Origin of the sequence: Bacillus sp. EB600 (assembly GCF_024494385.1) — a bacterium.
Classification (GTDB): domain Bacteria; phylum Bacillota; class Bacilli; order Bacillales; family Cytobacillaceae; genus JAEVLT01.
Genome location: NZ_JAEVLT010000014.1, coordinates 1 through 114,216, shown reverse-complemented (window position 1 = coordinate 114,216; position 114,216 = coordinate 1). Strand labels below are relative to the sequence as shown.

At 37.0% G+C, this 114,216-nt stretch carries 108 protein-coding genes, 3 tRNA genes, 1 other RNA gene, 5 pseudogenes and 1 riboswitch; of the genes and pseudogenes, 78 read left to right on the top strand and 39 right to left on the bottom strand.

Translation table 11 applies throughout. The annotated features are described in order from the left end of the window. The first annotated feature begins 10 nt into the window (after positions 1-10). The 4 genes from JN080_RS15665 to JN080_RS15650 all read left to right on the top strand — a co-directional run bounded on the left by JN080_RS15665 (position 11) and on the right by JN080_RS15650 (position 996). Positions 11-85: transfer RNA gene (locus JN080_RS15665), tRNA-Asn, on the top strand. Positions 86-89: 4 nt separating this feature from the next. Then, positions 90-180, top strand: a tRNA-Ser gene (locus JN080_RS15660). Between the two features lie 16 nt (positions 181-196). Continuing rightward, positions 197-268 (top strand) — tRNA-Glu (locus tag JN080_RS15655). Positions 269-525: 257 nt separating this feature from the next. Next, complete coding sequence (locus tag JN080_RS15650; RefSeq protein ID WP_256236938.1) at positions 526-996, top strand: RidA family protein; 471 nt, start codon at positions 526-528, stop codon at positions 994-996. Between the two features lie 84 nt (positions 997-1,080). On the opposite strand, the gene JN080_RS15645 is transcribed toward JN080_RS15650, so the two are convergent. Both JN080_RS15645 and JN080_RS15640 read right to left on the bottom strand, forming a co-directional pair. Further along, positions 1,081-1,389 carry a hypothetical protein gene (locus tag JN080_RS15645; RefSeq protein ID WP_256236937.1) on the bottom strand — a complete coding sequence of 103 codons (309 nt, stop codon included), beginning with the start codon at positions 1,387-1,389 and terminating at the stop codon, positions 1,081-1,083. A 227-nt stretch (positions 1,390-1,616) separates the two neighbouring features. After that, complete coding sequence (locus JN080_RS15640) at positions 1,617-3,047, bottom strand: Na+/H+ antiporter NhaC family protein (RefSeq protein ID WP_256236936.1); 1,431 nt, start codon at positions 3,045-3,047, stop codon at positions 1,617-1,619. A gap of 311 nt (positions 3,048-3,358) precedes the next feature. On the opposite strand from JN080_RS15640, the gene JN080_RS15635 reads away from it, so the two are divergent. The 3 genes from JN080_RS15635 to JN080_RS15625 all read left to right on the top strand — a co-directional run bounded on the left by JN080_RS15635 (position 3,359) and on the right by JN080_RS15625 (position 5,716). After that, positions 3,359-3,601, top strand: coding sequence for a hypothetical protein (locus JN080_RS15635; protein WP_256236935.1), 243 nt, complete (start codon positions 3,359-3,361; stop codon positions 3,599-3,601). Between the two features lie 192 nt (positions 3,602-3,793). Further along, on the top strand, positions 3,794-4,705 hold the full coding sequence (locus tag JN080_RS15630) for an AEC family transporter (protein ID WP_256236934.1): 912 nt from the start codon (positions 3,794-3,796) through the stop codon (positions 4,703-4,705). Between the two features lie 168 nt (positions 4,706-4,873). Continuing rightward, complete coding sequence (locus JN080_RS15625; RefSeq protein ID WP_256236933.1) at positions 4,874-5,716, top strand: aldo/keto reductase; 843 nt, start codon at positions 4,874-4,876, stop codon at positions 5,714-5,716. Positions 5,717-5,836: 120 nt separating this feature from the next. Here the strand turns inward: JN080_RS15625 and JN080_RS15620 are convergent, their stop codons facing one another. Next, complete coding sequence (locus JN080_RS15620; protein WP_256236932.1) at positions 5,837-6,037, bottom strand: cold-shock protein; 201 nt, start codon at positions 6,035-6,037, stop codon at positions 5,837-5,839. A 437-nt stretch (positions 6,038-6,474) separates the two neighbouring features. Between JN080_RS15620 and JN080_RS15615 the strand changes: the two are divergent. After that, a pseudogene (locus tag JN080_RS15615) lies at positions 6,475-6,680 on the top strand (DinB family protein); the annotation flags it as partial. A 168-nt stretch (positions 6,681-6,848) separates the two neighbouring features. Beyond that, positions 6,849-7,409: pseudogene (locus tag JN080_RS15610) on the top strand (maltose acetyltransferase domain-containing protein). 148 nt (positions 7,410-7,557) lie between these two features. On the opposite strand, the gene JN080_RS15605 reads toward JN080_RS15610, so the two are convergent. Next, on the bottom strand, positions 7,558-8,907 hold the full coding sequence (locus JN080_RS15605) for a L,D-transpeptidase family protein (RefSeq protein WP_375141668.1): 1,350 nt from the start codon (positions 8,905-8,907) through the stop codon (positions 7,558-7,560). A 408-nt stretch (positions 8,908-9,315) separates the two neighbouring features. Between JN080_RS15605 and JN080_RS15600 the strand changes: the two genes are divergently transcribed. Together JN080_RS15600 and JN080_RS15595 are read left to right on the top strand one after the other, a co-directional pair. Further along, a complete protein-coding gene (locus JN080_RS15600) occupies positions 9,316-10,050 on the top strand; it encodes an MBL fold metallo-hydrolase (RefSeq protein WP_256236930.1) in 735 nt (244 codons plus the stop codon). A 318-nt stretch (positions 10,051-10,368) separates the two neighbouring features. After that, positions 10,369-10,548 (top strand): small acid-soluble spore protein H, encoded by a 180-nt coding sequence (locus JN080_RS15595; protein WP_256236929.1) that lies wholly within the window; start codon positions 10,369-10,371, stop codon positions 10,546-10,548. A gap of 170 nt (positions 10,549-10,718) precedes the next feature. Here JN080_RS15595 and JN080_RS15590 read toward each other — a convergent pair whose 3' ends face one another. Next, positions 10,719-10,943, bottom strand: a complete 225-nt coding sequence (locus JN080_RS15590) for a hypothetical protein (RefSeq protein ID WP_256236928.1) — start codon at positions 10,941-10,943, stop codon at positions 10,719-10,721. Between the two features lie 275 nt (positions 10,944-11,218). On the opposite strand from JN080_RS15590, the gene JN080_RS15585 reads away from it, so the two are divergent. After that, positions 11,219-11,614, top strand: coding sequence for an SET domain-containing protein (locus JN080_RS15585; protein WP_375141667.1), 396 nt, complete (start codon positions 11,219-11,221; stop codon positions 11,612-11,614). A gap of 311 nt (positions 11,615-11,925) precedes the next feature. Here the strand turns inward: JN080_RS15585 and JN080_RS15580 are convergent, their stop codons facing one another. Then, the gene (locus tag JN080_RS15580) at positions 11,926-12,126 is read right to left on the bottom strand and encodes a cold-shock protein (RefSeq protein WP_256235617.1); all 201 of its coding nucleotides are present in this window, start codon (positions 12,124-12,126) and stop codon (positions 11,926-11,928) included. A 328-nt stretch (positions 12,127-12,454) separates the two neighbouring features. On the opposite strand from JN080_RS15580, the gene JN080_RS15575 reads away from it, so the two are divergent. Then, a complete protein-coding gene (locus tag JN080_RS15575) occupies positions 12,455-13,180 on the top strand; it encodes a TerC family protein (protein WP_256236926.1) in 726 nt (241 codons plus the stop codon). Between the two features lie 160 nt (positions 13,181-13,340). Here the strand turns inward: JN080_RS15575 and JN080_RS15570 are convergent, their stop codons facing one another. After that, positions 13,341-14,210 carry a cation diffusion facilitator family transporter gene (locus JN080_RS15570; protein WP_309144686.1) on the bottom strand — a complete coding sequence of 290 codons (870 nt, stop codon included), beginning with the start codon at positions 14,208-14,210 and terminating at the stop codon, positions 13,341-13,343. A gap of 441 nt (positions 14,211-14,651) precedes the next feature. Between JN080_RS15570 and JN080_RS15565 the strand changes: the two genes are divergently transcribed. From JN080_RS15565 to JN080_RS15520, 10 genes are all read left to right on the top strand, one after another. Then, on the top strand, positions 14,652-15,197 hold the full coding sequence (locus JN080_RS15565; protein WP_256236924.1) for an NADPH-dependent FMN reductase: 546 nt from the start codon (positions 14,652-14,654) through the stop codon (positions 15,195-15,197). 147 nt (positions 15,198-15,344) lie between these two features. Continuing rightward, complete coding sequence (locus tag JN080_RS15560; RefSeq protein ID WP_256236923.1) at positions 15,345-16,139, top strand: EcsC family protein; 795 nt, start codon at positions 15,345-15,347, stop codon at positions 16,137-16,139. A 221-nt stretch (positions 16,140-16,360) separates the two neighbouring features. Then, the gene (locus JN080_RS15555) at positions 16,361-17,056 is read left to right on the top strand and encodes an N-acetylmuramoyl-L-alanine amidase (protein ID WP_256236922.1); all 696 of its coding nucleotides are present in this window, start codon (positions 16,361-16,363) and stop codon (positions 17,054-17,056) included. A gap of 203 nt (positions 17,057-17,259) precedes the next feature. After that, on the top strand, positions 17,260-17,538 hold the full coding sequence (locus JN080_RS15550) for a DUF1292 domain-containing protein (protein ID WP_256236921.1): 279 nt from the start codon (positions 17,260-17,262) through the stop codon (positions 17,536-17,538). A gap of 234 nt (positions 17,539-17,772) precedes the next feature. Next, positions 17,773-19,077, top strand: a complete 1,305-nt coding sequence (locus JN080_RS15545; protein WP_256236920.1) for a C40 family peptidase — start codon at positions 17,773-17,775, stop codon at positions 19,075-19,077. 313 nt (positions 19,078-19,390) lie between these two features. Beyond that, positions 19,391-20,575 (top strand): sulfite reductase subunit alpha, encoded by a 1,185-nt coding sequence (locus JN080_RS15540; RefSeq protein WP_256236919.1) that lies wholly within the window; start codon positions 19,391-19,393, stop codon positions 20,573-20,575. 353 nt (positions 20,576-20,928) lie between these two features. Further along, complete coding sequence (locus tag JN080_RS15535; protein WP_256236918.1) at positions 20,929-21,201, top strand: stage V sporulation protein S; 273 nt, start codon at positions 20,929-20,931, stop codon at positions 21,199-21,201. Positions 21,202-21,447: 246 nt separating this feature from the next. Next, complete coding sequence (locus JN080_RS15530; RefSeq protein WP_256236917.1) at positions 21,448-21,753, top strand: hypothetical protein; 306 nt, start codon at positions 21,448-21,450, stop codon at positions 21,751-21,753. A gap of 549 nt (positions 21,754-22,302) precedes the next feature. Then, on the top strand, positions 22,303-22,599 hold the full coding sequence (locus tag JN080_RS15525; protein WP_256236916.1) for a hypothetical protein: 297 nt from the start codon (positions 22,303-22,305) through the stop codon (positions 22,597-22,599). Positions 22,600-22,672: 73 nt separating this feature from the next. Continuing rightward, on the top strand, positions 22,673-23,047 hold the full coding sequence (locus JN080_RS15520) for a DoxX family protein (protein WP_309144685.1): 375 nt from the start codon (positions 22,673-22,675) through the stop codon (positions 23,045-23,047). Between the two features lie 278 nt (positions 23,048-23,325). On the opposite strand, the gene JN080_RS15515 is transcribed toward JN080_RS15520, so the two are convergent. Then, positions 23,326-24,162, bottom strand: a complete 837-nt coding sequence (locus tag JN080_RS15515) for an SDR family oxidoreductase (RefSeq protein WP_256236914.1) — start codon at positions 24,160-24,162, stop codon at positions 23,326-23,328. 164 nt (positions 24,163-24,326) lie between these two features. Here JN080_RS15515 and JN080_RS15510 point away from each other — a divergent pair, with 164 nt between their 5' ends. Then, positions 24,327-24,779 (top strand): ferritin-like domain-containing protein, encoded by a 453-nt coding sequence (locus tag JN080_RS15510; protein WP_256236913.1) that lies wholly within the window; start codon positions 24,327-24,329, stop codon positions 24,777-24,779. A 38-nt stretch (positions 24,780-24,817) separates the two neighbouring features. Then, positions 24,818-25,381 (top strand): hypothetical protein, encoded by a 564-nt coding sequence (locus JN080_RS15505; RefSeq protein WP_256236912.1) that lies wholly within the window; start codon positions 24,818-24,820, stop codon positions 25,379-25,381. Between the two features lie 422 nt (positions 25,382-25,803). On the opposite strand, the gene JN080_RS15500 is transcribed toward JN080_RS15505, so the two are convergent. Then, on the bottom strand, positions 25,804-27,399 hold the full coding sequence (locus JN080_RS15500; protein WP_256236911.1) for an acetolactate synthase large subunit: 1,596 nt from the start codon (positions 27,397-27,399) through the stop codon (positions 25,804-25,806). A gap of 410 nt (positions 27,400-27,809) precedes the next feature. Between JN080_RS15500 and JN080_RS15495 the strand changes: the two genes are divergently transcribed. Together JN080_RS15495 and rlmN are read left to right on the top strand one after the other, a co-directional pair. Continuing rightward, positions 27,810-28,001 (top strand): hypothetical protein, encoded by a 192-nt coding sequence (locus JN080_RS15495; protein ID WP_256236910.1) that lies wholly within the window; start codon positions 27,810-27,812, stop codon positions 27,999-28,001. 108 nt (positions 28,002-28,109) lie between these two features. Further along, positions 28,110-29,165, top strand: a complete 1,056-nt coding sequence (rlmN, locus tag JN080_RS15490) for a dual-specificity RNA methyltransferase RlmN (protein ID WP_256236909.1) — start codon at positions 28,110-28,112, stop codon at positions 29,163-29,165. 172 nt (positions 29,166-29,337) lie between these two features. Here the strand turns inward: rlmN and JN080_RS15485 are convergent, their stop codons facing one another. Then, a complete protein-coding gene (locus JN080_RS15485) occupies positions 29,338-29,661 on the bottom strand; it encodes a winged helix-turn-helix transcriptional regulator (RefSeq protein WP_256236908.1) in 324 nt (107 codons plus the stop codon). Between the two features lie 183 nt (positions 29,662-29,844). On the opposite strand from JN080_RS15485, the gene JN080_RS15480 reads away from it, so the two are divergent. The 3 genes from JN080_RS15480 (at position 29,845) to ribD (ending at position 32,883) form a co-directional block, all read left to right on the top strand. Then, a complete protein-coding gene (locus JN080_RS15480) occupies positions 29,845-30,945 on the top strand; it encodes an FAD-dependent monooxygenase (protein WP_256236907.1) in 1,101 nt (366 codons plus the stop codon). Between the two features lie 42 nt (positions 30,946-30,987). Next, the gene (locus JN080_RS15475) at positions 30,988-31,731 is read left to right on the top strand and encodes a GTP cyclohydrolase II (protein WP_256236906.1); all 744 of its coding nucleotides are present in this window, start codon (positions 30,988-30,990) and stop codon (positions 31,729-31,731) included. A gap of 63 nt (positions 31,732-31,794) precedes the next feature. Next, entirely contained in the window at positions 31,795-32,883 is a 1,089-nt protein-coding gene (ribD, locus tag JN080_RS15470) for a bifunctional diaminohydroxyphosphoribosylaminopyrimidine deaminase/5-amino-6-(5-phosphoribosylamino)uracil reductase RibD (protein ID WP_256236905.1), read from the top strand. A gap of 120 nt (positions 32,884-33,003) precedes the next feature. Here ribD and JN080_RS15465 read toward each other — a convergent pair. The 3 genes and pseudogenes from JN080_RS15465 to JN080_RS15455 all read right to left on the bottom strand — a co-directional run bounded on the left by JN080_RS15465 (position 33,004) and on the right by JN080_RS15455 (position 35,959). Next, a pseudogene (locus JN080_RS15465) lies at positions 33,004-33,680 on the bottom strand (DUF421 domain-containing protein). Between the two features lie 214 nt (positions 33,681-33,894). Continuing rightward, entirely contained in the window at positions 33,895-34,569 is a 675-nt protein-coding gene (locus JN080_RS15460; RefSeq protein WP_309144684.1) for a DUF2642 domain-containing protein, read from the bottom strand. 28 nt (positions 34,570-34,597) lie between these two features. After that, complete coding sequence (locus tag JN080_RS15455; protein ID WP_256236903.1) at positions 34,598-35,959, bottom strand: ArsB/NhaD family transporter; 1,362 nt, start codon at positions 35,957-35,959, stop codon at positions 34,598-34,600. 364 nt (positions 35,960-36,323) lie between these two features. Between JN080_RS15455 and JN080_RS15450 the strand changes: the two genes are divergently transcribed. The 4 genes from JN080_RS15450 to JN080_RS15435 all read left to right on the top strand — a co-directional run bounded on the left by JN080_RS15450 (position 36,324) and on the right by JN080_RS15435 (position 40,967). Further along, a complete protein-coding gene (locus JN080_RS15450; protein WP_256236902.1) occupies positions 36,324-37,871 on the top strand; it encodes a bifunctional GNAT family N-acetyltransferase/carbon-nitrogen hydrolase family protein in 1,548 nt (515 codons plus the stop codon). A gap of 146 nt (positions 37,872-38,017) precedes the next feature. Further along, positions 38,018-39,604, top strand: coding sequence for a bifunctional metallophosphatase/5'-nucleotidase (locus tag JN080_RS15445; RefSeq protein ID WP_256236901.1), 1,587 nt, complete (start codon positions 38,018-38,020; stop codon positions 39,602-39,604). A 198-nt stretch (positions 39,605-39,802) separates the two neighbouring features. Continuing rightward, entirely contained in the window at positions 39,803-40,201 is a 399-nt protein-coding gene (locus JN080_RS15440; protein WP_256236900.1) for a GNAT family N-acetyltransferase, read from the top strand. A 190-nt stretch (positions 40,202-40,391) separates the two neighbouring features. After that, a complete protein-coding gene (locus JN080_RS15435; RefSeq protein WP_256236899.1) occupies positions 40,392-40,967 on the top strand; it encodes a GyrI-like domain-containing protein in 576 nt (191 codons plus the stop codon). 18 nt (positions 40,968-40,985) lie between these two features. On the opposite strand, the gene JN080_RS15430 is transcribed toward JN080_RS15435, so the two are convergent. Next, positions 40,986-41,117 carry a hypothetical protein gene (locus JN080_RS15430; RefSeq protein WP_256236898.1) on the bottom strand — a complete coding sequence of 44 codons (132 nt, stop codon included), beginning with the start codon at positions 41,115-41,117 and terminating at the stop codon, positions 40,986-40,988. 147 nt (positions 41,118-41,264) lie between these two features. Here JN080_RS15430 and JN080_RS15425 point away from each other — a divergent pair, with 147 nt between their 5' ends. The 4 genes and pseudogenes from JN080_RS15425 (at position 41,265) to JN080_RS15410 (ending at position 43,932) form a co-directional block, all read left to right on the top strand. Next, a complete protein-coding gene (locus JN080_RS15425; RefSeq protein ID WP_256236897.1) occupies positions 41,265-41,654 on the top strand; it encodes a YybH family protein in 390 nt (129 codons plus the stop codon). A gap of 89 nt (positions 41,655-41,743) precedes the next feature. Then, positions 41,744-42,181 (top strand): SRPBCC family protein, encoded by a 438-nt coding sequence (locus JN080_RS15420; RefSeq protein WP_256236896.1) that lies wholly within the window; start codon positions 41,744-41,746, stop codon positions 42,179-42,181. A 12-nt stretch (positions 42,182-42,193) separates the two neighbouring features. After that, positions 42,194-42,357: pseudogene (locus tag JN080_RS15415) on the top strand (acyl-CoA dehydrogenase family protein); the annotation flags it as partial. Between the two features lie 627 nt (positions 42,358-42,984). Further along, positions 42,985-43,932, top strand: a complete 948-nt coding sequence (locus JN080_RS15410; protein ID WP_256236895.1) for a D-2-hydroxyacid dehydrogenase — start codon at positions 42,985-42,987, stop codon at positions 43,930-43,932. Positions 43,933-44,391: 459 nt separating this feature from the next. On the opposite strand, the gene JN080_RS15405 is transcribed toward JN080_RS15410, so the two are convergent. Beyond that, positions 44,392-44,712: a hypothetical protein gene (locus JN080_RS15405; RefSeq protein WP_256236894.1), complete on the bottom strand. Its 321-nt coding sequence runs from the start codon at positions 44,710-44,712 to the stop codon at positions 44,392-44,394. 337 nt (positions 44,713-45,049) lie between these two features. Here JN080_RS15405 and JN080_RS15400 point away from each other — a divergent pair, with 337 nt between their 5' ends. Further along, positions 45,050-45,190: a hypothetical protein gene (locus tag JN080_RS15400; protein ID WP_256236893.1), complete on the top strand. Its 141-nt coding sequence runs from the start codon at positions 45,050-45,052 to the stop codon at positions 45,188-45,190. A 123-nt stretch (positions 45,191-45,313) separates the two neighbouring features. On the opposite strand, the gene JN080_RS15395 is transcribed toward JN080_RS15400, so the two are convergent. After that, on the bottom strand, positions 45,314-46,111 hold the full coding sequence (locus JN080_RS15395; RefSeq protein WP_256236892.1) for an undecaprenyl-diphosphate phosphatase: 798 nt from the start codon (positions 46,109-46,111) through the stop codon (positions 45,314-45,316). Between the two features lie 336 nt (positions 46,112-46,447). Here JN080_RS15395 and JN080_RS15390 point away from each other — a divergent pair, with 336 nt between their 5' ends. After that, complete coding sequence (locus JN080_RS15390) at positions 46,448-47,257, top strand: CBS domain-containing protein (RefSeq protein ID WP_256236891.1); 810 nt, start codon at positions 46,448-46,450, stop codon at positions 47,255-47,257. A gap of 209 nt (positions 47,258-47,466) precedes the next feature. Here the strand turns inward: JN080_RS15390 and JN080_RS15385 are convergent, their stop codons facing one another. Further along, entirely contained in the window at positions 47,467-48,165 is a 699-nt protein-coding gene (locus JN080_RS15385; RefSeq protein WP_256236890.1) for a polysaccharide deacetylase family protein, read from the bottom strand. A 221-nt stretch (positions 48,166-48,386) separates the two neighbouring features. Between JN080_RS15385 and JN080_RS15380 the strand changes: the two genes are divergently transcribed. Further along, positions 48,387-49,193, top strand: a complete 807-nt coding sequence (locus JN080_RS15380) for an HAD family hydrolase (protein WP_256236889.1) — start codon at positions 48,387-48,389, stop codon at positions 49,191-49,193. A 157-nt stretch (positions 49,194-49,350) separates the two neighbouring features. Here JN080_RS15380 and JN080_RS15375 read toward each other — a convergent pair whose 3' ends face one another. Further along, positions 49,351-49,491: an FbpB family small basic protein gene (locus tag JN080_RS15375; protein WP_256236888.1), complete on the bottom strand. Its 141-nt coding sequence runs from the start codon at positions 49,489-49,491 to the stop codon at positions 49,351-49,353. 349 nt (positions 49,492-49,840) lie between these two features. Here JN080_RS15375 and JN080_RS15370 point away from each other — a divergent pair, with 349 nt between their 5' ends. The 8 genes from JN080_RS15370 (at position 49,841) to JN080_RS15335 (ending at position 56,925) form a co-directional block, all read left to right on the top strand. Further along, positions 49,841-50,224, top strand: coding sequence for a vWA domain-containing protein (locus JN080_RS15370; RefSeq protein WP_375141666.1), 384 nt, complete (start codon positions 49,841-49,843; stop codon positions 50,222-50,224). A 215-nt stretch (positions 50,225-50,439) separates the two neighbouring features. Continuing rightward, positions 50,440-51,282 carry a tyrosine-type recombinase/integrase gene (locus JN080_RS15365; RefSeq protein WP_256236886.1) on the top strand — a complete coding sequence of 281 codons (843 nt, stop codon included), beginning with the start codon at positions 50,440-50,442 and terminating at the stop codon, positions 51,280-51,282. A gap of 148 nt (positions 51,283-51,430) precedes the next feature. Continuing rightward, entirely contained in the window at positions 51,431-51,553 is a 123-nt protein-coding gene (locus JN080_RS15360) for a hypothetical protein (protein ID WP_256236885.1), read from the top strand. A 310-nt stretch (positions 51,554-51,863) separates the two neighbouring features. After that, a complete protein-coding gene (locus JN080_RS15355; protein WP_256236884.1) occupies positions 51,864-52,862 on the top strand; it encodes an ABC transporter substrate-binding protein in 999 nt (332 codons plus the stop codon). Between the two features lie 105 nt (positions 52,863-52,967). Beyond that, positions 52,968-53,999, top strand: a complete 1,032-nt coding sequence (locus tag JN080_RS15350; protein ID WP_256236883.1) for an ABC transporter permease — start codon at positions 52,968-52,970, stop codon at positions 53,997-53,999. Continuing rightward, the gene (locus JN080_RS15345; RefSeq protein WP_256236882.1) at positions 53,974-54,768 is read left to right on the top strand and encodes an ABC transporter ATP-binding protein; all 795 of its coding nucleotides are present in this window, start codon (positions 53,974-53,976) and stop codon (positions 54,766-54,768) included. Before JN080_RS15350 ends, JN080_RS15345 begins: the two co-directional genes overlap by 26 nt. Positions 54,769-54,859: 91 nt before the next feature. Next, positions 54,860-55,957: an NAD(P)H-dependent flavin oxidoreductase gene (locus tag JN080_RS15340; RefSeq protein ID WP_256236881.1), complete on the top strand. Its 1,098-nt coding sequence runs from the start codon at positions 54,860-54,862 to the stop codon at positions 55,955-55,957. An 80-nt stretch (positions 55,958-56,037) separates the two neighbouring features. Further along, positions 56,038-56,925 (top strand): fumarylacetoacetate hydrolase family protein, encoded by an 888-nt coding sequence (locus JN080_RS15335; protein ID WP_309144683.1) that lies wholly within the window; start codon positions 56,038-56,040, stop codon positions 56,923-56,925. A gap of 107 nt (positions 56,926-57,032) precedes the next feature. Here the strand turns inward: JN080_RS15335 and JN080_RS15330 are convergent, their stop codons facing one another. Beyond that, on the bottom strand, positions 57,033-58,178 hold the full coding sequence (locus JN080_RS15330; protein WP_256236879.1) for an MGDG synthase family glycosyltransferase: 1,146 nt from the start codon (positions 58,176-58,178) through the stop codon (positions 57,033-57,035). Positions 58,179-58,367: 189 nt separating this feature from the next. Here JN080_RS15330 and JN080_RS15325 point away from each other — a divergent pair, with 189 nt between their 5' ends. From JN080_RS15325 to JN080_RS15265, 14 genes are all read left to right on the top strand, one after another. Further along, on the top strand, positions 58,368-59,765 hold the full coding sequence (locus tag JN080_RS15325; protein ID WP_256236878.1) for an MFS transporter: 1,398 nt from the start codon (positions 58,368-58,370) through the stop codon (positions 59,763-59,765). 42 nt (positions 59,766-59,807) lie between these two features. Continuing rightward, complete coding sequence (locus JN080_RS15320; RefSeq protein WP_256236877.1) at positions 59,808-60,578, top strand: ABC transporter ATP-binding protein; 771 nt, start codon at positions 59,808-59,810, stop codon at positions 60,576-60,578. Further along, entirely contained in the window at positions 60,575-61,333 is a 759-nt protein-coding gene (locus tag JN080_RS15315; protein WP_256236876.1) for an ABC transporter permease, read from the top strand. The genes JN080_RS15320 and JN080_RS15315 overlap by 4 nt, the downstream gene beginning before the upstream one ends. Positions 61,334-61,370: 37 nt before the next feature. Continuing rightward, the gene (locus JN080_RS29865; protein ID WP_375141665.1) at positions 61,371-61,628 is read left to right on the top strand and encodes a PAS domain-containing protein; all 258 of its coding nucleotides are present in this window, start codon (positions 61,371-61,373) and stop codon (positions 61,626-61,628) included. A 165-nt stretch (positions 61,629-61,793) separates the two neighbouring features. Beyond that, the gene (locus tag JN080_RS15310; RefSeq protein ID WP_256236875.1) at positions 61,794-62,219 is read left to right on the top strand and encodes a hemerythrin domain-containing protein; all 426 of its coding nucleotides are present in this window, start codon (positions 61,794-61,796) and stop codon (positions 62,217-62,219) included. 26 nt (positions 62,220-62,245) lie between these two features. Beyond that, the gene (locus tag JN080_RS15305) at positions 62,246-62,548 is read left to right on the top strand and encodes a hypothetical protein (protein ID WP_256236874.1); all 303 of its coding nucleotides are present in this window, start codon (positions 62,246-62,248) and stop codon (positions 62,546-62,548) included. A 16-nt stretch (positions 62,549-62,564) separates the two neighbouring features. Further along, positions 62,565-62,855, top strand: coding sequence for a hypothetical protein (locus tag JN080_RS15300; protein ID WP_256236873.1), 291 nt, complete (start codon positions 62,565-62,567; stop codon positions 62,853-62,855). Beyond that, complete coding sequence (locus JN080_RS15295; protein ID WP_256236872.1) at positions 62,842-66,507, top strand: nitrate reductase subunit alpha; 3,666 nt, start codon at positions 62,842-62,844, stop codon at positions 66,505-66,507. The genes JN080_RS15300 and JN080_RS15295 overlap by 14 nt, the downstream gene beginning before the upstream one ends. Next, positions 66,497-67,999 carry a nitrate reductase subunit beta gene (narH, locus tag JN080_RS15290; RefSeq protein ID WP_256236871.1) on the top strand — a complete coding sequence of 501 codons (1,503 nt, stop codon included), beginning with the start codon at positions 66,497-66,499 and terminating at the stop codon, positions 67,997-67,999. Before JN080_RS15295 ends, narH begins: the two co-directional genes overlap by 11 nt. Continuing rightward, positions 67,996-68,598: a nitrate reductase molybdenum cofactor assembly chaperone gene (narJ, locus tag JN080_RS15285; RefSeq protein ID WP_256236870.1), complete on the top strand. Its 603-nt coding sequence runs from the start codon at positions 67,996-67,998 to the stop codon at positions 68,596-68,598. Before narH ends, narJ begins: the two co-directional genes overlap by 4 nt. Positions 68,599-68,614: 16 nt before the next feature. Continuing rightward, positions 68,615-69,310: a respiratory nitrate reductase subunit gamma gene (gene narI, locus JN080_RS15280; protein WP_256236869.1), complete on the top strand. Its 696-nt coding sequence runs from the start codon at positions 68,615-68,617 to the stop codon at positions 69,308-69,310. Between the two features lie 284 nt (positions 69,311-69,594). Then, the gene (locus JN080_RS15275) at positions 69,595-70,632 is read left to right on the top strand and encodes an NAD(P)H-dependent flavin oxidoreductase (RefSeq protein ID WP_256236868.1); all 1,038 of its coding nucleotides are present in this window, start codon (positions 69,595-69,597) and stop codon (positions 70,630-70,632) included. Between the two features lie 107 nt (positions 70,633-70,739). Next, positions 70,740-71,648 carry an HPr(Ser) kinase/phosphatase gene (gene hprK / locus JN080_RS15270; protein ID WP_256236867.1) on the top strand — a complete coding sequence of 303 codons (909 nt, stop codon included), beginning with the start codon at positions 70,740-70,742 and terminating at the stop codon, positions 71,646-71,648. A 372-nt stretch (positions 71,649-72,020) separates the two neighbouring features. After that, on the top strand, positions 72,021-74,204 hold the full coding sequence (locus JN080_RS15265; protein WP_256236866.1) for a transglycosylase domain-containing protein: 2,184 nt from the start codon (positions 72,021-72,023) through the stop codon (positions 74,202-74,204). A gap of 67 nt (positions 74,205-74,271) precedes the next feature. Here the strand turns inward: JN080_RS15265 and JN080_RS15260 are convergent, their stop codons facing one another. Further along, complete coding sequence (locus JN080_RS15260) at positions 74,272-75,438, bottom strand: MFS transporter (RefSeq protein WP_256236865.1); 1,167 nt, start codon at positions 75,436-75,438, stop codon at positions 74,272-74,274. 273 nt (positions 75,439-75,711) lie between these two features. On the opposite strand from JN080_RS15260, the gene JN080_RS15255 reads away from it, so the two are divergent. Beyond that, positions 75,712-76,800 (top strand): AI-2E family transporter, encoded by a 1,089-nt coding sequence (locus JN080_RS15255; protein WP_305473978.1) that lies wholly within the window; start codon positions 75,712-75,714, stop codon positions 76,798-76,800. Between the two features lie 95 nt (positions 76,801-76,895). On the opposite strand, the gene ftsX is transcribed toward JN080_RS15255, so the two are convergent. The 3 genes from ftsX to JN080_RS15240 are packed head-to-tail and all read right to left on the bottom strand — an operon-like array spanning position 76,896 to position 79,737. Continuing rightward, on the bottom strand, positions 76,896-77,789 hold the full coding sequence (ftsX, locus tag JN080_RS15250) for a permease-like cell division protein FtsX (protein WP_256236864.1): 894 nt from the start codon (positions 77,787-77,789) through the stop codon (positions 76,896-76,898). Next, positions 77,786-78,466, bottom strand: coding sequence for a cell division ATP-binding protein FtsE (gene ftsE, locus JN080_RS15245; RefSeq protein ID WP_256236863.1), 681 nt, complete (start codon positions 78,464-78,466; stop codon positions 77,786-77,788). Before ftsE ends, ftsX begins: the two co-directional genes overlap by 4 nt. A 47-nt stretch (positions 78,467-78,513) precedes the next feature. Continuing rightward, positions 78,514-79,737: a glucosaminidase domain-containing protein gene (locus JN080_RS15240; RefSeq protein ID WP_256236862.1), complete on the bottom strand. Its 1,224-nt coding sequence runs from the start codon at positions 79,735-79,737 to the stop codon at positions 78,514-78,516. Positions 79,738-80,455: 718 nt separating this feature from the next. On the opposite strand from JN080_RS15240, the pseudogene JN080_RS15235 reads away from it, so the two are divergent. After that, positions 80,456-82,042: pseudogene (locus JN080_RS15235) on the top strand (amidohydrolase). Positions 82,043-82,189: 147 nt separating this feature from the next. Then, entirely contained in the window at positions 82,190-82,570 is a 381-nt protein-coding gene (locus tag JN080_RS15230) for a hypothetical protein (protein ID WP_256236861.1), read from the top strand. A gap of 74 nt (positions 82,571-82,644) precedes the next feature. Here the strand turns inward: JN080_RS15230 and rnpB are convergent. Beyond that, positions 82,645-83,029, bottom strand: an RNA gene (gene rnpB, locus JN080_RS15225) — RNase P RNA component class B. Between the two features lie 257 nt (positions 83,030-83,286). Here rnpB and JN080_RS15220 point away from each other — a divergent pair. Both JN080_RS15220 and JN080_RS15215 read left to right on the top strand, forming a co-directional pair. After that, positions 83,287-84,570 carry a glycosyl hydrolase family 18 protein gene (locus JN080_RS15220; RefSeq protein ID WP_256236860.1) on the top strand — a complete coding sequence of 428 codons (1,284 nt, stop codon included), beginning with the start codon at positions 83,287-83,289 and terminating at the stop codon, positions 84,568-84,570. 68 nt (positions 84,571-84,638) lie between these two features. Continuing rightward, the gene (locus tag JN080_RS15215) at positions 84,639-86,705 is read left to right on the top strand and encodes a thioredoxin domain-containing protein (RefSeq protein WP_256236859.1); all 2,067 of its coding nucleotides are present in this window, start codon (positions 84,639-84,641) and stop codon (positions 86,703-86,705) included. Between the two features lie 10 nt (positions 86,706-86,715). On the opposite strand, the gene JN080_RS15210 is transcribed toward JN080_RS15215, so the two are convergent. The 6 genes from JN080_RS15210 to JN080_RS15185 form a co-directional block, all read right to left on the bottom strand. Beyond that, entirely contained in the window at positions 86,716-87,045 is a 330-nt protein-coding gene (locus JN080_RS15210) for a hypothetical protein (RefSeq protein ID WP_256236858.1), read from the bottom strand. A gap of 173 nt (positions 87,046-87,218) precedes the next feature. Further along, entirely contained in the window at positions 87,219-88,856 is a 1,638-nt protein-coding gene (locus JN080_RS15205; protein WP_256236857.1) for a PhnE/PtxC family ABC transporter permease, read from the bottom strand. Between the two features lies 1 nt (position 88,857). Beyond that, the gene (locus tag JN080_RS15200) at positions 88,858-89,610 is read right to left on the bottom strand and encodes a phosphonate ABC transporter ATP-binding protein (protein ID WP_256236856.1); all 753 of its coding nucleotides are present in this window, start codon (positions 89,608-89,610) and stop codon (positions 88,858-88,860) included. 14 nt (positions 89,611-89,624) lie between these two features. Beyond that, complete coding sequence (locus tag JN080_RS15195; RefSeq protein ID WP_256236855.1) at positions 89,625-90,536, bottom strand: putative selenate ABC transporter substrate-binding protein; 912 nt, start codon at positions 90,534-90,536, stop codon at positions 89,625-89,627. A gap of 128 nt (positions 90,537-90,664) precedes the next feature. Beyond that, entirely contained in the window at positions 90,665-92,218 is a 1,554-nt protein-coding gene (locus tag JN080_RS15190; protein ID WP_256236854.1) for an ABC-F family ATP-binding cassette domain-containing protein, read from the bottom strand. Positions 92,219-92,419: 201 nt separating this feature from the next. After that, positions 92,420-93,526, bottom strand: a complete 1,107-nt coding sequence (locus JN080_RS15185) for an AbrB family transcriptional regulator (RefSeq protein ID WP_256236853.1) — start codon at positions 93,524-93,526, stop codon at positions 92,420-92,422. Positions 93,527-93,867: 341 nt separating this feature from the next. Here JN080_RS15185 and JN080_RS15180 point away from each other — a divergent pair, with 341 nt between their 5' ends. Next, positions 93,868-95,118 carry a DHH family phosphoesterase gene (locus JN080_RS15180; RefSeq protein ID WP_256236852.1) on the top strand — a complete coding sequence of 417 codons (1,251 nt, stop codon included), beginning with the start codon at positions 93,868-93,870 and terminating at the stop codon, positions 95,116-95,118. 48 nt (positions 95,119-95,166) lie between these two features. Here the strand turns inward: JN080_RS15180 and JN080_RS15175 are convergent, their stop codons facing one another. Further along, positions 95,167-96,192, bottom strand: a complete 1,026-nt coding sequence (locus JN080_RS15175) for an LLM class flavin-dependent oxidoreductase (protein WP_256236851.1) — start codon at positions 96,190-96,192, stop codon at positions 95,167-95,169. Positions 96,193-96,583: 391 nt separating this feature from the next. Between JN080_RS15175 and JN080_RS15170 the strand changes: the two genes are divergently transcribed. After that, complete coding sequence (locus tag JN080_RS15170; protein ID WP_256236850.1) at positions 96,584-97,567, top strand: acyltransferase family protein; 984 nt, start codon at positions 96,584-96,586, stop codon at positions 97,565-97,567. A 143-nt stretch (positions 97,568-97,710) separates the two neighbouring features. Here the strand turns inward: JN080_RS15170 and JN080_RS15165 are convergent, their stop codons facing one another. Together JN080_RS15165 and JN080_RS15160 are read right to left on the bottom strand one after the other, a co-directional pair. Further along, positions 97,711-98,226 carry a MerR family transcriptional regulator gene (locus JN080_RS15165; RefSeq protein WP_256236849.1) on the bottom strand — a complete coding sequence of 172 codons (516 nt, stop codon included), beginning with the start codon at positions 98,224-98,226 and terminating at the stop codon, positions 97,711-97,713. Positions 98,227-98,335: 109 nt separating this feature from the next. Then, the gene (locus JN080_RS15160) at positions 98,336-99,208 is read right to left on the bottom strand and encodes a MerR family transcriptional regulator (RefSeq protein WP_256236848.1); all 873 of its coding nucleotides are present in this window, start codon (positions 99,206-99,208) and stop codon (positions 98,336-98,338) included. A 239-nt stretch (positions 99,209-99,447) separates the two neighbouring features. Here JN080_RS15160 and JN080_RS15155 point away from each other — a divergent pair, with 239 nt between their 5' ends. Then, a complete protein-coding gene (locus tag JN080_RS15155; RefSeq protein WP_256236847.1) occupies positions 99,448-100,284 on the top strand; it encodes a DMT family transporter in 837 nt (278 codons plus the stop codon). Between the two features lie 115 nt (positions 100,285-100,399). Here the strand turns inward: JN080_RS15155 and JN080_RS15150 are convergent, their stop codons facing one another. Continuing rightward, complete coding sequence (locus JN080_RS15150; RefSeq protein ID WP_256236846.1) at positions 100,400-101,065, bottom strand: DUF975 family protein; 666 nt, start codon at positions 101,063-101,065, stop codon at positions 100,400-100,402. An 11-nt stretch (positions 101,066-101,076) separates the two neighbouring features. Beyond that, a complete protein-coding gene (locus JN080_RS15145) occupies positions 101,077-101,874 on the bottom strand; it encodes an HAD family hydrolase (RefSeq protein WP_256236845.1) in 798 nt (265 codons plus the stop codon). A gap of 393 nt (positions 101,875-102,267) precedes the next feature. On the opposite strand from JN080_RS15145, the gene JN080_RS15140 reads away from it, so the two are divergent. Beyond that, positions 102,268-102,642, top strand: coding sequence for a hypothetical protein (locus JN080_RS15140; RefSeq protein WP_256236844.1), 375 nt, complete (start codon positions 102,268-102,270; stop codon positions 102,640-102,642). Positions 102,643-102,927: 285 nt separating this feature from the next. After that, on the top strand, positions 102,928-103,191 hold the full coding sequence (locus tag JN080_RS15135) for a metal-sensitive transcriptional regulator (protein ID WP_256236843.1): 264 nt from the start codon (positions 102,928-102,930) through the stop codon (positions 103,189-103,191). Positions 103,192-103,551: 360 nt separating this feature from the next. Here JN080_RS15135 and JN080_RS15130 read toward each other — a convergent pair whose 3' ends face one another. Then, a complete protein-coding gene (locus tag JN080_RS15130; protein ID WP_256236842.1) occupies positions 103,552-104,085 on the bottom strand; it encodes a YceI family protein in 534 nt (177 codons plus the stop codon). 398 nt (positions 104,086-104,483) lie between these two features. Here JN080_RS15130 and helD point away from each other — a divergent pair, with 398 nt between their 5' ends. Further along, positions 104,484-106,805: an RNA polymerase recycling motor HelD gene (helD, locus tag JN080_RS15125; protein WP_256236841.1), complete on the top strand. Its 2,322-nt coding sequence runs from the start codon at positions 104,484-104,486 to the stop codon at positions 106,803-106,805. A gap of 80 nt (positions 106,806-106,885) precedes the next feature. Here the strand turns inward: helD and JN080_RS15120 are convergent, their stop codons facing one another. Both JN080_RS15120 and JN080_RS15115 read right to left on the bottom strand, forming a co-directional pair. Further along, the gene (locus JN080_RS15120; RefSeq protein WP_256236840.1) at positions 106,886-107,020 is read right to left on the bottom strand and encodes a BA3454 family stress response protein; all 135 of its coding nucleotides are present in this window, start codon (positions 107,018-107,020) and stop codon (positions 106,886-106,888) included. A gap of 521 nt (positions 107,021-107,541) precedes the next feature. Beyond that, a complete protein-coding gene (locus JN080_RS15115) occupies positions 107,542-107,772 on the bottom strand; it encodes a hypothetical protein (RefSeq protein WP_256236839.1) in 231 nt (76 codons plus the stop codon). Positions 107,773-108,221: 449 nt separating this feature from the next. Between JN080_RS15115 and asnS the strand changes: the two genes are divergently transcribed. The 3 genes from asnS (at position 108,222) to JN080_RS15100 (ending at position 111,717) form a co-directional block, all read left to right on the top strand. After that, positions 108,222-109,613, top strand: coding sequence for an asparagine--tRNA ligase (gene asnS / locus JN080_RS15110; RefSeq protein WP_256236838.1), 1,392 nt, complete (start codon positions 108,222-108,224; stop codon positions 109,611-109,613). Positions 109,614-109,787: 174 nt separating this feature from the next. After that, positions 109,788-110,480, top strand: a complete 693-nt coding sequence (locus JN080_RS15105) for a response regulator transcription factor (RefSeq protein ID WP_256236837.1) — start codon at positions 109,788-109,790, stop codon at positions 110,478-110,480. Then, the gene (locus JN080_RS15100; RefSeq protein ID WP_256236836.1) at positions 110,464-111,717 is read left to right on the top strand and encodes a sensor histidine kinase; all 1,254 of its coding nucleotides are present in this window, start codon (positions 110,464-110,466) and stop codon (positions 111,715-111,717) included. The genes JN080_RS15105 and JN080_RS15100 overlap by 17 nt, the downstream gene beginning before the upstream one ends. Positions 111,718-111,760: 43 nt before the next feature. Here JN080_RS15100 and JN080_RS15095 read toward each other — a convergent pair whose 3' ends face one another. Continuing rightward, entirely contained in the window at positions 111,761-113,227 is a 1,467-nt protein-coding gene (locus tag JN080_RS15095; protein ID WP_256236835.1) for an amino acid permease, read from the bottom strand. Between the two features lie 98 nt (positions 113,228-113,325). Then, positions 113,326-113,515: riboswitch (Lysine riboswitch) on the bottom strand. A 307-nt stretch (positions 113,516-113,822) separates the two neighbouring features. Here JN080_RS15095 and JN080_RS15090 point away from each other — a divergent pair. Then, entirely contained in the window at positions 113,823-114,065 is a 243-nt protein-coding gene (locus tag JN080_RS15090; protein WP_256236834.1) for a DUF2164 domain-containing protein, read from the top strand. Positions 114,066-114,216: the final 151 nt, after the last annotated feature.

The following is a 114,216-nucleotide window of genomic DNA, read 5'->3' as shown; positions in this document are numbered from 1 at the left end:
TTTATATTATTCCGCAGTAGCTCAGTGGTAGAGCTATCGGCTGTTAACCGATCGGTCGTAGGTTCGAGTCCTACCTGCGGAGCCAAAATGGAGAAGTACTCAAGTGGCTGAAGAGGTGCCCCTGCTAAGGGTATAGGTCGGGTAACCGGCGCGAGGGTTCAAATCCCTCCTTCTCCGCCATAAATATAAATATATAGGCCCCTTGGTCAAGCGGTTAAGACACCTCCCTTTCACGGAGGTAACACGGGTTCGAATCCCGTAGGGGTCATAAAAAAACTGATGAAAAAGTATCATCAGTCTTTTTGTCGTTTATAATGACAACAAAGACAAAAAGACGTTTAAGCGGTAATGATAAATGAAAATAGTTAACACATTATTTAGACTTTTTGCAAAAAAACGCGAATAAAATTACTGAAAATTTAAAACTTTCGAAAGCAAATATATTAATATTCATTTATAATAAAAAAAAGTAGAATGCTCCTTCATCCAGAGATTTTAAATTTATTCATTTTTAGAGGTGTTTATATGGGAATTATGGAAAGAAAATTACTAGATTTAGGAATTGATTTACCCAATCCCCCTAAACCATCTGGAGTTTATCTACCAGCAACAACTGTTGGTAACCTAGTATATACTTCCGGTACAGGGTGTAAAGTAAATGGAAAAGTTCTATTTCAGGGGCAGGTCGGAAAGGAACTATCGATTGAGGAGGGGCAGATGGCTGCAAGACTAGCTGCACTTAATCTGCTGTCCATATTAAGTGAACATTTGGGGACTTTGGATAGAATTAAAAAAATTGTGAAAGTTCTCGGGTTTGTTAATTGCCCAGTAGGTTTTTCTGAACAACCAAAAGTAATAAATGGTGCATCAGAGTTATTTGAAGAGGTTTTTGGCGATCAGGGGAAACATACTAGATCTGCTATAGGTACGAATGCCCTGCCCCATAATATGCCAGTGGAATTGGAAATGATTGTGGAATTAAATGAACTCGCTTAATTAGATCATAATGACAAGATTTCAAATGCCAAAGATAAACAATGGTAGGCTCTTCCATTTGGAGGGGCTTATTTCTTCCAAAACCTAATAGTGAATATGACCAGGTTTCCATGACATAGGTTCTTGACCTCTGATAAATACATCGAAATCATTTTTATCTTTTACCACAATTTTTTCCACACCTTTTTCAATGAAATAAGTTATTTTTTCTTTTGTTCGATCTTCGGACCATAACCTTCTACTTATAAACTCGATCATTGCGTCTTCACTAACAATATTAATTCCACATCTCTCATTTCCCTGACACGACCAATAAGATTTCCCTCTTTCATATTTCAGCTGAAAAAAATTTTCACAATTAATACAAACGATTTTATTTGTAAAAATAGCCATGTACTCACACTTCCTTTTTCTTTTTTACTGCTATGTATATTCATAGTTGTATTTGATAGAACAATTGAGAAGTGTTTTGTTATTAATTTAATAGGGACAGGTTAGAAGAAATGAAAAGTAGGTTACCCAAAAGGGTAACCTACTTTTCATTTACCTACATCTTTTTCATGCTCATACTTTGAAATTTATTTCTATGACGAAAAATTGAAGGTATTCTGCACAGCATTTCAAAAAAGAAAGAGTGCACTAACTAGATATAACACAATTGCTATGATGCCGCCGATCACAGAAATCTTCAATTTATAGCGAGCATAATCGACAAGTGGCAGATCAAGAATAGATGCCGTTGTTATGGTTGTATCGCCTAAAGGTGATGTTAATGCCCCAAATGCTCCGCTTGCAAATACTGCACCAACGGTTAACGGGATTGAGGCCCCAGTAGAAACAGCTAATGACATTCCAAGTGGCATAAACAATCCCCATGTACCCCAGGAGGAGCCGATAAAGTAGCCGATAATAGAGCCGAGCAGAAATATCGTTACTGGGGTCAAAAATGCAGGTAAGAAGGATCCTAATGTTGAACTAACAAATCTTGAAAAGCCAAGATCTTCTGCTGACAATGTCAACGACCAGATGAGGACAAGCAGACTGATTGCTTCCATCATTTGATTTCCACCATCATAAAAATGATACAAGAGTTCGTCAATTTTCTGTCGTCTAATAATGTAAAAAACAAAGGATAGGACGAGTGTGATGAAAACAGCTAATAGCATGACGAATGTGGCGTCCGCCTTCGTAAAAGCTTCAAAGATTGCTTTCGCTCCTTTAGCTTTGCCGTTCTGCCACAAAAGAAATAGAGATAATCCCAAGAGCAAGAAGACAGGGAAAATTAAATTCCACGGTTGTGCTTTTACCAAGGACAATTCTCTTTTAATTCCACTGCGGTGAAATTCATTTTCTTCCTCATCCAACTGATCTTGATTTCGTTTTAGGTTGGAAAGATTTGTTTTCTTACCAGGAGTCCAGAATGTGAGGATAATCCCAATTATCAGCATAACGATCGCAAAAAAATTAAATAAAATGCTAAGTAAGAAGACATGATAGGCTGACATATGTAAATGAAGCTTGCTAATACTGCCTTCCACTAAAGAAACCATGAATCCAACAAAGGCCGTAGCGACCGGTAAAAGGACAATGACCGACTCGGTCGAAATATCCATCATTAGCCCGACCTTTTGCTTAGGCGCGTTCATTTTTTTAATCAGTGATTTCACGACAGGGGCAATCATCATAATCCGAAACATTGGCATCATGAACGTAACAGGAAGAGTAAGCCAAATTAGCCCCAGAAGTCCGCGCTCTGTCCGAATCTTAGTCCCAACCCAATCTGAAAAACCTTTAATGCCTCCAGAAATGTTCATCATCCCAACCAGACCGCCAAATAAATAAAGAAACCCAATTATTTTCATATTGTTCCCATTGGACAAGGTTGCAACGAAATAGGATACCGATTGATAGATCCCTGGCAATAAATCAGCTTTAACAAGCAAAGAACCGACAAGCAAGCCTACAACAAGACCAGGTAAGATGTTTTTTAGCCATATAGACATAGAAATGACAATAAGAAATGGTAATAAAGAAAGCCATGTATGTTCCAAAGTCTCTTCTCCTGACAACTGAAATCTTTAGTTTACGTACTATTTCAATGAACTACTTATTTAGTATGACCAAATTGAGTGTAGTCAATATTATCTTTTTGCCATAAAAAAATAGGAAACGAAGAAAAGAGTAAAAAGGTAAAACCCGTAAAGCGGAGGTAGTCTAAGTTCGCATTTTTATAGTGGCCTAAGATAATTTTAGATAAATTCATAAAGTGTCTACTTTTTGCTTCATTTTTATGAATGCTTCTATGCTATTATTAACTAGCTATATAAAATGAAAACTATGAAAAAATCCTTGGAGGTTATTTATGAGCTGCGGTTGTACAACGAATTTACATGATGGAAAAGCCATCGTTGATCATGTTAAAAGTAAAGGGAAAGAAAATTTTGCACCAACAGTGGCGCACGAAATTAGCTGCGAGTGTGGAGAAACCTTTGAATTAGAAACTGTTATTATGGACTGTCCTAAATGTGGAATGACATATGCTGTAACACCGTGTGGATCAGATGATAAAAATAATATAAAGACTGCGGGCATAAAATACGCCTAATAATTTATGTTTATAATAATATATCAGGAATAACTTTTTAAAGGGGTGATACGATATTTCGTTCACCTTTTTTTGTATAGTTACTATTCGGAAACATTGCAATTAAAATTAACTTATTGGTGAGAATGTATTACAATCAGATACAGAAAATATAAAAATAAATAATACATCTTAGAGGAGAGCATTTTTTACATGAACCAGGAATTTCTCTATATCTTTATCATCATTGCACTTGGGTATCTGTTAAAACGGTTAAATGTTTTACAAGAAAAAGATGGGGAAGTAATCGCAAAACTTATTTTTAAAATTACGCTTCCAGCATTAGTCCTTGTTACATTAGATTCTGCAAAAATCGAAACTTCTTTAACTTTTATACCAGTTATTGTACTCATTTATGGAATCGTTACATCCTTTCTCGGCTTCTTTGTTTTTAAAAAGGAGGAAAGAGAACTTAGAGGATCTTTTCTGATGGTATCTTTAGGATTTAATGTTGGCTTGTTTGCATTTCCGCTTGTTTCTGCCATCTGGGGTAAAGCTGGTTTACTGTATTTTGGCATGTTTGACGTCGGAACGTCGTTTATTGTCTTTGGAATTGCTTATATTTTAGGAAGTTATTTTTCAGTTGAAGGGCTAAGTCTAAAACCAATTGAAATTTTAAAAAAACTTGGCAAGTCTGTTCCTTTAATGACATATGTTATTGCGACCGTTTTAAATTTTAGTCATATCCATTTACCTGATACGGTGATTGCTGTTGCAAGTAAAATATCAGGAGCTAACATGCCGTTATCCTTGTTACTATTGGGACTTTATTTGAATTTTAGATTTGAAAAACAATTTATTAAACCTATGTTGAAAGTGCTAACTTTTCGATATGGTTTAGGCTTGCTTTTTGGTGTAGCCTTATACTTTTTTCTTCCATTGGGACAGATGCTTCGATATACCATATTGATCGGACTATTGCTGCCTGTTGCCACATCCGCCATAACATTTGCAGTTGAATTTAAATATAGCAACCACTCTATCGGTTTAATGGCCACGATATCGAATATAACAATGATAATTAGCATCGGAATATTGTATATTTTTGCTAACTTTATTCTCTAGATGTTTGTAGGAAAAACAAGAAGCTAAAAATAAACAAAAAGCATTTAGGGAGCTGTCCTTGAATGCTTTTTCACTTCTTCAGCTTATATGACAGTTATTGATCGTTAAATAATGAAATTATTTCTATTTATGGTAATATTAATCTATTACTGAGAGGGAGTGATGGTTATGAATAAATCTATTCCAGAGATTACACTTAATGACGGGACTACTTTGCCGGTTATAGGTTTGGGTACATATATGCTTAGAGGCAATGAAGGTGCCAATGCTATTAACAATGCAATTGATATAGGCTATCGGCTAATTGATTCTGCTTATAATTATGAAAACGAAGGAACTGTCGGTGAAGCCGTTAGACGCAGTTCTGTTCCCAGAGAAGAATTAAGAATTACATCCAAATTACCAGGTCGCTATCAAGAATATGACAAAGCTGTTACTACTATTCAAGAATCCTTATATCGAGCAAATCTAGATTATTATGATTTATATCTAATTCATTGGCCTAACCCTAAACAGGAACAATATGTGGAAGCCTGGCAAGCATTAATTGACGCAAAAAAGAGGGGGCTTATTCGTTCGATTGGTGTTTGTAATTTTATACCTGAACATATAGAACGTTTAGAAAAGGAAACTGGCGTTAAGCCTAGCATAAACCAAATAGAACTACATCCATATTTCAATCAAGCACCACAAAGAAAATGGCATGAAGAGAATAACATTACAACAGAATCATGGAGTCCATTTACTCGTGGCTTTAAAGACATCCAAATTGACACATTACAAACAATAGCTGCCCAACATAATAAAACGATCCCACAAATTATTTTACGGTGGCATTATCAACTAGGTGCCATTCCTATTCCGAAATCTTCATCACCAGCACGACAACTTGAAAATATATCGATTTTTGACTTTTCACTAGATGAAACAGAAATGAGTATGATTTCAGGATTAACCCGCACTGATGGACGTATTAACAATCAAGATCCTGCTGTATATGAAGAGTTTTAATCCATTCCAGTTCATTCAGAAGGAATGAAAAGAATTTTAGAGACCTAATCCATAAAAGTGTTTTGTTTTCTAATAAAAAACAGACTCTTCTATAAGAGTCTGTTTATATTGGCTTGATTATTATGCTTTCCGAACATTTGCAGCTTGTGGTCCACGTTGACCTTGTTCAACGTCAAAAGTCACTTCTTGACCTTCATCTAATGTTTTGAACCCTTCGCTTTGAATAGCAGAGAAATGAACGAATACATCTTCTCCACCTTCACGTTCGATGAATCCGAAGCCCTTTTCACTGTTAAACCATTTTACTTTACCATTTTCCATGTTTGTTGCCTCCTAGAGTGTTAAAACACAATGTATTACTTATCCTTGCCCTTAGTGATCATTAAGACCAAATCTTTATTATTCGATCCTGTATCACCAGCACAAAAATAATCATCAATATAATATCATTTACTGAAAGGGCTTTCAAGTTTAAAACCAATTCGTAAATTTTTTTTTTGAAGAAGAGGGAATTTTAGATTAAAGCCGATCGTTGTTATGGTCGTAAGCAAAAGTGGCAGACAATAAGGAGGCTGGTAGGTTCACCTGGTACTATTTCATCAAGTTGAATTGACAGTTCGGTAAAGATGAAAAAATCCTGTGTAGAAAAATTTGTTGAATAAAATTTATACAGTGTTGTGGTAATAAATAGTATAATACTGTTAAGTTGTAAAATGAATTATAAAATTTTATTCCATTAGCAAATTCTTATTTAAATACCAATTAGATATCAGCAAATAATTGATTTGTTAAATGACTCGAGAAATAAATTGTTGGATGTATTTAGTTCAATAAAAGACGATTCCATATTGTCGGAAAATCAGCAAAACACCCCATCTTTGGGGAACTCCCCTTAGAACAATGGATTGAATTATTATATTTGCATGAACAGCGACATATTGAACAAATAAAAGAATTAAAGTAGATATTGGGGTCCATGAATAAATTTTTAAAAAAGTGAAGGGGTTGAAGATATGGCTACTATCTTAGTGGCCTTTTTCTTATTGCATTAAGATTCAGGATAGTGAAGAAGGTAAGGTAAATAATATGAAATGATTGTTTCATAAATATTATTATCAAGGAGTTTCTAATGATGAAGACTGAAAAAGCGAAAATGTTGAATGGGGAACTCTATAATGCTGCCGACAAAGAATTACTAACAGAAAGATTAAATGCAAGGAGGCTAACAAGGTTATATAATCAAACAATCGAAACGGATGACAACATGAGAATTGAATTATTAAAAGAACTATTTGGTTCAACTGGAAATAATCTATACATCGAACCAACGTTTCGGTGTGATTATGGTTACAACATACATCTTGGTGAAAATTTTTATGCTAATTTTGATTGTGTATTTCTGGATGTTTGTGAGATTAGGATAGGTGACAACTGCCTTATAGCACCAGGCGTCCACATATATACTGCAACTCATCCACTAGATCCGACGGAAAGATTATCAGGGGGATAATACGGAAAGCCAGTAACAATTTGTAATAATGTCTGGATTGGTGGAAGATCCGTCATTAACCCTGGAGTTACTATAGGTAATAATGTTGTTATCGCTTCAGGAGTGGTCGTAACAAAAGATGTACCAGACAATGTTGTAGTAGGTGGAATTCCTGCGAAAATAATTGAAGAAATTGCTGAATAGAGTAAAGTAATCGATTATCGCTTTTTCAAGTTTACTTCATAAGTAAAACAAAAAAGGTAGTTACCTATTTGTCATAACTAATAGGTAACTACCTTTTTTTAGTAAGGATTTTTAATCCATTGATGCGAAAAGGTTTGATTGCTATTTCTTAATAAACGACTACTGGATCGTTTTGACTAAGTGTGTCATAGACCGTTTTCATCACACTTGGTGGGGTGTTAACGCAGCCACCCGACCCTGCAGTAAGATAGGCATCACTTGCCCAGTTTTTACGCCAGCCGGCATCGTGAAAACCCTGCCCGTCGAGTGTAAAAGGAGCCCAATAGTTTACTTTAACCGAGTAATTTGGATTGCCTACTTCACTGCCTTTTAGTACGGATGGTGATTTTTTATACTCGATATACCATACTCCCGGATGCGTATCTTCGTTCGTGTTGTGTCTGCCTGTAACGACATTTGTATCGACAGCCACTTGCCCATTTTTATAAATCCAAATATGCTGTTCCTGAATAGAAATTTCCGCATACGTGTCACCAATGCCATTGTTCGTCGTAGTTTGATAGCCGGTGCCGTAAGTTCTCCAGCCAGTTCCGTATATTTTATCGGCAGGAAGAGATTTTTCTCCTTTTTCAAAGGCTTCCTGAATTCGCTTCGTTTCTTCGGCGACGTTGATGGCCCAGCCGTAGGATTGTCCTTTTACCGATATGACCGAACCTGAATGTGTCTTGAATTGGAAATTTTTATTTAATGTTGACTGTGAATTATTAATTTCAGTAAGTTTATTCTTAATGTCGCCTGGGTCAATCGTAACCTTCATATCTTTTGACACGGATGCATTTGTAATTAAATCGCTTCCTTTTAAGGAGTAAACTTGGTTTTGTACCTTATAATCAACTGTTCGCTGGGCAAGTTCCTGCAGCATTTTTTCTTCTTTTTTTACAATCGGACTGTCCTCTTTAATAGGCTGTATGTATTCGGCATTCAAATGGATTTCACTGTTGTATTCCTGTTTCTGATAATCCTTTATTAAGCTTGCTACATCATACTGTTTCCCATTAATGCTTTTGGAGATGGTGATTTGACCATGATCCAAATGGGCTTGAGCATCTTGTGGTGCTTTTAAACTATTATTCATGGATGTAAGCTTTTCTTCTACTTCTTTTTTCATCGTTTGGCTTCGATACTGATCTGCTTTGCTTGGTATCAGCACATAATTTTGTTCCTTTGAAGATGGGAACAATGTCCGTTGTTTAGTAAGTAATTTCTTGACCGCGGGCAGGTCTTTATTCGTAAAGCCCATTTTTGTATCTTTTCCATTAAAAATTTGTTCATTTCCAACATAGACTACGTTTTTTAATCCAGTTGATGTTAATTTTTTAATTGCTTGATCAGCAGTCATTCCACCGACGTCTGTGTCGTTGATTGCGATATGCCGATTGAATCGTGTTGCTTGATAATAACTGATTCCTGTAAATACAATTGCAATAATAATGATCATACTGCTGATACTGATGATAGTAATTTTACGCATGGTTTTCACCTCAAAAAGTAGGTTATTAAAGTTTTTTAGACTAATAGTATTTTAACCGATACTAGTGATCTATTAGGCACCTGGACAAAAATCCAAATTCATTGATAGCATTATTTTTATTCTGGGCAGATTTTAGAGTAGGGACCGGCGACCATTGCTTGTCACTGAAAAGTTCATTGCGACTTCCTCATTATACCAAAGTATAATTCAAATTTACTATATCCAACTATCTTTTTTAATTAAGGCTCTTCATGAAAAGAAAAGTGTCAAAGAATTTTTCCAAGTCGAAGGATTTTTGATAAGATTGAATAGTTAATATTTTTGTAAACAATAGGGAGGTGGACCAAAGCAGGTAAATTGCTTTGGGGAATAATTATGAAGATTGATAATGGTATTGAAGTTTTGGAAATAGAGATGAACATGATGGGAAACAGGTCGGCGATCCATCCGACTCTTCTCCATGATGATCACCATGCTGTTCTAGTAGATGTTGGTTTGCCTGGATCGTTGGAAGATATTAAAGCTGCGATGGGTAAAGCCGGGGTCACTTTTGATCATCTTGACGCGGTCATTTTAACCCATCAGGATATTGATCATATTGGCAGCATTCAGGAAGTGCTGAAGGCTGCTGGGAAACCGATCGATGTTTATGCACATGCAGAAGATAAACCATATATCGAAGGGGATCTAGTACCAATCAAGATGACCCGTGAGTGGATCACTAAAATGGTATCCGGATTCCCTGAGGATATGCGCAAACAGGCGGAGGCTTTGTTCCCTAAGCCAACGGCAGCCAAAGTGACCAAGATTGTTTCTGATGGTGATATTCTTCCGTTTTTCGGCGGAGTGCAGGTCATTTTCACACCAGGTCATACACCTGGTCACATTAGTCTTTATCATCAATCAACCAAGACACTCATTGCTGGAGATGCAACGGTCAGTCTCAATGGGGAACTTCTCGGCCCTAAACCGTCAGCAACACCAGATATGCCAACGGCGCTTGAGTCGTTTAAGAAATTTACTGGATTTGATATTGGCAAAGTGATCTGCTATCATGGTGGACTTGTTGATGAGCAAGTTAACGAGCAAATTCGCAAACTGTCTAAGTAATCCCTCCATTTATGGAAAATGGGAGGAATACAAGAAGATAAACCCTATTAAGAAAATGTTAAGTTGATCATCGGTTTTAATCCGACGATTAGTAGTAGGCCACTTTCATTGATCCTGAGAGTGGTTTTTCATTATTAAAGCCGATTTTCGATTGGTATCTGAGCTTTGGTGATTTGGCTAGGAGCAGGTTTTAAGGTGTTCGATTCTACATTCCTAATAATGAAAAGAAAAAACTAAAACAACATACTCTCTAAAATGAATATAAAGTTGCTCAGAGTAAATACTGAAATTGTTACATACGAAAAGGAGGTTCTGATCATGGACGCACAACGAGCACAGGAAGTTGCTGATTCAACGACAATGGCCAATGTTTTGTACAATGGGTCACGGATCTATATTGAGCATGTAGATCAGCAAAACGGTATGGCTACTATTCATTCTCTCGATAATCCAAATAGTAAACAAAGTGTTTCAGTATCAAGTCTAATCGAGCAGTGAATAGTGGAATTTTCGCCAAAGGAAAAGCATAGCTTCAAGAAAAAACACCACATCCCTTGGAGTGGTGTTTTCGTTTATTGAAAATAATTTTCCTTTTTCGATAAGGGCCTTTTTTATTATGAATATGTTAAACCGGGAAACTGAAAAACACATTTGAACTCACCATTTGCTCAATTATTAAAAAAGAAGAATCCTGCAATACTAAAAAGTATAAGGGCTCCTAATGCGCATAATACCAAGAATCCAATGCCACCTACCAAAAATAACAAATGTGGAAAAAATAGCAGGGCAATAATGCCAATTAACACAATCCATAGTATCGATTTAAAGGTAATTTTCAAAAGTTTCCAGATGATAAAACCTAATATAATTCCTAAAATGATATGGATAATCATAAAATCCACCCCCTAATTTTTTTAACCCCATTATATGCATTGATTAAAATATTGTACTCGCCATGTTTGCTGCGGGATTCAGTCAAGTAAAAGTGGACAAGTAGGGTATGGGGAGTAGTACTGGTAACGATTATAGAACCCGTATAATTATTTTAGAGTATTTATAATTGATAAAATTCTATTTTTCATAGAATAATTTTTATCTTAACTTCTTCATTATAAACTGTTAAGATGATAAAGATAAAATAAGAAAAAAGAAATTGTAGGTGATTAACATATTAGAAATAAAGCCATCCCCATTAAATGATGGAGCAGAATTCAGCAGAGGGGTTTTTGCGACTATTGATATTGAAAAAGGTCAGCTCATCCATGTTGCTCCAGTCATTCCCTATCCTAATAGGGACCATGTTTACATTGAAAAAACAATATTTGCTGATTATGTGTTTGAGTATGGTATAAACCACACTGCGCTCGTGTTAGGCTATGGTAGTCTTTTTAATCATTCGTATACGCCTAATGCCAATTATATTATTAACTTTGAAAACCATACGTTTGAATTCTATGCCTATACAGATATTAAAGCAGGGGAAGAGGTACTAATCAACTATAATGGTGATGTTGATATAGATGATCCACTTTGGTTCGATAAAGATCAAGTTGAGAACGACTAGGTCTAGTATATAGTGTAAGCTAGAGGCATTATGGTAATAAAATAGTGCACACATTGAAATAGAAAATGTAAATAATGAAAAAGTTGTAAAAAATTAGGTTTTGGTAAAATTCTATGCTACACTGTATTTACCATTTAATTTTACTGTTTTCATTTTCCCTGCTCATGTGTGAGTGGGGATTTTTTATTTTAAGAATAGTGTCATTCCTATTGTTGATATGGGGAGCTAATTGAAAATATGTTTGCCAGCGACATTTTTCTAAAAAAAAAACAGACTCTAAAGTAAGAGCCTGTTTTTTATTTGGTCAATAATTAAGCTTTACGAACGTTAGCTGCTTGAGCTCCACGTTGGCCTTGCTCAACGTCGAAAGTAACTTCTTGGCCTTCATCTAATGATTTGAACCCTTCGCCTTGAATAGCTGAGAAATGAACGAATACGTCTTCTCCACCTTCACGTTCGATGAATCCGAAGCCTTTTTCGCTGTTAAACCATTTTACTTTACCTTTTTCCATTTTTGTTGCCTCCTAAAGTGTTCACACACATTGTATTACTATCCTTGCTCTCAGTGATCATCAAGACGAAAAGTTGTACTTATACTATCCTTTACACCGAACAAAAGTAATCTTCAATAGAATAACATCTTTTGAAAATGTTTTCAAGCTACCGGCAAATTAATTTTCAAAAGGGGCATTCAGAAATAAAAACATATATTTTAGATCCTTTCATACATTTAGATTAAGAGTCCAAGCAGTGGCATTTCAACCGAAAAAAATGTAGCATCTTATTATTCATTTGCTGCAAAATGGACCTACGACCGATGGAAGAGGGGAAATAATCCAGATGGAGTTCCTTCATGAATTAATGAATAATTATAGTGCATTTTTTTCACAAAAGGCGTTTGAAAATGTTTTTTTTAATCCTGCGAGCTGGGGGGTTATTGGAACACTTATTATTCTTGAAGGATTATTATCTGCTGACAATGCCTTGGTTTTAGCGGTACTGGTTAAGCATCTGCCAAAGGAGCAACGTAAGAAGGCCCTGTTTTACGGGATATTTGGAGCCTATTTATTTCGCTTGCTCGTAATTGGATTAGGAGTCTTCTTAATAAACATCGCCTGGATCAAAATCGTCTGCGGTCATTATTTACTTTGGATTGTCCTTCAAAATTTCCTCAATAAAAATGATGGTGAAGATGAAGTTCACCTTAAAAAAATGACCTTTTGGAGAACCGTTTTAACAGTGGAGCTAATGGATATTTCATTTAGCTTCGACAGTATCATGTCTGCATTTGGTGTATCTAATCAAGTATGGGTTCTGTTTCTTGGCGGAATACTAGGAATTTTAATGATGCGAGGGGTTGCTCAGTTATTCCTTGCGTTGATTGAAAGAATACCAGAATTCGAGACCACTGGGTTTGTTTTGATTGCGATTATCGGTGTAAAAATGATTGTTTCGGCATTCGGTTTCCATATGGATGAGATGGTATTCTTTAGCACTTTAATCACAATCTTCTTGGGAACTTTTATTGTTCATTTATTTAGGAAAAGTTCTCATAGAACTACGTAATTTATTTATGTAGGGTAGGGAATAGTTCCTGATGAATATAGGGTGAAACTTATAGAATATACTAGGTGCTCAATTAGGGAACCATGAATGGGCAGATACATGATTTTTCTTGGACAACTCAATCTTCAAAAATCATGATGGGTAGCATCCACAATGCGTCTTAATTTGGCTCAACATGGACATTAACCTCAAATACATCATGCTCTTTGGCCATGGCCTGTTCTACATCAGAAGATATTTCATGGGCATCTTTAATACCCAATGTCGAATTCACTAGGATGACAACATCTACCACCTTGTTGTTGCCATAATTTCTAGCTTTAATTTCTTTAATTCCTTTTACCCCATATGTGTTTTGAATCGTTTCTTTATAGTCTTTAATTTCATTTTCGTCAAAGCCATCTGTTAAAGTATAAGAAGCTTCTCTAAAAATATCCCACGCCGTTTTGCAAATCAAAAATCCGACGATAACCGCAGCCATTGGATCAAGCCATGGTAGTTGAAACTGTGCTCCAATGATACCTACCACTGCACCGATACTAACCCAGGCATCCGAAAGATTATCCTTTGCCGCCGCCATAACCGATTGACTATTAATCTTGTTTGCTAATGATTTATTATAGCGGTACACACCATACATCACGAAGGCACAAAAAATGCCCGTCCATGCTGAAATCAAGTCAGGTGAAGTATGTCCACCCTTAAAAATAGAGGAAATTGCCTGAAATAAAACCTGAATTCCAACAGCCATCATTATGAAAGATGACATCAGTGAAGCGACTGTTTCGGCTTTCCAATGACCATAGCGGTGATCCAGATCAGCAGGCTTTTGAGAAATTTTCAGTCCAATCAAAACCGCAATGGACGCGATTATATCGGTTGTATTATTTAAACCATCGGCTTTTAGGGCTTCCGAATTCGACAAATCAGCAACGATTAACTTTAAGGCAGACAAACAAATATAAGCAATAATACTAATAATAGCCCCGCGTTCCCCAAGTTTTAAATCATTATATTTTTGTTGATACACAGTATCACCTCCCATTCTCTTCCTTTACCTAATACTATCAAGTAAAATGTAAGTGGGTCTAGAGAAACCTTTTTTCACTATTCTACAAAAATAACCCCTATAAAAATAAATTGGGCATGGCTAAAACTCTTTTACGTACAAAAAACCTCTCAACTGAATCAAAGAGATTACTCCAGTCATATTTTTAATTAGTGTGAGGAGAATTTCATAGGGGAGATTCTTTGTTTTAACTGAGTTTTTATCAAAAATTATCATTAAAAATAAAATGTGGGTTGACTTTTTATAGTAAAATAGTACTAGTAAAATAATTCGAAATCAATTAGCTTGAGATGAAGTAGTTTGAAGAAAGCATATTATTTTATTTTTACTAAAATATCCTTTATCATAAAGTTAGTTATCACCATAATATCTTTATACTTATGCTATTGGAGGTTTTTAAAAGTGAAAGTCGTAGCAATTGTTGGAAGTATACGTAAGGATTCTTATAACTTAAAGTTAGCTCAATACATTCAAAAGCGCTATCAAGAACGTTTTGAACTTGAAATTTTAAATATTCGCGAATTACCATTTTATGACCAAGATATTGAAAATAACCCGCCTGAAGTTGTAATAAATTTTAAAAATAAAGTGAAAAATGCAGATGCTGTTTTATGGGTTACACCTGAATATAATGGTACTGTTCCTGGTGTTTTAGTAAATGTGATTGATTGGTTATCACGTGTTGATAAAGTCATGATCGGCAAGCCATCATGGATCATGGGGGCTTCCATGGGGAATCTTGGAACAGTAAAAGCGCAAATGCATTTACGTGATATTTTATTCTCTCCTGGCATTTCCTCTCCACTACTTCCTGGAAATGAAGTATATGTTGGAGCTGTTCATACAAAACTTGATGAAGCCGGCAACATGACAGATGAATCAACCGTTCAGTTTATCGATTCTGTCGTTGATAACTTTATTAAATGGTACAACCATATAAATCGTTAATGATAAAAAGTCCCAATTGGATGTGTCTCCAATTGGGATTTTTTTTAGAAGTGTTACATTTAGGAGTTGTTGAGAACCTTATATCTAATCGTTATAATCAACGTAACATGAATACCATTAGGTAAAATGAAAAGGTGATTAATACAAATGGAATCAAAAGATGAATTATTGAAAGAACTATCCACAATTGAGAAGTGGGAGAAAAGCAAGAGAGGTTTGTGGTTTTGGGAGAAGATTGGCCGTCTTCCCTTTAAAGTATTGGACAAACTAACACCAAAATTTATTCATGACAAAATAGGTGTGCTGCTGGAAGAGATAGGAGTATATATCCAATCAGGTGGGAAGTATTTGACTTTTGAAAAAAAACTCTACAGAATGATCGAAAAAGAAGCGGATAAGCCTATAAATTCGGTTTTAGATATTCAGGACCTTCCATTGAAATTGATGGACAAAATAAGCCGTGAAGTAATTAGTAAAAGAAAGAAATTTGCAACCATTCAAGGAGCGAGTACAGGGATTGGCGGAATTTTTACACTTGCAATAGATATCCCTGCGTTGTTGGCAATTTCATTGAAGACATTGCAAGAAATTGCTATCATCCATGGCTATGATCCAAACGATAAAAGCGAAAGAGTGTTCATAATTAAATGCTTGCAATTTTCGTTAGCTGATGTTGTAGGCAAACGTGCGATTCTAGATGAACTTTCCAACTATTATCGGAAAGAAGAGAATACGTCTGGTGAAATGATGTCACAGCTGCAGGGCTGGAGAGAAGTTGTTTACACATACAGGGACCAGTTCGGATGGAAAAAACTATTTCAACTGGTTCCGGTTGCCGGCATGATATTTGGCGCCTTTACAAACAGAAGCATGATAAACGATCTATCAGAGGCGGGAATTATGCTTTATCGCAAGCGAAGAATTTTAGAAAGATTAGAATGAGTTATTAGTACCAAAAGCTAACTCTAAGTCCATTATAAGGGATTAGAGTTAGCTTTTTTGTTATCCTTTACCCTATCTTCACTAAAATTAACAAACAGTAATGAGAATAATTTCAATACTGTTTTACAACCTAATATGTAAGAAATAATATACGAACAGTGTGTTGCTGTGAACAAGGAAACTGTTAAGATTTGTCATATAAAAATGAAAGGATATACAAAATGAAAAAAAACTTAGTACTTGTTATTTGTTTGATTTTCATAATGCAAATGAATATAGCTCCTGCTCAAGCTGCAACAACTGAAGGTCAGTATATTCTTATGACAAAGGAAGAATTTAGAGATTGGTTATTTCAGAATCGGTTTAATAGAAAAATAAGTTTAATCCAAGAACATCACACTTGGAAACCTTCATACAAGCATTTTCATGGTTCCAATCATTTTATAATGCTTAGGGGGATGGAGAATTTTCATATGAAAGAAATGAGATGGAAGAATATAGCTCAAAACATTACTACATTTCCGGACGGAAAAGTAGCTGTTTCTAGGCCATTTGACATAGCTCCGGAAGGTACAATTGGATTTAAGGCTAACTCTGAAGGATTGGCCATTGAAAATGTTGGAAACTTTGAAATTGGCGGTGATATAATGACTGAGCAACAAAAGGAAACGATTGTTTATATCACAGCCTTGCTGTGTATAAAATTCGGGTTAACTCCTTCCATTGACAGTATCACATATCACCATTGGTGGGATTTGAGAACGGGTGAAAGAGTGTTAAATAACAGCATAGGACATATTGTTAAAACTTGCCCAGGTACTGGATTTTTCGGAGGTAATACCACAAATAGTGCAATAAATAATTTTTATCCTCTAGTTTCTCAAAAGATGCAAGAAATTTCAGCATCTATGCAATAAATATATAGATTATCAAAGATAATTTGGAAATATCTTAATTATAGTAATTATTTCATATCTGTCCGGTTAAAATTGTATGGTAATGTTTTAAATAAGAATTTTCTGTATGAATTTTGTCTTATTTGGTAATAAAATGGTAGTGAATCCTTTTAAATGGATCTATTCTTGCAATACAATGTTTCAAAAAGGAGAGGGGCTTTCACATGGAAAAGATTGAAGTAGGCGAAATCTTTACGATTAGTGATGAGAATGAGGAAGAGCAGGAAGTTGAAGTACTAGCAGCGATAAATATCGAAGGGACAGATTACGTTGCAGTCAGTTTTGTGGAGGATCTTCAAGAAGAAACCGAAGAGGATATCGATATCTTCTTTTTAAAGGTCGACCAGGATGGTGATTTTACAGCTATTGAAAGCGACGAAGAATTCGATAAAGTCTCCTCGGCATTTGATGAAATAATGAAGGAAGAAGACGAAAAAGACTAATACTTTGCTGAAAAAGAGTCAAAATTAAAACCTTGCTAATGCAAGGTTTTTTTGTCGTTTAGAAACAGGATATGCTTCTTAGGGTCCCTTTCCTATATTCGACTTTTTAAAAGAATATTCAACATAATATTACAAATATATTAAATCGCACACAGATTCATTGTTTTTAGTCAATTCCATATTTAAACTAAGGAGTAGTCTGAATAATTTTGGATAAGAAAAGGTGATTTTGGAATGAAAGGGAAAACATTTAAATATTCGGTATCGGTTGCCGTTTTAGCCACTTTGGTGCAAGCAACCCCTACTTTTGCAAGTCCAGTAGATTTACAAATGACACAAGGACAAATTAATGCAACACAAGGACAAATTGATAACTTTGAAACAAATATGCAACAATTAGACAACCAAATTATCATTGGAATGGATAAAAGCCAAAAACTAAACAATGAAATAAAAGTACAACAAGGGCGAATTGAAGAAACAAAAACTAAAATTGAACAAGCAAAAAAAGACTTTGACTCTCGCAAAGAGGTATATTCTGAAAGACTAAGAAGCTATCAATCACAAGGACAACAGCAGATGATCACTTACGCTGAACTTTTGCTTTCGTCTGAAAACATATCCGAGTTTTTAACTCGCTCTACTGCCATTTCGCAATTTCTTCAAAGTGACGCTGACTTACTAAAGAGTTTAAATGAAAAGGAACAAGCCTTAAATGATGCTGAGCAACAATTACATAGCGAATTAGACAATTTAAAAAAGAATCAGGATGCATTAGCTTCTGAACAAAAAAAGATTGAAACAGCTAAACAAGAAATTGAAAAGAAATTAGCAAATTCGAAAAATATTTTACAGCAACAACAGGTTCAACTAGCTCAACAACAAGCGGAACAACTGGCACAACAAAAAGCACAGCAAGAAGCACAACAAAAAGCACAGCAAGAAGCACAACAAAAAGCACAACAAGAAGCACAACAAAAAGCACAACAAGAAGCACAACAAAAAGCACAGCAAGAAGCACAACAAAAAGCACAGCAAAAAGCACAGCAAGAAGCACAACAGCAAGCTCTACAACTGCCTAAACAGAATGCTCAACAACAGGCACAGCAGCAGGTTCCAAAGCAATCTTTACCAAATAATTCTTCATTATCGGCCCCATCAACTGGTGGAGCGAGTCTAACTGACACTGAAAAGGCAAATAAGGTCATTGCATTTGCTGAGCAATATTTGGGTGTTCCTTACGTTTGGGGCGGATCTTCGCCAAGCGGATTTGATTGTTCAGGATTAATGCAATATGTTTTCCATTCTGTAGGAGTCAATCTTCCGCGAGTATCAAATGCCCAACAAAATGTGGGAATAAGAATTTCTCCGAGCCAAGTACAGCCGGGCGATTTAGTATTTAAGGGTGACCCTGCTTATCATGTTGGGATGTACATTGGTGGCGGACAATGGATACAAGCCCCTGAAACGGGTGATGTTGTAAAAATTTCTTCTTATAATCCGTCTTCTTTTGCAAGTGCATCAAGAGTATTGCGTTAGGGAAGAGGCAATTTCTTTGAGGGGCAAACTCAAATAGGGAATGCTATGAAGAAAAAATTCAAAGAATACATGAAGATTATCTAATTTTATTCGAATTTGGTACGGTAATCTGTATCCAATGTATAAATTAACAGTTGTTAGCCGACACACTTTTTAAATGTTTTTGTTGAACTATATGGTCAAGCTTGTATAATAAAACTGTTAACTTATTAATTAATAAGAGCCAACTATTAGAAAATGTGTTTGAAAACATATCAGATTTTGTCATTCTGTGTTATTCTAACCATATACAACTTTTTTTGAGGTGAAGATTATGCAACTTACAGTAACAAACTCCGAAAATACAAAAGAGGACAAAAAGGTTCCAACAACATTTTCAAGGACAAATCCATTTCAAGCGAAAGTTCTCAAAAATGTAAATTTAAATGGAACTGGTTCTAATAAAGAAACGAGACATATTGAGTTCTCGTTAGAAGGATCAGGTCTTTCTTATGTCCCGGGTGATGCCCTGGGTATTATCCCGCAAAATGATCCAGATCTAGTGACTTCCATTCTTGAAGAAATGAAATGGGATGCAGAAATGGCTGTTACAATTAACAAGCAAGGCGATATACTCCCATTAAAGGAAGCGCTGACAAATTATTTTGAAATAACATTATTGTCGAAAAAAATTCTACAGCAGGCTGCTGCTTATACAGAAAGCGAAGAGTTACAAAAACTTGTGTTAGTCGAAAATGCAGACCAATTGAAAGAATATACCTATGGGCGTGATTTGCTTGATATGTTACGTGATTTTGGTCCATGGAAGGCTACTGCTCAAGAAATCGTATCTCTTTTAAGAAAAATGACACCGCGTCTCTATTCTATTGCAAGCAGCATTGCTGCTAATCCTGGTCAGGTGCATCTAACGATCGGTGCTGTTCGCTACACATCTCACGGACGCGATCGGAAAGGTGTTTGTTCGGTTTTAGTTGCGGAACGTGTTCATGTAGGTGATACGCTTCCAGTATTTGTTCAACCAAATAAACACTTTGGGCTGCCAGAGTCTCAAGATAAAGATATTATTATGGTTGGTCCTGGGACAGGCATTGCACCGTTCCGCTCCTTTATCCAAGAACGTGCAGTGAATAAAGCAGCAGGTAGAACTTGGCTATTCTTTGGAGACCAGCATGCTGCATCTGATTTCCTATATCAAGACGAATTAGAAAAATATCAAAAAGATGGAGTACTAACAGAATTAGATACTGCATGGTCCCGCGATTCGTCCCAAAAAGTATATGTACAGCATAAAATACTTGAAAACAGCAAAGAATTGTTTGAATGGCTGGAAAATGGAGCATATTTCTACATTTGTGGAGATAAGCAAAATATGGCAAAAGACGTCCACAGCGCACTTATCAGTGCTATTGAAAAAGAAGGTGCCATGACTCAAGAAGCAGCTGAGGCTTACCTAAATGATTTGCAAGCACAAGGTCGATACCAACGTGATGTCTATTAAAAACAATAGGTGCTAGTGGCACCATCGAATAATTTTCAAAAAGAGTGACTTTATTTATTCCGCAATTAGCGGACATAAGAAGTCACTCTTTTTTTACAACTTTTTTTGAAGAACGAAATCGTTTCAACCGTCCTTTCAACCTACAACATAAATAAAGTTGTACAACCAACGGTCGCATTCCTTTTGCAGGGATGCTTAATTATTCAAGTGAAAATACAGGATAAACAAAAAGTAGCAATGGAATACGTTCAATCGTTCTGTTTGATATGAATTTGAATATTATTAAAGATACGTTACTTACATTTTTTCTAGTGATCATATCAAGAGATAAAATAACAGGGGGAAAATTTTATATGGATAATGTATTAAAAGTATCATCAAAATCAAATCCAAATTCTGTTGCAGGTGCCATTGCAGGCGTAGTGCGTGAAAGGGGAAGTACAGAAATTCAAGCGATTGGAGCTGGTGCTATAAATCAAGCGATTAAAGCGATTGCGATCGCAAGAGGATTCGTAGCTCCTAGTGGTATTAATCTGGTTTTTGTCCCCGCATTTATAGATGTTTTAATCAATAATGAAAATAGAACAGCAATCAAATTAATTGTAGGTCCCAGAAAAAAACATTAGATCTGTGTTGAGACGATAAATAAAAGCATGTTAAAAAAACATTTTCCTAATGCTCTAGTGTACGAAGGTGGAGTGCAAAAGTGGAAGAGGCCGCCATTGTGGTGGCTTTTCTTTTTGTGCTGGTCAGATTAGTGCAATAATAAAACTCCTCCAAAATAGAAAGAGTATTATGTTATAGTTTAGGAAAGGTCAGCTTTATAAATGAGGAAAATACATCGAGTATTATATAAATTGTCTAGAGGGTGAATGTCCATTAGCATTATTATTGATTTACTTTTTGACATTGCAGGTGAAATAATTGGCCATTTCATTCCTGATTTGTCGCCAAAATCAAAATTTGAAAAGCACATTATCAGATTAAAGGAAGAAGCCTGGTTTTCCTCAATGGAGAAGGATTATCGATACTCATATATCATTTACCAAAACAGCAGGGTGAAGCGCTTTTTAAGCAGCGAAAAAAATGTCAAAATGATCATTAGTATGGATGAAGAGAAAGAGAGATTTATTAATCTAGTAATAGAGGAGCATGTCAAATTCACAAGGTTACGCTAACGAAAAAGTATGATTTCTTGTTAAAATGTATTTCTACACGTTACTACGGGGATAAATTTAACAAGGCAACGCCTACGAGTGTGCTAGCTCTTTAAATATAAGCACAAAAAAATAACGCAAACAGGGCTATTTTGAGGAATTGTACTTAAAGTAAAAGTAAAAGGCACTTTATTACGTGACACTAATTTGATTTAATGCATAACTGTTTGAAAGCGTTAAACTTTTTGGCAATTTTATAAATATTTTTACTTTATCCAAATTATTATTTCAAAATAGCCGAATATTCTATAGTAAATTGTTTAGGTAATCAGAAGTTTTTAAGTATCAAGAGTTTGGAAAGGATTATCCTGTCAACTCTTAGTATTTCAATATTATTTACTATTTTTTTCAATATTTTTATTTTTTCTTTCCTCATTCACTTACATCAAACTCTGTGCTACTATCAGAATTGCTTTGGAATGAAAATTTGTCAAAGTTCCTACGAGCTTTGGACTTTAATAAAAGTTTTTATTCTTACAAAAATCATAATTGAAAAAGGTGAGGAATTACATGAGGAAAGTACAAGCACCTGCTCAATGGGAAAATTTGAATCTCTTAATGGAAATACATAATCTTAAAATTACCTTACGTGACATATATACTCAGAAGGGGTCAGCCAATTCAGAGTATATATCACTTTCAATAAAGCTTGATTTACTGATGAATGAATATATTGATGAAAAGTTATCGAATCTAATGAGTATCTCAAAACACAGACGTAAAGAAAATTTACAACTGGCAGATACTGTAGCACCTAAAAGAAAGGTGAATTATTGGAGTTTTTTTGTAAACGGCTTCCACAACTGAAGCCGTTGGATTTCCACCCCAAAACTGACAGTTTACCCTTCTAGAAATGGACGGGAAGGAGAAGGGTATCATAGTGGGTCTATACTATGCTGCACACGGAACTCGAAAAGCATTTGGATGGTTCGGTGGCAATGGTCCTGCAGCAACTGGTGCCTTCTTTGAAAAAATCGGCATAAAACCTGTGAAAACGATGGCGCTATTCGCTGGAATAGGCGAATTTATTGGCGGAATTTTATTCGCATTGGGATTACTAACTCCTTTGGCAGCTGTATTAATCATTGTCCCAATGATTGTTGCCATTAAAACAGTAACTAGAAAAAATGGCATGTTTTCAGATGATGGTGGAATCGAGTATAATTTGGTACTAATGGCTATCGCATTAGGAATTACCTTGTCAGGTCCCGGTTCTTTATCTCTTGATGTACTATTTAATATCAAGTTTGGGTAATTTCAGCGTTTTTGAATTGGCTGGAGTTCAAACTTTGGGTAGCGTGAGTGCACTTTAGCTGAAAAACAGTAAAAGTCCTTCTCTAAAATGGAGAAGGACTTTTGATTTGATCGTGAGGACGAATACAGAAGAAAGGCAGTTGCTTAAATAAACAAGGTCCCAGTGACAAAAAAGCTGAACATCGAACCAAGTACTAAACACATCAGCAAAAACCATTAACGCAGCTCTGGCAAGGTTATGGCTTATACGTCGTCAAACAGTCGCTTCCGCTTTTGTTTTTACGGCCTTAGCTTTTTTAAAATAGCTGATTCAATCCATTCCCACCGCAGGAAATGTTTGAGAAACAGATACCTTTTTACTCCTTTTCCAATCGGGTATCTAAGGTTTGGCGATGTTGGCTGCGAGGCGATTTGCGCGACTAATTTCGCTACCTCGACTGGATTTCCGTGGTCTGCTTTTCCGGTTTCAATTTCTTTTAGAAGGCTTTTCATATAGGATAAGTAAGGTGAATTTTCCTTGAATTCCGTTTGATCGACACTTGCCCAAATATTCGTTTGATAAGATCCAGGCTCAACCAAGGTAACATCGATACCTAATGGCTTAAGCTCAAGCCTTAAGCTTTCGCTATATCCCTCAAGGGCATGCTTGGATGACACATAGGCAGATAATCCTGGAAAGCCAATTTGCCCGCTAATGCTGCTTATGTTGATAATCCTGCCTTGGCCTTTGGACCTCATAAAAGGGAGGACTGTTTGGGTGACAGCAATTACCCCGAAGAAATTGGTCTCAAATTGCCGCCGATAGTCTTCGATCGACAGTTCTTCACTAAAGCCGCCGAGTGCAAAGCCTGCATTGTTTACTAAAACATCCACCGATGGAAGTTCTGTTAACAAGTTTTTTAATTGATTAATAGCTTCGCTGGAAGTAACTTCAAGGGCATAGACGTGAATCTTTTCCTCAACATGCTTTGCTTTAGCAACCTCCCATAAGGCTGCAGCCTTGTTCAAATCCCTCATCGTTGCAATGACCGTAAAGCCTTTTAATGCCAGTTCGATCACACTCAACAAACCAAAGCCACTAGACGATCCTGTTACGACTGCAGTTTTTTTGCTCATGTACTTCTCCTTAAAAAAGTGCATTTTTTCTAATAAATCTATTTTGGTAAAGATTATACAGCCACTTTCATATTTAAACCTAAACTTACACAATTACATAGACTTGCACTACCTATCTGTATTTTTCATAAAATATCATAATTTTGAACCGGGAGGTTAAGAATATGTATCCATATTATAATAATTATAATGGTAATGAAAGACAAACTGAAAAATTAATTAGTGACGTAGAAAAAGCAATCAATGGAGAGTACAGTGCCATACAGTGTTATGCTCATATCGCTAAATTGGCTCTCACAGAGAAGGAAAGAAAGCAAATCCTTGAAATTCGAAAAGATGAAAAGAGACATTTTCAACAATTTGTACAGCTTTACCAAAGTCTTACAGGAAAACAACCTCAACCGAAAATAAATGAAGGATGTCCGAACACATATGTAAAAGGATTGGATTTTGCTTTACAGGATGAGCAAAATACAGTTGACTTTTACCATGAGGTTGCAGACGAAACAAGTAATCAATTTATAAAAGAAGTTTTTCGTAGGGCAGCAGCAGATGAACAAAATCATGCAGTTTGGTTCCTATACTTCTTATTTAAACAGGGAAAACACCGAGAATAAGCTATAAACAAAGAACTCCTTGGAATGAGGTGGGAACGATGTATTTTTTTAAAACAATTTCTGATGATGTTCGATCAACTCAATTAGCATTCTACAAACATTCAAAAACGAAACGGCTAGTTTTAGGTGCGCTGTTCGCAAGTATTGCAGCTGTTTTCCAAGCAGCAGGCGGTATTTTACCGGGGGTCGGATATTTTATCAGTCCATTAGCAACTGCACCAATTCTTTTCTGTACCATGCTTTCCCTTCCGCTTGGAGTCATGTCCTATTTGCTTACTAATCTATTACTTCTATTCCTACAGCCCAGTGAACTGATTGTGTTTCCGCTAACGACTGGTTTATTGGGAATAGGTACCGGTGGGGCTTTTTATTTTTTCAAGAAGAGATTGAGCATTATTGCAGCGGGTGCCGTTCTCTTAACCATTGGAGTCATCCTGCTATTATCTATTTTCCAATTCCCCGTCTTAGGTCCAGCCGTTTCGACTTCCTTTTCATTTTTCACAACAGGTGGCATATTTTTATTTGCATTCATTTATAATTGGATCTGGGTTGACATCAGCTATACTTTTTTTAAAAGAATTAAAGCGACTAGAACTTTGTAAACTTCCAAATTACACCTGTGTTCGGAGCAACACGTATTTTCTTTCCGGGTAGTTTAAAGATCCCAAGGTCGGTAATATACATTTCCTTTTGTTTTTGGATTTCTTGGACCTCAGTCAACTAATTCCAGTTGAAAGCCATCAGGATTGGCTCTTACTATGCTTCCGCTGGCTTTAACCATTTCTCAACTATATTTCCCTCGAAAAGTAGGTACACCATAGTGAGAAAAGACGACTGTACTTACTTGGTCATTGGCTGTTTCAGCTAATAGATTTTTTGTTTTAAAATGTTTGCCTGCCAGCGGGATGAATGAACCGGGATTATCATAACCAAAAGGATGATCATAGCCCCCATAGAATAAGCCTTTCTATTTACATATTCAGAAAGTAGTAGTCCATACTCCAGGATAGAGAGGGGGAAAAGGTCAATCTTGCAAACAAACGTTGATTAGGGCAATATCCTCTAAAGTCTGCAGCGTCCCTTTGAGAATGTTTTCAAATTCACCTAGGTTATTAGCTTGCACTCCTTTTATTCCGAAGCTGGCAGCTAATTGGACAAAGTCAGGGTTCTGGAAAGTTACTCCGTAGTTGTTTCCAAACCTTTTGTTCATTTGCTGGACCTCAAGCTTTAACATTGAATCATTTAACACAATTATGATGAAAGAGAGACCTAGACGTTTGGCTGTCTCTATTTCGGCAAAATTCATTAGAGCACCACCATCGCCAGTGATACAAATAACGGGATCATTTGGACAGGCTAGCTTAGCTCCGATTGCCCCTGGAATGGCGATTCCCATCGACGCAAGCCCGTTTGAAATGATTAAACGATTCGGCATTTTGGGTTGATAAGTTCGGGCAATTGAAACTTTATGGGCACCGACATCTGAAATAACAATCGTGTTCTCTGATGTAAGATTTTCAATACAATGGAGAACATTCTCAATTGTAAAGGGCAGGGGGGTGAGGTCGGTTTCATTCTTGTTTATTTGATAGGCTGCCTTTATTTTTTCTTGAAGATTTCCTGTTGGTACCCATGATTTGGCTGGAAGTTCCGCTCGATTGAGCAATTGGAGTGTTTTCTTAATGTTTCCAACCAGTTCACTCTCAATGGGATAATATTCATTTATTTCTGCTGGTAACGTATCGATATGTAGGACCGGAAGTTTCTTTTCATTCCAATCCTTCGGCAGCTTTTCAACAAAGTCGAAACCGATAACAATCAGCAGGTCAGCTTCTTTGATACCAGCTAAAGTTAAATCGTTTTGGTTAAATCCAAAAGTAAAAAAATTAACTGGGTTTTCTTTAGCTAACACACCTTTTGCCATAAAGCTGTGAATAACAGGGGACTGGAGGATATGAATAAAGGTCTGAAGCTCAGCAACAGCTTCCTGCCTGATTACCCCATTTCCGAGAATAATAAGTGGTTTCAGATGTTTTTGGATAAGGCTTTTTGCAGTTTGTAATTCTTCGTTAACAGGGACACATTCAGGCAAAGGTGTAACTGGCAAGGGCTTCTTGGAAATCATTTGTGCTGCAAAGTTCTCCGGCAATGTGATTGCCACTGTGCCGGGCTTTTCCATTTTTGCGATTTTGAAAGCTTTTCGGATTATCGCAGGAACTGCTTCTGATTCAATGATTTGTGTGCTCCACTTTGTAGCAGGCTCAAAAACTTTAACAATGTCTAGATATTGATGGGATTCTTCATGGTGCCGCCCTACACCAGCCTGTCCGATTAATGCCACTACAGGTGAATGATCAAGCTGTGCACTGGAAATTCCCGTTAGCAGGTTTGTAGCACCTGGACCCAGCGTTGATAAACAAACGCCCACTTTTTTTGACAATCTGCCATAAACATCTGCCATAAAAGCTGCACCTTGCTCATGCCTGACATTGATGAACTGAATTTTGTTCGATTTTGATAACGAATCAGCGAGATCAAGTGTCTCGGTACCAACGATCCCAAACACATATTCCACACCTTCATTTTCTAAACAATGTACAAGTACATCCGTAACTTTCATCTTGTCACCTTCATTTTTTCAAATTGTAATAATTAAATAAAGTTAGTATACGTCTAGTCTTCGCCATTTCATTGGTATTCATAAGTGCTAGTTCCTTCATATAGGTGTCATGTTCAACCAATGCCATTTAATCAAGAAAATGGACAGAAAGTCCCTGATAAACACCTTAATCGCATATTTTTCATAATGAAGATAATTGGAATTAACTTATGTGGTTTTTCGCAGTATAATAATTGAGTTACTTGTGTGATATACTGACTTTTTAATTGAACAAACTAATATAAGAATACAAATTTGCAACGATTGAGCCTGAATAAACGGTTCGCATAGTGAGCAGTATCATATCTAGTGAAACTTTTCACTTTATATACCTATTAGAGGAAGATCGTTTGAAAGGAGTCAACTATTTTATGAAATATATAAAATCACAAATGAAACAGCTGGTCAAAGACAATAAAGAATTGCAAAAGCACTTAAAAGAATTGATGGAAGATCTCGACCTTGAGAAAAACTTTGCCCTTAAGGCTTTGTATCATTCCGAAGTTGCTGAAGGCGGTAAGTATCAGCTTGCCTACCAAGCACTTGACTTGCCCAAAGAGTAAGTTGGTTAAGTCTATCCGGAGAAAATCAACTTCTCACATCAATCAGGATTGCTAGTTCATCTAGTTTAGTAGTAGAATATTTTTTATTATGAAGAAAAGAGTGAACGTATGAAGAAAGAGTCCATTTATGGATTAACATGTAATCAATTAACGGAGTGGCTTATAGAACATGGCCAAAAGAAGTCCAGGGCATCAATGGTCTGGGAGTGGCTTTACCGGAAGCGCGTAACAGATTTCTCTGATATGGTGGATGTGAATCAGGAATGTATTCAATTACTCGCAGACAATTTTGTTATTCAAACATTAAATTTGAATGTGAAGCAGGAATCCGCAGACGGAACAATTAAGTTTTTATTCAATTTGCCGGACGGCAACTTGATTGAAACGGTTTTGATGAGACATAAATATGGCTTATCTGTGTGTGTTACAACACAAGTTGGTTGCAATATTGGCTGTAGTTTTTGTGCAAGCGGCTTATTAGCGAAAAACCGAGATCTATCCAGTGGAGAAATTGTCGAACAAATTATGAACGTTCAACTTCATCTGGATCAGCTCGGACAGGGAGAAAATGTAAGTCATATTGTTGTAATGGGGATTGGGGAGCCATTTGATAATTTTGTAAATCTGGTCGATTTCTTAAAAGTGGTGACGGATCATAAAGGACTCGCCATACCTGCCAGACATATCACTGTTTCGACCAGCGGTCTCGCCGGCAAGATTTACGATTTCACTGATACCCAATTGCCGGTTAACCTTGCAATCTCTTTGCATGCCCCGAATAATGAGCTTCGATCTCGGATTATGAAAATAAATCGTGCGATTCCAATCGAAGAGTTAATGCAGGCAATCGACTATTATTTAGAAAAAACAAACCGGAGAATTACGATTGAATATATCCTGTTGAAGGGTGTAAATGATCATAAAGAAGAGGCTGAGCAGCTAGCTGATCTACTCAGCAATAAAAATCAGCGTGCCTATGTAAATTTAATTCCATACAATCCAGTAGATGAACATAGTCAATACCAAAGAAGTGAGCAGGAATCGGTGTTGTCGTTTTATGATACGTTAAAAAAGAGAGGTATAAATTGTAAAATCCGCCAAGAGCATGGGGCAGATATTGATGCTGCTTGTGGTCAGTTAAGAAGTAAACAGATGAAAAAATAATGGGTAGGTTCTTATTGGGACAATTGGAAGCTTTGCGCGAAAAAAGCACAACTAACTATTCGCTAGTTGTGCTTTTTTCTTACCTTAGAACGAAGACTTTTTTGTTGCTCTTGCAAATCGCTAGAAGTTGTATTTATGTGTAGTAGTCAATTCACTATCTTAAATTTAGGTTTCATTGCTCTACTTCAATTTGCAGCCAGGTTTGTGACCATTTTTCAATTTCTTTTATGATCGGCTCTAATGCTAGCCCTTTTTCGGTTAGGGAATATTCAATTCGCACCGGTGTTTCCGGGAATACCTCGCGTTTAACGATTTTAATTTGTTCTAAATCTTTTAGTCGCTCCGAAAGGACCCTTCCACTTATTCCTATAGAGGATTCTAATGCGCAAAAGCGTTTCGGTCCTGTTAACAGCTGATAAATGACAAGACCTGTCCAGCGTTGGCTCAACATCCCCATGGCTTTTTCAAATCGAGGACAAATGAAAGACTGATCCATTGTTCTTCACCCCCTATTAGTATATTACCATTAATAATATAATTACAATACAAAACTAATTAATTTGACACAAGTAACTTTTAAAAATATAATTACTTACATAAAGTAAGTGACTAAATAATAAATTTACACTACAATCATCAATATGTTATTAACCCGATAAAAATAAGGTGGTTTTCAAATATGAAAATGGAGTCGGATGTTTGCATTGTTGGTGCAGGTCCCGGCGGTGCTCTGTTAGGATATTTGCTCGCGAAAAAAGGGATTTCAACGATTGTTCTCGAACGTCATATGGGGATAGACAAGGAATTCCGGGGCGAACATCTCAACGAGGACGGAGAACAAGTATTAAAAAAATATGGTCTTTATAATAAAGTAGAACAAGCTGGACTGCTGTTAATGGAACGAGTTGAATATTGGCATTACGGCAAGGTCATTAAGACAGTCACACCTGCCAAAGGAGAACGGCATGTCGGCATCCATGTTCCACAAAAGAATTTGTTAAGTGTATTGATTTCGGAGTCTGAACCGTTTGCAAATTACAAGCTTATGATGGGGACAAAGGTGACTGAGTTCATTTTTAATAAAAATGGCGGCGTTTCCGGTGTAAAGGCTACAAGCGGCGACCAGGAAGTAACTATTCATAGCAAAATCGTAGTTGGTGCGGATGGGCGGTTCTCTACTGTAAGAAGGCTGGCAGAATTGCCGTTTACTACAATTAAACATGGGTATGAGCTGCTTTGGGCAAAAGTTCCTAGCCCAGCCGGCTGGGAGCCGACGATTAAAAATGCCTTGATTGATGGGCAGCAGCTTGCTTTATTTACTCAAGCAGGCGGATTTATCCAGATAGGCTGGAATATTGAAGAGGATTCGTATCCAACATTGATAAAGCAATCATTTTCACCGTTTATTGAACGGGTGATTGCGGCCTTTCCGGAGTTAGCGGAAACGGTGTGCAACTCCATTCAATCTTGGAATGATTTTATTTTATTAAAGGTGCAAAGTTGTCAATGTCCAACATGGGTAAAGGATGGAGTCGTCATCATGGGCGATGCAGCCCATACGATGAGTCCAAGCGGAGCCTTTGGGATTAATTGTGCCCTATTGGATGCAGATGTATTAGCGGAAGTAATTAATAAGGCACTAGACAAACAGGATGTGAGCGCAGCCGAGTTAAAACAATTTGAATTTACACGGCGTGAGGATGTTGAAAGACTACAGAAACTGCAGTTTGAAATTGAGACAACGTATCAAGAGAATTTCGTCGTTCCAGTCATGTCTTAAGAAATATAAGTCTATAAATATATGAATTTGGGGGAAATCATAGTGGCACAAGTTCAATTAAAATCAGATGTTTTCTCTTTATTAGAGGATAAAATAAAATTAATCAATAAAGGCGAAGAAGCCATTTACCTGGTGGGACCAATCAAGCTGCCTGTTAATTTATACGGAGAAACGGTTGAGTTTAAATGGTATTGTTGGTTGAAGAGCGAGAATGTAACAGAAGATTTTCAGGAAGTGATTGATCATTTATCGTCTGCGAATCTAGCAGAATATCAACAATCGAGTGTCCTTGTTTATGGAGATTTTGAAAATGGTGAGGATGCATTGATTAGAATGCACTCGATCTGTCATACTGGAGATATCTTTGGAAGCAAACGCTGCGATTGCGGCTACCAGCTCAAACAATCGATGAAAATGATTGCCGAGCACGGAACGGGAGCTTTATTTTATTTGGCCAATCATGAAGGAAGAGGAATTGGTTTATTTAGCAAGGCAATGGCCTATATTCTTCAGGAAAATGGATACGATACAGTTGAAGCGAATGAGGGACTTGGATTTGCCGATGATACAAGGAACTACGATGATGCCATCGAAGTCCTTAAGGCGTTAAGAACGAAACCTGTCACGCTGATAACCAACAATCCGAAGAAGCTAAAAGCCTTGAAAGCAGCAGGCTTATCCGTTTCTGGGAGAACTCCTTTATGGGGAGATATCTCCGAATACAATGAAAAATATTTAAAGACCAAAGTAAGAAAATCAGGGCATCTGGCTCCATCAAATCATTAAGATGGTAAATGGGGACGCAAGAACCGTCCCCATGAATCCTGATTTTGCAGGAGGAAATATTGTATGATGAATGATGAGTTTTATATGCAGTTGGCATTAAAAAATGCACAAGCAATGAAAGGTCAGACGGATCCGAATCCACTGGTCGGTGCCGTGATTGTTAATGATAGCCGAATTGTCGGGGTTGGCGCACATATGAAAGCGGGGGAGCCCCATGCTGAAATCCATGCGCTTCGAATGGCTGGAGAACATGCAAAGGGAGCCACGATTTATGTGACACTTGAGCCGTGTTCCCACCATGGCAGAACGGGCCCTTGTGCAGTTGCCCTTGTTGAGGCTGGAATCAAAAAAGTGGTCATTGCCACGTTGGATCCGAATCCGATTGTCGCAGGGAACGGAGTAAAAATTTTAAAAGATGCTGGAATTGAGGTTATCATAGGGGTTTGCGAAACAGAATCACGTCAGATGAATGAAGTGTTCAATAAATTCATTGTAGAGAAAAAGCCGTTTGTCACCTTGAAAGCAGGAATTTCTCTGGATGGCAAAATCGCGACACATACGAACAGCAGCAAGTGGATTACGTCTGAAGAAGCAAGACAGGATGTACACCAGCTTAGAAGTGAAAATATGGCGATCGTTGTTGGGGTGAATACGGTTATTCATGACAATCCTGAGTTGACTTCGAGGATCCCAAACGGTCGTAACCCCATCCGGGTTATATTGGATTCTTCGCTACGAATTCCTTTAGAATCTAAGGTGGTTACCGATAAGAAGGCGGAGACTTGGGTTTTTACTGGTGAAAATTATGATAAAGAAATGCGGGGGATTTTAGAGGATAGTGGAATTTCCGTATTTGTGACGAGCGGATCGAGCAAAGTCGATGCAGCAGATGTGATGAGAATTTTAGGAGAAAAGCTTGTTTCCTCTATATTAATTGAGGGCGGCGGAACCATTAATGCGTCCCTTTTAGAAAATCAAGTCATTGATAAAGTTGTTTTATACATTGCTCCAAAATTAGTAGGCGGAAAGCACGCACCTACCTTCTTGGAAGGAACAGGGATTGACAAGATGAGTGATGCGGTTGAATTATCGAATGTAACGGTTACCCCTATTGGGAAAGACTTTAAATTTACAGGGTATCTAATTTACTAAAAAGTGGGGGGGCAGGTCATCCTCCATTTTTTGTTGTTAATGGGTGTTAATGGGGACGGTTCTTATAGAATCTTTTCAGTAATGATATCTAAAATCCGACGTATGTAATCTGAAAGAGAATTAATTGAAAAGTTGGATAAACAAGCCGTCACCTTCAAGCCATTCTGCTAAAAACACTTTTTTGCAATCTGATATTCCTTGTGTAGCTAATTGTTTCGTAAGCCAAGTATCATCGAATCCTAAATCACGAATTTCATCCCATAATACTTCGCCGTCTCTTATCAAAGTGACTGGGACATAAACCGATTTAGAAGGGATCTGAAAGTCTTCTTGGGTAATCTTTTGATATTTTGATTTTTTTAAGATACTGATCGAACCATTCGCCTCTAAATAGCAAAACGCTACTTCTCTAATTGAAAAAGTTTCACTCTGTCGAAGTAAACTTTGCAATTGGTTGATGTTCATTCTATTTTTTTTTAGTGCTTCCCGATCTACGATTCCATTCTTTATAAGGGCTGATGGTTTATCCTCGACTATTCCTCGAAACTTGAGGGATTTTTGAGCTAGATATTCAACAGTAAAAAGCAAAATACTCCATAACAGCATCGAGTAAACAATGTAAAAAACACCTGCTTTTTGATCATATAAAGCGTTTCCTAGCAATTCACCTAAAACAATGGATGAAATAAAGGTAAATGGAGTAATTTGATTAATTATTTTTTTCCGACAATTTTTATAATAATAAATAGTAAAACAAAGCCAACAATTAGTTCAATCGATAAATAAAGTATGTTCATTTCTAGGTAACTCCAATCAAAGAAGAAGGGGTGGATATTTTTAAAAATTTGAACAAGAAGGTGCATTACATATCGTATGAAGTTTCAATGCTTCCTCCAGATTTTAGCTTTTTCATAGTATGGCTATTATAAAAATATTTAATAAGAAGTACAACACAAATTCACCAATTCTCTATTGAAAATAAAAAGCCCCTCCCTCTCGGTAGGGGATAATTCAGGGTAATTGGATTGTTTTGATATGATCTAAATTACGATATACCGTTTCCCCGTCAGCTGTAATTAGAATCGCTTTGTTATTCGAAACTTTTTGAAGTAAGCCAATTTTTTCAGGATTGTCTCCACCATCTAAAATAACGATCTGACTTTCTAATTTTTTCAGCTGCTCTTCAAAAGTATTCTCTAGTGAAACAGGTGAAGGACTTAAGGGAAAACACTGATTATCTAGAGTATATGGAGTTCTATTTGCTGGATATGGAATTAGACATTTTACATGGTTCACCGATATTAACATTGTTTTGAAGGCGGGGGAGTGAAAAACAAAATAGTCATTCATGATACTGGTTACATAGCCAGGAATCGAATTATTCTCAGTCACGCAAACCTTGACGAACAGTCCTCTTGCAGTCATTAATGTTTTATGAAAGGAAATAGCATCTGCTTCAATGGGTTTTTCTGAAGGAGGGTCGTAGGAGGTGTCTTCTTCTAAAATGCTTATTTCTTTCAATCTATGAATATGAACAAATGGAATGTAGAGGAACGAGTTGGTTCTGCCTTCGTATATAACAACAATGTCTGGTCCAGAATCTATTAGGATTCCCTTGTGAAAGTCCCACCCTGAAATTTCAACTTCAATATTTCTTCCTTTGAGATCTAAAAAGTCTAAAAGCATTTTCATTCTCCTTTTTTCTTATTTAGTCTTATCGTTGAAGGACTCCACCAAAGAGCCACGAAACCCAATAATATAAAACAACTAAAGTAAACAATACTGTCGGTGGAATAACAACAACTGTGACTTTAATATATTCCCGCCACGTGATTCTTACTTTTCCACGCTTTACAATGTGCATCCACATCAACGTAGCCAGTGTTCCCATTGGCAGGAGTAACGATCCCATATCACTGCCAATGACGTTCGCCAAATAGGCGATTTTCAAGGAGAGTGGGTCAAGATTCATATGGGTTAATGTAATGGTCCCAACCATGAGGGCTGGGTGATTATTAAAAATATTGGACATTATGGTTAGGAGTGCCCCCATCAGCACACTTGTACGTAGAAGGTTCCCTGAAACCAAAGGATGCATGAACTCGATCAACCAGTTCGTTAAACCGATGTTATTTAAACCGTATATAATCACATACATACAGAAAGCAAAAACAATAATATACCACGGCGTTTTTTTCAGCATATCGACCGGAGGTATTTTTAAAAAAGCCCATCGCCAACCCAAAAGAACAAGCGATCCTATAACAGCCATAAGGGAGACTGGAATGGAGAAAAATGAGGCAACAAAGAGGCTGACACGGACAGCAAATACGAATAGCAGGACGTACACCATAAATCTTGAACGATCCTTCTCCGATGTATATCGAGGTCCTGGCTTAAGCGGATGGTAAGATGGTAAAGTTAGACCTGAAACATTAGTAGGCACAGTTTTAGGTAGAATTTTTCGAAAGCGAAGAAACAAGAGCACAACTAAGAGTAGTAAACCAAGCGTAGCAGGAACAAACATCATTGCTGTATGCAAATACAAAGTCATATGCACAATTTTCAGAGCGATCAGATTGACAATATTACTCACGCCGATTGGAGCACTCGAAGCGGTCGCGATTAAACCTCCAGACAATAAATATGGAATTTTCTGGTGGTTTTTTAAGCCCATGTTATTTAATAACATGACTAAAATTGGAGTTGTAATTAAAATACTGCCATCGTTATTGAAAAAGAGGGTCATGAAAAAGCATAATAGATTGACATACCAGAATAAGCGAATACCGGACCCCTTTGCTTTTGCAGCCAGCTTCTCTGCCATCCAGTGAAAGAATCCAAAACTTTCTAAAACAATCGCCATGACGATCGTTGCCATAATGGTAATCGCAGCACCGCTGATTGTATCTGTTATGACACCTAAATCTGCTATTGAAACACTCCCACTGAGTAGGACAATAATTGCACCTATTGCAGCAGGTATAGCTTCATTCATACCTCGGGGTCTCCACAGAATAAATCCGATGGTACCCAAAAAAGCTAAAATGGTTATCCAAACCATTGGTTGAAGCATTATATTCTCCTTTCTTCTTGCAAGATTTCATGATGTTGTCATAAGGCGAAAGTACCTTACCAAGGGTAAGTCCGCTCTTGTCCATCCCTTCCATTTATCCATTTGTGGATGTTGTACTATATCTATATGTATCCCGTAAAAGACATGCTTTGGGTTGAAAACCCTTTTTTCAATAATTCCGCTAAAATCTATCAGCAAATGTCTCTAGGCGTAGTCATTTTCGAAGAGTCTTCCATTTTTCTATGTACCAAAGTATTAGTGACTTCCATTTTTCTATGTACCAAAGTATTAGTGACTTCCATTTTTGTATATACAAAAGTATTATGGTAAATAAGCATGACAATTTAGACAAGGATGTGAGAACATGTCAGAAACAGAAATGTCGAAATACGAGAAGAAAATTGAGGTTCGCAACATACACATGGAAGACATTGATGAAATTATGGAGTTATGGAGCCGTTGTTTCTCCGGCATGGAGCCATGGAAGCGGGAGCAATTGGAAAGTCACATTCGAGTTTTTCCTGATGGTCAGTTCTGCGTAGAATATGAGGACAAAATTGTTGGTTCTTGTTCAAGTCTCATTGTTAATATTGACGAATATGAAGACCAGCACACTTGGAACAAAATCACAGACAACGGTTATATCACGAATCATGATCCCCATGGATTCAACCTATATGGCATTGAAATAATGGTTGACCCAGAATACCGTCGTATGAAAATTGGACACCGTCTTTATGAGGCGAGGAAGGAACTCGCTCGCCAATTAAATCTTCAAAGCATTATCATCGGTGGAAGGATCCCAAATTACCATTTATACAAGGCCAAAATGACTCCTCGTGAATATGTGGCAGAGGTTGAGAAGCATAGCATTTATGACCCAGTATTGTCCTTCCAACTCCTTGAAGGGTTTAAAATAAAACGTATCAACACACGGTACCTACCAGACGACATGGCATCTGATGCATTTGCCACCTTGATGGAATGGAACAACATCGATTATCTTCCGAAGTCTCGTCGGGTATATCGTGCCTCGTTCCCTGTAAGAATTTGTGCCATACAGTATATGATGAAAAAAATTGATTCTTTTACGGATTTTACTCGGCAGATTGAGTACTATGTCGATGTTGCGGCTGATTTCGGGTCGGATTTTGCTGTTTTCCCGGAGTTATTTACAACCCAATTGATGTCATTTCTCGAAGAAAAGCGGCCAGATAAGGCTGTTCGTCGGCTTGCAACCTATACTGACCAGTATATCGAACTCTTTACGGAACTTGCTGTACGATATAACGTCAACATTGTTGGAGGATCGCATTTCGTAGAAAGGGATGGGAACATATACAATGTAGCGTATCTATTTCGCCGCGATGGTACGATTGAGAAACAAGCGAAGATTCATGCTACGCCCAACGAGCGCAAGTGGTGGGGGATTGCTGAGGGAAACGAAATTAACGTGTTTGACACAGATTGCGGAAAAGTCGCCATTCAAATTTGTTACGACATCGAGTTCCCGGAACTAGCACGCATTGCCGTAGATCAAGGGGCAAACATTATTTTTGTTCCGTTTTGTACTGATGATCGCCAGGGATACCTCCGTGTTCGTTACTGTGCCCAGGCACGAGCAATTGAGAATCAAGTATATACCTGTATTGCAGGAACCGTGGGAAACTTAACACACGTAGAGAACATGGATATTCAGTACGCACAATCTGGAATTTTCTCACCTTGTGATTTTGGGTTTGCGAGGGATGGGATTGTTGGCGAATGTGATGCTAATGTAGATACAGTTGTTGTCGGTGACGTAGACCTTGAGAAGTTAAGGCGTTCTCGGAATAGCGGTTCTGTTCGACAATTACGCGATCGGCGACGTGATTTGTATCGAATTGAATTTAACAACTTAAAGCCAGAGTAAGTTTTTGTTGGCGATTTATACTGCGGCCGATCATAGTCCGTAAATCCCCATCCTTAAAACTAGGGGGCTTTTACGGACTATTATGGGTATGCAGTTTTTTTAAAACCCTTATAATGATATTGATTAAACGGAAAGGAAGTACGCTGATGACTGCAGCAGAAAAACGCTGTGAATTGGTTATTCTGGAAACTAGTGATACTCATGGACATGTCTATCCCATCAACTATGGAAATAACAAAGAAACGAACTCAGGTCTTGCAAAGATCGCTAGTCTAATAAATCAGGAGAAACAAAAATATAAGTATAGATTGCTGATTGATAATGGAGATGTTATTCAAGGGACACCGTTAACCTATCATTACGCTAAATTCCTTCAGGATCAAAAAAATCCAATCATCAGCATTTTAAATAGCTTAGAATATGATGCGGCTATTATAGGAAACCATGAGTTTAATTATGGGATGAATTTGTTATTGGATTCTGTCATGGAGTCCAATTTCCCATGGCTCTCGGCCAATATCATTGATAGAGAAACGAATAAGCCTCGATTTGGACAGCCTTACTTGATAAAGGAATTTGACAATGGTCTGCGAATTGCTGTATTAGGTGTAACGACACACTACATACCCAATTGGGAGAATCCTAGCTATATTGAAGGCTTGAATTTTGAAGATGCCTTTAAGACAACTGAAAAGTGGGTTGAGTATTTGAAAGAAAATGAGCGTTACGATTTACTGGTTGTCTCCTATCATGGAGGCTTTGAGAGAGACTTGTCATCAGGGGAGCCTACTGAGGCTTTAACAGGTGAAAACCAAGGCTATCGTATGTGCAATGAATTAGAAGGCATAGATGTTTTACTAACTGGTCACCAACATAGACGAATTTCAAAGTACATCAATGGAGTACTTGTGGTTCAGCCTGGATTTCATGGCCAGACAATTGGAAAAGTAGAAATCTTTTTTGAAATGAAGGAAGGAAGATGGACAGTTGTAAATAAATCCGTGGAGTTATTGGAAGTAGATGATTCAACAATTGCAGAAGAAGAAGTATTGGCACTTGCTGAAGAAAATGAGGACGAGACACAAGCCTGGCTTGATCAGCCAATCGGAGAAATCGCAGGAGGGTTGTTAATCGAAAATGCTTTTGAAGTAAGACTAAAGGATCATCCTTTGATTGAATTTATTAATCGAGTTCAAATGGATGCTGCCGGCGTTGAGATATCCAATACAGCGTTGTTTAACAATGAATCGCCTGGATTTGCCGAAAAGGTAACGATGCGGGATATCGTGTCCAACTATATTTACCCGAATACATTAAAAGTAATCCGTATCTCCGGTCAGGATATAAAAGACGCTTTGGAAAAATGCGCATCTTATTTCATATTGGATGAAAATAATGAAATAAGAGTTAATCCAGCTTTTGCTGAGCCAAAGCCTCAACACTACAATTATGATATGTGGGAAGGAATCGAATATGACCTGAAAATCTCTAGACCACTGGGATCCCGGGTAGTTAAGCTTAACTTGAATGGGCTGCCAATGAACCTATTAGAACAGTATGATGTGGTGATGAACAACTATCGGGCTGGCGGAGGAGGAAACTTCGACATGTTTAAAGATAAACCAGTAATTAAGGAAATTCAGACGGATATGACTGAATTATTGGCTGATTATTTACTTAAAAGAAAGACAGTTTATCAAAGCTGTAATCATAATTGGAGGGTCATTTATTAAAATTTGCATAATAAGGAGTCTTGCCTTGTTTTTACATTGAAGAAGATTTATAGAAGAGTATTCGAGAGGTGAATTAGTTTAGAAAGGGGCGTGTTTCTTCATTGTAATGCGTCTTTTTCCCAAATAAAGCGGGATAGAACATACAGACTATCGAATGTATTTTTGTAGTACATACTGATTGAAGAAAGGAATGGGAGTATGTCGATACTATATGAATTTGTTCAAAAGATTGATGCTTCTGAAGTAGCTGATGTCTTTAAAAAGTCAGGGATTACTCGACCAGTTGATGATTTAGAACGTATTCAACGAATGGTAGATCACGCAGACATTATAGTGACTGCGAGAAACAATGGACAACTTATTGGCATAGCAAGAGCAATAACCGATTACTCCTATTGTTGTTATTTGTCAGACCTTGCTGTGGATGCTGAATATCAGCGTATTGGAATAGGAAAAGAACTTGTTCGCTTGATACAAGAAAAACTAGGTGAAGAAGTTACATTGTTATTGGTTGCAGCACCAAATGCAATTGACTATTATCCACGAATTGGATTTAAAAAACTGGATAGAGCTTTTTCAATAACGCGTAAACGCTAAACAAACGAGGTTAGTAATGTGTGCTTTAAGAAGAGGGTATTATATGATAATGAATATAGTAATCCCCATCGTAATAATAGTGATTCTTCTCGGTATGGGGATCCTATTGGTTAAGTCATTTAGAAAGTAGAATTGCCAAAAACTAAGTATTTTCACAGATCTCATTCCATTTTTGAAGGGAGATTTGGATTTGGATTACAGAATCATACAAAAGGAAGCATTTAAGGTTATAGGCAAGGTAGCGAAAGTATCGACAAAAGATGAAGGACATCACAGGAGTATTTCTGAATTTTGGGATCAATGTAATGCTAATGGGACAAGCGAAAAGATTTGTTCCATCGATAACAGTAAAAAAATGCTTGGCATAAGCATGGAATTTGAAGCTGATAAGGAACAATTTTCTTATATGATTGCCATAGAAGATGTCAATCATTCAATTGTGACTGGCTTTGATACGAGGGTAATTCCTGCTGCTAATTGGGCAGTGTTTACTTCTGTAGGTCCAATGCCGGATGCAATCGTCAACGTATTCTCAAGAATCTACCAGGAATGGTTCCCAACAACAGGCTTTGAGCAAGCAAACTCAACAATTCTTGAAGTTTATCCTCCGGGCAATCCTTCAGCACAGGACTATACATGTGAAGTTTGGGTACCAATAGTGAAAAAAAAATCAACCAATATTTGCCTTAGAAAAATATATCTATATAGAAAAGGAGAGCACAAGAACTGCACTCTCCTTTTCTTACAAAAAGTCTTTTTTTCTTGAACTATGAATAGATTGGGGCTATTTCTTATTTACTTGACGCCCGCTTTTTTTTTGGCTCTGTGAACTTGAGTTTCCAATTTGAAAATCATTCCCTAATTCAATATCATTTCTTTTATCCTGTTTCTCGATTTGCTCTCTCGTTTGATCCATGTTTGTTATCCCTTGTTTAGACATTATATATCTCATCTCGCTTTCAAATTTTATTGTTTTTAATATGCTCAATTATAAAAAAAATAGCTATTTTTCTTTACAAAAATTATATGAAACAGAAATTTTTTAGATATTGGGAGGAATTATATGGAACACGAAATAAAAGAACTTATCAAAAAATGTGACCTAGCAATAAAGCAGGAAGATTTTGAAACGCTGATGAATTACTATGCTGATGATGCTATTCTGGTTGTTAAGCCTGGAATGATTGTACAAGGAAAAGAGAAAATCAAAAAAGCATTTATTGCCATTGCAAAATATTTCAACAACAGTGTTGTACCAACACAGGGAGAAATGCTTATTTTAGAAACTGGAGACACAGTGTTAGTTATTTCCCAAACGATTCTTGCTGCCGATAAACAGGATTCGGAATATTCTATGGATCGAAGGGCAACCTATGTGTTTAAGAAAAATTCACATGGCGAATGGCTTTGTGCAATCGATAACTCATATGGTACGGACTTACTCAATCAGTAGACATTAAAGCTGCTGATTATGAGCATAATCTGCATTTACAAAGTTATGTGGCAATGATCTTAATTATTTGTAAAGGAATGATTTAGCATATGAACAACCTTACAAAATTTAAAATAGAAAAGCCAACTAATGAAGTATTCGAGGCCTTCGTAGATCCTTCGAAGATTGGTAACTTTTGGTTTTCATCTAGTTCTGAAAGATGGGAACAAGGCAAAACAATTACTGTGAAATATGATGAATACGATGCACAAATTGATATAGAGGTACTAGAAATCAAAGTAAATAAAAAAATTGTATTCCGATGGGGTGCAAATGGGGACGGGCATATTGTTACGGTTACTCTAAAAAATATCGATCATACGGGTACAATTATTGAAGTTAGTGAAGAAGGATTTAGAGAAGACGACGATGAGTTAATCAATCAATTGCTAGATAATAAAGAAGGCTGGGTTTTTATGCTGACTTGTTTAAAGGGATATCTTGAATTTGGTGTTACTAAATTGAGAGGAGGATTAGTGAAGGATTGACCAATAAAATGCAAACTTGCGATGGCTGCACTAGATAATGGCCGGTTTACCGTTGCAGAAGGGGCGGTTGGTTTAATCGAAGCAAGCTTGGAAGCGAGTGTGAAGTTTATCACGAGCGCAAAACATTTGGAAAAGAAATTGGAAAACACCAGCTCGTAAAGCAATTTTTAGGTCAATAATAAATATTTAAAAATTCAGATAAATACTTTATACTTAACTTTAGAGTCCGATGACAGCAAAAGCCTTGCTGCATAACCGGCATATTTTAGTAATGTATCCTTAGACCAAATTGACTTTGTTCACTCGATCTCCTTTGCAGGACGACGAGCCTTGGAAAAGTCAGTAAAGCGACCAATGCGAGAGCATTGTTTGCTTTGCTGGCTCTTTTTATTCAAAGGCTATGTTAAAGCACATTGTTTATTTTGTCACTATGTTGATTGGAGCGGAAATCAATAGGAATGTTTAGCAGAGCATTATGAAAAATAAAGGGGGCTGCTTAATGAAAAAAGAACTATGAAACCTCTCCATTTGATAGAATTTCCATCGACCCTGCCCAGGCTTTTTTACCGATGGTTTACAGTTAATCTTTCCTTGAATTGTATATACAATGTTTCGATCCTTCTGTGATCATTTTCGTTAGAAGATCTGATAAGCTTTTTTATCAAGCTTTGGCAGAAGTAAAACTAAACGGTTTGCGATATGGCCTTTAAATAATCTTTTTTTCTTGACAGATATGTCCAGGGAATATATAGATTAGTAGAAGATTAAAAACTGCATTTTTATAAAAAGAAGGAGGGATACCCATGATTTTAATTCAACATATTCAAGCAGGGGAAATACATAAAGAAAGAGTGGAAAATGTAACTGATGGAAGGCATGAAGTTAAACTAGCTAAATATCTTCATGATGTTCCTGATCTATCACAAATCGAGATTCTTTTTACCTATGGAAAAGAAATAACGGTTGAGATGTTTAATGAAATGACCAATTTAAAATGGATTCAGCTAAGTTCAACTGGTTTCGATCATTTGCCCAAGGATTATGTCCGAAACAAGGGAATTATCGTAACAACTTCAAAAGGGGCTCATGCCGAACCAATTGCGGAGTATGCCTTTTCAACAATGCTTTATTTTACACGAAAGATGGATCGTTTTTTGGAGTTGCAAAAGGAAAAGAAATGGCATCGTCTGGATTTTCCTACCGAACTAGCCGGAAGTACGCTGGTCATTTTGGGTATGGGCCATATTGGCAAGGAAATCGCAAGGAAGGCACAAGCCTTTCATATGCAAACGATCGGAGTTAACAGTTCCGGCGCAGCGAGTGAATTTTTTGATAGCGTCTATCGTATCGTTCAATTAGCAGAAGTGCTGCCGAAAGCGGACTATTTGATTTTGACCCTCCCATTAACAAATCAAACCTATCATCTTATTGGGCAGGAACAACTGTCCTTGTTAAAACCAACAGCTGTTGTTATTAATGCAGGACGTGGCGAGCTGATGGATGAGTCTGCAGCAATTAAAGTCCTGCAAACAAACCGGATTAGAGGAATGGCGCTGGATGTATTTCATCAGGAACCACTGCCGCAGGATTCACCTTTATGGGATTTGCCCGGACTTCTGCTTACGCCGCATATGGCAGCAATGACAGATCGTTTTCTCGACCGCAGCATCGACCGATTTATTAAAAACTATCAACTTTACGTGAAGGGGGAAGAAATGATTGATGTTGCGGATTTTACAATAGGATACTAATCCAATATTTCATTAATGAACATTAAGACAAGGTAAGATGTCCTCGTTTGAATTTGTATATAGGAGAAGATGCCTCCGATTATGTATAACTACGCAAATAGTTATACATAATTGGGGGCTTTTCAGAAAAACACCTATGGTTGTCATATGGGTTGAAAGACACAAACAAATAAAAATAGAAACACTTCAGTCAGTCTATTGGGAAAATGGTAGATACTTTCAGCTGTTGTTATTTAACTTTGATTTAATTTGGCTACTCCAAAGGCAAAGTTTTCATAAAATACTTTTTCAACAGCTTCAACTTGACCAGCATAGCACTTTACCATCACGACTACTTCTGTCACCCCTTTGGTCCTTTTTTTTCTTGAAAAATTTTCTTTGTTTACAATTAATTCAAAAATGAGGCCTAGTACAAAGCCAATTCCTAATCCGATTAATCCCCATATAATTGGACCCCATTTAAGTATGTATCCATACGTCGCTCCCAAAACAGCTAAAATGTACCGAAAATTGCAGGCGCATCTTAGCAAGCTCAAATTTCCCCGTAAATGAGTACAGCATAGCTTCATTTAGATGAGCATTTGTATTAACGATAATTTCCCAAATCATTAATATATAGCCTTCAAGAAACATTCCTAGTAACATATGCCCAAACCCTGGGAAAATAAACGACCACATAGGGGAAATCCAGGGATTGATTAAAAAATTATAGTTCACATTAAACTGACCTAAATAACTGTTATAGCGCCGAACAAGCTTATTTACTGTATGATTGTCCACTTATTTCTCCTTAAAATAAATTGAATAGTTGAAGGTTAACTGATAACAAAAAAGCGCCTTACCGGAATGATGCTTCTTATTATATTCCATAAATATTACTCCTATAGTTTTTTTAGGAAGCATTCATTTTATTTTTAGATGATAAGGTTAATTGTATCCATCAAAATAACCAATAGAATAAAAAAGAATAATCTTTTTAGTAAAATGGAACTATAAAATATAGCTACTGGAAATTTAAGTCTTTTAAGAAATAACATTCTTTCTCAGAGTTACTTCGAACTGTGGCTTTATCATCAATTGACGGAAAATTAAAGTTCAATGAAAAGGAGGAAATACAATGACAAACCGTAATGACAATCGAAATCAACCACATACCGGAGGAAGTAAATCAGCTGATACGGAATTCGGTGGAGAACTTTCACAAAGTAAAAAAGCTAGGAAAAAAGCAGCAAGAGAAAGTAAAAATAATAGCAAATAATAAAAAATGGTAACGTATTGTTTAAAAAAAGAGCCTGTCCTAAGGTAAAATTCACTCCTTAAGACAGGCTCTTTTATTTATTTCAATTATGCGAAATACTATAACGGATAATGATTTGAAAACCTATAATATAACAAATACGGTAAACAAGACAGCTAGTGCAAAACGATAATAAGCAAAAACAGAGAGACCAATTTTGCTTAATACTTTAAGGAAAGCAACAGCTACTAACATCGCGACAACAAAGGCAGTGATAAAACCAATCGAGAACATCGGAATGTCGCTTGAATGAAGAAAATGCAAACTTTTAATGAAATCTAACCCTGTTGCACCTACCATAATAGGAAGGGCTACTAAAAAAGAAAACTCGGCCGACGTTTTATGGTCAGCTCTTGCCAGCAAGCCTCCTGAGATGGTTGAACCAGCACGAGAAAAGCCAGGAATTACTGCTAAACATTGGAAGAGTCCAATGATAAATGCTTGTTTATAGCTCAATTCATCAACTGTATTCGTTGTGAAGGGGCGATGCTTTTTTTCAGCATAGATCATCAAAATACCACCCGCCACAAGGCTCACAACAACAACCTTTGGTGAAAACAGTTGAGATTTGATGAAATCATGCAAGATAAGTCCCACTACTGCTGCTGGTATGACCCCTAAAATGATATGTACAATATCTAATTTTTTTACTGGCTTTCCGATTGTACTGAAATTTAATAGTGAGAGAAACCTTTTGAAATACAATACTAAAATAGCAAGCATGGAACCTAGTTGAATAATGACCTCAAAAGTACTGGCTTTTGGCCCGGTAAATCCTAATAGACTGCCGACTAAAATCAAATGACCGGTGGATGATACAGGCAAATATTCTGTCAAACCTTCGACGATGCCCAAGATAAAGGCTATTAAATGTTCGCTCATTTTTCTTTCTTCCCCTTATGTAAGTGACTTTTTTAAATAAACATATAAAGGAAGTATAATATTAAAAGCATTGAAGATGCAAGTATCGACAAAAAATTAATATATTATTAATATTCACTAGGAAAACTGATATATTTCGTGGTTAAGATGTTAGTCTAAAACATTTAAGAAAAGCGTCTTACTAAAAGATGATAAATTTTGAAAAAAAGGTAAAAACGATAAAATGCAATAATATGGCGTAGACGTATTATATATGTTTTAATAAGTCATACTTAAAAGCGTATCGAGGCTGGTTATCTAAGAGATAGAGTACACTTCAATTAAGGGGGCATATAAGTGAATTTAATCCCGGCATCTCAGAAAGAAAAATTAAGCTCGTATCGAAAACTCCGATCACTTTATGAACAAAATATAAACGTAAATTCTATTTCCGAAATATTAGAAACATGTAACCTTACAGATGATGCCCTTCGGACCAAAAACTATATGCTGTCAAAGGATTATGATGTGATTGGTGTTGAAGATGGGGGTATTATAATTGGTTATGTTTTAAGGGTAGAATTAAAAGATGAAGGTTCGTGTAATGATTATTATCGGAACTTCAGTCCAATTGAAATTGTCTCAGAGGCTACCCCGCTTATTCAAGCTCTAAATATTTTAAAAGAGTCTGAAAGGATTTTTATTTTAGAGGGGAATAGGGTAACGAAGGTGGTTACGTTAGCAGACCTTCAAAAACAGCCAATTAGAATGTTATTATTCGGTTTAATATCACTATTAGAGATGCAACTTAACAGAATTATAAAAGAATATTTTCCAAATAACACATGGCAAAATCATTTACATTCAAAACGATTAGAGTACGCTCAGAATCTATTTTTAGATAGAAAATCACGAAATGAAGCAATTGAACTAAGCGATTGTTTACAGATTTGTGATAAAAGAGAGATCATTGTCAATGAAGTAAAGCTAAGGGAGCTTTTGGAAATAGAAACAAAGAAAAAAGGAAATGTATTCTTTAAGGAATTAGAAAAATTGAGAAACAACCTTGCTCATTCCCAAGATCTTAATACTTCAAGCTCTTGGAATGAACTATTTAACCTAATTCAACAAATTGAAGCATACCTAGAAAGATGCGAACAAATTTAATTTTTGCAAACAGGATAAGGAGTAAATTGAAGGTACCGGGTTTTATGGACTAGCTAGGGAAGAATGGAGCCAAATGGGAATGGATACCCCCTTAGTTTAAAATAGAAATATTCACAAAAAAGTACACTGGGGACAGTGTACTTTTGTATTGGTTCGATAACTGTTGTAAAGAAATTCTTTAATGGGAATATGAAGGACAAAGTTTCATATTAATTAGTTTTCAACTGATTAACTGTGACAAATGTGTAACCTTTTTTTGACAAAGTATCTAGGATTCCTTCTATAGTTTTAATTTCATTTCCGGTATGATCGTACATTGGATGAAGTAAAATAATAGATCCAGGTTTTACGCTTTGGTTTACATAATCGACTTTAGCAGATATGGAGGTATAATATGTGTCTGGTTCAAGATTCCAGGTAATGGTATCTCGATGATGCTTCATTAAATAATATGGTAAGGCAACAAGTTTTTTTCCATTTGGCGGGCGAAAATCAATTTTTCCTTTATAACCGGTTTTCCTAATTAATCGGTCTGTTCTTTCTATTTCAGTTTTGATATAAGCGGGTGTTTTAAAAACCATTCGTTGATGGGAAAAGGTATGATTTCCGATTTGATCCCCAGCTTTTACGATTTCCTGCCCTAGCTTTGGATTCTTTTTCAATTCATTCCCGATAACAAAAAAGGAGGCCTTTGCACTATATTTTTCCAAAAGAGGAAGGATTTTTTTTACATTATTTGTTGGCCCATCATCAAAAGTCAATGCAACCACTTTTTTGTTTGTATCGACGTGGCTTATTAATCCACCAAATAATTGGTATGTTCGTGAATTCATTAAATCATATGTACCGAAAAACAAAAGGAAGAGGGCCACTAATAAGATTACAAGTGTACCTATTTTCTTACTCATATAAACCGAACACCCGGGGCAATTTTAAAACTTTTTCTAAACCCGAAGCCCATTTAAACAGCCTCCTTTTTAAAAATTATATCATAAACAATTGTTGCATCTAATCTGAGTATAAATGCAGTGTTCATTAAAGTTAACATGTATTTTTTATAAGGTAATATTGACTAAGACCTGTGGCAATATAATTAGAGGCATAAAAATATCTGTAGAAGGAGTAAAAAATGCAAAAACAAACCATTTTATTTAATCTTGACGACACATTAGCCTATTGTAATAGATATTTTAACCAAGTTATCGAAGTATTTACCGAGCAAATTATCAAATGGTTTGACACCTTAACAAAAGAGGAAATAAGACAGAAACAACTTGAAATTGATTTAGAAGCCATTGACGAATATGGCTTAATATCAGCACGTTTTCCTGAGTCATTTGTGGGTACTTATAAATACTTTTGTGACTTAACTGGAAAAGAAAAGAAAAAGTCCGATATTGATTCTTTAAGGGAATTAGGGTGTAAGGTATTTAAAATTCCTGTTGAACCGATCCCCTATATGAATGAAACATTGCAACAATTAAAAGATGCAGGACATGAATTGTATTTGCATACAGGTGGAGATGAAGCTAATCAACGGTGGAAAATTACCCAGTTAGAACTCACAACTTATTTTGAACACCGTATCTTTATTTCAGAACATAAAGATACGACAGCTTTAACAGATATATTAAAAACAATTGATGCCGATCCTAAAATAACGTGGATGATTGGAAATTCATTAAGAACTGATATTATGCCAGCACTAGAGAAGAATATAAATGCCATTTACATTCCTGCTGAAACGGAATGGGACTTTAACGTTGTTGAAATTAAAATGGAGCCTAAAAGAGCATTTTATACGTTACATTCACTACAGGAGGTTCCTAATGCAATTCATCAACACATAATAAAAAAGGAGAAATTTAGAAATAACTTCGCTTCTAATTACAATTCTCATCATCGAAATGAGGAAGAAGATAATCTTTTTACTTAAAAGATTACCCACATTATTATTTTTCAGAGGTTTTATACCGGGTAAGAGTAACAGCAAGCAATTTTGCATAAAAATAAAAAGGAGAGCAAATGCCTCCTCAGTTGTATTACAAAAATTGAATAAATAACGTACAATTAGAAAAATTACAATGTTGTTTTTAGATTTTTAAAGAGGCTGTTACTTTTTTTGAATATTTATCTTCAATTTTTGTTTCAATCTTTTCAATAGCCTTTAAATCCATTTCTATTTCCTTTTTATTATCAATAATGAGTTCCTTAAAAGTTTTTTTAGGTCTCATAGGTCACCTCGCTTCCTCTTATTACGTATTATACATAATAATAAAATTATAGAATTATAAGAATATTACAATTATATGAACATTTTAAAAAAATGTTGAAAATTAGCGTATTTAGTAAAAATATACGGTTAGAATGTGACCAATTATATTTAAAAATTAAAATCTAAAGTTTCAGCTAATCATTTTGCCAAGGCTGTACATACTTTAGAATATGGATTATTTGTTCATTAATTTTTTTGATTCCGGAATTATCCAATTATAAATCAGTACATTATAAACCAAAATAATATAGCTTGCTCATTAATTTAGGGGGTTGGTCGTGTTGAAATGGCATAAAAGGATTCTTTCCATGATACAGGAACGTCAAGATAAGAAAGTCGCCTTAGCAGTGGACACTTCAACGAACAAAGTCCCAAGCATCCTAATAAACAATATTGTAAAACTCTTCGAACAGCTTAAACCAGATACAATATTGGTTCAGGCCGATTATAAGATAAGAGATATTTCACCCGTAAAAAGCGATACAATTAAGTATTTTACACATGGGAAATCATCCTATACATTGGTACTTGAGTGGGCAGAACAAGAAAAAGTGGATACACTTTTCTATATTACAGATGTAACAGGATTTATTGCAGAAGAAATGACTAAAGTTGATTATCAATTATATTGGCTTGTACCGGATGCGTTTTTACCAAGAGTTCCATTTGGGAAAGCAATAAAAGTTGCATGATCATGAGCGTTTCATTGTTTGTTAGGTATCTAACTATATAATAAAATTGAATTGACAGAAGAAGGACACCTTACCAAGGTGTCCTTTTTACATAAAAAATGAAAAATAACACTTCTGGAAGTTTGTGAATATTTTTATTCTTCGCTAATGAAATTTTACTTCTGCGAAGCTTTTTGATATAATAAAGAAAATAGCTTGGAACGGGAGGGCTTTAGGTGGATAGAAAGGAAACAGATGAACTAATTAAGTCGTTTGCAACTTGGCTAAAGATCCAAGGTAAGTCAGATGGGACATTAAATACTTATACAGGTGTTCTTAATTGTTTTAGCGACTTTATGTATAAAAATGGCTTTAACATGCAAGATATTCAATCTGAGAATGTACAATCCTATATCCATTTTCTTGAAGCCGAAAATAAAAGCCCAGGAACAGTTGAAAAGCATTTTGCAGCCATAAGCGTTTTCTCAAAATTTTTAAACAAACCGCAATTGGTCGTAAATATTAACAGAAAGCTGAAAGAAAAGGTCAATGAAGTTCCTGAATCACTTACTCTACCAGAACAAAAAAAATTGATTGAAGAAGTTACTGCAGATGGAAATTTGCGTAATATTACAATGATCTTCACATTATTACATACCGGTATAAGGGTTTCCGAGTTATGTGATCTAAATAAAAATGATGTCATAGTAGATCCTGAAAATGCTTATTTAATTGTTAAACAAGTAAATTCAAATGAAGGCCGGGAGATTCCTTTGTCTGAGGAATTACGGAAATACCTAGAATGGTATATAGATTCACAAAATAAAGATAATCCTGCCTTGTTTGTTTCGAATATTAATAAAAGATTAACTCCTAGGGCGGTTCAATATATCTTAAAGAAATATAATGTTAATCCGCATAAATTACGTCACACATTTTGCCAGAAATTAATTAATAATGGTGTTGACCTACATACAGTCTCTAAACTGGCAGGTCATAAAGATATTAATGTGACGAAAAAGTATTCAAAAGAGATTGAGCCTGATGTTAAACGGGCGATAGATAAAACGTTTATTTAATATAGCACAAAAGTCCGGTAAAAGCCGGATTTTTTTGTTTGACTATTTTTACAAAAACCATTTTTTAGGTATCACCCCCATATAATCAAGGGGACTTCCGAATTATATAGTACATAGCTTGTTTAAATAATTAATTTGGAGGTTGAAGATGATAAAAATTGATATTGATCGATTGTTAGAGTCGACAACTGAGTTGAAAGCTGACAAAAGCGATTTTCAAGTAAAAAAAATAGAAATTGATAGAATTTTGGAAATTACTCGTGATTGGTAAACTCGTTAAAAAAAATAAAAAATACATTTTAATGGCTTTCTACATCTTTTTTGTAGAAGGCTTTTTTTATCTGTGTTTAATTTATAAAAATTTTCTTAACGTATATTGACTTAAAGGGTAAAAGAATATTAGAATAATTTTTAAATATAAGAAATTTTTCGACTCCTTTTTATCTTTAAAGCGTGTATTCGTAGCAGTGATAAAGTATAATTGTAGCTGTAATCAATATTCGTCTGTGGGATAAAACAAAATTTTTTAGATGCCTTAGGGCTAGGAGTTATTATTTTAATTTAAGGGGGTTTCATTATTTATGAAAAAGTTTAGCCGGATTTTTGCCGTCGCAGCGGCGAGCGCACTTTTACTTGCTGGATGTGGCAGTAAGGACAATGCAGGAACTACAAAGAAATCGGAGGGGGAAAAGCAATATAAAATTGGGATTACTCAATTTGCCGTTCACCCTTCGCTGGATGCAGCTACAAAAGGATTTAAACAAGCATTAAAGGATAAAGGGATTAATGCAAAGTATGATGAGCAAAATGCAGAAGCAGACATGAATAATACCCAAACGATAGCTAAAAACTTTGTTGGGAATAAAGTTGATTTAATTTTTGCAAATGCCACTCCTAGTGCAGTTAGTGCATTAAATGCAACCAAAGAGATTCCAATCGTATTTACCTCTGTTACTGATCCAATAGGAGCAGGGCTAGTAAAGGCATTTGACAAACCAGGAAATAACATTACAGGTACTACAGATAATCATCCAGATGCAACCGGAAAAACAATTAACTTTATTACCGACCAGGTAAAAGCCAAACAAGTAGGGATCATTTATAATTCCGGTGAACAAAATTCTGTTGTTCAAGCGAAGCAAGTAAAGCAATTACTAGAAAAAAAGAATGCTAAGCTAATAGAAGTTTCTGTTTCGACATCAGCTGAAGTTAAACAAGCTGCAGAATCCCTTGTTGGCCGTGTCGATGCGATTTACATTCCGACAGATAATACTGTTGTTTCAGCACTAGAATCAGTGATTACAGTAGCAAATAGTAAAAAGATTCCGCTGTTCGTTGGCGAACTGGATTCGATGAAAAAAGGTGCTGTAGCAGCAAGCGGCTTTAATTACTATGATATTGGCTACCAAACAGGAGTCATGGCGGCTGACATTTTAAGCGGCAAGAAGAAGCCTTCTGAAATTCCGGTAGAACTTCCAAAAACATTAAAATTAGTAATTAATAAGAAAGCAGCAGAAGCACAAGGATTAACGGTGGATGCTAATTGGTCAAAACTTGGCGAATTTTATGAAGGAAAATAAACTTATAATCTAGCTTTTAAGGGGGAGGCCTCTTTTGGGGCACCTCCTAATTTTTATATCAATGTTCTGGGCATTCAGCCTTAGTCAAATGAAAGGATGATCTAATTGTTTACAGCTATTTTTGGATCATTTGAGTCTGGTATTATTTATGCAATCATGGCAATCGGTGTCTATTTATCTTTTCGAATTTTAGATTTTCCTGATTTGACAGTGGATGGGAGCTTTGTAACAGGAGCAGCAGTTGCTGCAACCATGATCGCTGCAGGGGTCAACCCATTTATTGCTACTGTTTCAGCATTGGTTGCAGGATTTGCAGCCGGGTGTTTAACGGGAATTATTCATACCTTTGGAAAAATAAATAATTTATTATCCGGAATTTTAATGATGATCGCACTTTATTCTATCAATTTACGAATTATGGGAAAATCAAACGTTCCCTTATTAAATACTGATACAGCATTTACAAAAATCAGCGATATTTTTGAAAAAACAGGCATTGATTCATTCTTAAATAAGATTCTTACATCGGTTGGTCTGGGTGATAGCTTGCCTCAGACATGGGGAATTCTCATATTTATGATTATCATTACGTTCTTGATTAAATTTGCTACGGATTGGTTCCTGCGAACAGAAATGGGCCTGGCAATCAGAGCAACCGGTGATAATAAAAGAATGATTCGCAGCTTGTCGGCAAACACGAATCTTTATGTTATTTTGGGTTTAGGACTTTCCAACGGATTCGTGGCATTTTCAGGTGCGTTAATCGCTCAGCAGGGTGGATTTGCCGATGTTGGGATGGGGATTGGGATGATCGTCATTGGCTTAGCCTCGGTTATCATCGGGGAAGCTTTGTTTGGAACAAAAACAATCAAAAGAACTACATTGGCAGTTATCGGCGGGGCGATTATTTATCGGATTGTCGTTACTTTAGCGCTTCGGGTTGAGTTTTTAAATCCAGGTGATATGAAGTTGATTACGGCAATCATTGTGATCATTGCGCTGATGGCACCGAAGCTGGTTGACAGTTCCCGTGAGAAAAAAGCCAAATCTCGCAGGAAAACAGAAATAATTAATAACCTTCAAGCTTCTGGATCGGGAAAGGAGGACAATCATGCTGCAGTTAAATCAGATTTATAAGGTTTTTAATGAAGGGACACCAGATGAAAAAGTGGCAATTGATCGTGTGAATTTGTCTCTTCAAACGGGGGATTTTGTTACCGTAATCGGAAGTAATGGTGCAGGAAAGTCCTCTTTAATGAATATTATTTCGGGTGTACTTTTTCCAGACATTGGGGAAATCCTTCTTGATGGGAAAAATGTAACGTCTATACCTGAGTACAAAAGGTCAAAAATGATTGGCCGTGTTTTCCAGGATCCGATGGCAGGAACTGCACCAACGATGACGATTGAAGAAAACCTTGCCATGGCTTATTCACGAAACAAGTCAAGAACGCTAAGAAAAGGTGTTACAAAGAAACGGCGCGAATATTTTCGTGAGGTGCTGGAATCATTGCATCTTGGACTTGAAAATCGCCTTACTGCTAAAGTCGGTTTATTGTCAGGCGGGGAACGGCAGGCACTTTCCCTGTTAATGGCAACCTTTACTGAGCCATCGATATTACTCTTGGACGAACATACTGCTGCGCTTGATCCATCAAGAGCAGAATTAATCACCAACTTAACGAAGGAAATTGTTAGTAAATATCATTTAACAACGTTAATGGTAACCCATAATATGCAGCAGGCAATTGATTTAGGGAACCGCTTAATCATGATGGACAGTGGGCAAATTATTTTTGAGGTTGATGAAGAGGAAAAGCAAAAGCTTACAATAGAAAGCTTATTACAGGAATTTCAAAGAATACGCGGAACTCAAATGGCAAGCGACCGTGCAATCCTGTCGTAAGTTTGGGTTCATAAAAAAGATCATGGTTTGTGATCTTTTTTCTTTTTTTAGGACAGGTCACATCTTAAAATGAAAGCAAGAGGTGATAGAAATGTGGACCAATGATTTAACGAAACTACTACATAGTAAATATCCGTTAATCCAGGCCCCTATGGCAGGGGGCCCAACTACCCCTGAATTAGTCGCTGCTGTTTCTAATTCCGGTGGATTGGGTACGATTGCAGCAGGATATTTGAGCCCCATGCAACTAAAAGAACAAGTAAAAGCAGTGAAATTGTTAACCAAGCTTAACTTTGCGGTAAATGTATTTGTTCCGGCAAAGTACACGATTGATGAAGATGTGGTAAGGAATGCAATATCATTATTGAAGCCAATCAAGGAAAAATTGAACGTTCCAGAAGAAAGCCCAGCCCTACCTAATTATGAGCATGATCTGGAAATATTTCACGAGCAACTGAAAGTGATCGTAGAGGAAAATGTTCCAATCTGTTCCTTTACATTTGGTATACCATCTCCTGAGGTAGTAACACAATTAAAGAAAGAAGCAATTGTTGTCATCGGAACAGCTACAACCGTTAATGAAGCAATCATGAACGAGAAGGCAGGTATGGATGCGGTTGTTGTGCAGGGAAGCGAGGCTGGAGGACATCGTGGCAGTTTCCTTAAAAATGGTCAGGAAAGTCTAATCGGCTTACTATCGCTTATTCCCCAAGTTGCTGATTCGGTCCAGCTACCTATCATAGCTGCCGGCGGAATTATGGATGCCAGAGGATTGGTTGCAGCACGATCACTTGGTGCTAAAGGGGTGCAAATGGGGACTGCTTTTCTTACGTGTAGTGAAAGTGGTGCAAATCAAGCACATAAGGATGCCATTTTAAAAGCCAGTGAAGATCAAATTGTACTCACAAGTTCTTTTTCAGGCAAGCAAGCTCGTGGAATCAACAATAGCTTTATAACTGCGATGGAAGGAAAAGAGGGAGGGTTACCTGAATATCCAATCCAAAACGCGTTAACCAAAGGAATTAGAAAACAAGCAGGTATTCAAAAGAATCCTGATTACATGTCCCTTTGGTCAGGTCAAAGCCCAAGATTAGCAAAAGCTGTATCAGCAAAGGAATTAATGAATGGGATCATTTTATCGGCAGAAAATATAGTACAAGGATTGATTAGCTCAAACTTCGGGGAATGAAACCTTTTTAATATTCTAGAACGAAAAATTCAATTATAATAAAAAGGAAGTTCCTAACATTTTATATAACCTAAGGGGAGATGGATTTGAAATTACTTCAATTTTTAAAAGAGAATGAACTGCGTTTAGGTGTTAAAACAGCTAAGGGTATTCTAGATGTAAAAGAAGCAGCGGACAAGTTTGAGAAAGGCGTGCCGGTTACTCTTCAGGAAGTTATTCTGGAAGGAGACGAAGGTGTTGCAAAGGTCAACAGCTTAGTTAATCTGGCTCTTGATAACAGTCGAAGTGAATTATTTGTTTCTGAGGAAACGATTCATTACGCACCAGCTGTTACGAATCCTGAAAAAATAGTCTGTGTAGGTTTAAATTATATTGATCATGCGAAAGAGTCGAAGATGGATATACCGGAGTACCCACTGTTATTTAGTAAATTTAACAGTGCATTAGCAGCACATTTGGAAACGATTGCAATTCCCCAAGAAGCAAAACATATGGATTATGAAGCAGAACTGGTAATCGTAATGGGGAAGACGGCAAAGCATGTTACGGAGGAAGAGGCATTGTCATATGTCTTCGGGTATAGTGTGGGAAATGATGTTTCAGCTCGTGATTTGCAATTTAAATCGGGTCAGTGGTTACTAGGAAAAACTCCTGATGGCTTTGCACCAATTGGCCCATATATTACCACGAGTGATGAAATTGACCCTAATAATTTATCGATTGAATGCAGGGTTAATGGAGAAATACGTCAAAAGGCGAATACATGCGACATGATTTTTAATTGTGCTGTCTTAATTAGTTACATTTCTCAATATATGACACTGAGACCTGGAGATCTTATTTATACAGGAACTCCGGAGGGTGTGACGTTAGGATATCCTGAAGGGGAACAGGTTTGGCTAAAGTCTGGAGACGAGATGGTCGTTACGATTGAATCGCTCGGTGAATTAAAAAATATTCTAAAGTAAACAACATATAAATAAACAAACCCTTTGGATAAAAATCCAAAGGGTTTTAGCTGGGTGCTGATTATGTAGTCATCATTCGAATGTGATTGATCAGGCCTACATTCCATTTACAAAGAAAGTGCGGTTTTATTTTCATTATAAGAATTCTCAACCTCTAACATAAAATGGACGATATCCTCGGCTGCCTTTGGATTGATAAATTTCTTTTGGCTTTCAATAATTTCATTTAATTTTTCAGCATCATTTTTAAGTAAATCATCCATTGTTGCTTTGATGTCTTGCGGATCTTTACAGATGACACCAAGATTGTATTTCTCCGCAAAAGCCGGATTGCTCTCTTCCTGCCCCGGTAATGCTCCGGTAATGATAATCGGGGTATTCGTTGCAACTGCTTCAAACATCACATTTGGGCTTCCTCTAGTAAATGCAATATCTGAGGAAAACATTAGATCCTGGATGTTTTTAGTAAACCCATAAATCTCAACATTGTCTCCATATTTTCCTTTTAGCGATTTTTCTAATTTTGTCTTTAGCTTTGTATTTCGTCCGGCAACTATTTTTACTGAGCAATGAAAATGATCTAATAGATTTTCGGCAATCATTTTCATATTTCCAACGCCTTCACCGCCGCTCATAATCAAACAATTTAAAGGCATTTGTTGATTATGGTTAATATTTCTTTTTATATTTTGTGATTTCCTGTAAAATCGAGAACGAACGGGAAAGCCCAAAACTTTTATCTTTTCGTTTGGAATCCCATAGGAAATACATTTATCCCTAGCCTCAACCGTTGGACTAATAATATAATCGGCTCTTTTATCCGCCCAAAGCGGATAAATATTCACAAGATCAGCAATTAGAGTAATAAATGGTATCTTAATCTGTTGCTTCTCTAAAATGTTTAGGATGGAACCATTGAAATTAGGGTGCACCGATAAAATTAAATCTGGCTTTATTTCATCTAGTAATCTTAAAAACGTTGTTTTAATAAGTCCTGCAATAAGATCATTGACGAGTGTTGGTTTTACCGATGATAGGCTCCAAACCATCTTCCATAAACCTTCAGCACTTCGTGTGATCGGACCGTATGATTTACCGATGCTTAACAGAAGTGGACCGCCAAGTGAGAATCCATCCACAACGTGTATTTTAACGTCATGCTCGCCAACAGAATTTTCAAATAATGACTCTGTTATGCTTTTATGTCCATGACCTGTATTTTCAGAAGAGATGATAAGGATATTTTTACTCATTTAACCAAGCCTTTCCTAACCGCGTATTGTATAATTATAACAAAGTTTTCGTTTATTGTTGTAGGTTCATTATTAATTATTTGTATTTCTTGTTATCCTATTACATATTACTAAAGCAGTCTAAGGCAAAAAAGTATAAAAAAGAGAAATAATCATCTGGAATTTTATTTGAAGGGGCTATATTTACTGGTGACATTAAAAAAATTTAAAGTTATCTATACAATATTTGTATTTATTGCACTTGCAGCATTCGATAATATTATCATAGGACTCTTTCCTCCCTTATTTCAGTCAATTGCCAAAGATTTACATGTTGGTGTGGCGAAAATGGGGGTTGTTTCTGCCATTAATATCCTTACGACAGCGCTATCTTCGGTTTATTGGGGATATCTTTCCGGGAGGTTTAAACGAAAAAGACTGATTATGATCGGTACATTAATTTGGGTGCTATCTGTTTTTTTAACAGCTTACAGCCAAAGTTATCTTCAGTTAGTATTTTTTCAAATTTTAACTGGAATAGGCTTAGGCTGTATTGCTTCAATCGGATTCAGTGTATTAACAGATTCGATTCCCTACCAATATCGCGGCTTAATACTGAGCCTATGGGGAATGACACAAGGTTTGGGTGGTATTGCTGGCTCGTTGCTAGCTTCTTTAGTAGCCACATCGTCTACCTGGAGGACCCCCTTTATATTGGTAGGATTTATCGGTTTTTTTCTAATCATCCTTTATTTATTTGTAAAAGAACCTGTAAGGGGAGAATCAGACCCTGAATTACAGGAGTTCATCAAAGAAGGAAGTTCCTATAATTACATAATCGAAGCAAAGCACATTACTGGAATTCTTTTTAAAGGGAGCAATACCTATCTTTTTTTACAGGCTTTTTTTATGAATATTACTACTGGAAGTCTTATTTGGCTGCCTACCTTATATATTTATAAAATTATCCAGCAGGGGTATAGTACTAAAACGGCAATAATTGCAGCCGGATACCTATATGCTATATTTCAGCTCGGGGGTATGACGTCAGCTTATTTTGGCCATCTTGGTGACAAACTTCAAGCAAAAACCTATAAAGGCAGAGCCCTGTTAACAGCTGTCTTTGTTTTTTTGACTGCGCCATTTTATATCATCATGTTTATGATACCGATGACAAACATATCCTTACCAACTGACAATAATCCTATTTTTATTTTACTAAGCTTGTTAAAGGAAATTCTAGTAAATCCATGGATTGCGCTGATATTTGTATTATCATTTTTTGCGTCTGCTGCTCAATCAGCCAACACACCAAACTGGCTTGCACTTTTAACAGATGTTAATCTTCCTGAACACCGCGGGACAGCCTTTAGCGTGGCCAACCTTTCCAATAGTTTAGGAAGAACACTTGGTAACGTTGGTGTGGGCCTGTTACTAAGCCTGGTTGCTTCCTATACAAAGGAGCCAAATAGCTATATTATCACTTTATCGTTATTGCAGATTTTTCTTATTCCATCAGCTCTATGTTATGTTAAGATGGCTAAAAAAAATGTTAAGGATATTCAAAATGTGAAAAAAACTCTTAATAAAAGAGCAAATAATAATTAATATTTAGGCTTTGATAAAGTAAAAAAGTGAGAAGTGAATAAAATGAACTCTTTGCAAAAAAACGATGAAACTAAGCATAATGATGCTGCAGTGGAACTGATCTCTATCAAAAAAACATTTAACCATCGTGATGAGCTTGTCCATGTTTTAGAAGGGATCAGCGGCAAGGTAGCGGAAGGAAGCATTTTAACGATCATTGGACCTTCTGGATCAGGTAAAAGTACGATTTTATCATTATGTAATTTAATGATTACCCCTGATGAGGGAAAGGTCGTCATTCTTGGAAAGGATGTTCAGGAATGGGATATCAAAGAACTTAGACGGCAAGTCGGCATAGCTTTCCAAGGGGCCCCCATGCTCCAAGGAGCAGTTCTGGATAACTTGACCCTCCCCGCACGATTGCATGGGAAAGAATTAAAGGATCCTGAAAAGTACTTAGAATATGTTGGACTATCAGCAGAGCTTTTATCAAGAGAGGCCAAAGAGCTTTCGGGTGGGCAACGCCAGCGGCTTTCTCTTGCAAGAACATTAATAAATGAACCTGCTGTTTTATTACTAGATGAAGTCACATCGGCACTTGACTCCATTTCGGCCCAAGAAGTGGAAGAACTTATTTTACGGATTAACCGAGAACAACATACAACCATTCTTTGGGTTACCCACAATCTATCTCAGGCTGAAAGAGTGGGCGATCAAACGTGGCTCATCATCGATGGAACTCTTGTTGAAGCGGCCCCAACGAAACAATTTTTTACTGAGCCTAAAGAAGTACGGACCCAGCAGTTTTTAGATAGGAAGAGGGATCTGCGATGAATTTATTTACCCTTCTGCTCAGCTTTAGCTTTGTCATCCTATCATTGTTTGTCTCAATTGGTTTTAAATTAGGACTTGGCCGTGACCTTATAATTACGAGTATCCGAGCCACCGTTCAATTATTAATCATAGGCTATATATTAAAACAGGTTTTTGGGTTCGGACATCCATTGGTGATTGTCCTCATGCTAGTGTTGATGATCATAGTAGCTGCTAAAAATGCAGCAAAGCGGGGGAAAGGGTTACCTCATATTTTTTGGAAGATCTTTTTAACAATTGCCATTGTTGAAACAATCACACAAGCGTTTTTACTAGGATTACATATTGTTCCACCGACACCCCAATACATAATATCCATCAGTGGTATGATCATTGGAAACTCCATGGTTATCGTAAATCTCTTCTTAAATCGCCTAAAAGGGGAGCTGGAAATGCGAAAAGAGGAGGTAATCCTAATTTTATCCCTTGGCGGAAGTGTTAAACAATCAATCTATTCAATTCTAAAACAATCAATACGCTCAAGTCTGATACCCACAATTGAAGGGCAAAAAACGATTGGACTTGTCCAGCTTCCAGGCATGATGACCGGTCAAATCATTGCGGGTGCTGATCCGGTTCAAGCGGTACGCTTTCAGCTCTTGATTGTCTTTATGATTTTATCTGCAGCCTCTTTAACTGCGATTATTTTGGGCTTTTTAACCTACCCGAGTTTATTTAACCAGCATCAACAGTTAGACATACAGGCATGGGAGTAAATCCTGTGTCTTTTTTATATTGCTGTTTTAAACTAGTCTGGTTACCAATACGAAGGGAATTATTGAAAAAGTAAATCATGCTTTTACAAGGGTAACTGGATACACAGTGAATGAGGTTGCGGGAAAAAAAACCAACATATTTCAGTCAGGAAAGCATGATCAGACCTTTTATCAAAAAATATGTGATTCGATTCCTAAACATGGTTATTGGCAAGGTGAGATATGGAACAAACGAAAAGATGGAGAAACTTTATTAGAATGGCTGATCATTAGTAAAGTGAACATTGGAAAGTAAAATATTATCTTGGATTATTTAGTGATATAACAGAGCAAAAGAGCTGAAAATTGATTTTCGGCTTTTTCTGTCGTTTGCAAAAAAGCATAATGAGGAAGTTTAGGGAATATGGTTATGGATAGGCTTATAGATGTTAATCCAATTGTTTAGATAAGGAGAATCCAGATGTCAGGACCGAGTTTAAAGAAACAGGATGCCCATTCATCCATCCATGAGGCGGCACTAAATGAAGCAAAAGAATTAAGGGACTTATTTCAAAAATATCTGGAAGAGAAAGAAAAGGAACGAACAATACAAGTTGCTGAAATTGCCATCGAACATTGGGAATCACGTACACTGAAGCATGCCGAAGCTGAAGAAGAGGGATTATACCGGGAGCTTGTTGAAGAAAACCCTAATTTAGGTCAGCTCGTCATCCAGCTAACGAGAGATCATGATCTAATGCGAAGGATGGTTTCAGAAATGAAAAATCTACTCATTAAGAATGAGATCGATGAAAGGATGCTCTCTTTGCTTGATTCCCTTTTAGTTGTCGATTCGATCCATAATGAAGATGAAATGAATAAACTGCTACCTAATTACGGAAGATAACACACAGAAAGTATTGGAAAAAGGTGATGAATTTGGTAGAGGAAAGATTATTACGCTTTGCGGCACCAGAATTATATAACAGAATGGTTGAAATCTTATCAACCTATCATCTCCATCCATATGATGTTCATGCCACTCTACTGAAAAGCGAGAATGGTTTAGATGTCATAGTAAGGTTTACTGCTGATTTTTCACAATTAGTATCTGCAAATTTCAGCATGGAACAGGCAACGCATCCGGACGAAGCAGTAACTGATTTTTTTGAAGAGGTCGCGTCAAGATGTAAGGCGTTGTTAATTGCAGATTATTATAAAATGATGAAGCCATAAAAGGAGGTGGAAGGGATTGTTTTCATTTGAAACAGATGCACTGCTCGTTGGGGACAGAGAAGATTTAATTGCTTTGGTGCAGATGAGGTTTGGAAAGATTACTGGTGAAATGATAGCGAAAATCTATGAAATTGATGATATGAATACCTTGCAACATCTCATCCTTTCAGCAGCGAATGCAGCAGATTGGAATATTTTTTTAGCGGAATTTAACGCTGGTAAGGAAGCTTTTCGATTAGTAGGGGAAAATTTCAATCCCCTTCGAGATCAGTTGACAGGGGGGAAAGGCATCGATGGAAAAAAATAAAAAAAATTTATTGCATTCCCTTAAACATCTCGTACGAGGAGAACGGATTAATGATGGTTGGACAGAGGAAAATCCCCGCCCACGGGATTGGGAAGCTGTCTATCGAAACCGTTGGGGACATGATAAAGTCGTCCGTTCCACTCATGGAGTAAATTGCACCGGTTCGTGCAGCTGGAAAATCCATGTCAAAGACGGCATTATCACATGGGAAACCCAACAAACGGACTACCCCTCAACAGGCGATGACTTCCCTGAATATGAACCGAGAGGATGTCCCCGCGGCGCAAGCTTTTCCTGGTATACATATAGTCCAACCCGTGTAAAGTATCCTTATATCCGGGGGGATCTTTATGCCTTATGGAAAGAGGAACTTGAAAAAGGAAGCAATCCTGTCAAAGCCTGGGAGAATATTGTCTCTGATCGGGTAAAACGCGAACGTTATGTCAAGGCGCGCGGAAAAGGGGGATTTGTCCGCGGATCATGGAAAGATATTTGTCAAATGATTGCAGCGGCTTCTATTTATACGATTAAAAAATACGGACCCGATCGAATTGTCGGTTTCAGTCCGATCCCCGCTATGTCTATGGTCAGCTATTCAGGTGGGACAAGATTTTTATCCTTAATCGGCGGCACAATCTTAAGTTTTTACGATTGGTATGCGGATCTCCCACCAGCATCACCGCAAGTTTGGGGGGATCAAACGGATGTTCCGGAAAGCGGGGATTGGTATAATTCCAAGTATTTTATAATTTGGGGAACGAATATCCCGCAAACAAGAACTCCTGATGCTCACTTTATGGTGGAGTCGAGGTATAACGGAACGAAAGTAGTTGGGGTTAGTCCAGATTATGCCGAATATGAAAAATTTGCCGACATCTGGCTGCCGGCAAAAGCAGGTACGGACGGAGCGCTGGCAATGGCAATGACTCATGTCATTTTAAAGGAATTTTACGTAGATAAAGAAACTCCTTATTTCATGGAGTACGCCAAACAATATACCGATTTGCCTTTCCTTGTGATGTTAACAGCGAAGAAGGACGCATACCGCTCCGACCGCTTTTTAAGAGCAGATGATATTGCAGAAGGCCAAGAACTAGGGGAATGGAAAACGGTCGTCTGGGATGGAAATGCGAAAAATTTTGCGATTCCTAATGGAAGCGAGGGTTTTCGGTGGGATCAGGGAAACAAGTGGAATCTTGATTTAGATACTATTAATCCGAAAATGAGTTTTCTAGATGAATCAGATTCTATTGTCCTTGTAGAATTCCCGTACTTTGGCGAAAAAGACGGCGGGATGGTCAAACGCGGTGTTCCTGTAAAAAAAATCAAAGACAAATCGGGAGAAGAGATCATCATCACAACTGTTTACGACTTAATGCTAGCTCATACGGGGATTAGCCGCGGATTAATGGGTGATTACCCAGTTGACTATAATGATGATAAAAGATCCTATACACCTGCGTGGCAAGAAAGTATCACAGGCGTGAATAAAACACATGTCATCCAAGTAGCAAGAGAATTTGCTGAAAACGCCGCCCTCACGAAGGGCAAATCAATGATAGCCATGGGCGGAGGAACCAATCACTGGTTTCATAGTGATCAAATTTATCGTTCCATTCTGAATCTCGTCTTATTAACAGGGTCACAAGGGGTAAACGGCGGTGGCTGGGCCCATTATGTGGGTCAAGAAAAAGTACGCCCGTTAGAGGGGTTTTCGCAAATTGCCTTTGCAAATGATTGGGTAAAATCCCCAAGGTTTATGAATGGAACCTCGTTTTTTTATTTTGCAACAGAACAATTCCGCTATGAATATGACCAAAATGAAAAGGAAAGCGAGTGGGGCAGTAAATACTCGAATATCCATCCTGCTGATTTTAATGCGCTATCTGCCCGGTTAGGATGGCTGCCGAGTTTCCCGCAACTATCACAAAATTCATTAGACGTAATGAAGGAAGCTCGTGCACGACATAAGGATGATCAGTCTCTTATTAACGATATCGCTAAACAACTTACAGAAGGAAAGCTGGAATTCGCGATTGAAAATCCAAATGATCCGCGTAATTTCCCTCGTGTTTTCTTTAATTGGCGTTCCAATTTGTTAGGAGACAGCGGGAAGGGACATGAATATTTTGTAAAGCATTTAATCGGGTCTACAGATTCCTTATTAACAGATACGGAAAACTCATGGCAGCCTGAGGATGTAAAAATTTCTGATATTCCGCCTGAAGGGAAAACTGATCTTTTTGTAAGTATGGATTTCCGAATGACGAGCTCGGGCCTTTTCTCTGATATTATTTTGCCAGCAGCCACCTGGTATGAAAAATATGATATCAGCAGTACCGATTTACATCCATTTGTTCATCCATTTAATGCAGCCATTAGCCCTCCATGGGATACAAGAAGTGACTGGGATGCATTTAGAGAGATTGCAAAATCTTTCTCAGACCTTGCCAAAGACCATCTGCCTGCTGGGGAAGACCTTGTCATGTCACCACTTGCCCATGATACGATCAATCAAATCGCTCAAGCCTATGGAAAAGTAAAGGATTGGCGGAAAGGTGAGGTTGATGGGGTTCCTGGTAAAACGATGCCAAATTTTAATGTCGTGAAGCGGGACTATCCTCATGTGTATGATATGTGGATTACAGTTGGACCAAATATTAAGAATGGCTATGGAACAAAGGGTGTTAAAATTCCAGGAGATAGGGTGTATCAAGAATTACTTGATCGACTTGGTGCTTCAAAGCACGATGGGATCGGGAAAGGGTATCCTGATTTATATTCTGATAAGAAAGCAATTAATGCGATTCTACTGATGTCTGGGGCCACAAATGGAAAACGTGCGGTTGAAGGCTGGAAATCACTAGAGGAGAAAACGGGAAAAAAACTTGCTCATATTTCTGAAGGACGCGAGGAAGAGGAATACACATTAGACGCATTAACTATTCAACCACGTCCAGCGATCTCTACACCTGTATGGAGTGGATTAGAAAATGATAATCGACGCTATTCACCGTTCACGGTCAATAAGGAATTCAATATTCCCTGGCATACACTAACAGGCCGGCAAAGCTTTTACCTGGACCATGAAGTCATGCTTGACGTTGGGGAAGGACTTCCATTATACCTTCCGCCGATCTCGAAGGGACCCTTTATTAAGGATGAAAAGGAAATTGAAAATAACGGAAAGTCAATCACGTTACGGTATATGACCCCGCATCAGAAATGGGGAATCCACACCATGTTTACAGATTCAACAAATATGGTTCAGTTATTTCGGGGCTGGCAGGTCGTGTGGATGAATGAAGAAGATGCTGCTTCGATCGGGATTAAGGATAATGACTGGATCGAAGTATATAACCGTAATGGCGTTGTGGCAGCCCGGGCAGTTTTAACGTACCGGATGCCAAGAGGTGCCGTTTATATGTACCATGCACAGGACCGAACAATGGGTGTACCGGGTAATACGATCAATAAAACTCGTGGCGGTACTCATAACAGTGTCACCAGAATTTATCCGAAATCAACCCATATGATTGGCGGGTATTCACAATTGAGCTACGGATTTAATTATTATGGACCAACCGGAAGTCAAAGGGATACCATGACGATTATCCGACCGTTAAAGGAGGTTGATTGGCTTGAGGATTAAAGCACAGGTGGCAATGGTGATGCATCTTGATAAGTGTATTGGCTGTCATACTTGCTCTGTCACATGTAAGAATGTATGGACCAACCGGCCTGGAATGGAATATGTGTGGTTCAATAACGTCGAAACCAGACCAGGTGTTGGGTATCCACGAGAATGGGAAAATACGAACCGATATAAAGGCGGTTGGGTTTTAAGAAATGGCAGACTGCATTTACGAGCAGGCGGGCCGCTTTCGAAGCTGGCCAACATTTTTTACAATCCGAATATGGCGGATTTGAATGACTTTTATGAGCCGTGGACCTATGATTTTGGGCATCTGCATCAGCGAGAAAAAGGGGATAGCATTCCTGTTGCTCGTCCCCGGTCGATGATCACCGGAAACTATATCGATAAACCTGAATGGGGACCAAACTGGGATGATGATTTGGCGGGCGGAAGTGAATCAGTTCCAAATGACCCTAATGTCCGCAAACTTCAAGAACATATCAAAATGGAATATGAGAAAACATTCATGATGTATTTGCCAAGGATTTGTGAACATTGCCTAAATCCTTCTTGTGTTGCATCCTGTCCTTCAGGTGCTTTATATAAGCGGGAGGAAGACGGAATTGTTCTGGTGGACCAGGATGCCTGCCGCGGCTGGCGCTTTTGCATGAATGGCTGTCCTTATCATAAGGTGTATTATAACTGGAATACCCACAAAGCGGAAAAGTGTAATTTTTGTTATCCGCGAACAGAAGCGGGTCTTCCAACAGTCTGTTCTGAGACCTGTGTGGGAAGGATTCGTTATATCGGAGTTGTTTTATATGACGCCGATAAGGTGAAAGCGGCTGCATCGGTTGAAAATCCCCAGGAGCTATATGAATCACAGTTGTCTGTTTTCTTAGACCCGTTTGATCCTGAGGTGATCGAAAAGGCGCAAGCGCAAGGAATTAATCAGAGCTGGATTCAAAGTGCTCAAGATTCACCTGTCTATAAAATGGCAATCAAATGGAAAATCGCCTTGCCGCTTCATCCAGAATACCGTACATTGCCGATGGTTTGGTACGTACCCCCGCTTAGCCCGATTATGCAACATATTACAAATGAACAAGAATTGAATGCAGACGGTTATATTCCTGCTGTGGATCAGATGAGAATACCTATGGAATATTTAGCTTCTTTGTTAACAGCCGATGACACAAAAGTCATCCGTAAGGTATTGTTAAAAATGGCGGCTATGCGTGTCCATATGCGTGCCAAAACTGTTGGCGGTGTTAATGAATTGAAGAAGAGTAAAATTCTTGAAGAGGCAAATACCACTGCGGAGGAGCTTGAAGAGATGGCAAGGTTACTTGCGGTCGCCAAGTATAATGAACGATTTGTCATTCCGACCGGCCGCCGTGAAATGCTAGATGATTTACATTATAGACAAGGGGCATGCAGTATTGAAGAGTTGGCACCGCCTGAAGGAATGGCAACCTATCCATTTGAAAGAAGTGAAAATGCATGACGAATGACAAACAGGCGATTTTAGTTATCCTGTCAAGAATATTGGATTATCCTGACCAACTTTTTTTTGAAGAACAGTCGTTGATCGTATCGTTTATTCAGGAATATATTTCTACTGAGGACAGTCAGAAAGAAGTAGTAAAGAGAATAAGTCCCCTTTACGAGCTGTCATTAAAGGAGTTACAAGAACTATATGTGGAGACATTTGATTATAAGGATAATACAAATCTCTATTTAACTGCCCATGAGCTAGGGGATAGCAGAAAGCGAGGGGTTGCTTTAATCGAACTACAGAAGCAGATTCATGAAGCTGGCTATGAATGTGTTACCAAGGAATTGGCTGACTATATCCCGATGCTATTAGAGCTTTTGGCAGTTGTGCCAGAGGAAGAGAAAATATCAAACCTATCGGCCCGGTTAGCTTATGCTATGGATCGGATTTTAACGAATCTTCCTAACAGTAACCCCTACAAAAAAGTAATGGAATTAGGAATGATATATGTCTTTGAAACTCCTGAATTAGAGAAAATCTCTAGGCTTGAAATACTCCGCGAAGAAGCGGATTTGAATGAGCTGCCATACCCGTTAATGTATCGTTAAAAAAGGAGGATTGGTGATGGAAGTTGTTTTTTGGTGGACCATTTTTCCCTACATATGTGGAACGATCTTACTTATAGCCAGCTTTTACCGATTTGTTTTTCGAGGTAAAAGCTGGACTGCACCGTCAACCGAGATTTTTGAAAAAAAATGGTTGAGAATAGGATCTGTTGTCTTTCACTATGGGATCATTTTTGCTTTTATCGGACATGTAATGGGCGTGTTAATTCCGATTGAAGTGTATAATGCACTAGGGGTTGAAGACCATGTATACCATTTCTTTGCCATCGCCGGAGGCGGTGTAGCGGGATTAATGGTGGTAGTGGGTCTGGTTGTCATGCTGATTCGAAAATTTTTATTCCCTAGAGTTCGCGCCCACACAACTGGTGGAGGGTACTTTACCATTATATGGCTGCTGCTCGTTGCTGCATTAGGAACCTTTATGAGTTTAGTTTATAATACAACGGTTGGCGCCTATGAGTACCGTTTATCGATCGGTCCGTGGTTTAGAAGTTTATTTACCTTCCACCCCCAGGCCGGCTTAATGTTAGGGGTGCCTACACTTTTCAAGGTTCATGTTATTTTATCGTTTATTTTATTTGCAGCTATTCCGTTTACCAAGCTTGTCCACATGTTTAGTTTTCCGCTGCGCTACCCGGCACGTGCTCCGCAGCAGTACCGGTCTAGAAATGGATATAATAAGGATAGCAGGTAGAGGAGGCAAACACTCCTCTTTTTTTTGGAAAATTATTGGAGCGCCTCATTAAGATTTTATCCCGGAAGGAAAGGAATAAAGATTACTTTCCAATTGTTATCGAATAAAAATATTTTTTAAATTGCAATTAGTAAAAAAATCAGACATACCCGTTAAATGTTGTAATTAGCCTAATTCACCATTTGTGCTTTACGCTATTAAACTAGTGCAAATAGGATAAATGCTCTTTTATTTTTACTTTATGAATTTTCATGACAAACGTCACTACTCGATATAAATATATCATGTTACACTCGAAACAGTTATCCTACTATAATCATTCGAAACGAGGAATTGCATTGAACTTTCCACAATTAACGATCAGGCATATGACACCTAAAGTTCCCATTATGCAAGGTGGGATGGGTGTAGGTATATCACTTAGCAAGCTTGCTTCAGCGGTTGCAAATGCTGGCGGGATTGGTATTATCTCTGGTACAGGAATTTCCGTTAATGAAATGAGAAATCATATAAGAAAAGCTAAAAGATCACTAAAAGGACCTGGATACATTGGAGTGAATGTGTTATTTGCAATGAATGATTTTGCCGAAAAAATGAAAGCAGCTCTAGAAGAAAAAGTAGACTTTATTATTTCTGGTGCTGGGATTTCAAGAGATATGTACTCATGGGGAAGAGAGGCTGGCATACCCGTCCTTTCCATCGTTTCTACTGCAAAATTAGCTAAAATTTCCGAAAAACTTGGAGCTGCAGCTGTTGTCGTTGAAGGATTTGAAGCTGGTGGACATCTTGGAACAGACAGACCGATGTTTGATATTCTTCCAGAGGTAGTGGAAGCGGTTTCGATTCCTGTCATTGCTGCTGGAGGAATTATGACTGGCGCGGATATTGCGAAGGCCCTAGAAATTGGAGCATCTGGGGTACAGATGGGTACTAGATTTGTGGCAAGTAACGAATGTGATGCCCCCATGTCCATGAAGCAAAAATATGTAGATGCTCGAAAGGAAGATATTGTTCTAATCAAATCATCTGTAGGTCTTCCAGGAAGAGCTATTGCAAATCCATTTACGGATATGATCGCGAGTCCTAACAAAGTCAAAATAAAGAATTGCAGGGATTGCCTTAAACATTGTTCATACAGTTTTTGCACACTAGATTCTATGTTGAAAGTTGTAGAAGATGATCTTGACAATGGTCTTGTTTTTGCCGGTGCAAGAGTCCATGAAATAAAAGAAATTCTACCTGTACAACAAATCATCGACAACCTTTCAGCAGAATTTAGCGCGGCAATCGAACAGCGTACCGCCGTTCCAGTTTTGCTTTAAGAAAATGAATGGTTAAATATAAGACACTGTGCAACATGCTTAGTGTCTTTTTCACAATTTAGGGAAAATTAATTGTAAGGACCAAATTAGAAAGATAGGGAGCTTATATGAACACGATAACCATAAAACAATTAGCAGATAAATTAAAATTAGAAATCCTTGCCGGTGAAAAAGGACTTGATTGCGTCATCGACAGTGATGATATTCATCGACCAGGATTAGAATTGACGGGATATTTTAAATTTTTTCCAAAAGAAAGAATCCAATTATTAGGAAAACAGGAAATTACATATTTACATACATTAACTGAAGAAGAACGTGATGAAAGAATCGGAACAGTCATTAAAAAACGCCCGCCGTGTATTATCATTACGCGCAACCAAGAAGGTCTTGATTATTTAATCAAGCATTGCAGTGAAGAAGGAGTGGCACTTCTTCGGGCAAAGGAAAAAACAACAAATGTGATTAGCAAACTGAATAATTATCTTGGAAAAGAGTTAGCTAAAAGTATTGGGATTCATGCAGTTTGTGTGAATGTTTTTGGAGTGGGCTTATTAATCAGAGGAGAAAGTGGGATTGGAAAAAGCGAATCTGCTCTTTCTTTAATTGAAAAAGGACATCGCCTTATTTCGGACGATTTAGTCATTCTTAAAAAAATCGATCCTGAATCACTAATTGGAACACATAATCAGAATAACCGTGATTTTTTATCCTTGCGGGGAATTGGGATGATTAATGTACCCAGACTCTACGGTTCTGGTGCTTTTCAAGATGAAACCGCGATTAATTTGGATATTATCTTATCCGCTTGGGATGAGAAGAAGTATTATGATGCAATCGAGCATCCAAATGAAGTCGTTGAGTATTTAGATGTTTCCATCCCTCACCTTGAAATCCCAGTTCGGCCTGGAAGGGACATTGCCAGTTTAATCGAAGTAGCGGCAAAGAATTGGCGTCTTGAACAACAAGGTTACACAGCGTTTAACGAATTTAACGAACGTATTCAAAATCAATAAATTTTTTAATAAATCTCTAATTGTACTATGTGCTAAAAACACATTATATAATACAAATAAAAGTAGTAAGAGAACAAATGTTCCTTTTACTGCTTTTTTATCTTCCAGTTCCTACGCGAAGGAAAAGCGTTAGCTTTTTCGAGGAAGTGCCAGTGCCGACGGTGCCGTTGTGGGTACTACTACAGTATTTTAAAAGTTTTTATTAGTATCACCCCTTAAAAATAAGTCTTTCTGCGAATCAATATAATTGTACTGTTATAACATTATATTGATAATGTCGTCTAACTCGTCACTATTTACAGACGTTTATTTCAACTTTTGACTTTTAAGATAGTCATAGATAGAGAAACTTACACATGGGAGAGAAAATGAATGTCGGAAGAAACATATCGTTATCGTCAGGATCGAAAACAAGCTGAAAAGACAAGACAAAAACAAGACAGAAGAAATAAAGCACCCAAAAAAGGATCCTTACTGAAAAAAGTTTTACTTGCCTGCCTGCTGCTTGGGGTAGTTTTAGTGGGGGTAGGAGGAATTGCATTCGCTAGTATGATTAAGGATGCCCCTAAAATAGATCCTTCAAAACTAGTAGATCCGCTTTCGACGAAATTTTATGATAAAAATGGAAATTTTATCTATGAATACGGAAAGGAAAAGCGAACAAAAGTTACGTATGATCAGGTTCCAAAGGTTTTGGAACAAGCATTTATCGCAACCGAAGATGCCCATTTTTACGAGCATCATGGTATCGATATAAAACGGACTGCTAAAGCGATTTTTGAGAACGTAACTGGTGACTTCGGATCACAGGGAGGAAGTACCATTACACAGCAGGTGATAAAAAACTCATTTTTGACGCCTGAGAAAACACTAAAGCGCAAAGTGCAGGAATGGAGTTTGGCATATCAGTTGGAACAAAAGTATTCCAAGCACGAGATTTTAATGATGTATTTAAACAAGATTTACCTTGGAAACAGGTCTTACGGAGTGGCTGCTGCAGCGAAAAATTATTACGGAATCGAAGCAAATAGTTTGAAAGAATTGACGCTGCCAGAGGCTGCCATGTTAGCTGGTCTCCCACAAAGTCCAAGTAATTATGATCCGAGCAAACCCGAAGACCAAAAGGCTGCAACGAATCGGCGTAATCTTGTCTTGAGCTCCATGCATAGACAGGGGTATATAACGGAGAAACAACTGCAGGACGCAATGAAAGTTCCGGTAACGGAAGGGCTTGTTCCGAAAACTAACCAACAAGGTATGCCATACGAAGCGTTTTTGGATGCTGCTGTAAAAGAAGTGGAAGGAAAATTAAAGGATGTAGATATCAGCACGGATGGTTTATCTATTTATACGACTTTAGATCCAAAAGCGCAGGGTTATGCGGACAAAATGATGAACACAAATGCTATTATCGCTTATCCTAATGCTAACTTTCAGGGAGCTTTCGTATTCCTAGATACGAAAACTGGTGAAGTCCGTGCCATAGGAAGCGGGCGTAATAACTATCAAGCTGCATTCCGGGGAAACAACTTTGCAGTTGATATTAATCGCCAGCCAGGTTCATCATTTAAACCGATTTTTGATTATGGACCTGCGATTGAAAATTTAAAATGGTCGACAGCACACCTTATCAATGACCAGGAGACCACATATTCAAGTGGTCAATCTCTATCAAACTGGGATCATCAATATCATGGAATGTTGACAATCCGAACAGCACTTCAATGGTCCTATAATATTCCTGCACTACTAACGTTGAGAGAGGTAGGAATGGATAAGGCAAAGAATTTTGCAGAACAACTTGGTGTTACTTTTGCTAAAGATCAGGTTTATGAATCTTACTCGATTGGAAGTAATCCGGTGAATCCGTTAGAGATGGCTGGAGCCTACAGTGCATTTGGAAATAACGGAGTATATAACAAACCGCATTTTGTCCAAAAGGTTGTCTATCCTGATGGAACGGTTACTAGCTTTACACCACAGCCAAAACAGGTAATGCATGATTATACAGCTTATATGGTGACCGATATGCTGCGGTCTGTTGTAAATTCTGGGACTGGAACAACAGCAATGGTTCCAGGCCTAGATGTGGCCGGAAAAACAGGCACAACAAATTTTGACGATAAGACCATTGCCCAATTTGGATACCCAGCGGGTGCGACAAATGATAGTTGGTTTGCTGGTTATACACCACAATATACGATGGCAGTTTGGACCGGCTATGCGAAAAATGAACAAGGCAATTATATGCTTGGAGATACAACAAAAATTTCGCAAATCATGTTTAAGTTGATGATGCAAGCATTCGGAACTGATAATAACAGCTTTCAACAGCCATCAAGTGTATATAGAGTGGGGAATGAACTTTACATTAAAGGTGGAAATCATAATGATGTTCCATCCTCCCTGAATAATGATAATGAAAAAACACAAGCTGATAAAGCTGGACCTCAAAACAACGGTGCAGATCATGGGAATGGGAAAGAGAAAGCTAAAAACGAATGGAAACAAGAAAAAGATCAAGGGAAACACAAAGGCAAGCATGGCCACGATTGACCATTTAACTTTATTGATCATAGCCAAAAAATGGTCCCAATATACTTAAAGGGACCATTTCTTTTGGCTAAACAGTTTCCAATTTCTTTGCTTTAAGCCTATATATTTGGTATAGGATGAAAGCGAGAATAGAGATAATTGTACCTGAAATATAGGGAAGACCAATTGCTAGTGAAAACATCCATCCACCCAGTGGTGGTCCAACAATTCTGCCAAGTGAATCGAACGATGAGAGGAGTCCCGTGGCACTTCCATGACCAAAGGTTGAGGTTTTTGTTAAAAGTGATGAAACACAGGGACGAATAACACCATTTCCAATACCAAAGATGGTTAAATAAATGGCAGCAGTTGTAAAGTTATCGACTAATAAAATCGTCGCAAATCCGACTGCCGAAACAATAATCCCTCCTTGAATGACGATCCCTTCTCCATATTTCTTTGTTAACCTGCCCATTAAACCTCCCTGTATAATAGCCTGAGCAACCCCCATAATCATAAAAACATAGCCCATTTGGGTGGAATCCATTCCCGCTCTTTTAGCTGCAAAATAGGCAAATGTTGCTTCTAATCCTGCTAATGAAAGGGATATAAATAACTGGAGGATATATAAAATAGTTTGTACTCCACTGAAAGATTTCCATAAAGAGGTGTTCTGTTCAGAGTGCTCGCGCCGGCTTTCTTCGGTTGAAGATTCTTTTAGCAGGATTATTACTAGTAATAAAGTAATAATTGAAGAAATACCAGCGATATAAAATGGCAGGCTCAAACTGGTTTTGGAAAAAACACCACCGATTGCCGGACCAAATACAAAGCCAAGCCCAATTGCTGCTCCGATAATACCCATGCCCTTTCCACGGTTTTCAGGGGTTGTAATATCAGCAACGTAGGCCATCGTTGTCGGCATATTTGCTGATGTAAGAAAACCCCCAATAATGCGAGCTGCAAATAGCATCAACAAATTGGTTGAAACGGCCATCATAAAGAAAGAAAGGATAAGACCTATAATTCCAAATACCATGACAGGTTTACGGCCAATTCGGTCCGATATTCTTCCCCACATTGGTGCAAACAATAACTGCATCAACGAGTAAACAGCCATTAACCAGCCAAGCTCAGTTGGTGTGGCACCAAGTTGTTCAGCATAAAAGGGTAGAACTGGAATGATGATCCCAAACCCAATATAGACAAGAAACATAACAAGAAACAAGATGGGCAGCGCATTTTTACTTTTCAACTATTTTCCACTTCCTACCTGTTATTTAACTGCTTTTTCTATACTATCATATCTATATATTATGTAGTAAATATAAGCTTTAGTGGAGGAATCATCAAAAAAACGTTGTAAGTATAGAACAACCAGACAATTTATGCTATTGTTTGAATGAAAGAAAACAACTGCTAAATTAATACCACAAAGCCATTCATAAGAAGGGGAAGTGGATTTATAGAACGGTCCATTATAAATTAGCCCGGTAACAAAACTAAGGTAGAAATTGAGGGAAATCAGTTGAAAAGTAAATTTCAATTCTGGTTAGTCCAGATATTGTTGATCTTAACTATAATCTTTGTTTCTTCAAAGATAACTTTTTTATTTCGGCCAATAGGTATCTTCATTTCAACATTATTTTTTCCGATTCTGATTGCAGGGTTTCTTTTTTTTCTGTTTAATCCAGTGGTTAATTTTCTTCATCGCAAGAAAGTGCCCAGATTTATTGCAATTCTAATTATTTATGTCGTTATAATTGGGATCGTTGTATTAATAATCGGCAATGTAGTACCTTCTTTGAGTAAACAGTTTGCTGCCCTTGCAATGGCACTTCCTGGATATGCGAATAAAACAATTGATTATTTTAACAACCTAGCTCAAACATCTGAATTTAAATGGATAATAAAATCACAACCAAATCTTTTTCAATCTTTCGAACAAAAATTAAATAGCTTCGCTAATACTTTGCCAGAGACGATTACTTACAGTATCACGAATATATTGGGTGTAATCGCCAATATTGCTGTTATTCTTGCCACTGTGCCTTTTTTGTTGTTTTACATGTTAAAAGATGGTAATAAGTTTCAGGTATCGTTTTTGAAATTTTTTCCGGCTACTTTGAGGGACGAGGGTTTAACAATTTTAAAAGAGACAGGTGAGACACTTTCCACTTATATACATGGACAAATCGCCGTTGCCTTATCAGTAGGAGCAATGTCGCTGATCGGATATCTTATCATTAAATTACCATTTGCACTGGTAATGGCTTTAGCAGTTACTTTTACATACTTCATTCCATATATTGGACTGATCATTGGTGCTACACCAGCAGTAATCGTAGCATTTTTCGATTCACCTACCAAAGTCTTGTTAGTATTGATTGTGCTAGTAATTTCACAACAGGTAGAATCCAATGTATTATCACCCCTTATTCTTGGGAAAAGTCTTGATATCCATCCAGTAACAATTATCATAATCCTTCTTGCGGCAGGGAATCTTGCTGGTGTCCTAGGAATGGTTTTGGCTGTACCTACTTATGCAGTGTCTAAAACAATTATCTTAAACGCAATTAAATTTTTTAAGGCAAGGAAAAAGGCAACTACCCTGTAAAAATAGGGAAGACCTAGCGGTTTCCGCTAGGTCTTTATTGTATTTTCATTATTTTAGTTTAAAATGCTTAAAATAGTAGGGTGCCCAAATTAAGATTAAATTTTTACTATCCGTCTTAAAGATGAAATGGCTCCCCATATTCCAATTAAAATACCTAAAATTAAAAGACTCAAACAGGAAATGGGAACAAGTCTGGATGGAGAAATCAGCTCAATAAGGGTAATATCTATATATTTATTGAAATAGGTGAAAACTAAGTAGTACCCGACCCCAATCAGGATGGATGCAATCGATGCTCCTAAAAGTCCAATGAGTGATCCTTCTATAAAAAAAGGAATTCGAATAAAATGGTTAGTAGCTCCTATCAACTTTCTTAGTTGAATTTCTTCTTTTCTTGCTAAAACCGTTATTTTTATCGTATTAGTTACTAAATGAACCGCAATGAAGGTGAGACAAATAATAAAGATTGCCCCGATCAAACGAGCTAATTTCGTTGACGTAACTAAGGGACCTACCACATTTTTTGCGTAATCTACTTTATCCACTAGCTTTAGTTTTTCAATCCTTTTCGCTACGGTAGTTATATCCTGCGGCTGTTGGGTTTTAACTACCAATTCATCATTTAAGGGATTGTCCTTTTTTAAAGTTTGAAAGGCTGCCCCTTCATCCCCTAAGTTTTTCATAAAACTTTGAAGTCCTTCGTTTTTTGAAATAAATGTAACAGATGAGACATATTCAAAGGATCGAATGGTATTCGATAAGGCTTTTATGTCATTCGAGTTAGTATCTACAAGGTAGACGTGTATTTCTACATTTTTCTCCACTTTCGTTGTTATATGATTTAAATTTAATAAGAGTAAAAAAGCAACCCCGACGAGGAATATCATAAATGCTAAGGAACTAACTGAAGTAACAGTCATCCAGCCATTTCTTTTAAAATTATTTATTCCTTCTCTTACATGCCGATGCAAATAAGTGTCCTTTTTCAACTTGTAAGCACCTTCCCTTTATAATCACGAAGTATGCTTCCATTATCGATTAAAATGACTCGTTTAGTTGACCGTTTGATAAACTCTGTATTATGAGTAGTCATGACAATCGTTGTACCCTGAAGATTTATTTCTTCAAAAACCCTCATGATTTCCCGTGCTGTTACGATATCTAAATTGCCAGTAGGTTCATCTGCAACAATGATTTTAGGCTGGTTTACAAGGGCTCTTGCGATGGCTACGCGTTGTTGTTCACCGCCTGATAATTCCTTAGGAAAATTATTTGCTTTAGCGGTAAGCCCAACTTTTTCTAATGCTTGAGCCACATTGTCGCGAATAAGATTCACTGGTACTCCGATTGTTTCTTGAGCAAAAGCGACATTTTCATAGACTGTCATTTTTGATAACAAACGAAATTCTTGAAAAACCATCCCGATGGATCTTCTCAACAGGAAGATTTTCTTTGCTTTTAAAGTTGATATCTTTATACCGTTTACAATAATTTCTCCACTCGTTAGCTTTTCTTCTCTTGTAATCAGTTTATTTAGGGTAGATTTACCTGCTCCGCTCTCACCAATGATTAAGACAAATTCTCCTTTGAAGATATGGAGATTTATCTTTTTAAGGGCTTGGACGCCATTTGGATATACTTTCGTTACGTTTTGAAACTGAATCAATTGCTCGAATACTCCTTTCAAATAACGGTTATAGTAAATTACTGAAGTTAAACATCCAATTTCAATAAATCATACTGATAAATAATCTTTAGTAATTTATTTGCATAGTTTGGGTCAGTAGCGTATCCAGCGTCATGAATGCCGTGTGCATAATCTATAATACTAGCAGCATTCTTCAAATACTTTTGATATCTTGGTGTTAATAATAGGTTTGCATGATCCACCATACTATCATAATATGTGCTATAACTAGCAAATTGGGCAGTTGTTACGATACTTTGACCATTTACAAATTCCGTTGTATCCCAATTTACCGAACCCGCTGAGCCTGTTCCTTTTATCCCGAATAAATTCTTTGCTTGAAAAGCGAGACCAGATAAACCATTATAGCTGCCTGAACTTTCTAATATGATTTGACCTAAAGTAATCGAAGCAGGAACTCCTTTTTCCTGTTGAAGTTTTTGGGCATCAGCAATAAATGGGGCGATAATAGAATTTATCAATTGAACATTAGCAGTATGATCGCTGCCATTGTTATTGATTAAAGCAAGGATTTCCGTCCCATTGTTTTGTAACAATTCAAGAGCTAACTTTTTTTCCTGTTCTTCTTTCTCCAGCTGTTTTTTCTTCTCTTCTAAGAAAGTTGACAAAGTTTCTTTTTCTTTTCTGTCGTTCTCTTGACTCGCTTTTATTGCTTCTAATTCAGCTTTTTCCTGGATCGTAGAGTTTTGTAATGCTTTTACATTTTCTTTAATGCCAGTTACTTTGTTTTGATCAGCAATGTACGTTTCGATAAATTGCTGATCACCATTTACGATTTTGTCATAAGAAACGAAATGATCGATAAACTCCCCAAAACTATTAACAGAAAAGATCACATTTAAAAAAGACATTTGACCTTTTGTACGATAATAGGAAGAAACACGGTCCTTAAATTCTCTTTCTCTATTAGTAAGTAAAGTTGTGATTCTCTTATCCTCTTTGTTTAAACTGTCCATTCTCCTTTGTATTTCAGCTAAATCTCCTTCTTTTTTTTGGATATTGGCAGTTGATTCTGCTATTTGTTGATCTAGTTCTGCTAATTTTTTTGTTGTCGCTTCAATTTCTTCCTGAACTTGAAGTTTTTGTTGTGTTACTCCCGATAAATCAGTTTCTATCTGTTGTTGTGTTTGTAATTGTTGATTAGATTGAACCGTTTCAGCACTTGTTGTAAGAGGAACTGTCAGTAAAGTAAGAATACAAGAAGATAACAAATATATTTTTTTATCCATTGTTTATATCCTACCTTTTTTAATTTCTATGTATCATAATTTGTTCAGAGATTTGAATGATTGAATTCCAGTTTAACTCGTAAACCCTCGTTTTTGATAGTAACAGAATTGGGATTAAAAGTAAAAGTACATTTTTGTGGCACCTGCTGAATGATCTTGTTTTACAAACTTGAATCAAGTATATACAACCATCCATGAACACGGCGGGATCTATTTTGGTGGACAGTATTGTTGGGGAAGGAACTACGTTTCATATTCAGCTACCAGGTAGACATTAGGAGCAAATTAAGTGAAAATCTACATAAACGAACATTTATAGTTATTCTTGATATTTAATTCACCAATCTCGGTGCAATTCGTTAATTTTAAAATAATATTTATTATTGAGGCGGTCGGAGCATACATAAGAATTACAAAATAATTATTATTTTGAGAGGATTTATGGTTCGAGTTCTATCTAATTGTACTATGTGCTAAATACACATAACGTATTTAAAAAATCAATGCAGCTAAATGAACAAATGTTCTAATTGTATTGGTTGATTTCTTTTTATAATTTGTTTATGTGAAGTTTATCTTTTAATAATAACCACGAGTAAGTCACTAACCTATGTTTAGTGTCATTTCCATTTGTTAGGGCAAATTAAATAAACACTATTTATGGAGACATTTTGAATGTATATAAGATCATAAATTTACTTAGAAAGGAATCTTTTCTATGAAACAACTTTGGTATGGCGGGAAAATTTACACAATGGAAAACGAAAATGACACCGTAGAGTCAGTGCTAGTTGAGGATGATAAAATTATCGCTATCGGTACATTTGATGAGTTAAGTGATGAGGCGGATGAGCAAATTGACTTGCAAGGTGCCGCGATGTATCCAGGTTTTGTTGACAGCCACCTTCACATGATTTTCCAAGGTGAAAAGCTAATCCGCCTTGATTTAACGAAAGCCACTTCAGCTGAAGAAATGCTTGAAATGGTAAAAGAGGCAGCTAAGAATACACCAACGGATAAATGGTTATTTGGTGAAGGCTGAAATGAAAATAACTTTGCGGATCAACGAATTCCAGCCATATGGGAGTTAGATGCAATCCGTAAGGAACCGGTTCTTTTAACTAGGATTTGCCATCATGTAATCTTGGGCAACACCGCTGCACTTGAAGCTGGCGGCATTTTTGAAGATAGCAACTCCCCTGCAGGCGGTCAAATTGGACGTGATGCTAATGGTAAGTTAAATGGTCTATTATATGACCAAGCCACGAATGCCGTTACTAAAGCCTTACCAAAAGAAGGTGAAGAGTATATCGATTCTTTAACCGCTTCTCTTACCCTTGCAATTGATCAAATGCTTTCCTATGGTTTAACTGGCGGGCACACTGAGGATATGCACTATTTTGGAAAGTTTACGAATCCGTTAACTGCTTTTCATCGAGTAGTTGGAGAAAAACATCACTTTCGAGTGACATTACTGCGCCATAATGCGGTATTCGAAGAAATGATGAAGGCAAATGCAAAATTTGACGAACCATTTATTGAACCTGGAGCGATGAAAGTCTTTGCTGACGGTGCATTAGGCGGATCTACCGCAGCATTGTCCAAACCTTATTCTGATCAACCCGATAATAGTGGTTTATTAATACAAACAGATGAAGAATTTGAAGAGTTAGTGAAGCTTGCACGTCAATATGATGAAGCTGTTGCAGTACATATCATTGGTGACGCTGGGGCAGAACAGGTACTCAATGTAATTGAAAAATATCGATTAACAAATGGTAAAAGAGACCGCTTGATTCATTGCTGTGTTTTGCGTGAAGATTTAGTTGAAAGAATGGCAAAATTACCGGTGGTTTTAGATATTCAACCGGCATTTGTACCATCTGACTTCCCGTGGGTGATTGACAGGCTGGGGGAAGACCGGCTGGACTGGGCTTATCCATGGAAAAAGCTAGTAGATCGCGGGTTGATGTGTGCAGCTGGAACAGATGCTCCTGTAGAAGATATTAATCCTATTGCTTCTATTTATGCAGCTGTAGAGCGTAAAAAACCATTTGCAAATCATGATGGTTATGTACCGGAGGAAAAGTTATCACGCTTCCAGGCTATTCAGCTATATACAAATGGCAGTGCAAAAGCAATCTGTAAAGAAGATGAGCGAGGGTTGATTAAACCTGGCTACCTAGCCGACTTTTCTATTTTTGATCGTGATTTGTTTGATGGAACATCAGAAAATATGTTGGCTGCAAAAGCAGTGAAAACCGTTGTTGCGGGACGTACAGTATTTGATAGAGCTAGAGTATAATTGTCCTATTAGATATAAAAAGAAGATTCAGTACAATTCACTATTTATTTTTTCGCTTATCTACTGTGTTATAATAATAAATGGCAGTAAACCCTACTAATTTTATTAATTAACATGGTATGTAATTTGAGAAAGGTCGTAATAGGAATGGTTTCAGCAAATAAACTCCAAGAAGTAATTGTGCAGCAAGGAAAGAACGTGTTAGTAAGCATGAAGAATTTGAAGCATAGTGCTAAGAAGAAAAGCAAAGAACGTTCTGACTTATTTGAAAAATTTTGTGCGAACAAACATTCATTTGATGTGTATACATATATTGATTCTAATCTTGAACAATTAGCAGAGGTACAAGTATTCATACAAAAATTGGAGTTATTTAGTGACGATTTTGAATGTATTCGTAGAAACTTCGATGCAGAAGTTGACGTGAAACATGCAGAAACTTTGTATGAAGAGATTTTGACTGCATACAATGCGATGGTAAAGGGATTAGGATTTGCGGATGACGCAGTAAATGCAAAAAGATTTTAATCTAAAATTCAAAACACATACTGATCTTATCAGTATGTGTTTTTTTATAAAACGATAAAATCAGCTCATGAAATGGCTGTAAGCCAGGTTTTGTACTTCCGTACTTCAATCGGCAGCAAGCCTTGTACAGGGAAGTAGTAGTCATCTATCTATCGACCAATGGTCGATTCATCCGTTAGGTTCATTTACCGCAGGATGATGCCCCTACCTAATTTGGGTTGCTCGCTCGAGGGGTTTACCCGTTCCATCTTTTCCGTTTCCAGAAAAGCTCCGTCACTGTGGCACTTTCAGGTTGTTCTCAGCATATCCCGAAGGACTTAGCATGATTTCACCGCCGTCAGTCGATAACAGAATCAACTGCCCACCCTTGCAGATGGCACGAACACTACAGGCATCTCAGCACTGTGCGAGCCTGGACTTTCCTCAGTTCCAGTTAAGGAACCGCGACTACTCACCATTTCACGTTTTAATTTGTCCGAAGCGACAATAAATACTATATCACGATCAACGGAATAAGTCTTTAGTAGTTTAATTCCAGTATTACCAATATTGTTTTGTAATTTTTCATGGCCTTGCTTGTCCAAAATGTATTTCACTAACGGATGCTTTCCGTTTAATTATGAGCCCTTTAAAGGAAATGAAAAAATAATTTTAGACATAAGATATGGTCTTTACGGATATTTTGGTAATAAACTGATTTAGGAAGGTGGACGAGGATGTCTGTTCATGTGGTAGGTAGTGGTGAGAATCTGTGGTCTATTTCAAAACTCTATGGAGTCTCAATTAAATCAATTGTTGATGTAAACGGGTTATCATCTGCTGCAGTTGTTGTTCCTGGTCTTTCTCTTTATATTCCAGACAATACACTACCAATACGTGCATATCGGATAAAAGCAGGTGATACCCCTTGGAAATTGACCCAAGAATTTAACTCAAGTCTTTCATTGATACGTACTGCTAATCCAGGATTAGATCTGAATCACCTTCGTATCGATCAGGTTATATACATTCCCTCAACAAAAAAATTAATCATTACTACTCTTGGGTTTTTAGTTCCTTCAGCAAAAACTGCCACTCTTCTTTCTATAATAGATTCACTCTCCAGACAAATAACCTATTTAGCGGTAGTGGCCTACTCATTTACAAATGAGGGTTTTGCTTTTAATGAAGTAGACGATTCCGCAATTGTAGCAAAATGCAAACAAAAAAACATTATCCCATTATTGATGATTAGAAACTATACGGCCATGGGGTTCAATGCAGAGCTGGCAGGAAAAGTTCTGGAAAGTCCAATCTATAGAAAGAATTTAGTGACTAGCATTGTCAAACTTACAACAGATAGAGGGTTTCGCGGTGTCAGTGTTGACTTTGAATTTATTCCCCCAGCAAGGCGCCATGATTTTAATTTGTTCCTAATTGAATTAAAGAGATCATTAGGCAACCTACTATTACATGTGAACGTTCATGCCAAAGCAGCGGATTTACCTACAAATCGGATTGTCGGGGCTTACGATTATGCAGCAATTGGAAAAACGGTTGATCTTATGGCCGTAATGACGATCGATTATGGCTATCCGGGCGGCCCGCCTGATCCGATCGCACCATATTGGTGGGTAGTACAAGTGATTAAGTATGCACTAACCAAACTTAACCCACAAAAACTGCTAATTGCTATGCCGCTATACGGATATGACAAAGATGTCATGACAAATACAACGCAGGCATTATCAGCGCTTGCTGCACAAAATCAAGCGATTTCAAAAAGAGCAACGATTCAATTCGATAATACGGCTAAATCACCATGGTACCGTTATTGGAGTGGCACTAAAGAGAATATTGTTTGGTTCGAAGACATTCGAAGCTATATCGAAAAGTATAACCTTATTGATATCTACAAATTAGTTGGAACCACTTATTGGCAAATCAGTTTGCCAGCACCTCAGAATTGGGCATATTTAAGTAAGAATATAACAGTTGTTAAGAATAGATTTTATGTTTGAGTATTTTATTTTGTTAGGGTTAGGGGTAGATTAACAAAGACGATAATCCATAAAAAGTAGGGTAGCTAATGCCAACTAACAAAAAAACAAATCGGTTAATCGCTGAAAAGTCCCCATATTTGCTACAACACGCACACAATCCAGTGGACTGGTACCCATGGGGGAACGAAGCTTTTAAAAAAGCAAAACAAGAAAACAAGCCTTTATTCGTAAGTATCGGCTATTCAACTTGCCACTGGTGTCATGTTATGGAACGCGAGAGCTTTGAGGATGAAATAGTTGCCGCTCTTTTAAATGAGCGGTTTATTTCGATCAAAGTGGACAGGGAAGAACGACCCGACATTGATTCGATTTATATGAATGTTTGTCAAATGATGAACGGTCACGGGGGGTGGCCACTTAGTATTTTTATGACGCCTGAGAAAGTTCCGTTTTATGCAGGTACATACTTTCCAAAAGAAGCCCGTTTTGGTTATCCAAGATTTAAAGATGTGATCGTCGGGCTGTCAAATAAGTTTAAGGAAAATCCAGATCATATTAAAGAAGTAACTGGGAGTGTTCTTCAGGCACTTAAACCGAACACAAAAAAGAAATCCTCAGCACAGGTCTCAATGAAGGCTGTTGAAAGAGGATTTTCCCACTACATTGACACATTTGATCCAAGATATGGCGGGTTTGGACAGGCACCGAAGTTTCCGATGCCGCATTCGTTAACCTTTCTTTTACGCTATTATGTCTATAGCAAGGATGAAGATGCGCTCAATATGGTTGTAAGAACACTTACAGGTCTGGCAAGAGGCGGGATTTATGACCATGTAGGGTACGGTTTTTCCAGGTATTCAACTGATGAAAAGTTCTTAGTCCCACATTTTGAAAAAATGCTCTATGATAATGCCTTATTAGCGATAGCCTATTTAGAAACATTTCAAGTTACAAAGAATGAACCGTTTAAAATTGCTGCTGAAGAGATCTTCACCTATGTCCTTCGTGATATGCAGCATCATGAAGGTGGATTTTATTCCGCTGAGGACGCGGATTCAGAAGGGGAGGAAGGAAAATTCTATGTCTGGACACCCTCTGAAATTAGACTAGTCCTTGGGGATGATTTGGGCAGTTTATTTTGCCATGTATATGATATTACTGAAAGCGGGAATTTTGAAGGTAAAAACATTCCTAACCTAATCAAAATAGATCTTGATCAATTCGCGGCACAAAATGGACAAGACTTAACCCAGTTGGCTCAAAAACTCGAACTGGCCCGAGGAAAATTATTTGAACACCGAGAAAAACGGATACACCCATACAAAGATGATAAAATTTTGACATCCTGGAATGGGTTAATGATTGCTGCCCTTGCTAAGGGAGGACGAGCTTTAGCGAGTCAGGACTATATTCTTGCTGCCAAAAAGGCTATTGAGTTTATTGATCATCATTTGTTTAAGAACGGGCGGTTGATGGTTCGCTACCGCGAGGGTGAGGTAAGGAATAAGGGATTTATCGATGATTATGCTTTTCTTTTATGGGCGTACATTGAAATGTATGAGTCAACATTGGAGCTTGATTATATCGAAAGGGCAAAGAATTTAACAAAAGAAATGGTTGATTTATTCTGGGATGAAGAAGAAGGTGGCTTTTTCTTTTATGGCAGTGATAATGAGGAATTATTGATACGCCAGAAAGAAGCTTATGATGGGGCAATTCCATCCGGAAATAGTGTCGCAGCAATGCAGATGCTTCGTCTGGCTCGTTTAACAGGTGAATATCAATTAGAAGAGAAGGTGCAGCGGCTATTTGATGCCAACGCAAAACAGCTCACTCAATACCCTGAAGGACATGCTTTTCTTCTGCAGACTTATCTGATGACGCAGATGGGAATGAAGGAAGTCATTGTGTTGAAATCAAAGAACGATAAGATCGCTCAGTCATTAATAAAGGAGCTTCAGACAGGATTTCATCCAGAGGTAACATTCCTTGTTAGTGAGGATCAAGAAAAACTTGCAACAGTGGCTCCGTATACAAAAGATTACCACCCGATTGACCAGTCAACTACCGTTTACGTTTGCGAAAACTTTATCTGTAATAAACCAACCACAGATATTAATGAAGCAATTGAATTAATAAACAAAAAGAAATGACTACCGTTAGTCATTTCTTTTTGTTGCTGTAGTCCCAATACTTGAGTTCATCAAATTGCGAAGTTGGTATTTTTTTCGTTACGTTTCCTGCCGCATCTTTATACACTTCATATTCGCGGTATGTTTCTACAATATACCCATCTATCTTTTCCTTTCTTACTAATTTTTCTTCCATGTCTGGTTTATCTGTGGACACACTTTGATTCAAAGGCTGGGCAACAGCTGGTTCATCAGCGGTATATGAGTAATTTTTGTTAAGAAAGGAAAAAGGCGAATCCAGATAGGCAGTAACCCCAAGAATGAGGATCAACATTAATAGTAATAAAGGTTTCGTTTTCATGTCATCGTGCTCCTTTAAATCTATCTGATAACCATTCTATGCAAATAGCAAAGTGAGATATGACAAGCCTTATGAAAGTTTCTTAATACCATAATTAAACTAAAAAATTGTAATTAAAAGAAAAACTCCGAGCATTAAAGTTTACCCGGAGATTTTATAATATATCTGTTTTCTTATTTAGCGGCCTTTCTTGTACTTTCAGATGCGAAGTCAGCAATAATGACGAGGATCATATAACAAATTAATAGTAGACTTAGCTCTGTATATTGGAAGTAACTCATGCTTAGCTTGAATTGCATGCCAAGACCACCGGCACCTACAAATCCAACGACAATCGTTGTTCTCATGATGACCTCCCAGCGGTATAAGATATAAGTGAGAAATCGAGGCATAACGATCGGAACAATGCCGTAAAAAAGACTTTGAGCCCTAGATGCGCCTGTAGATGCTAAGTTACGAATTGGTCTGGGATCCATATCCTCAACAACCTCAGCCCATAACTTTCCAAGAATTCCAAAGTTGTGGAGGGCAAGTGCAAGTGCTCCTGGGAGGAGTCCTGGTTTAAAAATGAAAATAATCATCATCGCCCAAACTAACTCGGGAACAGATCTTGAAAAAATATAAACGATACGAACAATGTAGAATAATATACAACTATACCATTTTTTCGATGTGGATAATGTTCCGTTAGCAGCGTTTCTTGCCGCAGGGATCACTGTCAAGAATGCTGCAATTGTTGCAAAACCAATTGCCATTAGACTCATTTCTAACGTTTCAAGAGTTAGCTTTAATCCATCTTTCCAACTTTTACTGTCTAAAAAAGCCGGGTGCGGATCATTTAACCCTATAAGCCCGCCAAAAAATTTTTTAGCATATTCAAAGTTTTCATTAGAAAGCAACGCAAATAAGCTTACATTCTGAAAAGCTGCAATATATAACCAAGAGCCAATGATTAACAACAAGGTAAACAGAGAAGAGACCCACCCGGAAACTAATTGTTTATAATCATTGGTTTCAGAAAGTCCACTTCTCACCAGATTGCTCCAACCATCAACAAATATGACAAGAACAATTAAGTAAAATATATATGTCCATACTTGATCATATTTTAGATCTTGCAAAGATAATTGAATTTGATAACCAAGGCCACCCAGTCCAACAAAACTCATAATCGCCGAAGACCGAATGGCACATTCAAAACGATACATTGTATAACTGATCATATCCGTCCAGACTAAAGGAAGATAGCCATAGACTAGTATTTGCAGCCTCGAAGCGCCTGCAGTTTTTAACGCTTTAATAGGCTCCTCCTGGGCATCATCTAACATATCAGCAAAAATTCTTCCAAGAATGCCGCCATAAGGAATGGCAATAGCCAAAATAGCAGCATAAGGGGAGAGACCGACTGCTGCTACAAACAGCCATGCCCAAACAAGTTCGTGAATAGATCTGGTGAATCCTAATATTCCTCTGAAGAAAACTTTGGAACAGAACCGTGCCGTTTTTGTTGAAGTTAATGTACCAGATGCCAATATTCCAACGATAAAAGCATAAATAATTGCCAATGACATTCCAGCAACGGCGTAAGCAAGCGTAATCCATGCTGATGATAATCCAAGTAACAATATGTCTGGTGTCAAATCGGGATGGATGAGTCCCCGGAAAATTTGTAGCAGTGTAACCATACCGCCAGGGTGAAATAAATCTGCATTCCACCTAATGGAGAATAAACTCCAAACAAATATGCAAATCAACAGTAAAGTAAGAATGAATTTTCGGTGCAATCTTAAGGATGGAACAAGCTTCATCATCTTATTCTTGCTCCTTAATTTGATAAAGGTTAGTTAACATGTCATCGGTTACCTTTTCTGTTGGTAAGTCAAAAAATAATCCGCCGTTTTTTAAGGCAATGATCCTTGTGAAAAACTTACGGGCATATTCAACGGAATGCATGCTGGCAATCAATGTTTGATTTTCTTCAGTTACTAGTTTTGTCAGCATAGTTAAAATATCCTCCGCTCTGGCCGGATCGAGGGAGGCAACAGGTTCATCCGCTAAAATTATTTCCGGATTTTGGACTATTAATCTTGCCAGTGCCACACGTTGTTGTTCACCGCCCGATAAATTGGTTGTTCGTTCGTATAGTTTATTTGCCAGGCCTACACGGGTGAGAGCTTTAGCAGCAGCATCCTTTTCTTGCGGGATTACCAGCGAGAGAAGAGATTTAAAAAACCCCCATTCTGATAATTTACCTGCTAGGACGTTATGAACAACCGCAAGCGGACCGATAAGATCAAATTGCTGACGGATTACGCCGACTTTTTTAGCAAATATTTTTCCACTTTTGTATTGAGAAAGTGGCTTTTCATCGATGATGAGCGTGCCTGATTCTAATGTAACCAATCCTGCAATCGTATTGAGGAGAGTCGTTTTACCTGCACCGCTTGATCCTATCAAAGCAACTCGCTCACCTTGATAAATAGTAAAAGAAAGGGAAGATAAAGCTATCTTCCGCTCAAAGTGTTTCGAAATTTGGTTTGCTTCGATTATGATTTTTGAAGTCATTATTTTTACACCTACTACTGAACCATCTTTAATTGTTTTGCAACCTTTTCAATCTTATCGTAATTTTTGTTTTTCGTTTCTATGAACTTGTCAGTTTGGAAGAAGTCTGTAATTTCTTTTTGCTTTGTTGTAATCGATAAAAGGGCGCTCTTCACTTTTTGATTTGTCCCTTTGCCAAATACTTTTTCAACATTACTGTTAATCATAAAGTTATAGTCATAATAGGGAGGGGTTGTGTAAAAAACCTTTACTTTATTTGTATCAACTTTTTTATCCTTTACAGCTGCCTGCCACACGGCTTCATTTAAAGCGCCAGCATTAAATGCACCAGATTCGACTAACTTATAAGTCGTATCATGTGATCCAGAAAAGTTAGGTTTGCCATTGAAATCTGTATTTGGATCGATTCCGGCTTCTATTAGATAATAACGCGGCATTAAATGACCTGATGTTGAACTTTCACTGCCGAACGTAAAGGATTTTCCTTTTAAATCTTGTAATTTGTTGATTGGTAATGAGCTTTGGGCAATAAATACAGAGTGGAACTGTGCATCACGCGGACGCTGGACAATTGATTCTGCTCCAGGGACAAGATTCCTTGCCTGAACACTCGTTAATCCGCCAAACCATGCTAAATGAATATCACCGCGCTGAAAGGCAGTAACGAGTGCAGCGTAATCAACAGAAGGGACAAACTCGACCTTCATGCCTGTTTTTTCACTTAAGTAATTAGCAACAGCTCCCATACCTTTACTTAAATCAGCCGCGTTCTGATCAGGAATTGCGCCAATTTTAAATACTTCTTTTGATGTCGTCTTTGTTGCTGATTCCTTTGTTCCTTTATCTTCTTTTTTCTCAGCTTGACCGCAGGCGGCCAAAGAAAATGCTAGTAATACGACGATTAGTGCCGAAAACCATTTTTTCATAAAGTACTCACCTCTTAATAGAATTAATTATGTAAAAACACACTTTGTTAATTTTACAGTATTAGTATGGATTTTCAAACCTTTACATATCAAACAAAAAAAATCCCCCAACGGAGGGGGGATGAAAACTAAACCGTTTGTTGGGCCCATTCTTCAACATTCCAGACTTTTGTTACCCAATCTTCGTAAAAGTCCGGTTCATGACAAACCAAAACAACAGTTCCTTTGTATGCTTTTAATGCACGTTTTAGCTCTTCCTTTGCCGTGATATCAAGATGATTGGTCGGCTCGTCAAATAAAATCCAATTGCTCTCATTCATGAGAAGCTTGCAAAGACGGACTTTTGCTTGTTCACCACCGCTGAGCTGGTTTAACGGGCGGGATATATGCTCATTTTTCAGACCGCAGCGGGCAAGGGCAGCCCGTACTTGACGTTGATCCATTGACGGGAAGGCATTCCAGATAGCATCAATAGGAGTAATCGATTCGGCTTTTACTTCCTGTTCATAATAAGCAGGGAAGAGGAAGTCACCGCGCTCTGTTGAACCTGATAATGGTTGAATCTTACCAAGCATTGTTTTAAGTAAGGTTGATTTTCCAACCCCGTTACACCCGATAATGGCAACTTTTTCTCCCCGTTCAATCACTATATCCATTTTTGGAAGCAATGGGTGAGAGTAGCCAATTTCTAAATTCTTCGCCTCAAATACATAGCGGCTGCTTGAACGGGATTCTTTAAATTCGAATGTTGGCTTTACCGCCGTTTCTGGACGGTCAATCCGCTCCATACGGTCCAGCTGTTTCTGGCGGCTTTTTGCCCTTCCAGTGGTAGAATAGCGTGATTTGTTCCTCGCAATAAAATCTTCCTGTTTCTTTATAAATTCCTGCTGTTTCTCATAGGCGTTAATATGTTGGTTTTTATTGATTTCGGCAAGCTCCAAGAATTTTTCGTAACTTGCTGTATAACGGGAAAGTTTAGAAAATTCAAGATGAAAAATAGCATTTGAGACAGAATTCATAAACTCAGTGTCATGGGAAATCAAGATAAACGCATATGGATATTCCTTTAAATAGGAGGACAACCATTGAATATGTTCCACATCCAAATAGTTTGTCGGTTCATCCAGTAACAAAACCTTCGGCTGCTCCAAAAGAAGCTTGGCGAGAAGAACTTTAGTACGTTGACCGCCGCTCAGTGCTGCTACATCCCGCTCTAAACCGATTGCATCAAGGCCTAATCCGCGGGCTGCCTCTTCTATTTTCAATTCCAAGCTATAAAAGCCGCCAGCATCAAGAGCATCCTGAATTTCGCCCATTTTTTCTAAAAGGTCTTCAAGCTCCTCCGGAGTGGCATCAGCCATTTTTAAAGTAACCTCGTTTAATTCTTTTTCTTTTTCAAAAAGTGGCAAATAGGCATCACGTAAAACATCACGCATTGTTTTACCTGGCGTTAAAACAGTATGCTGATCCAAATAGCCATAATGAGTACCAGGTGTCCATTCTACCCGGCCGCTGTCATGAATCAGTTGGTTTGTAATTATATTCATTAAGGTGGATTTACCAACGCCGTTTGCACCGACAAGTCCTACGTGATCTTCAGCAAGTAATCGAAATGAAACGTCTTTAAATAAAGTCCGATCCCCAAATGTATGGCTTAAATTTTCAACAGTTAATAGACTCATTTTTTATAATTATCCTCGCTTTGTAGTATCAGAATTTAATCTAGCGCCATTCCTACTCAGGCGCATCCGCTTTTCTTTATAATAAACCCATTTTCATATAATACTAAATTTTTTAGGTTTCGACTAGTTTTACATTGGAAAAACAAATCTCTTTTTATTGGTAAATTGGTATAAACCACCAAAACTGTTGCCTCAATTTAGTTAAGCAGACTTTGCTGTTTTTCGAACGACTTTAGTAAACAAATACCTTAGGACAGGTGGGACAACAAAATAAATGAAAAACAAACGAAATAGTTGGTATCCAGTCACCATTGCTAAATCAGCATGGATTTCATGGGCAAGAATTCCTACTTGATCCATCCCGCCTGGCGCTAAGCTTAATAAACTTGTAGAAGGCGTAACAGGGTCCAGATGAATGAGTATCATACTTAATCCTACAGAACAGCCAATCATGACGATTCCACTCAAAAGAGCAAGTGAAATGATTTTTGCTTTATGCTGCAATTTTTCCGGTTTCAGTAATAAGCCGATGTATCCTCCAATCATGAATTGTGAAAGATCTAGAACTGATGTCGGTAAGGCTGATCCATGTAAACCAGAAAGACTAATGATTGCCGTTCCAAGGATTGGACCTACCAGAAATGGAGCTGGGGATCTCAGCTTTTTTCCAATTATAGCAAAAGCAATACAAATGGATGCAAACAGAATGATGTTCGGAAATAAGGGGTCAGCTGATTGCATGGAATGAGTAATTACGTTATTAGCTGAGATTGCTTGCCCATTATTAAAAAAGGGGCTAAATGCCAGAAATGGAACGATGAAAATAATCATTATTACTCTCGCAACTTGGAGAAAGGTGACGGTGGTGATGTCAATCCCCTCCATGTCTTCAGCGAAAATAATCATTTGCGAAAGTCCCCCTGGGATGCTTCCTATCAGCACGGTAGGGTAGTCAACTCCCGTAAGCTTGGAGACAACAAATGCAATTCCAGCACAAAGAAGGATGAGAGACGTGGTCATTACTACAATAGATGGTAATTTTACGAGTATTTGGAGAACAGCACCTCTTGTAAAGGACAAGCCGATCGAATAACCAACGATAATTAACCCGATCTCCCGAATGAATTTTGGCCAAAATAGATGGATTTTTCCAAACCTTGAGCCAATCAGCACTGCAGTCATTGATCCAAGTAACCATGGAATCGGTGTTTTTATAAAACTAAACAGCAGGGCACCGCTAAAAGCAATGCAAAGTGTGATAACAAAATTTTTTAATGGATGATCTTTTCTTTGATTAATTTTTTCCAAATAGATCCCTTCTGACATGTTGGATTGTTTCTTTTCATTATAAAGTTTATCAATTATTTTTCTATATATAAATAAAAAAAGTGATATTTATTGCTTTTGCGCTGAAATACATTAATGAATTAAACTGTTGAAATCTTCCTATAATTTGATAAAATGAGAGAGGATAAACTTTCTAAGTTTAGACCTCCTATAATTTGGAGCTTAGCTTTGACCGCTATGCTCTGTTTTGGCCTCCTGAATTTAGATTCAGAGGCATTTTTTTTGCTTTGTTTTCCTTTTTAGTATAAAATTACTCGTTTCAAACCAAACTAACTTTTATGAAAAAATGGATGGTGGTAAAGATGATAAAGCTATTTACTGATATTGATTTGGATGGCCTGGGATGTGGGATCTTAGCAAAACTTGCATTTGGAGAACGAGTAAATGTTGCATATTGTTCGTATCGCAACTTGAATCAGCGTGTTGAAGCATTTATCGATAATCCTGAGCATCAGGCAGAAGAAATGTATATTACCGATCTTTCTGTAAGTGAAGCAGTTGAAAATAAATTGGCCAAGCGTTTTAATGCAGGACATCCTGTTAGTGTCATTGATCATCATGTGACAGCCCTGCATTTTAATAACTATGCATGGGGACATATTAAGGTTGAATATGATTCAGGAAAAAAAACGTGTGCTACTTCGTTATTCTATGATCACCTAGTGGAGCGAAATGTGCTAAACCCGACCCCATCAATCACGGAATTTGTTGATTTAGTACGCCAGTATGATACGTGGGAATGGGACGAAAATAATAATATAACAGCTAAACGGTTGAACGATCTATTTTACATAATGGACCGGGAACATTTTGAGGAGGAGCTACTAAGAAGAATTTCCCAGAATCCAGATTCCTTTTCCTTAACAGAGACTGAAACGCTGATACTGGATATCGAAGAAAATAAAATAAACCGGTACATCCAATCAAAAAACAGGCAAATCGTCCAAGCCTTTGTAGACGAATATTGTTGCGGAATTGTTCATGCCGAGCAATATTTATCCGAATTGGGAAATGCTTTAAATAAATTAAATCCACACTTGGATATGATCGTGTTAATGAATGTCAGCGGAAAAAAAATGGGATTTCGAACAATTCATGATGAAGTAAATGTAGCAGAATTTGCAAAAAGATTTGGCGGGGGAGGGCACCCGAAAGCTTCTGGAAGTGAATTATCTCACGATGCATTTGCTAAATTTGTTGTGAATGTCTTTGAACTTCCAACAATAAAGCCTGATCCGCTTCGCAATGAACTAAACTTAAAGGATGCTGGCTTTGCTACTGTTTTTCAAAATAGAAAAAAGGAAGTCTCCTATATTACATCACAAGAGAATCGCTCTTATTTGGTGTTCCATAATGGGAAGCAGATCGAGCAAACGTTTGAAAACTTTGAAAACGCTGAGCGGTTTATTAAAAGAAATTTCGGTACTTCCCTATGTTTTGATGATGAAAGTGTAAAGCTGGTGGCAGGGTCCTTGTCCATTGATTTGGCAGAAGTAAAGGGAAAATATCAACTTTATCTGAACAAAGTGATTGACCAATTAAAGCAGAAATGAGAAAAAAGGCAGCTCTTGTTTAAAAAGGCTGCCTTTTTTATATCCAAATTATCTTTTTCTAGCTTCGACAATTTCAGCGACCAATTCATACGAGTGTAATCTGGCCTGGTGATCATAAATTTGTGCATTTACAATGATTTCGTTCGCATTTGTTTTGTTTAAGAAAGTATGAAGTTTAGGTTTAATCGTTTCCGGACTGCCAATGAACGTTGTCTGAAGCCGCTGCTGTAACACTGCCTTTTCGTAATCGTTTGCCAGTTCATAAATATTTTCAACCGGAGGCTGCAATTGAACACGGTTATTGCGGATTAAGTTTAAAATGTTCTGCTGCAACGATGTTGCCAGCCATTGTGCTTCTTCATCCGAATCCGCGGCAATGATGTTTACTCCGACCATAGCATAGGGATTGTTTAATTCCTCCGTAGGCCGAAAATTTCGTCGGTATATTTCCAGGGCCTGCAATGTATTTTCAGGCGCAAAATGGCTTGCAAAAGCAAATGGTAAGCCTAACAGCCCTGACAATTGCGCACTGTAGCCGCTCGACCCTAACAACCAAATCGGGATGTTCAAACCTTCCCCTGGAATTGCCCGAACAGGTTTATTTTCTGAAGGTAATGGGGGAGCAAAATACCCCCGAAGTTCTTGGACCAACTCAGGGAAATCCTGTCCATTACTATAGATGTCCCGTCGCAGTGCGTTTGCAGTTATTTGGTCGGTACCTGGTGCACGTCCAAGTCCAAGATCAATTCTTCCCGGGAACAACGATTCGAGTGTTCCGAACTGTTCAGCAATAACTAGCGGGGCATGATTTGGTAACATGATTCCACCGGAGCCGACTCGAATCGTGCTTGTTCCTGAAGCAACATAACCAATGACAACTGAGGTTGCTGAACTGGCTATTCCAAAAGAGTTATGATGTTCGGCCAGCCAGTATCGATTGAAGCCCCATTCTTCTGCATGACGCGCTAGATCCAGTGTGTTTTTTAACGAATCAGCTGGAGTGCCACCCTTGATAATTGGAGATAGGTCTAGTATTGAATAAGGAATATCGTTTAAATGCATTTGATTAACCATCAATTCATCTTCTTTCTTAAAGGTATTACTAACAGGGAGTTGAATTATTCCAAATAAATTTTACCAGTTATTTTTATTCTCTCAAAATAATATGGTTTCCTAGTTTCCTTTAAAAGATTAAATCAAGAGAAGTGTTTACTTAAGCTTTAGTTTGTAAGCTTTTTATAGAAAGATTTTCAGCTGATTTGTAACAGGTACGAAACGCTACGTTAACTGTTTCTTCATACGGCTGTCATATTCATCCTGTATAATAAGGCATAGTACCTTAAGAATGATGTAATATATTTCAGTTGGAATTTTTAGCTTTACTATGATAAAGTAAAAAAACAGATTTATGGTAAGATAATTATAGGAAAAACCTTTTTGTGAGAAAATCTTCGAGGTGATTGGAGTGGCTTCGTCATCAAAAAGGAGTCAATATTTTGATAATGCAAAATTCATTTTGATTTTTTTAGTTGTGTTTGGACATGTTATTAGTCCATTAAAAGGAAAAGATAATCTACTTTCCACATTGTACACGTTTATTTTTCTCTTTCATATGCCAGCATTTATCCTGATCTCTGGATATTTTGCAAAAGGCTTTCGAAAAAAGGGCTATGTAAGAAAAGCTTTTAAAAAAATATTGATTCCTTATGTGATATTTCAAGTGATCTATTCGCTCTTTTATTTTTGGAATGGTCAATCAACTGCCGTTAAGATTGATTTATTTCATCCTCATTGGACGCTTTGGTTTTTATTAAGCTTATTTTGTTGGAATCTATTATTATATGTTTTTGCCCGGTTAGGTTGGATTGGTTTTTTTATTGCTGTTGCTCTAGGAATTGGCATTGGCTATGTTGACAATATTGGCAGTTTTTTAAGTTTGTCAAGAACATTTGTCTTTTTTCCTTACTTCCTGCTAGGGTTTTTATTACAACGCGAACAGTTGACTAAGATTATCCGAAATAAAATTGCCTTTCCAATTGGAATTTTGATTATGATTGTTACAATTATCATCTCAGCAAGTTTACCAGAAGTCTCGCTCACATGGATGTTTGGAGACACATCTTATGCCGGGATGGGAAAAGAAGAAATCATTGATGGATTGATTCGGGTCTGCCAATATGCAGGGACTTTAATTGTTATCTTTGGTTTTTTAGCTTTAATTCCATCGAATCAATATAAAGTAACAGTGATTGGTCAACGAACTTTGTATGTTTATTTATTTCACGGGTTTATTATTAAGACTGTAGACACAATAGTTCCTGAAAAGTTTTTAAGTTTTGTTTCTACACATTATCTTTTGCTAATTTGTTTTTCACTTGCAATCTGCATTTTTTTAGGCAGTTATTTAATAAAAAAATACACTTCTCCAATAGTCGAATTAAGGTTGTAAAGGGGGAAAACAAAGGCAGGATCATCATTTGATCCTGCCTTTGTTTTCGTCTTCGTTTAAGAACATTACCGCCAGAAAGGTAGTGCCGATAGTCGCCCATCAATTAGTTAATCCCGTTAAACTGGCGCTTTAGCTTTTTATACTCAAAACCCGAATAATCCGCTGACAAAATTCTTTTTCTTTGCTTTCCTTCCTTTGTCTACATGTTCAAGGACAGGCGCTTTTTCATTACTTGGCTGAGTTTTCAATTGACTTTCGAGGGTGGCGATTCTATTTATTAGGTTTTTTATTTGGTTTTGTAAATCTTCTATTTCTCTGCGGTGTTGTATGAGTTGATAGGAGGTAACCGAATCTGCTTTTGCATTCAATCTCGTCTCCATTTCAGACATTTTTGTAGATAACATTTCAATAGCTTGATCGTTCTTGGCATCTTTTAGTGCACCTTGCCTTGACTTTTTTTCATAAAGTGGTGCAATATCCTGGAGCAAGACACCTTGCTGAATTTTATGGTGAATTTGTTTTATAAGTTCAATGTCTTCGTCTTTAAATAAGTAATGACCACGTTCATTTTTTTCCATTGGCAGCCCTAATTGCTTTACCCAGCGTTGGATGGTACTTATTGATACACCTAATAATTTAGCAACTTCACCTGTATTCAATATAAATCCCCCCATCTGAATGAATTCATTGCATGGAACAAAAACAGGAATACAAGGATCGATTAGTCGCAAAGGCTAAATATAAGGAAGAAGAAAAAATCAATGAATTTTACCAAAATTTCCACCATTTTCGTTCTTTAGCTGAAGCGGCAACCCTAAAGCTTGACAGCATGCCTTGAAAAGCAATTTCACGCTGTCTTATTTCGCTGCGGAGATTTTCATGGTTGGCAACAAAGTATTCACGATCTTTCTCAAGGGATTCTACCAGTGTACCGATTTCATTATTTGTAACATCAATATAATGTGATAGTTCCTCGGAGGTTTCAGCAAGCTGCTTTGAAATTGAATAAAATTCTTCCGATGTTTCGAATGCTTGATCTGTTAATGTTTTTTCTAGTCTGCTAAATGTTTTGTCAGTGACATCAGAGGTTTTTTGAACGGTAAAGTATAATTCCTTAATCTCCTCCTGAACATTGGCACTTGATTTGTAAAGGGAATCTGAGAGTGTTTTTACGGTGGTAAAGGTCCCTTTCGAAATTTCTTTTTTAACCTCTTCAACTACTTCGGTCCGAACAACGCTTCTAATTTCTTCCTTTACTTCATTTAAGAAAGATTGTTTATATTGATCCATGGTCAAAAAGAACTGATCTTGGTTCCATTTTGAGAGGTCATTTGAAACTGAGGGTTGTTCCTCTATTTCAGACAGAACAGGTAATGCCGAGTCGAAAACAACACTTTCAGATTTTTCAAGGCTTGGCAGCTGTTGCAGGAGCATATTGCGAATTTCTACCTTTCCCAAATTTTTTGCTTCCCAATCTTTTATTTCGAGCAGCTTGTTTATTTCATCGTCTGAATAAATGCGTGCACCTTGTTTTGAACGTGGAATAACGAGTAGGTCGCTTAAGTCCTTTTCCCATTGCTTTAAGGTGCTTGTTGAAACATTTATTATTTTTGAAACTTCTTTTAATGTATAGGCTCCCACTTTCATTTCACCCTTCCATTTATGTCTAATAGATATATCCTTGGATAGTAATTCACCATGCAGTATCCCTTTTTCCTGCTTACAGACAAAAGTTATCAAAACAAGACTATTTCATATAAATAGCAACATTTTTCACGATGATTTTCCAAATCATTAGAAAAATTGACAAAAAAGTATTGTAAAATAGTAAAAATGAGGATTATCATTAAAGGGAAAATCAAGGGGAGAGAAGGTTTAGCATGTGGATTGGGGCCGCATTTATTACAACAGTTAGTTTTGGAACAAACAATACCATTTTTAAATGGAGTACAGGGAATGGTCTCTCAAAAGTACATATTCAATTTTTCTTTTATTTTGTTGCTTTTTTACTTACACTTGGCTATGCAGTCGTAATCGGGTCTTTACACTTGAACGTAATGACCATTTTACTGGGTTCGTTGATTGGAATATTAAATGCAAATGGGAATATTCAAATGTCAAAAGCGTTTGAAAAAGGTCCGGCGAGTTTAACATCACCAATCATTGGAACAAACGTATTTTTACCTATTTTGAGTGCTGCGATAATTTTCCACGAACATATAACGATTCTGCAGTGGATAGGGATTATCATCATGCTTGGTTCTGCGGTAATCATTCAATATGCGCCAAATTCAAATAGCAATATAAATTATTTGCCATGGGTTATTCGGGTCATTTTAGCGATTATTTCTTTTGGGGTATTAGGCATTTTAATGAAAACAACATCCTATCTGCATATTGATTCTTTAAATACTTTAATCGCAATGTACGGTGGGGGAAGCATCTATTTAGCGGTTTGCAGCATTTTTGGTAAAGAGAAATGGAAGCGATCAGAGGTAAGTGTTGGAACTGTTGTGGGTTTGATCAGTGTTATAGGGTATAGCAGTTATTTTTATGCTTTAGAAACGGGAAAGGCAAGCATCGTCTTTCCGATTGTGAGCCTGAATTGTTTAGTAGTCGTTTTTGCAGGATACCTGCTTTTTAAGGAAAGATTGAAGTTGTACCAGATTATTGGGGTTTTTTCTGCTTTATTAGGAATCATTTTTACGAAAATTTAAAGAAAACTCACTGATTTGCAAGCACCTTAAGGGCGAAGTAAGAGGCGTAATTGCTCTTATGCGAAATAGGAAAGAAAAAATGCAGTACGGATATGATTTCCGCACTGCATTTTTTTTACGAGAGCGTTTGTTTTGCAGACTCTGTTTTTACTAAACTTTCATAAAAGGATGCTAGCGTTGCTGTGTAGTAAGGAACAATCCACAAAAATCCAATGAATAATGATATAACCCCCAGTACACCCCAGCCGATAAAACTTAAAATTAACACAAAGTATTTCCCTTTATTGCCATGCATTAATTTCCTGCTTTCTTTGATAGCATTGTTAGGGGAGAGCTTCGGGTTGTCTTTTAATACAAAATAAACTTGTGAATAGGCAAAAGATTTTATTATGCCGGGAATAAGAAATAACAGGCTCCAAAGAAACGTATATAAAGCTGTCAGCACGTAGACCCCAATCACTTTAAAATAAACCGAAGCATCAAACGCATAAAACAAATTTTTAATTTCCACCTGCTTACTTCTTTCCATATCAAGAAAGCTGGAGTAATAGCCAAAAAGAATAGGATATAGGGCAATCGTAAAAATTAATGAGACGAGTTGTGCTGTAATTGGTGGATTTTCCTGATTTGACCAGGATGTAAATCCACCGCTGAATAATATTTCAACCAATAATGGAATGATTGAACAAATTCCAAATGTGATAATTGAAAGCAAGATAGCAAAACCCCATCTGCCTTTTAATGTTAATTTAGCTTCTCTTTTTATAACGCTGATTTTCAAAATATTTCTCCTCACTCTGTGTAGTCTAGCAATCCCAGTGCTTTTAAACCATTGTAAATACCTGAGTCGGTCACCGAAGTTGTTTTATGTTTAGCATAAGCAAAAAGATCAGGATGAGCGTTACCCATCGCAAAACCTTCGCCGACATTCATTAACATTTCCTTGTCATTTAAGCCATCCCCAAAAGCAATTGAACTTTCTTTTCCTATGCCTAAATGTTTTAAAACACAATTGACGCCAAAACCTTTATTAACGTTATCCCTAATCACGTCATAGCAATTTTCCATTCCTTCAACATTGACTTGAGTTAGGTGAATTCGATGGTCATTTAAATAATGTAGGTATTCATTTCCTTTTACATCCATTAGCGTAATCCCAAGAACATCATTAATAACATCATTTGAAAATAATTTGTTTTTGTTTAAATGAAATTTTTTTATAAACTTTTCAACGGTAGGCTTTTCCAAAGAGGTGAATGCATTGTGATTATTTGTATACATCACCATCTCATGGTCGAAATTCTTTGAAATTCTTAAAAAATTTGCAACCATGTCAGCCATCATTCGTTCTTGAAATAAATCAACTCCTTTATAAATGCCGTATGCCCCGTTATAACCAATAAAGGATTTTACGTTTAATGCCTTTGCAATACTCTGAATCTCATGAAGGGGGCGGCCAGTTGCCAAAAAAACCTCCACCCCTTGGTCCTGAACCTTTGAGACTGCCAATTTAGTTGATTCTTCGATCGTGTCATCAGGTCTAATGGTCGTTCCATCAATATCTAAAAATAATACTTTATAATGAATCATATATGTTCTCCTTAGGTAGTTTATGAAGTTAGTCTACCATTTCATCGGGGGGAAAGTCACCTTTTTATGGGCATTTATAACCACAAAAGATTTAATTCGTACTGAGTTATTAAATAGATACCTGTCAGTAAAAATTTAAGCTATATAAAAAATATAAAATTGATAGCACTTGCTATTGTTTCTGTACATTATTGCTAGCGCATCAATGTGGGGGAATTGAAAGTGGAATCTAATTTAATGATTACCTCGTTAAAAACGTCTATCCAATTGGATAGGCGTTTGTTCAATCCTTTAGCAGACTGATTTTTAAATGGAATTGTAACCGTGAAGAAATCGTTTTGTAAACTAAAATTGTTATAATGTAAAAATAAACTTAATGTAGTAGGTGATCATATGGAAGAATCAGCAGCTAAAACGTATTTACAAAAATCACTTGATGAATGGAAAGACGATATTTCCCAGGTTCTCGCTGAAATAGATAAGGAATATGAGCAAGTTTCACAAGAATTAAAGCTTTATTCCTATAAGTATGGTATAACCAAGCAAGTGATCCAATCAACAGTAAATAATGATATTATCAAAAGCATTCGCGAGAGATACCATAAACCTTTTGAAGAAAGTTATAATAAACTTAAAGAGGACATAAAGGATTTAGAAGAAAAAAAGCGGGTTTTTCAAATGTTCATACATAAGATCGACGAAGTAACACGCAAAGAAAATCATAACAATACAAATGAATATCGCAGTAATTTTGTTGTTGCCCAATAGGGCTTGCTAGAAAGCTTATTTTATAAAGTAATCATATAAGATGGTTGCTTTATTTTTTTTTGGATTGATGGAATGTAAGCATCGCAGGTTAATTGTGATAAGTTTATAACCCTTAGATACATATACCTGCAGCAGTAAAGAAGAATTAATTGATGGTATTGAGATTGGTGGAGTAGCTATTTTCCTTGGTGATGCTGAAGATTCAGGTTAAAATTTGTTTATCTAACTAACATAGACTTCCTATTAGGGATCGTTTAAAATGGGAAATAACAGAGGTGACCTAATTTGATCTATAATGATAAATCAAAGAATCGTTTAAAACGGGCAGAAGGCCAAATTAAAGGAATATTAAGAATGATGGAAGAAGGAAAAGATTGTAAGGAAGTAATTACCCAGTTGTCCGCTGCCCGCTCAGCGATTGACCGGACTATAGCCGTAATCGTTAGCTCAAACCTTGAGCACTGCCTACGGGACTCAATTGAATCAGGAGATGGGGAAACGTCTAAGCTAGTTGAAGAAGCAGTCAGATTGCTGGTTAAAAGTAGATGATAATAAAGACCATATACTCTGAAGATTTTAGTATGTCGTCTGCTTCGAGGGTAGACCCTAATTAAAATTAAAAACAACTAAAAAAAGAAACGTTTATCCCATAGTGATGAACGTTTCTTTTAATACGTAGCTAAACGGAAACTTTTAATCATTTTCTTAATGAGGCCGTGATGTGTAAAAGCAAATCACCTGCCTTTGGTATACTTTTAGCTTGGAATCAGGCATATGCTAAATGGAGCAAAAAAGGGGGGTTTTTTGATTCCATTTTAGAATGGATATGCCTTTTTCTTATTGTCAAAGAAGATATTTATTTGGGTTTACTTATTTTCTAGTCACAAAAGGAACAATTCCATTTAAGGATTATTCTGCTTTTGATGCTTCAATTTGCAGGCTAATTTTCACTTTATCCCCGACAAGCACGCCGCCTGTTTCTAATGCTGAGTTCCAAACTAAACCATAGTCAGCACGGTTGATCGTTCCTTTACCACTAAAGCCAACCTTTTCATTTCCCCATGGATCTTTACCTTGGCCTTCAAATGTTACTGAGAAGGTTTCTGGTTTTGTAAAACCGTGAATAGTTAAATCACCAGTGACATCGTATTCGCCCTCGCCAGTTTTTTTAATAGTTGTTGAACGGAAAGTCATTTCAGGGTATTTCTCAACATCAAAGAAGTCTGCTGATTTTAAATGTGCATCACGGTCTTTGGCACGAGTGTCGATACTTGCAATTTCGACAGCAAAGTCAATTGTTGCATCTGTTAAATCTGTTACATCCGCTTCAACAGTTGCATTGAAATTGTGAAAAGTTCCCTTTACATTTGCAATCATCATGTGGCGAATTGAAAAGTCTACACTGCTATGATCTGCGTCAATAGCCCATTTTGTTTTTGTCATTTTAAAATCTCCTCTTCCATAAGTTAGTTTGAAATTATATATCTCAAATTAAGAATAACTTGATTCAAGATAAATTATATGTTGTAGTTCTATTGTTGTCAATCAAATTTTTATTTTTTTAACATTGCTGTAAGTGATGCTGAGGAAGGATATTTAAAACTTGAAAGTAACCAATAAAATTTTATTTAACATCAGATACTACCGGTAATCAAATTTTGTTTGCAAGGAGTTTGGATTCGATGTAAACTAAAATTTACCTTAAAAGCCAAAAATTCCTGCTAAATAGTAATTAACTACTGCATAGTTTACTATGAAAAGGCAAAAAACCTGAGAAGCTTTACATATAAAATATAAAATATCACTTGTCATAGTGCATATATTTTTGGGAGAGTGGTTAGATGGGCGATATTCAACGTAAAGATTGGGATGTAGAGCAAGAAAGAGTTAATTTCGTTACAAAGGAAATCGATAAGAAGGCTAATAAACTTAAGAACAATGCAGGAAAGGTTAGCTCAGATGTTCTTGAAATTAGAAAGACATTCTGGAATGATGTAACAGTTAACTTTGATGAACCTGATGATGTTGCAGAAACTGCCGCAAGTATTAAGCAACAAGCAGAGCTGCTTTCAGAACGTGAACGAACGAATTCTCAGCTTACTAAACAACTAAGAACGCTTGCTAGGTTAAAGGATTCACCATATTTTGGAAGGATTGACTTTCTTGAAAATGGGGAAAAGTCTGCTGATCGTATTTATCTTGGGATTGCTTCTTTTATGGATGAACATGATGAGAACTTTATTATTTATGATTGGCGCGCCCCAATCTCCAGTCTTTATTATGACTATGCACCTGGCCCAGCTTTTTATGATACTCCTGAAGGAACAATATCTGGTGAAATGGAATTGAAAAGGCAATTTATAATTAGAGGTTCCAAAATAAAGGGAATGTTTGAAGCAGGAGTAACGATTGGAGATGAGATGCTTCAGGAGGTTCTTGGGAACAATGCGAATTCTCAGATGAAAAGTATCGTTGCAACTATTCAGCGTGAACAAAACCAAATTATTAGAAATGAACATGCTAAACTGTTAATTGTACAAGGTGTTGCAGGCAGCGGAAAAACGTCAGCTGCACTTCAACGTGTTGCCTATTTACTTTACCGCTATCGTGACACGTTAAGATCAGAAAATATTCTTTTATTTTCTCCAAACCCTTTATTTAATAGCTATGTTGCAACCGTCCTTCCAGAGCTAGGAGAGGAAAATATGCAGCAATCCACCTTCCAGGAATATTTAAACCAACGGATAGGAAGAGAATTTACTGTTGAGGACCAATTTGAGCAGATGGAGTTTTTACTATCAAACGGGGAGAAGGATCTAGGGCGAATTAATGGGATTCGTTTTAAGGCGAGTCTTGATTTCAAACAACTAATAGACCAATACGTTTCTAGCCTATCTACACGAGGATTACTCTTTAAAGACATTATCTTCCGAAATGAGGTCATCATTTCAAAAGCAATAATTTCGAAATATTTTTATTCTCTAGATCAAAGCTTTTCCATCCCAAATCGGATGGAGCTTGTAAAGGATTGGATATTGAAGGAATTGAAAAAAAGGGTGAAAAAGGAACGTTCCACAAGCTGGGTAGAGGAAGAAATCCAGTTTCTTGAAAAGGGGGATTATGTAGAGGCATTTAAACATCTCGAAGAAAAAAAGCACTATACCAGTAGTTCATTTGATGATTTTGATCAAGAACAAAGAATTTTGGCTGAAATGGTGGTTAAAGAAAAATTCAAACCGTTATTTAAAAGGATAAAGAAGCTTAAGTTTATTGATCTTCCCGGGATTTATCAACAATTATTTAGTAACGAAGAACATGTAAAAGAAAGTTTTTCAGACAATTGGGATACCATTTGTTATCAAACCATTACAAACATAAACAACCTGGAAATTCCCTTTGAAGATGCAACGCCGTTTGTCTATTTGAAGGGGTTACTTGAGGGCAGGATATCGAATAATGTTATTCGGCATATTTTCATTGATGAGGCGCAGGATTATTCCCCTTTTCAATTCGCGTTTATTCAGCAGCTGTTCCCTAATAGTAAAATGACACTTTTAGGCGATGTTAATCAAGCAATATTTTCTGGTGCAATTGATTCTGGTACTGTCCTCTCCGATTTGGCAGTCAAGGACGAAGAAGTTGAGACGTATATATTAATGAAAACTTATCGATCGACCAAACCTATCGTTGAATTTACCAGTTGCTTACTTGAATACGGAGGAAAAATTCAACCGTTTAATCGGCCAGGCAAGAAACCAACCGTAAAGATCGTAAACGCCCAGAATGAACTGAACAGCTTAGTTGTTCAGAAAATTGAGCAGTTTCAAAGCAGTGGACATCAAACGATTGCAGTAATCTGCAGAACGGCACAAGAGAGCAAACAAGTTTACGATATCCTTAAAATGGAAATACAATTAAATTTAATTGAAAAAGGGACTATTTCCTATGAGAAAGGTATATTAGTGATTCCATCCTATCTTGCAAAGGGGATTGAGTTTGATGCTGTTATTATATATGATAGTTCCCAATACAGCAGTGTAAATGAGCAGAAACTATTCTATACTGTATGTACACGGGCTATGCATGAACTTTATTTATTCGCGAGGGGTGCTCTTAGCCCGCTTTTGAAAAACGTTGACCCCAAGACCTTTGATCTAATCTAAAGATTTTCATATCTTATTATAAAAAAGGAAACATTATTTTATGTAAATAACGTTTCCTTTTTGGTTTAAATAATATATATTCATTTATTCCATTGTTTACGAACTTGTTCAGAGGCTAGGCGTAAAATCTCTGCTTCAGATGTATGGTTGGTTGTAATGACATTTGTTAAATAATCCCTGCCTCTATAATTTACTCTAACGTTTATTTGTACCATCATAAAATCACCTTTTTTCTAATTATTTTATTATTATATAATGTTTTGATTTCCTATATTAGTTTTGCATGTTTTTTTAGAAAATCTTTATACTACTTTGACATTTTAAACAACTATAGAATGTTATCGAAAACAGGAGAGACACATGAACAGGAAAATGAAATGATTGGAGACTTTCAAAACCCTAATACCGTTAGTGTTTTTATTAAAGTTGACGACACTTAAATAGGGTAATGAATAATATGATGAAAATCAAAAGGACCATACCACTTGGCTTGGATTCGTAGAGACGATCTAGGTTATGGATTTGGGTTGCAAGGCTAGGGACATAACGAAAAAGAGATGGTCAAGCGCGGTGCAAATCGAATTCGCTTGGGTATTAGTAAAGAAAATAAGAAGGTACAATCTTTTTGGGAATCATTAGGATTTTACTATTATAATACAGTTATTGTAAAAAATCAAAAGGGGATTTTATGCTATGTGTGAAATCATTAGCATTAATTCTTTACCAGAAAAACTTTTTAAGCCTCAACCAAAAGAAACTTGGCTGCAAATTCTTGAACCAGTGTTTTATCAATTTTGTTCTTTTTAACCAATAATTCAGCAGATGTAAGGTAAGGTAGAACGGTCAAATTCTTTTTCAAATCCCGAAGAGAAATTTCACCATTTAATAATTGGATGGCCATTTCTTTTACTTCCTGTTTATTGGCAGATTGATAAAGAATAAAAGCAATACATGTTACTTTGTCCATCGAAATATTCCTCCCCGAAAAAGTATATAAATATACATTTCGCTGTAATCTTGAAAATTCCTGCAGAATATTCAGAAAAATATTTCTTTTTGGATAATTTTTGATAAATATTTTCTTTTTTTGTCAGTTTAGCTTATTTGCCAACAAATCGTTTTTTTTGCTTTATTTATACTGCGTTAGGACTAATGTATATTGATTATTTCCTATAATATTATATATAATGGTGAAGGATAAAAGTTTAGCGGGACTGTTACCTATAATGACAGTATCCTTTTTAGGTTGGACGATCTAACCAACAAGGATGGAGAGCTTGTTCATTGTTGTAAGCCTGTCCTATTGTTACAAGTTGGATAGTACCGTAGAATTTTACCTTGCGTCCCTTGGGATGGGAGGTTTTTACTCTTTTATAGAAATAAACTTTTATAGAAATAAATAGGAGGAACCAAATAATGAAAGATACCCTTATTAAGGATTTATACCGTAATTCCGAAAAATATAAGGAGCAACAGGTTCAATTATCGGGATGGGTTCGTACTATCCGTGATTCAAAAACATTTGGCTTTATAGAGTTGAATGATGGAACCTTCTTTAAAGGTGTACAAATAGTTTTTGATGATCAAATGGAGAATTTTAAGGAAATTTCTAAGCTTCCGATTAGCTCATCGATAAAAGTGGTTGGGCACTTTCTATTAACTCCACAGGCAAAGCAGCCTTTTGAAATAAAAGCAACCGAAATCGTAATAGAAGGGACGTCAAACGTCGACTATCCATTACAAAAGAAAAGACACACGTTTGAATATTTACGGACGATTGCCCATTTACGGCCAAGAACAAATACTTTTTCGGCTGTTTTTCGTGTTAGATCACTTGCATCCTTTGCAGTACACAAATTTTTCCAAGAAAAAGGTTTTGTTTACGTACATACACCAATTATTACTGGAAGTGACACAGAAGGTGCCGGTGAAATGTTTAGAGTAACAGCTTTGGATCTTGACAACCTTCCAAAAAATGATGAAGGGAAAGTTGATGTAAAACAGGACTTCTTTAATAAAGAAACAAATTTAACGGTTAGCGGACAATTAACAGCTGAAGCTTTTGCACTAGCTTACCGCAATGTATACACGTTTGGACCAACATTCAGAGCGGAAAATTCAAATACTGCCAGACACGCGGCAGAATTTTGGATGATTGAACCAGAAATAGCATTTGGTGAACTTCCTGATATTATGGATCTTGGTGAAGAAATGGTTAAATATGTAATTAACTATGTACTTGAGCAAGCTCCAGAAGAAATGGCATTTTTCAACAGCTTTGTTGATAAGGGCTTGTTGGAAAGGTTAAATATTGCTAAATCAGCTGACTTTGGCCGGGTAACATACACCGAAGCAATCGAATTGTTAAAAAATTCAGGAGCAGAATTTGCTTATCCAGTTGAATGGGGACTAGACCTGCAAACTGAGCATGAACGGTATTTATGTGAGCAAGTTTTTCATAAACCGGTGTTCGTTACAGATTACCCGAAAGAAATTAAAGCATTCTATATGAGACTAAATGATGATCATAAGACAGTGGCAGCAACAGACATGCTCGTACCGGGCATTGGCGAATTAATCGGTGGAAGTCAACGTGAAGAAAGAGAAGCTGTTTTAACAAATAAAATTAATGAGCTTGGTATGAATGAAGAAGATTACTGGTGGTACCTCGAATTAAGAAAATACGGAGGAACCAAGCACGCTGGCTACGGACTTGGCTTCGAAAGATTGATTATGTATTTAACAGGTATGACCAACATAAGGGACGTTATTCCATTTCCAAGAACAACTGGAAATGCAGAATTTTAATGATAGTGAGGAGGATATCACAAAAGGAATTGACCCTTTTGCGATATCCTCTTTCTTTTTAAAAATTATCTATTCATTTTTAATTTTATTTTAAAAAATAAAGCCTATAATTATTGTAAATAAGTATGATTCTGCTGAAAATAACCTTGCTGTTAAAGAAGCTGGGAGGAAGACATGAAGATATTAGTGGTGGAAGATGAAAATAATTTACTAGAAGGAATTTCTCATATATTAGAAGAGGAAAATTATCAAGTGGATAGGGCATTAAATGGTTACGATGGACTTCAATTAGCAAAACAAGATATTTATGACGTGCTTATTCTTGATATCATGCTACCGGGAATGGACGGATTTTCCATTGTGAAAGCATTGAGGGATGAGTCAATTCGAACACCCATTATACTTCTAACTGCGAAAGATAGCGTCGAAGATCGTGTGAAGGGCCTAGATTTGGGAGCAGATGACTATTTGATTAAACCTTTTGCTGCACCTGAATTGCTGGCAAGGATCCGCGTTCTCCTCCGTGGAAAAGGAGAAATGGTTGAAAATGATCTTACATATGGACCAATCAAAGTTGTTGAAAGTGAACATGATGGATATATCAATGATGAAAAATTAAATTTGACAGTAAAAGAATATTTGTTACTCGAATTTTTCATTCGGAATAAAGAGCAAATCTTACTTAGAGATCAAATTTTCAATCGCATTTGGGGGTTTAGTTCTGAAGCAGGTTTAAATATTGTTGATGTTTACGTGCATCATCTTCGGAAAAAATTAGCATCGTATGACGTGGAAGATTATATTAAAACTGTTCGAGGAATTGGTTTTATGCTAAAAGGAGAAGAAACTGATGTTTCGAAAGACTAAACTTAAATTAGTTTCTTTGTATACCATCGTTTTCTTTTTCATATTATGTATTTTTGGACTAAGTTTGTATGTGTATATGTATCGCTCAACCTATATTTCCATAGATGAAAAACTTAACGAAAAAGCAGTAGCCATTACTGCACATAGTGGGAAAGAAATACCAGAAGAAAATGAGCATGAAACGGAACGACGAATAGCTTATTTATTTTGGGGACAGAACAGGACGCTGCTAAGGAGTTACCCTAACAATGTTTTTTTGCAAAAGAATCTATCGAAAATATATACACGTGAACATGATAAAAAACCGCAAACTGTTACAATCAAAGGTCAATACTACAGAATTGTATCGATTCAAACACATGACCTTAAAGTAAATAAAAAACCGATAAAACTTATTCAGCTCTTATATAACATTGATCCAGAAGTAAATTTATTAAAAACTATGCTAATCTTAATTGGGTTTGGATGTGCAGCAGGGTTGATCCTTTCATGTTTGGCCGGTCTTTTCTTGGCAAACAAAGCACTCGTTCCAATCCAGCGCTCATGGGAAAAGCAATCACGTTTTGTTGCAGATGCTTCGCATGAACTGAGGACACCTTTAGCTGTTATTCAAACTCATTTAGAACTGCTATTTCGTCACCCTTCAAAAACAGTAGAAGAAGAAAGTGAAACGATTTTTAAAAGTCTTTCAGAAGTAAAACGGATAAATAAACTTGTTGAGGAGCTGCTTACCTTAGCAAGAAGTGATTCAAATGAGCAGCAAATTAATCCAAACTATTTTATGATGAATGAACTGATTCAATTGATTGTTGAACAATTTAAACCGATTGCTTCTATGAAAAAAATTCACTTAAAAGAAGCAACTGAAAAAAATCTCAACTATTATGGCGATAAAGAAAGAATACACCAACTTTTTGTTATCCTATTGGATAATGCCCTTAAATTTACAGCTCCTGAGGGGGTTGTATCAATTTCTTGTAAAAAAGAGGGAAATCTCCTGAAAATTATCATGAAGGATACCGGTGTGGGGATCCCTACTAAAGACTTGCCCTATATTTTTGACCGCTTTTATCGAGGTGATAAAAGCCGGACTAGATCCGAAGGTGGTACAGGACTTGGATTATCCATTGCGAAGTGGATTGTTGAAGCCCACCATGGTCAAATTAGCGTTGAAAGCCAGCATAGGGAAGGTACCGCTTTTATTATAAAACTGCCAATGAACAAAAGCTTCAACTAACCTTGATCATGTAAAAAGCACGCCAAGCGGCGTGCTTTTAGTCTTAATTATTTAAATCACATTTTTCTAATGGGATAATCTTTGTTTTCTTTGTAAATTTATAGCCAAGCCACAATATAAGGAAAAATGGTAATCCTATATAGGAAACAAGTACACCATTCCAATCAATATGATCACCCATAAAGGCAGCATAGTTTTGTCCTAAAATAACAAACGCACATAAAACAAAGGCAAAAATAGGTCCAAAGGGATAAAATTTTGATTTGTAAGGAAGTTTAGCAAGATCTCTTCCCTGTGCTACATAAGCTCTCCGAAAACGATAATGGCAAATGGCAATCCCAAGCCACGCAATAAATCCGGACATTCCTGATGCATTTAATAGCCATACATAAACAGTTCCATCTCCAAATAACGATGCAAGAAAAGCAATACATCCAACTAGGGATGTAACAAGTAACGCATTAACAGGCACACCGCGACTGTCTAATTTACCTAGAAATTTAGGGGCTTTTCCTTGTCGGGCTAAATCCCAGAGCATTCTAGTAGAAGCGTACATTCCGGAATTACCAGCTGACAAAACAGCAGTTAAAATGATTGCATTCATGACGGAGGCAGCAAAAGCAATTCCTGCTTTTTGAAAAACAAGTGTAAATGGACTTACCGAAACATCTCCGTTTGCAAGATTTCCATTTGTATATGGAATAAGTAAACCAATAACAGCAATAGCAAGTACGTAAAAGAGGAGAATACGCCAGAATACCTGTTTTACAGCACGTGGAATTGTTTTGGCTGGATCTTCACTTTCACCGGATGCAATCCCTAAAAGTTCTGTTCCTTGGAATGAAAAACCGGCTGCCATGAAAATACCAAGCATTGACATAAATCCACCGTGGAAAGGAGCATCCCCAATCGTAAAGTTTTTAAATCCGATAACATGTCCACCCATAATTCCAAGTATCATTAATGCACCAGCAATAACAAAGATAATAACTGTAACCACTTTAATTAACGAAAACCAATATTCTGCTTCACCAAATCCTTTAACAGAAAGGTAATTTAATAGAAACATTATGACTAAAAAGATAGCGCTCCATAGGATAGAGGGAGTATGCGGGAACCAAAATTTCATAATCATCGTTACGGCTGACAATTCAGCTGCAATCGTAATTGCCCAGTTGTACCAATAATTCCAACCAAGTGCAAAGCCAAGCGAAGGATCAACAAATTTTGTTGCATAAGTGCTAAAGCTTCCAGCAACAGGCATGTATGCACCCATTTCCCCAAGGCTAGTCATTAGAAAATAAACCATAATTCCAATTAATAAATAAGATAGAAGGGCACCGCCAGGTCCAGCGGTATGAATGGCACCGCCACTCGCTAAAAATAGGCCTGTTCCAATCGTTCCGCCAAGCGAAATCATCGTTAAGTGCCGTGCTTTTAGACCGCGTTTTAATTCCGTTGTTTCTTTAGTTGCATCAGCTGATTGTTTTTTAGCTGCTACTGTTGCCATGATAAAAACTCCTTTTTATTATTTTTGGAAGGAGTTTGGAATAAAAAAAAACCACCGAAGCAGATTCGAATGGCTCGTTATACCCCGCATCATACCTTCCGAAAGATAGCTCAACACGTTTAGCTGGTAGGGCATAACGTGACAGTTCTGTTCCTATTCGAAAACAGCCCCAGCATGCTTTTACAGAGAGTCAAGCACACTTCGGCAGCTTTTCCTTTTAAACGTAGTCAAAGACGTCTCTGCATCTCGTCCGTTTTACTCATAAAAGCCGCGACCTCTACCTCATCGGTTTGATGAGGATTTGTCATATAAAGTTTACATATTCAAGTATACGAGCTCAAAGAATAATGTCAATATATTTTTGTGAGAAAGTATTTATTGGTAAAATGAAACTTAAAATTAGTAATTATCCAGTTACTAAGTAGCCTTAAAAACCAAGCTAAACACGAACAAATATCCAAACTTCATATTTAAGGATTCATGAGTTTAAAATATTTCGATATACTTATTGCTTGGTGAGTCTTGTTGAAAAAATTGAAGCTTTTCTTTTTGTAAAGGAAAATAAATAATAATCATATGTAAAGGAATGATCCCCGTGCTTGTTAAGTTTACGAGGCAACAAAAAGAAAGCATGATTGCAGAAATACAGCGTTTTTTTTCCGATGAGCGCGACGAAAAAATTGGGGTTCTGGCTGCAGATAGTGTCTTTGAATTTTTTAAAGAGGAACTTGGTCCGTATTTTTATAATGAGGCTCTTAAAGATGCACGGAAACTAATTGAACAGAAAATGATCTCAATTGAAGAGGATTTGTATTCATTAGAAAAAAAACCAAAGTAATCTGGGTGATAGGGAACTGGTGAGACTAATTATCTAAACATATTAGTTATCTTGAATCGGTCACGATCGAAATGATTTGTTCATCTCGCAATGATGATAATTAACAAAAGACCCTTATTATATATTAAATTTTAACGAATCCCGAAATTCA

What these genes read in the sequence shown, in the direction of transcription:
- JN080_RS15635 (WP_256236935.1), top strand. Translation starts at nt 3,359, where the DNA reads ATGAGCTGCGGTTGTACAACGAATTTACATGATGGAAAAGCCATCGTT.
- JN080_RS15230 (WP_256236861.1), top strand. Translation starts at nt 82,190, where the DNA reads ATGGTTTCAGCAAATAAACTCCAAGAAGTAATTGTGCAGCAAGGAAAG.
- JN080_RS15295 (WP_256236872.1), top strand. Translation starts at nt 62,842, where the DNA reads ATGGAAAAAAATAAAAAAAATTTATTGCATTCCCTTAAACATCTCGTA.
- asnS (WP_256236838.1), top strand. Translation starts at nt 108,222, where the DNA reads ATGAAAGATACCCTTATTAAGGATTTATACCGTAATTCCGAAAAATAT.
- JN080_RS15195 (WP_256236855.1), bottom strand. Translation starts at nt 90,536, where the DNA reads ATGAAAAAATGGTTTTCGGCACTAATCGTCGTATTACTAGCATTTTCT.
- JN080_RS15530 (WP_256236917.1), top strand. Translation starts at nt 21,448, where the DNA reads ATGTCCATTAGCATTATTATTGATTTACTTTTTGACATTGCAGGTGAA.
- JN080_RS15155 (WP_256236847.1), top strand. Translation starts at nt 99,448, where the DNA reads ATGTGGATTGGGGCCGCATTTATTACAACAGTTAGTTTTGGAACAAAC.
- JN080_RS15210 (WP_256236858.1), bottom strand. Translation starts at nt 87,045, where the DNA reads ATGAAAACGAAACCTTTATTACTATTAATGTTGATCCTCATTCTTGGG.
- JN080_RS15480 (WP_256236907.1), top strand. Translation starts at nt 29,845, where the DNA reads ATGAAAATGGAGTCGGATGTTTGCATTGTTGGTGCAGGTCCCGGCGGT.
- JN080_RS15540 (WP_256236919.1), top strand. Translation starts at nt 19,391, where the DNA reads ATGCAACTTACAGTAACAAACTCCGAAAATACAAAAGAGGACAAAAAG.
- JN080_RS15200 (WP_256236856.1), bottom strand. Translation starts at nt 89,610, where the DNA reads ATGACTTCAAAAATCATAATCGAAGCAAACCAAATTTCGAAACACTTT.
- JN080_RS15625 (WP_256236933.1), top strand. Translation starts at nt 4,874, where the DNA reads ATGAATAAATCTATTCCAGAGATTACACTTAATGACGGGACTACTTTG.
- JN080_RS15580 (WP_256235617.1), bottom strand. Translation starts at nt 12,126, where the DNA reads ATGGAAAAAGGTAAAGTAAAATGGTTTAACAGCGAAAAAGGCTTCGGA.
- helD (WP_256236841.1), top strand. Translation starts at nt 104,484, where the DNA reads ATGGGCGATATTCAACGTAAAGATTGGGATGTAGAGCAAGAAAGAGTT.
- narI (WP_256236869.1), top strand. Translation starts at nt 68,615, where the DNA reads ATGGAAGTTGTTTTTTGGTGGACCATTTTTCCCTACATATGTGGAACG.
- JN080_RS15485 (WP_256236908.1), bottom strand. Translation starts at nt 29,661, where the DNA reads ATGGATCAGTCTTTCATTTGTCCTCGATTTGAAAAAGCCATGGGGATG.
- JN080_RS15395 (WP_256236892.1), bottom strand. Translation starts at nt 46,111, where the DNA reads ATGAGCGAACATTTAATAGCCTTTATCTTGGGCATCGTCGAAGGTTTG.
- JN080_RS15115 (WP_256236839.1), bottom strand. Translation starts at nt 107,772, where the DNA reads ATGGACAAAGTAACATGTATTGCTTTTATTCTTTATCAATCTGCCAAT.
- JN080_RS15410 (WP_256236895.1), top strand. Translation starts at nt 42,985, where the DNA reads ATGATTTTAATTCAACATATTCAAGCAGGGGAAATACATAAAGAAAGA.
- JN080_RS15535 (WP_256236918.1), top strand. Translation starts at nt 20,929, where the DNA reads ATGGATAATGTATTAAAAGTATCATCAAAATCAAATCCAAATTCTGTT.
- JN080_RS15630 (WP_256236934.1), top strand. Translation starts at nt 3,794, where the DNA reads ATGAACCAGGAATTTCTCTATATCTTTATCATCATTGCACTTGGGTAT.
- hprK (WP_256236867.1), top strand. Translation starts at nt 70,740, where the DNA reads ATGAACACGATAACCATAAAACAATTAGCAGATAAATTAAAATTAGAA.
- JN080_RS15510 (WP_256236913.1), top strand. Translation starts at nt 24,327, where the DNA reads ATGTATCCATATTATAATAATTATAATGGTAATGAAAGACAAACTGAA.
- JN080_RS15575 (WP_256236926.1), top strand. Translation starts at nt 12,455, where the DNA reads ATGGAGTTCCTTCATGAATTAATGAATAATTATAGTGCATTTTTTTCA.
- JN080_RS15595 (WP_256236929.1), top strand. Translation starts at nt 10,369, where the DNA reads ATGGACGCACAACGAGCACAGGAAGTTGCTGATTCAACGACAATGGCC.
- JN080_RS15645 (WP_256236937.1), bottom strand. Translation starts at nt 1,389, where the DNA reads ATGGCTATTTTTACAAATAAAATCGTTTGTATTAATTGTGAAAATTTT.
- JN080_RS15190 (WP_256236854.1), bottom strand. Translation starts at nt 92,218, where the DNA reads ATGAGTCTATTAACTGTTGAAAATTTAAGCCATACATTTGGGGATCGG.
- JN080_RS15340 (WP_256236881.1), top strand. Translation starts at nt 54,860, where the DNA reads ATGTGGACCAATGATTTAACGAAACTACTACATAGTAAATATCCGTTA.
- JN080_RS15400 (WP_256236893.1), top strand. Translation starts at nt 45,050, where the DNA reads ATGACAAACCGTAATGACAATCGAAATCAACCACATACCGGAGGAAGT.
- JN080_RS15555 (WP_256236922.1), top strand. Translation starts at nt 16,361, where the DNA reads ATGAAAAAAAACTTAGTACTTGTTATTTGTTTGATTTTCATAATGCAA.
- JN080_RS15560 (WP_256236923.1), top strand. Translation starts at nt 15,345, where the DNA reads ATGGAATCAAAAGATGAATTATTGAAAGAACTATCCACAATTGAGAAG.
- JN080_RS15305 (WP_256236874.1), top strand. Translation starts at nt 62,246, where the DNA reads ATGAATTTGGTAGAGGAAAGATTATTACGCTTTGCGGCACCAGAATTA.
- JN080_RS15315 (WP_256236876.1), top strand. Translation starts at nt 60,575, where the DNA reads ATGAATTTATTTACCCTTCTGCTCAGCTTTAGCTTTGTCATCCTATCA.
- JN080_RS15605 (WP_375141668.1), bottom strand. Translation starts at nt 8,907, where the DNA reads ATGATCATTATTATTGCAATTGTATTTACAGGAATCAGTTATTATCAA.
- JN080_RS15180 (WP_256236852.1), top strand. Translation starts at nt 93,868, where the DNA reads ATGATAAAGCTATTTACTGATATTGATTTGGATGGCCTGGGATGTGGG.
- JN080_RS15220 (WP_256236860.1), top strand. Translation starts at nt 83,287, where the DNA reads ATGTCTGTTCATGTGGTAGGTAGTGGTGAGAATCTGTGGTCTATTTCA.
- JN080_RS15600 (WP_256236930.1), top strand. Translation starts at nt 9,316, where the DNA reads ATGAAGATTGATAATGGTATTGAAGTTTTGGAAATAGAGATGAACATG.
- JN080_RS15360 (WP_256236885.1), top strand. Translation starts at nt 51,431, where the DNA reads ATGATAAAAATTGATATTGATCGATTGTTAGAGTCGACAACTGAGTTG.
- JN080_RS15370 (WP_375141666.1), top strand. Translation starts at nt 49,841, where the DNA reads ATGATACAGGAACGTCAAGATAAGAAAGTCGCCTTAGCAGTGGACACT.
- JN080_RS15515 (WP_256236914.1), bottom strand. Translation starts at nt 24,162, where the DNA reads ATGAGCAAAAAAACTGCAGTCGTAACAGGATCGTCTAGTGGCTTTGGT.
- JN080_RS15345 (WP_256236882.1), top strand. Translation starts at nt 53,974, where the DNA reads ATGCTGCAGTTAAATCAGATTTATAAGGTTTTTAATGAAGGGACACCA.
- JN080_RS15275 (WP_256236868.1), top strand. Translation starts at nt 69,595, where the DNA reads ATGTTACACTCGAAACAGTTATCCTACTATAATCATTCGAAACGAGGA.
- JN080_RS15130 (WP_256236842.1), bottom strand. Translation starts at nt 104,085, where the DNA reads ATGACAAAAACAAAATGGGCTATTGACGCAGATCATAGCAGTGTAGAC.
- JN080_RS15310 (WP_256236875.1), top strand. Translation starts at nt 61,794, where the DNA reads ATGTCAGGACCGAGTTTAAAGAAACAGGATGCCCATTCATCCATCCAT.
- JN080_RS15620 (WP_256236932.1), bottom strand. Translation starts at nt 6,037, where the DNA reads ATGGAAAATGGTAAAGTAAAATGGTTTAACAGTGAAAAGGGCTTCGGA.
- JN080_RS15550 (WP_256236921.1), top strand. Translation starts at nt 17,260, where the DNA reads ATGGAAAAGATTGAAGTAGGCGAAATCTTTACGATTAGTGATGAGAAT.
- JN080_RS15105 (WP_256236837.1), top strand. Translation starts at nt 109,788, where the DNA reads ATGAAGATATTAGTGGTGGAAGATGAAAATAATTTACTAGAAGGAATT.
- JN080_RS15320 (WP_256236877.1), top strand. Translation starts at nt 59,808, where the DNA reads ATGAACTCTTTGCAAAAAAACGATGAAACTAAGCATAATGATGCTGCA.
- JN080_RS15215 (WP_256236859.1), top strand. Translation starts at nt 84,639, where the DNA reads ATGCCAACTAACAAAAAAACAAATCGGTTAATCGCTGAAAAGTCCCCA.
- JN080_RS15330 (WP_256236879.1), bottom strand. Translation starts at nt 58,178, where the DNA reads ATGAGTAAAAATATCCTTATCATCTCTTCTGAAAATACAGGTCATGGA.
- JN080_RS15425 (WP_256236897.1), top strand. Translation starts at nt 41,265, where the DNA reads ATGGAACACGAAATAAAAGAACTTATCAAAAAATGTGACCTAGCAATA.
- JN080_RS15545 (WP_256236920.1), top strand. Translation starts at nt 17,773, where the DNA reads ATGAAAGGGAAAACATTTAAATATTCGGTATCGGTTGCCGTTTTAGCC.
- JN080_RS15505 (WP_256236912.1), top strand. Translation starts at nt 24,818, where the DNA reads ATGTATTTTTTTAAAACAATTTCTGATGATGTTCGATCAACTCAATTA.
- JN080_RS15145 (WP_256236845.1), bottom strand. Translation starts at nt 101,874, where the DNA reads ATGATTCATTATAAAGTATTATTTTTAGATATTGATGGAACGACCATT.
- JN080_RS15650 (WP_256236938.1), top strand. Translation starts at nt 526, where the DNA reads ATGGGAATTATGGAAAGAAAATTACTAGATTTAGGAATTGATTTACCC.
- JN080_RS15120 (WP_256236840.1), bottom strand. Translation starts at nt 107,020, where the DNA reads ATGGTACAAATAAACGTTAGAGTAAATTATAGAGGCAGGGATTATTTA.
- JN080_RS15525 (WP_256236916.1), top strand. Translation starts at nt 22,303, where the DNA reads ATGAGGAAAGTACAAGCACCTGCTCAATGGGAAAATTTGAATCTCTTA.
- JN080_RS15430 (WP_256236898.1), bottom strand. Translation starts at nt 41,117, where the DNA reads ATGGATCAAACGAGAGAGCAAATCGAGAAACAGGATAAAAGAAATGAT.
- JN080_RS15175 (WP_256236851.1), bottom strand. Translation starts at nt 96,192, where the DNA reads ATGGTTAATCAAATGCATTTAAACGATATTCCTTATTCAATACTAGAC.
- JN080_RS15455 (WP_256236903.1), bottom strand. Translation starts at nt 35,959, where the DNA reads ATGCTTCAACCAATGGTTTGGATAACCATTTTAGCTTTTTTGGGTACC.
- JN080_RS15450 (WP_256236902.1), top strand. Translation starts at nt 36,324, where the DNA reads ATGTCAGAAACAGAAATGTCGAAATACGAGAAGAAAATTGAGGTTCGC.
- narJ (WP_256236870.1), top strand. Translation starts at nt 67,996, where the DNA reads ATGACGAATGACAAACAGGCGATTTTAGTTATCCTGTCAAGAATATTG.
- JN080_RS15100 (WP_256236836.1), top strand. Translation starts at nt 110,464, where the DNA reads ATGTTTCGAAAGACTAAACTTAAATTAGTTTCTTTGTATACCATCGTT.
- JN080_RS15140 (WP_256236844.1), top strand. Translation starts at nt 102,268, where the DNA reads ATGGAAGAATCAGCAGCTAAAACGTATTTACAAAAATCACTTGATGAA.
- JN080_RS15440 (WP_256236900.1), top strand. Translation starts at nt 39,803, where the DNA reads ATGTCGATACTATATGAATTTGTTCAAAAGATTGATGCTTCTGAAGTA.
- JN080_RS15445 (WP_256236901.1), top strand. Translation starts at nt 38,018, where the DNA reads ATGACTGCAGCAGAAAAACGCTGTGAATTGGTTATTCTGGAAACTAGT.
- JN080_RS15460 (WP_309144684.1), bottom strand. Translation starts at nt 34,569, where the DNA reads ATGCTTTTAGACTTTTTAGATCTCAAAGGAAGAAATATTGAAGTTGAA.
- ribD (WP_256236905.1), top strand. Translation starts at nt 31,795, where the DNA reads ATGATGAATGATGAGTTTTATATGCAGTTGGCATTAAAAAATGCACAA.
- JN080_RS15375 (WP_256236888.1), bottom strand. Translation starts at nt 49,491, where the DNA reads ATGAGACCTAAAAAAACTTTTAAGGAACTCATTATTGATAATAAAAAG.
- JN080_RS15385 (WP_256236890.1), bottom strand. Translation starts at nt 48,165, where the DNA reads ATGAGTAAGAAAATAGGTACACTTGTAATCTTATTAGTGGCCCTCTTC.
- JN080_RS15355 (WP_256236884.1), top strand. Translation starts at nt 51,864, where the DNA reads ATGAAAAAGTTTAGCCGGATTTTTGCCGTCGCAGCGGCGAGCGCACTT.
- JN080_RS15240 (WP_256236862.1), bottom strand. Translation starts at nt 79,737, where the DNA reads ATGGATAAAAAAATATATTTGTTATCTTCTTGTATTCTTACTTTACTG.
- JN080_RS15500 (WP_256236911.1), bottom strand. Translation starts at nt 27,399, where the DNA reads ATGAAAGTTACGGATGTACTTGTACATTGTTTAGAAAATGAAGGTGTG.
- JN080_RS15335 (WP_309144683.1), top strand. Translation starts at nt 56,038, where the DNA reads ATGGATTTGAAATTACTTCAATTTTTAAAAGAGAATGAACTGCGTTTA.
- rlmN (WP_256236909.1), top strand. Translation starts at nt 28,110, where the DNA reads ATGAAGAAAGAGTCCATTTATGGATTAACATGTAATCAATTAACGGAG.
- JN080_RS15205 (WP_256236857.1), bottom strand. Translation starts at nt 88,856, where the DNA reads ATGATGAAGCTTGTTCCATCCTTAAGATTGCACCGAAAATTCATTCTT.
- JN080_RS15495 (WP_256236910.1), top strand. Translation starts at nt 27,810, where the DNA reads ATGAAATATATAAAATCACAAATGAAACAGCTGGTCAAAGACAATAAA.
- JN080_RS15590 (WP_256236928.1), bottom strand. Translation starts at nt 10,943, where the DNA reads ATGATTATCCATATCATTTTAGGAATTATATTAGGTTTTATCATCTGG.
- JN080_RS15095 (WP_256236835.1), bottom strand. Translation starts at nt 113,227, where the DNA reads ATGGCAACAGTAGCAGCTAAAAAACAATCAGCTGATGCAACTAAAGAA.
- JN080_RS15420 (WP_256236896.1), top strand. Translation starts at nt 41,744, where the DNA reads ATGAACAACCTTACAAAATTTAAAATAGAAAAGCCAACTAATGAAGTA.
- JN080_RS15265 (WP_256236866.1), top strand. Translation starts at nt 72,021, where the DNA reads ATGTCGGAAGAAACATATCGTTATCGTCAGGATCGAAAACAAGCTGAA.
- JN080_RS15380 (WP_256236889.1), top strand. Translation starts at nt 48,387, where the DNA reads ATGCAAAAACAAACCATTTTATTTAATCTTGACGACACATTAGCCTAT.